Raw genomic sequence first — 115,343 nt, 5'->3', positions numbered from 1 at the left:
AAGTAACGGAACATACACATACTTCGCTCCTGATATTACATATCATAAAAATAAAATCGATAGAGGGTATCATTATTTAATAGATATACTAGGTGCTGATCATCATGGTTATGTACCTAGAATTACTGCTGCTGTTAGGGCGGTTAGTAAGGATACTGCTTCTTTGAAAGTTATACTAGGACAGTTAGTTCGTCTTTACAGGGGAAATGAACTTGTTAGAATGAGTAAAAGAACTGGGGATATGATTAGTCTTGAAGATGTTATAGATGAGATAGGTGTTGATCCTACTAGATATTTCCTTCTTATGCGTTCTTATTCTAGTTCGCTTGATTTTGATTTGGAGCTTGCTAAGAAAAAGGATAATGATAATCCTGTTTATTATGTTCAATATGCTTATGCTAGAATTTGCAATATTTTCTTCAAATTAGAAGAAAAAAATATGTCTTATGATGATAATAAGTCTTTTGATATTTCACAAATTGCTGATGAAAGCTCTTTAAAACTTGCTAAAATAATACTAAGATTTCCTGATGAAATAAATGAAGCGGCTAAATCTTTAGAAGTTTATACTCTTATTAATTATACTTATGAAATAGCCGGTGCATTGCATAGATTCTACTATGACAATATTGTACTAGAAGAAAATGAAGAAATAAGGCAGGAGAGACTCACTCTAATTAAAGCTGTTAAAAAAATACTTGGTATATGCTTTGATATAATAGGAATAACTAAAATAGAGAGAATGTGGTCTGAAGAATAATTATATATTCTTTAAATTTAAAAAAACTTGGGTTAGCAGCTAATAAATTCTAATTAGGTTATAAAAAAATAAAAGTTAATAATAGAACTTTAAATATAAAGGTTTGCCAAATATAATTAAGTTTTAAAACTTTATTATCAATACCCCACCCTCTATACTTTTCAATACTCCAATATATTTTTATGCCGTTTTTCTTTAAAACTTTTTATGTAATTACAGCACCCACCCAAACTAATTTAAATTTATAGCCTATCAACCGCACGGTAAATGAAACAAAAAATATAAATTCATTAACAATACAATTTTTGCTATGTTTTAAAATTTATTTTGCGTGCGTTGTAAAGATTTAAAACCTAATCAAAACTTGGGCGGGCGTTAATAAATTAGAGAAAATATAAAAACAAATAAAATCTTAATTTTAAAATAAAACAATAAGCCTAGAGGGTGGGAACTAGAATAAAGTAAAAAATTTAAAAACTTTTTCTCGCTCCCCGCCCTTTATTCTTTATTACTTTACTTTGAATTTTTACTTTATATTGCTTTATTATTTAAATTACATTTATTAGCACCCGCCCAGACTAATTTAAATTTATAGCCTATCAACCGCACGGTAAATGAAACAAAAAATATAAATTCATTAACAATACAATTTTTGCTATGTTTTAAAATTTATTTTGCGTGCGTTGTAAAGATTTAAAACCTAATCAAAACTTGGGCGGGCGTTAATAAATTAGAGAAAATATAAAAACAAATAAAATCTTAATTTTAAAATAAAACAATAAGCCTAGAGGGTGGGAATGAGAATAAAGCCAAAAAATTAAAAAAATTTTCTCACTTCCCGCCCTTTAGAATTCATTACTTCACTTTTAATTTTAGTTTTACACTGTTTTATTATTTAACTTACACCTATTAGCACCCACCCAAGTTTTATTTAAATTTATAGCTTATACACCGCACGATTGATGGTACTATAGTTGTTAATCAATATACAATTAAAGAAAAAATTATATATTATAATCTGCTTACCGTGCGTTAATTAATACAAATATTTTTGCTATAATAAGAAATAATTTTATACAATTCCTTGATTTTTTAACTAAAATGTTATAGCCTATTATTAGTAATAAAATATAGGGGTGATTACTATGGGCAAAAAACTTCCTCTAATCATTTTAAGCAGTACAATCATCACAGTTTCGGCAGCTTTAATAGTATTAAAAAGAAGAAATAGCAATGGCGAGTTTTTTATAAAAAGTTATGACGGAAAATTTGCTTTTATATTTGATAATGAATGGAAATTATCTAAAGAAAAAAATGAGCTTAATGAAAACTCTAATTTAGAAGCTATAAATAATAAAAAAGGCGTATGTTTTATAATGTTCTCTAAATCTAAAGAGGAATTAAATAATATAAGCTTGGAAGAATATAATACAAATATTTTAAATGGAATGAATGGCGAAAATATTATATCTTCTAGTAAAATAGAAGTTAATAATAAAGAAATGTATATAACAGAATTTGATTCATATTATGAAAATACATTAGTTCATTATCTTTTATATACACTAGAAACAAAAAATTATTATCATCAGGTTATGGTTGCTTTGATAAGAAATGATTATAAAAGACAATATAAACAGATTAATAATATTTTATCTACAATAAGAGAATTATAATATAAAACTTTAAATGAAAAAGATAGTATTAATATTTCTATTTAGTATTTATACAATAGCTGCAGCCGAACAGAAAATATTTGTATCTACAAAATTAAAAGGAAGTAATTTAAGAAAAGAAATTCTCAAATGGGTAAAAAATGAAGCTGCAAATAATAAATTCAGCAGTTATGATAATGGACTAGTATATTTATTTTTTGTATCTAATAATGTTATAAACAATAATTCTCTATGTTTTGATATAAGCTTTCATTTAGAATACGACAAATTTATAGTAAATTTTTCTAATATAAAACTTTTAGATAATAATACAGGAAATACTAAGGATTTAAAATTCAGCATTTGGGATACCCTCACTAACAGTGGCTGGTTCAAAGAATATAATGAAATAATATCCAATATCATAGAAGAGCTTGAGAATATAGTAAGCTGATGATTTTTTAAATATCAATACCTAAAAACTGCTTTACCAAAAGACCTATTAAAAAACTTATCGCAGCAACTGTTAAACTAATCCCAGCCATCTCAATGAATCTTTTTTTAAAAGGAAGACTTTTAGCAACAGATATATAGTATGTAAAGAAAAATATTATAAATACAACTATACAAAGCATAGTAATCAAAGCATATAAATAATGATTACTCGGAAAAATAAGATAAGGCAGTATTAAGAGTGTTACCGTTATTAAATACATTATTCCTGTATATGAACATGATTTAAAAGCATTTTTATCGCCTTCGGCTTTAGCAGATAAATACTCAGAAGAAGCCATTGATAATGTGGCAGAAATACCTGTTATAATACCAGATAATGCCACTAATTTGTTATTTTGCAAAGCGAAACTTAAACCTGCTAATGTACCGCTTATCTCTACTAAAGCATCGCTTAAACCTAAAACCATAGAACCTGCATATTTAAGCCTGTCCTCATCTAGTATAGATATAAGTCTATTTTCATGCTCATCTTCATCAAAAGCTATTTTTTTAGCATCAGGTACTTCTGATACTATTCTTGAATAAATATTCTCAGCGTTCTTTTCACCGCCTTCCATTATCTTTATTACAAATGTATATCCTAAGAGAAAACTTAATATAAAATATTTTAATACCTTTAATTTTTGAGGCTTTAATTTTTTATTTGTATATTTCTCTAGTATTTTTGAGTGAGCATACTCTTCTTTTGCAATATTTTCTAATACTCTTTTATCATCTTCTTTTTTTACAAATTTTACAAGATTCAAATAAACGGCATGCTCCGTTACCTCATTTTGCTGCATCTCTAATAAAAGCTTCATAGTGTTTTTAGAAATATTATTATTCATTTTATTTTCCAATAGTATATTTTTATTTTATATTATATAACAATATGAAATAAAAATATACCAATAAATTAATTTTTAATATAGACTCTATTTTTATAAAAATAAACAATCAATGCAGCAAATATTGTAAGAATCATTCCTATTACAGAATAAATGTCCACTTTTTCTTTAAATAAAAATACACTGAAAATATATGAAAATATTACTCCTGTATAATTATATATACTTACAGCAGAAACAGGTGCTTTTTTATATGCTACAGTTAAAAAGAACTGTCCAAATCCCGCAAATATTCCTATAAGCAAAAGTAATAACACTTCAAGCAAATTAGGAATAACAAAACTTTTCACAAAGAATAATGAAAATACACATGAAAACAAAGAAAAATAAAATATTATTAAAGAGCTGCTCTCTTTTCCTTTTAGAGAACCTATTATAGCATAAGAAATACCGGCAAACATGGCAGCAGACAAAGCCACTACAGCAGGAAATACATTTGAATTCATAGACGGCTTTATTATAAATACAGATCCTATTGCAGCAATAATCATTCCAAGCCACTGTATTTTCAAAACCTTTTCTTTAATTAAAATAAAAGCAAAAAAACTAGACCAAAAAGGCGATGTTTTCTGAAGTACGGATGCATCGGCAAGAACCATATTATTAGTAGCATAAAAATAGCATATAATACCTAAATATCCAGAAATACTTCTGCATACTATTGATAAAATATTGCTTTTACTAGGAAATAGTTTTTCTTTATCTCTAATCATAACAAAGGCACTTATAAACAATGTTATAAAGTTACGGGCAAAAACCTGCTCCATTACTGGTATATTTGAGCCTGAAATTTTTACTGCTATCTCCATTATACTAAACGAAAGAGCAGAAAATATTATAAATAAAGAACCTAATTTTATATTATTATTTGAATCATTAATCATAGTTATTTGCTTTTTGGTTCATGATTGTCGGAAAATATTATATTAAAATGATCTAAAAATCAATAATTGTAATGTACTTCTTTCAAAATTACTTAACAAGATTGTATATAATATTTTATATGCTGTACAAATTATTATTTTAGTATACCAATATTCATTCTCTAAGCGTATCTGAACTTGTCTAGGATATAGATTTTCTAAGCAAGCGAGGCATACATAGTAAAAAATAAGTTTGCAGCACCAAATACAACTACTGAGTATTACCAACAACTAATAAATAAAATTATATAAATTAATTCATATTCTATAGGCAATTAAAACAATATTGTTGATAAAATGTTAATAAATAATAAAAAAATATTAACATTGCAAACAAATTTATATTTTATAAAAATTCTGAATTTCATTATAAAATTTATTGTTTTTATATATTTTAATATTTGTTAATATCAACATAGTTATCAACATTATATTTATATATTTTTTCTATTTTCTTCTTATATGCAATAAATTATCAACATATCAACATCTTAATAATAATAAAAAATTTATTTAAAAATTTAAATATATAATATTATTATATAAAAGAAATCTTCATATATTCAAAATTTGAATTTGAAAAAATAAAAATATAATGAATTCAATTATTTTAATAATGTTAATAACTTGTTTATAATGTTAATAACTTAAAATAAAAATACTGTATAAATTTTACTATAAAATTTAATAAAAGAATTTATAATATAAATTTAAATTATGAATTCAAATTTTGAATTTATTTTATAAAATTGGCATTTTTAATAATTTTATGTTATAATAAGTAAAAATATTATGTTTATTTCAGGCGTATTATGAAACAAAATTTTTATATAAACAATAAATTAAAAGATTTAATTTCAAATATAATTTACGATGTTCAAAATTATAATAATATAATATCCAAATACATAGATATAGAAAGATGTGCCAATAATTATTGCAGCGAAGCAAGAGCAACAATAGTAAGACAATCTCTTCTAATAAATAGAACTATGGAAGCTTTAAATGATTTTAATGATATAAACTCTGATTCTTTTAAACTCAATATGAATTTTGAAAATATATCTGTTATTATAAATGAAGCTTTAGATGATATATTTGATTTGTTTAAATCTAAAAGAATTAAAATGACATTAAATGATAAAATATTGAAAGAATGCATAGTTTTAATGGATAGGGATAAGATAAAAAGAAGTATTCTTAATGTATTTACCTTTATTTACAATATAATAAAAGTGAATACATCGATGGATATAACATATAATTTAATTGATTATGATGATGATAAAGAATTTTTATTAATAAATGGAATTGACAATATAAGTAAAAAAGATGAGAAAACGCTTGATTTGAATGAAGAATGCATAGATATATCTATAACATTTAAAAGCGATGATATACCTGATGATATAAAAAGAATGCTTTTTAAAACGCCTTTAATATCTTATGATAATTTCAATTTTAATAATTTATATCTGTATACTGCCTATAGAACAATAAAAGAACATTATGGTAATATATGGTTTGAATCAGTGAAAAATGAGCAGAGAATCAATATAATATTACCGGCTAAGAATAAGTTATGAATTATGTATTAGGATATATTCTCTTAATTGCCTATTTATTTTCTTTTATAATAGGTTTTTCTTCAATACTTTTTTCTATTATTTATTATATAATAGAAAGAGTTGCATGGCTTAAATATTATATAGTATTTTTATTCACTTTTTCTCTTCTTCTTATGATAAGGGCTGTAAAAATTTTAAGTTTTTTAACAGTTCCTTATTTCATGTCTAATAATATATTTAATACATTATACTTTTTTAGTTTTTCTGTAGCTATGTCACTTATGCTTTATTTTATACCGGCATTTTTATATAGATTTTTAAATATAAAATGGAATTTAAAACAAAATATTATATATATAACTATATCAATAATTCATTTTATTTTGAGTATATTAGGAATATTGATAAAGTTTGATATTTATATTATAAGCGGCATTATTTTTTATATTTCTATAATCGTAATATTTATAATAGGTGCAGTGAACTATAAGAATATAAAAGACAAGACGGTAAAATTAATAGTAAAGATACTTGGACTTATAACTATAATAATATATCCAGTTCTTATATATCAGCTTATTATTTACCGAATTGAAGCAGCTGATATAGGTTCTATGGATATTACATTGGTATTATTTTATATATGGTGGAATTTAGTTATGCTTGGTTATTTATCTTGGTATTTTATCAATATTCTCAATAATAAAATATCAAACTCAAGTAATAATATTAATAGTGAAAATGCTATAGAAGATGATGTTAATTATAATAATACAGAAAAAATAGATGTAAATTTAACTAAGAGAGAGAAAGAGATATTATCATATCTTCTCGATGGTAAAACTAATAAAGAGGTATCATTAATATTGAGTATATCTCTTAATACGGTAAATAATCATGTAGCTAATATATATGAGAAATCAGGAGTAAAGAATAGGGTAGAATTAGTAAATAAGTTTTCTAAAAAATAGGCTTAAATTATGTATATAATTACTTGTTTATGATAACTTAATTTTAAAAAAATAGTAAGGATAATACTTACTATTTTTAAGATTAGATTAAAAAAACAACTAGACGATAATAGAGTTCTATTATTCTATAGGCATAGAATCTATTATAGAATTAGCTAAAGAGTTTAACACCTCTTCTCTTAATGCACCATCTTGCATATATAATTCCAATCTTTTTTTAGCTTCTGCGATTTTTTCTTCTCTTACATCTGGAGCTTCTTTGATGATGTTAATTAATTTTTCATTTTGCAAAGCTAATCTTGATTCATTAGAAATTTCTATTCTATCTGAACCCATTTTAGAAACTTTTTCATTATACTTAATATTAGATTTTTGTTGTATATTTGATGTGCCGCCTATTTTATCAATTGTCATAGTCTGACTCCTTACATAGATTATTTTCGGCATTAGCCTTGCATACTTTAGATTTTCTATTATCTATTATAATACAAAATTCTCCTTTAGTTAGTATACTACCATCTATAAAAAAATCAAGGATATTTTTAGCTTCTGATCTGATTATTTGCTCAAATTGTTTGGTAATTTCTCTTCCGATAACAATATCCGTTTTTTCTCCGAATATGTTAACAATATCCTCTATGCATTCTTTAACTCTATAAACAGATTCATATATTACTATTATTGTTTTTTGATTATTGTATAATTCTTTTAATTGATTTCTTCTTTTTCCTGATTTATTAGAAAGAAATCCTACGAATAAAGTATTGCCTGAAATACCTGAAACTGATAATAAAGAAGTAAATGCTGATATTCCTCCTACAGGAACTATTTTTATATTTTTTTCTATAGCTAATTTTATGATGCTTACACCCGGATCGCTTATACATGGAGTTCCTGCATCGCTAACTATGGCAGCTGAGTTTCCATTTAATATTTCATTTATATATTCATTGATTCTATATTCAGATGAATGGCTATGATAAGAAAATAATTTATTTTTTATATTATAGAAGTTAAGGAGTTTTAGTGCTACCCTTGTATCTTCAGCCAATATAAAGTCAACATTTCTAAGTATTTTCAAAGCTCTTATAGTTATATCTTCCATATTTCCTATAGGAGTAGCAACTACATATATGACACCATTTTCCACTATATTTTTATTATTGCCATGATTTATTATTTCTTCTACGAACTCTTCATCAGTTTTTATATCATCATTATTAATCATTTTTTTATTATTATTTTTAATAGTTATTCTCCATTATTTATTTATCTCTATTATATATTAAAGTTTTTATTAATACAATAATACTATAATAAAATGTTTCACATGAAACATTTTGACGCACGGTTATTAGACAAATAATATATTAGGCATGTTTTTATATATTCATTTTTAATGTATGTATTTTTTAATCGTGCGTTTGGTTTGGGGTGGGCGGGCGGGCTTAATAATTTTCTTTAATTAATAAAATTATATCTGAAAGCTAATATCGTCATATTAATAATTAATTTTTTAGTAAATAAAATGTTTCATGTGAAACATTTTTGTATTTAAGTAAATCACTATTAATTACGATATTTAGCATCAAATAAATTTAAAACAATATTTTATTTTAAGTGCTTTAATATGTTTTAAAACTTGTAAAATATATTAATTAATATAAAATTGTTGATATGAATATAAAAGAAAAAATTATTAATATAAAAAGAAAATTAATAAAAAGAAAAGATATACTATTTTCTGTTATAGTATCTTTTATACTGCATATATTTTTATTCAGCTTTATAAACACTTCTATAATGCAGGAAGTGTTTGCTTATGAAAAGGCTAAAAAAGAAGCAGAGGAAAGATATAAAAAAGATGATTATATGTTCTTGGTGGAAACCCCTGAAATAGAAGAGGAAGAGAGTAAAGAAGATACTCCTTTTGCCTCTGACAAAACATTAAGATCCAAAGGTCAGACAGATGTTAAGCCTTCAAAAGTATTTTCTGATACTTCAGTATTTTCTTTTTTGGGAGACGGAGCAAATAGCCCTATAATAGAAAGAAGACCTACAGAAAATATTAAGCCTAATAATAATCAAAATCAAAATAGAGAAAAAAAAGAATTAGGAAAGGATATATCCAGAGATAATGTAGAGACTTATAAACCTAAAAATCCTGGAATTAAAGGTGATACTAAAATACCTGCATCATTTGAAGAAGGTGCTGACAGAGCTGTTGTATTTTCAAGCGAAACAGGAAGTATGCAGCTTGGTACTAAGGCACAGGAATATTTTTGGTATTTCTATGCATTGGTTGGATCTATAAGAGATTCTTGGTATCTTACTATACCTAATCAGGCTCATTATTTGGGACTTATAAGAACTGATGAGGTTGAAGTTTTACTTTCTATAGATGAAGAAGGAAATATAGAATTTGAAAAGTTTTTGAAAACTTCTATATTTGGTCAGACTAGTCTTGATAATTCATGTTCAAAGGCTGTTGAATATGCCAAAAAATTAAAGCCTCCGCCTCAAGGTTTATGGAATGATTATGCTGAAAATGGAAAGATTTATATTCCTTTCAAATTTATATATCAAAATTTCAGCAGGGATTAATTATATAAATATTTTATTTTTTAATTTTAAATACCGCACGCAGAATGATATAAAAAATATATATTAATTTTGAATTATAATCGAAACAATAAATAAAACTTTGTTCATCGTGCGTTGAGTTATTTTTATAAAATTTATAATTAGTTTTTAATTATTATAAAACTAAAAGTAAATAATGCAGTATGTAAATAGGCTTTAAAATCTAATTACATATCCCGCCCTTTAGAAATTATTACTTAACTTTAAATTTTAGCTTTGTATTATTTTGTCATTTAATTTACACCTATTAGCACCCGACCAAGTCTTTTTTAAATTTTTAATCTATAAACATTTTATTATACTTATTAGTTATAAAAAAGTAATAATTTATAATAATATAATTGACAATTTTTATATAAATACTATAATATAGAACAATAAATTTGCTGCTTATACTATAGTGCATAATTCAAAAGTTTGTACTTTATACAGATTTTAATGCATTATAAACATATGAAGTTAATATTAAAAAAGTATTAGAAGCAGCTTACTATGGAAATGATGTCAACTTTTAATTAATATATTCTAATCATAGTTTTCCCCAAGTGTTATTAATATAATACTTGGGGTTTTTTATAAATTACTAATTTTAGTTTTTGGCTGGTGGGTAGGATAATTAGATTTAAAAATAAAAAAGGCTTACTATTATATTAATTATAACAGCAAGCCTAAAAAATATATAACTTTTTAATTAGGGTTATCAGAAGATTCATTTTTTATACCTGTCAGTGATTCTTCTATAGTAGCAGCTGAAGAATCTTTATCTTCACCTATAACAGATTTTGCCAGATTCTTTATTTTTTCGCTTGCAGATGAATCAGCTAATGTTTTTATAGCATCATACATATTTCCTGTAGGTGCAGATTCTTTATATAAATTAATTATTTCTACAGTGATAGCTTCTGAATTATCATTTTTAAGTCTGTATATAAGAAGTTCTTCTATTTCAGGTTCAGATTTATAATTAGATAGTGCCTTAATAGCATAAATTCTTACAGAATCGCTGTCATTTTTAGCAGCTTCTATTATATCTTTTTTTACATCTCCATAAGCACTATATTCAGGAAGTACATATATAACTCTGGCAGTAATTTCAGGTAAATCTTCGGCAAGAAGTTTCTGAAGTATCTCATAATTTTCAGCACTAGGATAAGCCCCCAATGCAACAACCCCCATATATCTAACCAAAGCAGGCTCCCCGGCATTCTGAGCTGCATTCTGACAAATCTTCTCACCTTTAGTATTCTTAGTTTCGCTGAAATATCTTAATATCTCAACCTTAGTGCTTGAAGCAGCAGTATTATTTGTATATATTTCTAGTAAATAATCCGCAGCCATCTCTGATTTTATAGCCCCCAAAGCATTAACCATACTATCTAATACAAGCCCAGAAGCATTAGAAATTTCAGACATTATAGGTACTTCATATTGAATATCCGGATAAATTGAGCATAAATAATAAGCATCTTTTCTTACATTATCATTTTCATCTTTAATAGCATATTCTATTACAGCTTTTGCATTATCATTTTTATTTTGCTTAAAGAAATTAATAATCTCGCTTTTAACTCTATTATTCTTTTCTTCAGGATAATGATTAGCAAGCATTGCAATATCAGCTTCATTTTTAGTTCTTTTTATTTTAGCTATAGTTGATATTTTTTGTGTAGGAGTTCCATATTTAAAAGCTTTTTCATATTCAGGATTTATAAGCCCTAATGAAGTATTAGTTGAAATACTAGGTGCTGCTGTAGGAGCTTCATTTGTAGGACTTTCTGAAAAAGCTTCAAAATTAATAAAAATAGTGAATAATAAAATGCAAATAATAATATTTCTCATAAAATAAAAATTTCCTTAAAGTTTATAATAAAAACCTCCTTTAAAATGTGAATAATAAAGGAGGTTAATTTTACTATTTATTATAATTTAATCAGTTTCCCTGATATGTACTTTCTTTTCTCACATCCAAATTAGAAATATAAGTATTATATTTTACTAAATCTTCATCATTGGCTATTATAACAAACTCATACCTTCTAAGCTCATTTTGAGTAGGATATTCAGGCAAAGCCTCACCAAGAGGACTTTCTATAACTCTTTCTGAAGGAATACCTTTAGCCAATAAGTATGCCTTACCATTTTTAGCTCTTACAACAGAAAGATTGTAATTATAAGGATATGCCTTTCCTCTATTGCTTGTATGTGCCTCTAAAACTATATTCACATTAGGATTCTTCTCTAAAAACTCTATTACCTGATTGAATGACATTTCTACTGTTGCAGGCATATTAGTTTCTACAAATTTGAATACTATTTTTGGAGTAGTTTCTAAAATTCTTCCTCTCTCAGTATCTCTTATTGAAGTATCTACAGGAAGATAAAGCTCTTCAGAACTAGATGTCAATGTTTGAGTATCTGATTCCATACTTGTATCAGCTACCACTTCTTCAGGGTTTGGCTTTTCTTCTTCTACTGCAGGAGGATTGTCTGCTATAACTACATCTTCCGGTGTTGTGTTTGTAGGCGTACTTTTACATGCTATGACAAAGATCAATAAACTAAAAATAAATAAAAGTTTTTTCATTATCTCACTTAAACCTCGACTTAATTTGTTTCTTTATTAATGTCGACAGTTTCGGCAAAATCGTTATATTTTTTCAAATCATCTTCAGTCATTATTATTATGAATTCACTTCTTCTATTTTCTTTAAGAGTAGGATATTCAGGTAAAGCCTCTCCGAATGCATTTTTTAATAATCTGCTGTTTTCTACACCTAATTTTATTATATAATTAAAGCTCTTATCAGATCTTCTTTGAGATAGAGCATAGTTATAAGGAGCAGGACCTTCTTTACTTGAATGCCCTTCAGAAATTATTCTGATATCCGGATTATTATTTATTATTTGATATACTAAGTTATAAGCTTCTTTATAAGTTCCTATTTCTATAGTATTATCAAATCCGAATTTTACCTCATAAGTTGAACCTGGCTTGCCAACATCTGTTTTAGATTTAGGATCATGAAGTACCAATATTTTTCCTCTTGGAGTTTCTCTAACAGTAGCTCCGTCAGGTAGATTAAGCCCTTTAGAATTTTGATTATTTGCTTCAGTTGTTTTGAATCCGCTATTGTCTTCAGGACCAGTAGCAACAGGTGCACTTTTACATGCAGCTGCTATAATCACTACTGACATAAGTAAAAATATTTTTTTCATAATTATATTTCCTTAAATATCATATTTGTATACTATTATATTAAAATAATTAACATAATATACATTTATAACAATGATAATAATATATTCGTAAAATTAAAAAAATGATAGTTATTTTCATATATAGGATTAATCATTTAATACATGGTATTTAAACTACATATACAACATTTTTATGATTTTTGATATATGCATTCAAATGTATCACCTAAGTTTTTATTTTTGGCCAAAGAATTATATATTCTTGATAGAAAATTATTCTTTCTAATAAGATTAAAACCGAATATATCGCAGAATCTATTATAATAAACGCTTTGATTTTCTAAATTTATGCATTTCAATGAATATTTAGACATAAGTATATCAAGAGACTTAGGATTAGCCTCAAATGCATGATCTGAAGGCACTATAGAAAAATAGTTTTTATTAAATCTTCCGCTTAAACCATTGCCATTAGGGGTTGCAAAGGCTAATATTCCATCATCTTTAAGTGAGTAAATTATACGCTCTAAAATACTTTCAAAATTGTATATATGCTCTACAACATACCAAGCAGTTATTATATCATATTCTTTTTCTTTATATTCAAAATTAAGCAAAGAGCAATTATGCACATTGAGATTAAGAGTATTTATACAGTAATTTGATGCATATTCGCTTATTTCTATACCTTCTGTTTCATATCCGTATTCTCTTGCCTCTTTAAGAAAAAAACCCATTGCACTTCCTATATCAAGTATTTTTCCATTAGGCTTTATTTTTATTATTTTTTCTAATCTTCTTTTGGCCAAAGCAGTTAAATTAGCACTGTCTTCCTCATAAGTTTTACCGTATTGATTCTTATAATCCTCAACAAAATATTTAGATGAATAATCTGTAAAAGGAGGAAGAAAATATTTTCTAAATAAAGTACTGCATTTTTTACATTTATATAGATTAGATTCCAAATTTCTATTTTTCATTTCTATATTTCTGCTTTTACAAAAAGGGCATTCTATATCTTTAAAATCTTTTATATTATCTATTATAGTTTTTATACGATCTAAAGATTTTTCTGTATTAATTAATTTGCCTTTTTCTCTAAACTTATTTTGTATATCATCATTAAATAAAAATTCTCTTAATTTATTTACCGATGCATTTGTATCTATATTTTGAAAGAAGCCTAAATTAAAGAATAATTCCTCCTGACTTTTTGCCAAATCATCATGATATTTTGTAGGAGAAAGCAAAATTACAGGAATTGATGATTCTATACATTCAAAAGCAGTTAATCCGAAATAGGTTATAACGGCACTGTATGGATTTTGAAATATATCTGTACCGAAATTTTTATAGCTTATATTACTGTATTCGCTTTCTTTCTCTGTATCTATTAAGATAAAGTTTTTATTTTCTATTTTGCTTATTATTTCTATGGCTTTATTTTTTAATTCATTATTAAATCCTAAATATAGAAGTACAGGAGCATCAGCATCATATTTTGGTTTTACATTAGAGTTTAATATAGTAGCTATAAAAGGCTTTATATTTACCTCTTTGGAATTATCTATATTAGGAAGCATTTCTATAACTATATCAGCCAATACTCTCTCATTTCCTACACTGTCTACTATTATAACACTGCTTATTTTTTTTAATTCTTTTATATATGCTGAATCTACTTCTCTGCTGTCTACTATTATCAGATAAGGATTTAAATTTTTTATCTCATTATATTTGCATGTATTTATAGTATTATCTTTAAATATACCGCTGTTATCGTTAATAGAAGAAAATGTGAAATTATAATATTCTTTTAATTTATTTGATATAAATTTCATACGAGTAATATGTCCGAACCCGTATATTGTTCCTATATCAGTTATTATACATATATCCTGCATAAATCTTACAACTATTTAAAATTTATTTATAATTCTAATTATTATATAGTAAAAAAAGCATTATTACAAATTAATATTTAGGGGGGCTGGTGGGCGGGCAGATAAGATAAAAAAACAAAATAGAGTTTTATTTATTATTTTTTCTATTTTTTATATAATTGCTTATCATATCATTTATTCTATTCATAGTTTTTAATTCTTCATCATCTTCATTATTTTCATTACTTTTTAAATAAATATATGCATTATCTCCATTATTATCAGTTTCATAAATATTAATATTGTTTTCAAGAAGTTCTTTTACTATATCTTCTCTAAGCATTAAGCATGCATACATAAGTCCATTAACCCCATTATTAGTTTTATCATTGATATTAGCATGATAATTTATAAGAAGTTTTAATATATCATTATTATCATGATTACATGCATAAATAAGCGGAGTAAATCCTTCATTATTTTTTGTATTAACATCAGCATTATATTTTAATAATAGCTTAACAGTATCAATTTTTTTATAAAAAACAGAAATAAGCAAAGCATCAAAACCTTGTTTATTTTTGATATTTAAATCGGCATTGTTTTTAAGTAAAATTTCAGCTATTTTGTCATGTCCGTAAAATGAAGCAAATATCAAAGCAGTCCAATTTTCTTCTGTTTTCAAATTAATATCAGCATTATTTTTTATTAATTCTTCTGCAATGCTGATTCTATTGAATATAGAGGCAAGCATCAAAGCAGTAAATCCTTCATCATCTAATTTGTTTATATCTATATTTTTATTTAAGCATTCTTTTAATGTTTTTAAATCTCCATTTTTAGCAGCATCAAAAAACTCTTTCATATATTTAAAGCCTCAATTTTATTTATGGGTTAAAGTAAAAATATACTTTAACCCAATCATTTTTTATATTTTTTAGAAGTTAAAAATTAATTAATAAGTTTTTTTTCTAGTTTTTTTAATAACTATAACAGCAATTAATATAACAACAATAACAGATATTATAATAATACCGTTATTGGATTTAGTAGTTTCTGTAGTAAGCATTTCTTTCCAAAGGCTTTCCATAAGCAAACTATCTTTACCATCAGGATTAGCCACATAATGAATCATATTTTCCATAGCTTTTTTATCCGGATATATTCTCCTATCATTTTTTACTTCATCGGGCATCATATTAACAGCTGTCATATTAGGAGAGGCATATTCTATATAATTGGCATTTGCCAAAGCAACCTGAGGCTCGCATAAGAAATTAAGAAACATATGGGCTTCTTCAACATTTTTAGCATTTGCAGGTATAGCTATGCATTCAACAAAGGCATTTCCTCCCTCTTTAGGAATCGCAAAATTAAGATTAGTATTATTTGCTATGGTTCTTAAAGCATCTCCTCCATAAGTTATTCCTAAATAAGCGGATTCTGATTCCATTTTGTCAAATATCTCATCCATAACATAACCCTGAACAATAGGTTTTTGTTTTTTTAAAGCCTCATAAGCATTTCTTATTTCGGTTTCATTTGTAGTATTGATATTATATCCCAAATATCCTTTAGCAGCGGCAAAAGAATCTCTAAGACCATAAGCCATTAATATTTTATCTTTATATTTTTCATCAAATAATAAAGACCAGCTCACATCTTCAGGCTTTACATCAACTTCTTTCATATTATATATTATGCCGCTCATTCCCCAAGTATATGGAATAGTATATTCGCCGTTTTTATCATAAGCTAATGATAAGAAAAACGGATCTATATTAGTTCTTGCAGGAAGTAAATCTATATTCATTTTCTGCACCAATCCTTCTTTAATCATTCTTATGACCATATAATCTGTAGGAAATATCAGATCATAATCAGTATTTCCTAATTTTAATTTAATATAAAGCTCTTCATTAGAATTAAAAGTTGTATAATTCACTTTAATACCTGTAAGGTCTTCAAATTCTTTTACTATGTTCATAGAATCATCAGAACCGTCAGCTATATATTCTCCCCAGTTGCATATATTTAATATTCTGTTTTGACCTTTAAATTTTTCATAATAATTTAAATCTAATTTAGTTTTATCTAATTTCTGACCTAAAAGAATATTATTAGATAATATTAAAAAAAAGCACATAATAGAAATTATGTGAAAAATAAAATCGTGAAATTTTAATTTTTTCATTTTTGATTTTTTCTCCTTTTGTAACTATTATAAAAACTAACTTCTAAAAAATAGAGATTGTATTCTATATAATAAAATAGATATTTTCAATTATATTTATATTTTTTTATATATTTTTATTGCAAAAACTTATTTTATTATTTAGAATATAAAAAAACTTTACATTAATGATAACAATTAGGATATTTAAAAATGAAAAGATTTACTGCATTTACAATTTTAATATTATTTTTATTTTTCTCATGTTCAAAGAAAGAAATACCGCTTCCAGATGATAAGATAGGGGAGATTATATTAAATCCTAACGGACAAACGCCATTATCATTAGTATACAAAACAGAAACCAACAATAATTACCCTGTTACAGTCATAACAAAAGGAATGCTTGGAGATAATGATATCATATTTACTTATCCTAAAAATTACGGATCTAATTTTGCTATACATGGTATGTATCCTGAGAATACAAATACCATCTATATTATTAACGGTACTAACAGAATAGAAACCAATATAATAGTAGATAAACTATATATTGACGGCCTTTATATACCGGCTACTAACAGAGTTATAAAAAATTTAGTGCCTGAAGAGAATGTATATTTTGCCGGTATCAATGATGAAAGTTCAATAAGCAATTTAACTGATAATAACGAAGAGATATATTTTGCAAGCCCTGTTATAAATAGAAGCTGGAAAGGTCTTTTCTTAATGGGGGTAAGCAGAAACGGAAATTTGCGTTATGTGAATTATTCCAACTTTTATCTTACTAATGAAATAGCAAAGGTCATTGATGAAGATAATGATATTGTTATTTACGATACTATGGGAGTAAGCGATTTGCTTGGAAATGCAAAACTTGATGTTACAAAACTTGATATAGGAGTTCATCATGACACTATAAGAAAAAAGTCTGACAGTAATTATATAATGCTTGCTAATTCTACTTGGGGCGTTGAAGACAGAATTTGCGAAGTTGATAATAACGGAAATTTAATAAGAGATTTGTATGTCGGAGATTTGATAAAAAAGATAGTAAATAAAAATGGCGATGAGGCAGAGAAAGAGTATTTAAAAAAACTTATATTTGATGAAGATAATAAATACTACAGCATAGGAAGAAAAAGAGATTTTCCTATGGATTGGGCACATTGTAATTCTTTGGTTTATGATGAGGATAATGATATACTTTATTTATCTGTGAGAAGTTTAGCTGTTATGGCGGTTGATTACAGTGAATGGGAGCTTATTTGGTATATGGCTGATGATACATTGGACACTATGGAATCATACAACCCATACGGCAGATATTTAAAAGATTTAAAATCATTTGATCCTTATAAGGTTCTTGGAGACGGCAATACAGACGGACCTAAAAGTCAGCATGCTTTATTTTTGATATCAACAAATGTAATAGGTATGTTTGACAATCAGGGCGATGAAGATATTAACTATAACGGCTCTAGATATGTAGAATATAAAATCACTGGTTCTCATGGTTCTTGGAAGGCTGAAAAAATTTACGAGTATAAAACAGAAAATAAATTATATTCTCACTATATATCAGATATAGATTTTTTGAGTAATGGGAATATGCTTCTTGATTTCGGAAATAATTCACAGATAATGGAAGTAAATAAAGATACTAAGGAAGTTTATTATCATTTAAGATTTGGAATAAGAACTTGGGGAATTTACCGAATTGATAAAATGCCTTTCTATTATTCTGATGGGTACAAATATAGTGAGGATAGCTCTTTTATCAATTAATTAACGCATGGTAAATGAACTCTTAATTTATTTAAATTATAATTCATTATCAGCCGTATTTGAAATTTGACTATGCATGCGGTATAAGAATTATAAATCTAAATAAATCTTGGGCGGGTGTTAATATTTCTGTATAAGCATTTAAGAAAATAAAAATAATAATTTTTAAATACTAGAAAGCAAAATATAAAAATTGTGAGCGTATAGCAAATTTATTTGCTATACATTTTTAGCGAACAATTTTTATTAGCAATAATAAAAAATAATAATTTCAGAATAAAGTACTAAAGAAAAAGGGCGGGGTATGTAATAAAAGTTTAAAAATTTGATTACATTTGCCCACCCTTTAAGTTTTTAACATATTATGTGTTTTAAATATTATTTTTCTTTTTCATTTTATATTGTTATTTTAGATGCCCACCCAAGTGTTTTTTTATTTTATAGTACATATACCGCCCATAAATTAAATAAAAATTACATTTATTATCAATAGTTTTAAAAATTTTATTTTATGATATACTTACAGCATTATGCAAAATAAAAATAATATTCAAAATAATAAAAATTACTATTCATTTTCTGATTATGTTAAAAATAAATTTGGAGTAAAAGTAGGGAAGATTTCTATAGATACAGATTTCGGCTGTGCTCATAAAGCTAATGACGGCGGATGCAGATTCTGTAATTTAAATAGCTATAAACCTCCATATATAACAGATGAAGATATTAACAATCAATGGATTAACGGATTAAAAAATTATAAAGGAAGATATCAAAAATTCTACGGATATTTTCAATTAGGTACGCCGCTATCACCATTAGCTTCCAAAGAATCATTAAAATATGCTAATAAATTAGTGAATTTTGATGAATGTGTGGGACTTATGTTTGGGGCAAGAAGCGACATGCTTGAAGATGAGGTATTGAAAGAACTTAGTGATTTATCATCTTCATCTGGCAAAGAAATTTGGCTTGAAATGGGGCTTCAATCATCAAATGATGAAACTTCAAAATTTATTAATAGAGGGCATGATTATAATTCTTTTGCTAAAATGGTAAATCATATAAAAAAGAATTATAGTAATATCATAATATGTACTCATATAATATTCGGACTTCCTAAAAAAATTAATAGTAAAGTAATAGAATTAGAAAGCAAATATGATATGATAAAAACAGTTAAAGATGTATCTGCTTTACAAATTGATGCTGTAAAATTTCATCAGCTTGACATAGTGAAAGATTCTTATTTTGAGAATATGTATAGTGATTATGTTTTTCCTACTTTAGATGAAGATTTTTATATAGATTTAATGAGCGACGCCATTTCTTTTACAAGGTCTGATATTATAATAGCTCGTTTAATGGGTGATAGTTTGGGAGAAAGTTTAATAGCTCCTAAATGGACAAAATCAAAAGGTGAAATAATAAATCTAATATCAAAGAAGATGAAAGAAAAAAATATAGTTCAGGGTATAAACATTAATATTTAAAAATATGTCTAATTTTTATATATTTGGTTTATTTATGCATAAGAGATCAATCAAATTTATATAATTAACTGCCATACAATTTCTTTAATAATAAATAGGAGTGCCTGATTAGGAAAATATAATCTAGTGCACTCGGCTGATTATTTATTGATTAGGTAATCCGACTTCGTTAATTTATAAATTGAATTTTACTGTTTGATTTACATTCTTATTCCCTAAATATTAATAATAGACTTGTTTCAAAAGTAATTTTATTTATAATTTGTGGGGACTAGCCCTACGAAGTACACAGTCGTGCCACACCTCCACTTCTTTTTCCGAATAGGCACCTACTCGGTGGTGACCCATACGAAGTACGCCTCGCTGTGCGTGCCTTCGGCAGGCGAGAAGCAAAATGACTGCATTTTCTAGCTTAAACATACAGTTTATACAAAATATAAAACATTTAATTAAATTATAATTAATATTATTTAATTTAACATAAAATAATAAACTTATAAAATTATTTGTCAAGTAGTTTTGAAACAAGTCTAATAAATAAAAAACATTAAATAATAAATTTTATTTGCAAATGAATATAAATTGAATATACTATTTTTTTATAAGATAAATTTTGAGGATATTTTTATGGAAGAGCTAGAAGCAAAAGTAAAAAAAGATTATTTATTAATAAAGCTTTTATTAGGTATAGCTTTAGGTATTATAATAGGTATGCTATGTAATGAAGCTGTAATTAATGTAATACAGTCTATAAAATATGTTCTTAATCAGGTAATATCATTTATGGTTCCATTAATAGTATTAGGGTTTATTGCACCTGCTATTACTAGAATGGGAAGCAAGGCAAATAAGATGTTAGGTGTAATTCTAGCCTTAGCATATTTTTCTTCAGTAGGTGCTGCTTTATTTGCTGCTATTGCAGGATATATAATAATACCTAATCTAAATATAGCTTCAAATGTTGCAGGAGGTAAAGAACTTCCTGAAATAATATTTAAATTAGATATTAACCCTATATTTCCTGTAATAACTGCATTATTCTTGGCTATATGCGGAGGAGTAGCTGTTATTAAAACTAAATCAAAATATTTTGAAAGTCTATTAGATGAGCTTAATAATATAATATTATTTTTAGTAAATAATGTTGTAGTGCCAATATTACCATTTTATATAGGAACTACTTTTGCTACTTTATCCTATGAGGGTACTATAATTAAAAGTGTGCCTATATTCCTGATAATTATAATCATAGCAATAATAGGACATTTTATATGGCTTACTTTTTTATATTCTATAGCTGGTATTGTATCAAAGAAAAATCCGGCAAGAGTATTTAAACATTATGGACCTGCATATTTTACTGCAGTTGGTACTATGTCATCTGCGGCAACTTTACCTGTAGCTTTGAAATGTGCAAGTAAATCTGATGCTTTAGACAAAGATATTGTGAACTTTGCAATACCTATGGGAGCAACTATACATTTATGCGGCTCTGTACTCACAGAAACTTTCTTTGTTATGACTATATCAAAAATATTATACGGACATTTGCCTGAAATTGGCACTATGATTCTATTCATTATATTGCTTGGTATATTTGCTGTTGGGGCTCCGGGTGTACCGGGCGGAACGGTTGTTGCTTCTTTGGGAATAATAATTTCTGTTTTAGGTTTTAATGATGATGGCACTGCTTTGATACTTGCGATATTTGCATTACAGGACAGTTTCGGTACTGCATGTAATGTTACAGGAGACGGTGCTTTAGCTTTAATACTTCAAGGTATATTCAAAAAAGATGGGGCAAGTTAATTTTATTATACGCACGGTAAACTAAATTTAAAATATAAAAATATTTTTGAATTATAATTTATACAATAAATAAAAATGCATACACTGTGCGTTAAATAGATTGTAAAACTAATCGTCACTTGGGCGGGCATACTTTTATGATAAGAATTTCAAACATAAATAAAACTATTAAATGTGAATAAAATGAAAAAGAAAAAAGGGTGGGGTATGTAATTTAAATTATCAATATATATAATACGGAGGTATTCTTTATTAATAATACTATTGACAAACTGATATTTTTAATATACTATAAAAAGTAAGGATAATTTTGGATATTTTTTATGAATAATTTTTTCTTATATAAGAAGTTTAAAAAAGCATTCTATTCTTGGGAGTGTTGAATTATTATATTCTTTGTATAATAATTTTTAATATTTAAGGCTCCCTAAACAAGGGGGCTTTTTTATATTTTAACAATCTTATTCAAGAAATCATTCAAAATTATAAGGTGTATATATTAATTAGGAGTGACTTATGGAACATTATGGTCTGTTGGGTATTATACCGCCTCTTTTAGCTATTATACTTGCTTTAGTGACTAAAGAAGTTATTATTTCTCTTACGCTTGGTATATTATCTGGAACTTTAATAATAGCACATGGTAATGTATTTACTGCTATTACAATATTTACTGATAAAGTAGCAGAGATGAGCGGAGATGCTTGGAATATAAGAATACTTTTATTTTGTGCTTTGCTTGGTGCTTTTGTCAGTATGCTGTCAAAGACAGGTGCTACTAGAGCTTTTGGTTTATGGGCCAGCAAATATTTAAAAAGCAAAAAGAGTGTACTTATATTTACTTGGTTTTTCGGACTTATTATATTTATAGATGACTATTTCAACAGTTTATCAGTTGGTACTGTTATGCGTCCTGTTTCAGATCAGAATAAAATTTCAAGGGCGAAACTTGCTTATATATTGGATTCTACAGCTGCTCCTGTATGTATACTTGCCCCTATATCCACTTGGGTAGTAACGGTTATGAGTTATATAAGAGATTCTCAAGGATTTGAATCTTTAAATATAAGTGAATTTGTGTTTTTTATAAAGATGATACCTTATTCCGTTTATCCGCTTCTTGCTTTAGCTTTTGTAGTTCTTATTTCTTTAGTATTTAAAGATTTTGGACCTATGAAGAGAAGTGAAGATAATGCTCAAAATGGAAAACTTTTTGATGAAGAATTATACGGAGCTTGTCCGGGTAATATGGAAACTTCTTCAAATAATAAAGCTAAATGGTATGATATGGTTATAGCTATACTTGTACTTATAATAGTATGTATAGTAATGTTTCCTGTTACTACATATATGGGATTAGTTGGAAGTGATGGAATAGAAACTTTCTCTCAAGCTATGTCAAGCATATCATTGAATCAGGCTTTTTTGGATACTGATGCTTCTAAGGCTTTATTTTACGGAGCTGTTATTTCTCTTATAATAATGTACATATATTATGTAGCTAGAAGATTATTAAGTATTCGTTCTGCCGGAAACTCTATTATGGAAGGGGTTAAATCAATGGTTCCGGCATTAGTAGTTCTATCTTTAGCTTGGTCTATAGGAAGTGTTATTAAATCATCTCCGTCAGACGGCGGACTTGGACTTGCTGCTTTTTTATCTGAAGCTGTAAAAGGAGGCGGTTTTCCTCTTTGGATACTTCCTGCTATAGGATATTTACTAGGCTGTGTTATAGCATTTTCAACTGGTACTAGCTGGGGTACTTTTGCTATACTTATTCCTATAGTAATACCTATTGCAAATGGGCTTGCTGCTGCTAATGGATATACTGACAATGCTCTTCTTAATGTTCTTCTTATAAATGTAGGTTCTGTTGTTTCTGGTGCTGTATTTGGAGATCACTGCTCTCCTATATCAGATACTACAATACTTTCTTCTACCGGAAGTAACTGTCCTTTACTTGAACATGTTGCAACACAGATTCCTTATGCCGGTTTGGTGGCAATATCTGCATTTATTGGTGTATTAGTTGGAGGAATAACTTTAAATCCTATAGCTGCACTATTAACAGGTTTTATAGTAATGTGTTTACTTGCTATGCTTGCTCCTAATTTCTATGATAAAATTTCAAGTTTTAATAAATCTAATTAAATAAAAATATAATTAAATATAAAAAGCAATCCTTTAATATTATTCATTTAATATTAAGGAATTGCTTATTTTTATATAATTCAATAAATTTAATATACGCTTGGGTGGGTGTTAACATTTCTAATTTTAATAAAAAAGAATATTAGTATTTTTATTACTTATTAATTTAAAAAGGAAAAAGGGTGGGGTATGTAAGTAATTTTTTAAAACAAAAATCACTTAGAAATCCCACCCTTTAGATTTATAATTTTAATATGCATTTAAAATTTTATTATATTTAATATTTTCATCAGAAATTATAGCTGCCCACCCAAGTATTTTTTAAATTGATAATGAATAATAACGCACGGTTAGTGAGATTTATTATATAGTGTAAACTAGAAATAATAATGAAAATATATTTTATAAATTTGTTCTGCGTGCGTAGTATAAATAAAAAAATTAGAAATATTTATAAATCAAATTTAACTTCATCTTCGCCTTCGTAGCAATACCTGCATACGCATTTATATATATCATCTCCGATTACAACTCTGTCCACATCTTTAACTATTCTTTTTGAGTATATTCCTTTTTTTCCGCAGTCGCATTTACCAAAAACTTTTGTATGTATATCAATCAGATCTTCTTCTATTAATGCCGATACACTTTCCCAATAATTTCTTTTATAGTCCATATCAAGAGAAGCTATACAAAAGTTAGTTGCAGAATTTCTTTGAGAGCATGTTTTTATTAGTTTTATAAAAATGGAAGTATCATTTAAAAAGCAAAATTCATCTATTCCTATAATATCATATCTTGAAATGTAATTATAAATATTTTCTACATCTTTTCCAATATTATTTTCGATTTCTTCTTCAGTAATTATATCTATTCTCTTATCTAAAGAAACATCTTTATCGCGGCAGAAATAGCCTCTAAAAGATATTGCCGGATATATGAATAATATTTTTATATCTTTATTTTCCATTAAAAGATAATCTAAAGTTTTAATTAAATATTTTGATTTTCCTGCGAACATAGGGCCTGTAATTAAATGATTCATAATAGTCCAATATTTTTAAATGAATTATACTATTATATCATTTAATTTTGTATATATCAAATGTAAATGCTGTAATAATGTATATTATAATTAGTTTAATTTTTGTATAAATATGTTATAATGCTATGATGAAGTTTTGGGAGTTTTATTATGATAAAGGGTGGCGATATAGAAGTTTTAAAAAATATGTTTAATTCAAGGGATACATTTCATATTCCTGTATATCAGAGAAATTATGATTGGAAAAAAGAACAGTGTGAAAAATTAATACATGATATAGAAAGAGCTGTTGATAGAAATGCTAAAGAATATTTTATAGGTTCTTTTGTTTTAGTTTCTAGAAAAGATGAGAAAAATTTTTTTTCACCAAATAGTTTTTACATTATAGATGGACAACAAAGAATAACAACAATAATTTTATTATTACTTGCCATTTTAGACTTTGCAAAAAATAATGATGAAAGATTAAAAGATAATATAGAACCTTTAATATTTTCTGATATAGAAAAAAATAGAGGTAGATTATTTTTGAAACAAATACAAAGAGATGATAAATATTTAAATGATATAATAGATAATAGGAAAATAAGATAAGAAAAGGGGAATCTAATATAATTAATAACTATTTATTTTTTAAAGAAAAATTAAATAATGATGAAAAATATATTTATAAATTATGGAAAGGATTATATTTACTTAAGGGAATTATAGTAACTTTAGAACAGGAAGATGAACCTCAAATTATTTTTGAAACTCTAAATGCTACAGGTTTATCGTTAAAAGAAGGTGATAAAATTAGAAATTATATTTTGATGTATCAAAATCAAGATATATTATATGAAAAATATTGGGTGAAAATAGAAGAAAATTGCATGCAGAATTTAGACGATAAAAATGTGTCAACATTTATAAGATTTTTTTTAATTATAGAAAATAAAGAATTTTCAAAAGAATCTGAAGTTTATAATGATTTTAAAAAATATTTAGAAAATAAAAACAATGAAGATGTATTAAAAGATTTGTTAAAGTATTCTGAATATTATAATATTATTTTAAATACAGAAAAAGAATTAAATAAAAATATTAAAATTAAATTAAATAATATAAAGGAATTAAAAATAAATGTTTTAAATCCATTAATAATTTTATTACTGCAATATAGAGATGATGGATATATATCAGATGAAATATTATTTGATTCATTACATTTAATAGAAAATTATATATTGAGAAGATTAATATGTTCTAAGCCTGCTAACGGTTTAAATAAAATTTGCATTTCTTTAATAAAAAAAATAAGTTCATTTTTTAATGATAAAATTAATACAGATAAATTTATAGAATATATTGCTTCGTCTTTAATTGATTTGAAAGGTGGATCAGAGTTTCCCGATGATTTAAGTGTGATAAATTCAATTATAGAAAAAGATGTATATAAAACAGTATTGGGTAAATTTATATTAACTAGATTAGAAGGATTAAATAGTAAAGAAAAAATAGATATTAACAATATAACAATAGAACATATTATGCCAATAACATTAAATAATGACTGGATAGATTTAATAGGCAATAATTATAAAGAGGTACATAAAAAATATATTAATACTTTAGGTAATCTTACATTAACAGCTTATAATCCTGAACTTTCAAATAATCATTTAAAAGAAAAAATAAAAGTATATAAAAATAGTAAGTTTACTTTTTTAAATAAGGATTTGATAGAATTGGATGATTGGGGAGAGAATATTATAGTTGATAGAAGTAAAAGATTGATAAATGAACTATTAAAATATTATAAATATCCTAATATTACAATAGAAGAAAATAATGATATATTAGAATATCCTTTAGATGATAGTATAGATTTTTCAGGTATGAATATATATTCTTTTGAATATAAAAATGTTAAATATGAAGCTAGTAAATGGGCTAAATTTATTATTAAAATATTAAATTTAATATATGAAGAAGATTCAGTGAGATTTAATAACCTTATATTTAAAGATGATAGTTTTAAAAATAAAATAAGTGATGAAGAATTTTTTTTATAACTATGGTAAAGCAACTAAAACAGAATCGAATTTCTTTGTAAATACTGATACAGATACAAATACAAAAATAAAGTTGATTATAAATGTTTTAGATAAATTAGATATAAGTACAGATGAAATTACTTTATATATAAAGAAGAAATAGAATATTTTTAGATATAGTTATATATGTGATTGTTATTATCAATAATAAGTTTTGTTTTTTATATTTTTACTTGCATTTTAGTGAAGCAAATCATAATATATATATCTAAAAAATAATGGAAAATAACTTGAATATAAAAACTCAAAATAAAAAAATAGAACTTCTCGCACCTGTTGGAGATGAAAGAGCTTTGAAGGCGTCTGTTAATGCTGGGGCTGATGCTGTGTATTTTGGTACTAAAAGTTTTAATGCTAGGGTTGGGGCGGCAGAAAACTTTGATGAAAAGGCACTTGAAGAGAATATAAGATTTGCTAAATTAAGAGATGTTAATGTTTATATAACTGTTAATACTTTAGTTTATAATGATGAAATTGATAAAGTGCTTCCTCTTATAAAAAGTGTTTATAATATGGGGGCTGATGCTATTATAGTGCAGGACTTGGGTATTATTGATATTGTAAGAAATAATTTAAATATTGCTATGCATGCTAGTACGCAGATGTCTTGTAATAATTTAGACAGTGTAAAACTTTTAAAAAGTATTGGGCTTGATAGAGTAGTTTTAGCCCGAGAAATGAGTTTGGATAATATAAAATATATTAGAGATAATACTGATATAGAGCTTGAAACTTTTGTGCATGGAGCTTTATGCGTGAGTTTTTCAGGTCAATGTGCTTATTCATATCTGCATGGAGGAAGAAGTGCAAACAGAGGTGCATGTGCTCAGCCCTGCAGAATGGAGTACACAGGAGGTAAAACCAATTATCCATTAAGTACAAAAGATTTGATGACTATTGATATAATTCCTAATCTCCTTGAAAGCGGTATAACATCTTTTAAAATTGAAGGACGAGCTAAAAGAAGTGAATATGCCGCAATTACAACTTCTATATATAGGCATGCTATTGATTTGGCTTTAGAAAATAAGTATATACCCATAGAGAAGTACAGAGAAAGTTTGATGAAGATTTTTAACAGAGGAGGTTTTTCTCAAGGGTATTATTATAATTCAAAGGATATTTTTGAAAATTATAAGCCTAGCCATGACGGCGAATATATAGGAGAAGTTAAAGCATACAAGAAAAATAAAATATATATAAAAGCAGATAAAGAATTGAATGTATATGACGGGCTTTCATTCGGTGAGAGCGGAACAGTTGGAATGCAGATTTCTGATTTATATAAAGATAATGAGAGGGTAAAAAGAGCTAAAGGAAATTTGAGTTTTTCTGCTGTTATAAAAAATGTCAATGTAGGAGATAAGGTTTATAGAACCACTGATAAACTTCAGATTGATAAGGCAAACAAAATAATTGAAAATGATAGTTTTAAACATATCCTTGATTTGAAATGCATAATTGGATTTGATAATGACAAAATAAAATTGGAAGTTCATAGCAAATACGATGATAGATTAAACAATATAGAATACATAAGCGATTATACTCTTCAAGAGGCTAAAACAAAATCGACTACTAAAGAAGATATTTTTAATTCTCTTTCAAAGACTGGAGGCACAGTATTTGAATTTGAAAATATTATTATAGAAGAGAATTTCAAAAATCCTTTTATACCAGTAAAAGTTTTAAATGAAGCTAGAAGGGCTTTAATTGAGAAATTAGAAAATATATTAATGAAGTCTAAAGAAATCCATTATGATAAAAATATTTTTAATAATATAAATTATCCTAATACTGATATAAAAGTTTTGATTGTAAACAGCGAAGAGAAATTAAAATTATATTCTGATATTCATTATGATAAAAGAATATTATTTCCAAGTGTTTATGATGAAAACATAATAACACTTTTTGAAAATAAAAAAATAGACGGTATAATACTTCCTCATGTAACATTTGACAAAGATATTGAGGTTATAAAAAGCATAGCAGAAAAAACAGACGGAATGATTGTAATATGCAATAACTTGGGGCATATTGAAGCATTAAAAGGAAAAGCTGTATTATGGTCTGGAATAGGACTTAATGCCATTAATAATTACAGTGTGAACTTTTTATATAAATTAGGTATTGATACTGTAATATCAGCTGTTGAAGCAGGTAAAACTCTAAAACATACTATAAGCATAAAAGAAGGTTTTATACCTGCTATGAACTTTGCGTTCTGTCCAAAAAGTATGTCGGTTGGCTGCTCTAAATGCAAAGAAGAAGATATTATTGACCATAAAGGAAATACGGTAATATTTGACTGCGTGAAGATGCATAATAAAACCAGCTTTATATTAGAGCATATAAAAAATAAAAACGGAAATATTTATTATTATATTTATTAAAAAACGATATTAGAATTGTCAAATTCATTTTAATTTCTTCTAAATAAGTAAATAAATACTGTATTCTTTGCGTTATTTTTATAACTTCAATATCACTAAGTAAAGCTAAATCAATTGGATATTCTGCATGCAAAGTATGTAATCCTTAAAATCCATTTAAGTTTAAAATTTTGTTTACATACCCCGCCCTTTAATATTTTCTGTTTTAATTTAAATTATAATTTAAAATTATTTTATTGCTTAATTAGAAATTTCAGCACCCGCCCAAGTTTTTATTAGCTTGGTAATTTTACTCAACGCACGGTTAATAGAATTTTATTTATTATTTAAATTACAATTTTTAATAGTCATAAGTTTAAAACTTTGTTCTGCGTGCGGTTTGGAAGCCTTAAATTATAAAACTCTTGGGCGGGCAGTTAAAATAACAGTTTAATATTAAAAAGAAAAATGTTTTAAAAATTAGAAATTGTATCAAAAAGCCTGAAGGGCGGGTATTAAAATAAGTCAAAATAAAAAGACTTGAATAATTAATCCAAGCCTTTTTATATTATTTTAAGGATATTTTATTTATACAAAAATCTTTTTATTTTTTTAGTAGGATTTTTTATAAACTCTTCTTTTTGTATTGTAAATCCTGATATTCTTCCAAACTCTGGAAGCATTTTATTAACTTCTATTCTATTGTTTTCTATAAGTTTATTAATTTCCTCTTCGCTTAATTTTTCATTTTTTATTCTTTCTGCATCCAAATATAAGAGAGCATGAAGTTTATTTTCTCTTTGTAAAACTAAAGACTCTAATATATAAGGCATAGCATTTAATTTACTTTCTATCTCTTCAGGATAAATATTCTGACCGCTAGCACCAAGAAGCATATTCTTGATTCTTCCTCTTATGAATATTCTGTTGTTCTCACCAAGCACTCCTAAATCGCCTGTTCTAAGCCATCCGTCTTTAGAAAGAACATCAGCAGTTGCTTTGTAATTCTTGTAATATCCAAGCATAACATTTTCACCTTTTACCATGATTTCTCCTACATCTCCTTCCTTTTCAGCATCAATTTTAACTTCAAGTGTGTCAATTATGCATCCGCAGCTTCTAGGTACATGCTTATTCCAAGGTCCGTAACTGATTAAAGGTCCGCATTCGGTCATACCATATCCTACTGTAAATTTAAAACCTATATCCATAAGAAATTTTTCTACATCACTATTTAAAGCACTTCCTCCTATTATAACCTCATAAAAATTTCCTCCGAAAGATTGCGTAAGCGTATTTCTAATTTTTGATTTTAGTAAAGATGATATAATAGGCATTTTTAATAAACCAGCAATTAGAGGTTTGCTTATGGTAGGGAGTATTTTTTTCAAATAAATTTTTTCTATGATAAGCGGAACCATAAGTATAAGATTAGGTTTTACTTCATCAAATGCTTTAAGCAAAATATTAGGACTAGGTATAGCATTAAGCATATATATGCATGCCCCTCTTGAAAATGGGAATAAAAAGTCAAATAAGCATCCGAATACATGGGCAAGAGGAAGAAAAGAAAGTATATGATCATTAGGTTTTACAGGCATATTATTAATAGCGTATCTTATATTTGCTGCTAATGAATTATGATTGAGCATAACTCCTTTACTGAATCCTGTAGTTCCGGAAGTATATATAATAGTGGCTAAAGTATCATTTTCAAATATAGTAAGATTAAAATCTTCTTTGCTTATATTTTCAATTTCTATATCGCTGAATATATTTTCAGATTTTTTATTATTATCTGTATTTTCCTTTTCTATAGTAAAAGTGTCAAAATTATTTAAATGAAAAGCTTTAGTAATAATTGATAAAGTATCCGCATCAATTCCTTTTAATATATTTGAATCTGCAAATAAAAACTTAGCCCCAGAATCTTTGATAATAGACGCTATATCTTCTTTTGAAAAGTCCACGAGTATAGGAACTACGATTGCACCGTAAGTTACTATTGAAATGTATGTTAAAGCCCAATTAACAGAATTAGCACCGCATAGAGCTATTTTTTCTCCTTTATGTATATCGAGCTTTTTAAAACCTGTATGTATTTTTAATATATTTTTAGCTATATCAGAATATTTTAATATATTATTAGTTCCATAATCGGCTAATGCATTTATATCCCAATTTTCTTTTATACTATTTTGAATATAGTCGCTTAGTCTTTCTTTAATCATATTTACCTCCTATATATTTATTAAAAAATATTTGCAACATATCTAAACATAAAAACTGCATGACATATATTGGATATTATTAACAGCGAATAAAACAAAGGTAAGAATAGAGTATATCTTTTGTTAGCTTCGTACATAGCAAGTCTGTAAAATACCATTGATATATTTAGCAGAAGAAAACCTGTTAAATATAATATAGCACCGTATTCACCTACAGCGGCAGATATTTTTGATATTGCTATGAGCCAAATCCAATTTAATAAAAAATAGTATATTGTTTCAGTAGCCCCTCGCCATCTGTAGCCGAATATACTTCTTAATGTAATACCCAATATACAAAGTCCTGTAATAATTCCAAAAAAACTCCAGCCCCATCCGTTTTGTAATGATATTAGACAGGGCGGAATATATATGCCCCAAATCATCATAATAAAAAATGCATGAGATAGTATATAAAAAACTTTTTTAGCTTTATTATTAAAAGGGAAAAAATGGTATATTGAATTTATTATATAAAATATTGTTAAAAAGCTAGAGTATAGAGAAAATGAAGTTATTTCCCTTGCAGTTTTAGAATTAAGTATTAAAAGCACTAAAACTGCTATTGCTGAGCTAGCACATATTATGCATATAACAGCACTTATTTTAGAAACTGAATTTTTTATATTGTTATTCTTCAAACTAATATCCATAATATTAAATAATAAACCTTATTTGTAATAAAGTAAATGGTAATTTATAACTATTTTCATATTAAAGTAATAATGTATTAAAAAATTTCATTATAGAAATATAAAATTATACGATATAATAACATTAAGATTATTTATTAAAAGAATACAATTAAAATATAAAATAAATAGGTACATAAAATGATATTAAACAGCGAATTAAAACAAAATATTTTAAATAGGTTTAAAAATAAAAAAATAGCAGTTTTGCATGGCGGATTAAGTTCCGAGAGGGAAGTTTCGCTTAGAAGCGGACAGAATGTTTATAAGGCATTGACTAGCTTTGATGAAATAAAAGATAATTGTATTTTAATAGATGTGAAGGATTCGTATGAATTGGTAAATACTTTAAAAGAAAATAATATTGAATACTGCTATAATATTCTGCATGGCACATCAGGAGAGGACGGAACTATTCAGGGGCTTTTGGAAAGTCTTAATATTAAATATACAGGCGAGAATATTTTAGTTAGCGCTGTTTGTATGAATAAGGTTTATACAAAAAGAATATGGAAGTCTTCAAATGTATCTACTGCAGATTTTATGCTTCTTAAAGATGTTAAAGAGATTAATGATAAAAATGTGAAAGGAAGTTTACTCACTTTGAATTTTCCTATCATATTAAAGCCCATATCAGATGGTTCAAGCGTAGGTGTTCATTTGATAAAAACAAAATCAGAGTTTGAAAGTATAGTAAGCGGTATAAAAGAAACAAAAAATTATTTTTTAGAGCCTTATATAAAAGGAAAAGAAATTACAGTAGGTTTAGTAAGACAAGACGATGATAATATTTATGTTTTTCCAATACTAGGAATAAATTCTAAAAATGAAATCTATGACTATGAGGCAAAATATACACCTGGAAAAACAGATATGGAAATGCCTGCCAAATTATCAAAAGAAATGGAAAATAAAGTAATGGAAACATGTAAAAAGGCGTATACAGTTTTAGGCTGCAGTGGGCTTTCAAGAATAGATGCTATAGTAGGGGAGGACAATGAAGTTTATCTTATGGAGGTAAATACTCAAGGAGGCATGACTAATACTTCTGATATACCTGCAATGGCTAAGCATGTAAATCTTGATTTTAATGATCTTGTTTTGTATATATTAGGTCTTTTAAAATAGTTTTTATAAAAAACATATATGCAGATATTTATTTGCATATATGTTTTAATTTAGTCTATTAATTTTTTAAACTATAGTCATTAAATTTGAATAATCATTTTTATATCCCATTTGATCGAGCATCACAGAAATCTCACCTCTATGATGAGTGTCATGATTTAATTCATGCATTATCAAATGATATCTAGGCTTTTTTATTACCGCATTTGGAACAATTACTTTTTCTGATATATTAAAATCGTCTATACTATTAACAATAGCTATTATAACATCATCTAATTTTGTTCTTATATCTATTAAACTTTTTAAATCTTCATTTATACTTATATTGAAAGTGAAATCTTCATTTAGATAGTTTAATATATTTTCATTTTCTATTTTCTTCTTGTTTGAATATTTTCTGTATTCTTTAAAGAAATACATATCGCATTGAATAATATGCATAAAAGTTCCATGTATGGATTTAAAATATGCATTTGTTTCTTTTTTTAAATCTTCATCTTTAACAGTTTGTAAAATTTCAATAAGTTTTTTATTTGCATTTTTATTGTATAAAGCCATCATATTCATAATTTTTTTTGCTGTTTTATCTATAGGCTTTTTATTTGAATTATTTTCTATTTTTGTATTTTTTTTATTTTCATCTTGAGAAGCATTTGCCTCTTTAGCACTCAATAGATTATGTTTCATTTCCTTAACTTTCTCTGTAATATTTTTCTTTTCTTCCTGAAGTTTTTTTAACTGATTTGTTTTTAATTCTTTAACATTTTTCTTTAAGTCTTTAGTTATAGATGATTTGATTTTTTCAATATCTTTTATTTTTTTATCTAGCTTTTTTGATTCTATTTCTATTTTTTTTGCAATTTCACTAATATTGTTTTCAATCATAATGATAAATCCTAAAATAATATTTTTTGTATTATATTATATTAATTTTATAATTCAATATTTAATATTATTTTTTAATAAAGCTTATGCTATAGAAGCAGCCGAACAATAATTAATCTTCATAATTCTCTTTTTTGTCTATATACTTTCTTAGCAAAGTTTTTATTCTATCGTATTTAAAACCTTTACGCATTAATGTCTTTATAATATAATCTTCTTTTCTTTCTTTATTTTCATATAGTTTATAATATTTTCTTATAGCATCTTTTAAGGCTTTATCGTCTATTTTATCGCTTATAGAGTTTTGTGCTTTTTCTATTAAACTTGGCTTTACTTTATTTTTCTTTAAATAATCTATTATATGCCTTTTGCTTTTGCCTTTAAGTTTTAAGCTATTAATTGCTATTTTTACGAATCTTTTATCATCTATAAGATCATATTCTTTGCAGTAGTTTACAGCATGTTTAATAAATCTTTTTTTATGACCTTTTTTTGTGAGTTTCTCTCTAAGCATACCCTCGCTTATAAATCCGCGTTTAAGTATTGATACAGCGGATTTTCTTGCGGCAGACTCAAAAGCTCTGAATCTTATATGAGGTATTTCATCATATTCAAGCTCCATTCCCTCATATAAATCAAGTTCATAGAGTCCGTTTTTGGGTATAGTAAATACATCTCCGCCTGATACTTTAATGTATATTTTATCGCCTTTTAATTTCATTTTTAAAATAACCATAATAAAAACAGTATAATAAATATAAATAGTTTTTCAAGTATAATTTAAAATTTTATTTCTTATTTATTTCTTATAAGATAAAATAAAATCTATATCTTCAGAGCTTAATATATTTTTAGGTATTATTATAGCAGACATTTCATCTGTATAGAGAAATATGCATTTATTTGCAGAATCTATTTTTTTTATTTCATCTTTATTAAATTTACTTGTAGATTTGTCTTCTTTGAAAATTACTTTATCATCATATATAGTTAATTCTTTATCTCCGAAAACCTTATCTAATTTACCGCTTCTTGCATACTCTTTCACTTTTTTCACTATCTTTTTTTCAAGACGCTTTTTATATGTAAATATTTGAAGTATAGAAAAAGCAGATACTAGTAAAGCTATTATCACTATTAAAAATGCATTATTCCTGAAATATATTGCCATAGAGGCAAATACAATGATATAAAGTGCTATGAGTATAATAATAGTTTTTTTTATTGATGAGGTCATATTTGAATTTGATTTTAAATAATGAAGCTGAAAATCTATAAAGTCATCTTCAGTTAATCTATATTTATATTCTTTTTTCATTATTTTTATATACCTTTTACAAATATTTAACTTTTATTAGTATAGTATAACTGAATATTTTTTCAAGTATTTGATTTTTTCTATTTCCAATTTTTATTTGCAAGTTTGTCTAAAGCATATTTTTTATATTTTTCTCTCAAAGTAATTGAAGGTATCCACCAAGCTATATCAAAAACTTTTTTCTTAATTGATTCAATCTTTTCTAAATAAATATTATAATCATCATAAGTCTTTATTATATATACGCTGTAAGCATAAAATGCATGTTTATCTCGGTCTATTTCAACATCTAATTTTTTCATTGTCTCATGGCATTTTTTATAGAATTCATTTTTATTTTCAGCTTTATAATTATTAAATACAAATAAAAATGAATAGAAATTATAAAAATTGGATTCTTTTAATAGATTAAATTTTTTTTCTTTATAAAAGTTAAATATACTGCTGAATACAGATAAAGCATCTGATGCTGTTTTTTCATCTTTTTCTATAGAATGAACAGCTGATGATTTTCTTTGAACATAATAATACTCTGCATTATTATTGTAATACATATTCGGATTATATACTAAATATTTGTAAAAGAATTCACTGTCTTCGGCTACAATATAATTTTGAAATTTTAAATTATTATTTGTAATAAAGTATCTTTTATATAATTTGTTCCAAACTGCGACAAGAGGATATTCAGGAGTATTTTCTTTTTCTGTTGTGCTTATATCAAAGCTGCTTTTTCCTTCTTTCCAAGTATTTTTAAACTTTTTTTTCCATATATGTATTCTATTATGATAATAAGGTTTTATATATCCTTTATTATCATTAACGGTATATATATTGTTTGTAAAAACTATGTCGGCATCATATTTTTTTGCTGTACCATATAAACTCTCCAAATAATTATTATTTATAAAGTCATCAGAGTCTATAAAAGAAATATACTCTCCATTACTCAAATCAACACCTATATTTCTTGAAAGTCCTACGCCGATATTTTTTTCATTGTTTATAAGTTTTATTCTATTATCTTTTTTTATATATTCTTTTATTATATTTTCTGAATTATCAGGAGAGCAGTCATTAATACATATTATCTCTATATCTTTTAAAGTTTGATTGATAATGCTCTCTAAACATTTAGGCAAATATTTTTCTATATTATATATAGGTAAAACTACGGATACTTTAATCATAAATTATAACCTTAACAAATTTTTATTCCCAAGATATTCTATATTCTTCTTCTATGTTATATTGAGAGTAAGCAGGATCAGTTATAGTAAATTGGAATTTTATAGAATTATCTGTAAAAGTGAATGCTGCCATGAATATATGATTTTCATTTTGATCATTTATGAAATCTACTATTTTTATAAATTCTGTTTCTTCACTATATTGGTTAGTTATATCCATATAAGCATCAGTAAAATAACTCCATTCAATTTTGTTTTCTGATACGGTAATTTTATTATTTTTATTTTGATTATAATATACTCCTATTCTCTCTTTAAATTTTATATTTGTACTGTCTGAAATTTTTTCAAATGGAATTTCATTGCCTGAATATTTTAATTTAGCATATAGAAAATCTATAAAATAGGTATTTGGAGCAACTCCGTTTATGGTTTCTTTTATATCGAAAGAAAAAGTTTTATTTGTACTCTCCGGATTTCCAAGTACATAAGTTCCTAGATTATTTGCTTTATCTGCTTTACTTGCTATGAAATTTATATTTCCTGTTTCAAATATTATAAAATTTAATTCTATGTCTTTATCAAAATTACCATTGACAATATATCTTCCTGCTCTATCTTTAAGTTTAAGAGTTTCATTTGTTCCTGTGGGCATATTGCTGCATGATAGTAATACCATTGATATTGCCGAAATTAATATAAATTTTTTAGTATATTTCATAAATATTTCCGTTTAATTAAAAATTATATACTTATTATATAGAAATCATTTTAAAAGTAAAGCAAATAATACAAAGTTATCATAATATTTTTAAGTTTATGTATATAAATTTTTTACTATTTATGTTATAATTTATTTATATAAATATAAAATTTTTGAATATCTATATATTTTTTATAATATATTTTTAATATAAGGATTTTAGACATGATAAAAAACAAAGAAAGACTTTTATGGATATTTCTTTTAATTTTTGTAGTAGCAATTTCTTTTTTTAATTTTAAAAGTCCTTCGCTTGCAATAGCACAGCAGGGGAATGCTCAGTCTGATAATGATTTTTATTATTACAGCAGATTATTTCAAAAAGTATTTGCCACATTACAGCAGAATTTCGTTGATACTAATAGTGTAACAACAAAAAAACTCATGTATGGTGCTATAAAAGGAATGCTAGAGGCAACTGATGACCCATTTACATTTCTTCTTGATGAAGAATTAAATACAGCATTAAATACTGAAATGTCTGGAAAATACGGCGGAGTAGGGCTTTCTATTTCAAAGAATGCAGATAAAGGTTTAATGGTAGTTTCTCCTATAGAAGACGGTCCAGGTGAGAAAGCTGGTATATTATCAGGAGATATCATAACAGAGATAGACGGTAAAAGCACAAAAGATATGTCAGTTGATAATGCGGCAAATATAATGCGCGGTAAAGAGGGTACTAAAGTTACTCTTACAATAGTGAGAGATGGGGTTGCTGAACCTATTAAATATCCTCTTACAAGAGCAATCATAGAAATAAAAAGCGTTAAATATAAAATGGTTGATGATTCTATAGGTTATATAAGAATAACTACTTTCGGTGATGATACAGCAAAAGATTTAGAAAATGCTTTGATAGATCTTAAAAAACAAGGTATGAAAAAACTTATACTTGATTTAAGAAATAATCCGGGCGGAAGACTTGATACTGCCATAAATATAGTAGAAGAGTTCCTAACTGAAGGAAAAATAGTTTATACAAGAGGAAGAAGCAGAAATGAGAATCAGGATTATTATGCCTCTAAGAAAGGCGATGAATGGCTTGAAGGCGATACATTAGTTTTAGTTAATCAGTACAGTGCTTCTGCTTCTGAAATACTTTCCGGTGCTTTGCAAGACAGCGGAAGAGCTAAACTTTTGGGTGAAACTACATTCGGAAAATTCAGTGTTCAGTATGTACTTCCATTAGATGCAAGAGATAATACTTCTTTCAAATTCACTGTGGCACATTATTACACTCCAAATGGAAGAAGGCTTCATGGCAAAGGCTTAACTCCTGACTTTGTTGTAGTAGAGCCTAAACTTACAAGCACTGATATAACTGCTTTAACAGAGCTTAGAAAAGGCGGACAGATTTCTGCTTATGCTAAAAAATATCCTAATGAAAGTTCAGATGCAGATGCTTTGCCTGCTTTCAAAGAGGAGCTTAGAAAACAAAATATAATGCCTAGCGATTATTTGCTTGAGCGTTTGATATATAATGAAAGAAACTTAGATAATTATAAAGAGATATATGATCTTCGTTATGATAAACAGTTAAAGGCTGCTATTGAATATTTACAAACAGGTAAAGAGCCTCCTCAGGATAAAGAAGAGCCTAGAGAAAATTGGTCAAATGAAAAAGAAGAAAATTAATAAGTTTTAATTTCTTTAAATATAAGGGTGATAGTATTTTTTAATATTATCACCTTTTTTAATTGCATAAATATATTTGATAAAATCATCATATATGTATATATTGACTTTTTGATTTTAATAGTTTATCTTTTAAGAGAGGTTTATATTAATTTTAAAGATTGTATTATGTCATTAATGCTATATTCCAAAAATATAATAAACATTTTCGGTAGGCGACCTACGCTCTGCAAGGCACCATTTGGGTGGCATAACAATAATAGGAAAATAATATGAGTATGGGGACTATAAGATCTATTCCAGCAATGTTTGTGCTAAACTTAATAACTTTAGGAATATATCATTTCTATTGGGTTTACTATATTACTTTAGAAGCAGAGAAGTTTACAAAAAGAAAAGATATATCTCCTGCTTTGGAGCTTTTACTTTCTGTTATGACTTGTAATCTTTATACTATATATTGGTATAATAAATACGGAAATATCATTCATAAAGAAATAGCCTTAAAAATAGATGAAAATGATAAAGACAATAAAACTCAAATAGTTATGACTGCAAGCATTATAGTATTATTAGTAGGAATTCCTATTATAGGAATTTTATGCTATGTGCTTTTTTTTGGATTATTAGTAAGCACTATGGCTTTAGTTTATAATGATTTTAACTTTATTGATTTCATTGATAATCCTGAAGCATTACTAATATTTTTGGGTACTATATTGATTAGTTTTATTATTCTTTTTGTAATTACTGCCTCTTTAATTATTCCAGATATAATTATGCAGAAAAAATTAAACTCTATATGGGAAAAAATTAGAAGTAAAAAATACAATAACAAAATAGATTAACCCAAATAAAAGTATTTAAAATGAAATATAATACTAAGCTATTTTAATGAAAAAGTAATATTGTTTTAAATTTCATATATTATTAAAAGATATTGGAGTTCTAATAATGAATAGAAAAAAATTTAATTATTTCAATTATAGAAAAAATATTAGTATGTTTTTCAGGAATAGCTTTAACTTTGGAGGGTGGCAGCAGGATTCTTTTCTTTTATTGATACAAAAAATTATATTCATACTGTAGGAGTGGTTGAAAAGTTAGATAGAAAAAAATAGTATATAACCCTAGAAAAATTGGATATAAAAATGTAATGGTAATAAGTTATGAAGCTGATAATCATGGAACATTATATACTACTTTAAGAAGTCATTATCCATTTAGAAAAGTAGGTGATGAATTGCCTTTATGGTATGATCCTGATGAACCAAAAATATAAAACTTCCGCTTTCTGATAGTATTTCTTATATATTAAGCATTGTTATAGGATTGCCAATAATTTATTTTGGACTTTATATTGTAAAGAAAAATCCATTTTTAACGGTATATATCTTTTATAGTTTTTTAATTCTATGATTATTTGAATATTTTTATTTCTTTAATTTTAAGATATATATAACAATTTATTGCAAAAATACTAAACTATAATATACTATCATTTATTTATGAAAAAAACTGTTTTATTTTTTGCTTTAATTCTTATTATGGCGGCTAATCTTTACCCTCAAGTTTTCAAACCGTTTAGAAAATTATATACTATACAAACAGAAAAATTTGAAATAATCTTTCCTATAGAGTCCAGAAGAACAGCTGAGAATCTGGCAAAGGTTGCTGATGATATATATTATAAATATTCTAAAATTTTAAATAGCACAGTAAGAGGAAAAATACCTATAACTATCACTCCAGACTTTAATATTTTTAATTCTTCAGCAATGATAATACCATATTCAACTCTTATTTTATATGATACTAATATAGATGAAAACTTTACAAGCTATAATAACAACTTTGAAACAGTATTTATACATGAACTTACTCATTTACTAACTATGGCATCAGAAAATACAGGACTTGCAACAAAGGTAATGGGAAATTGGGCTTCTTTTGTACATCTTAATGCTATGCCTTTTATGATAGAGGGGGCTCCTGTAAGTATGGAAAGTTTCACAGGATTTGGCAGGGCTAATGACCCGCTTATTAAACAGAGATTAAGACAGGATATATTTGAAGGCAATTTTAGAACACCAATTCAAACATCCTATTTATGGACTAAAAGCCCTTATGGAGATGTATATTATGAATACGGCGGACTTTTCTCAAAATATTTACAAGATAGATTTGGAATGGAGAAATATAATGAGTTTTGGAAAAAAATGCAGACTAGTCTTAGTTTTTCATTTCTTATTTATAACTCTGGAGTTTACGGAGCTTTTAAAAAAGTATACGGAATAAAATTTACTGAGATATGGTCGGACTTTCAAAACTATTTGGTGCTTACAGATATTAATCCAAGCGAAGAGTTAAGAGTAAATGATAAAGAAACTTTTATTAATGATATTGCCTCATACAATGATACTCTATACTATATAGACGGAGACATTGGAGCATTATACTCATATAAAGAAAAAAGAAATAATGAAAATAATAAAAAAGATTTAAAATTAGAATTTTTAATAGATAAAAGTTCTGAAAGTTTGGATATATCAAAAGACGGAAGCAATGCCTTGATAGTATCATATATGTATAACGGAGGACTTTATAAATACATTGTAAAAGAATATGATTTAAATAAAAAAACTAGAACTAAAAGAAAATGGTTTGACATGCAGTATGCAAGATATTTTAGAAATGGGATTATAGGAATATCAAAAGATTTACACAACTCTATTTTAGTATACATAAATGAAAATAATGAAAAAGAAATTTTATTACAGGCAAATGATAATTTCGGATACGGTTTTCCTGCGGTTATTGATGATAATAATATAGCATTGATAGTTGCAGAAAACGGAGTAAAACATATAGCAATATTTAATTATAATGACAAAACATTAAAATATATTTATACAAAAGATAATACTCTTAACTATGTACGCTATTTAAAATACTCAAATAATAAACTTCTTTTTTCGTACAATAATAATGACAGGTTTTACAAGCTAGGTGAAATTAATTTAAATAATAACAGCATTAAGCTATATACAAAAGATTATTCAGGAGGAGTATTTTCTGCTGTATATGCTGGAGAGAGCATTTATTATAAAGGGAGATTTTCAGAGTTTGACAGGCTTATGAAGTATACAGACAATACATCTCAAACAAAAAACTTTACATATACAGACAAAACAATTAATAAATATGATTTTACTCCTCAAATGGAGATTGGAAATTATAATAGTTTTAAATATTTTAAGCCTTGGTCTATGTGGGTGCCTCTGCCGCAGATGAGTGATAGTTTTCCTTTTCTTATAAATGGGCTTGGAATATTATCTGTAGTCTCTTCTCCTTCTGCAAATGATTTGGCTTTAATATGGCTTGGATATGATATACCTTCTAATTTTCTTCAGACAGAATTAACTGTTACATCTTTTAGTATGCTTTATCCTTTGTACTTCGGATTTAAAAGCGATGTAGTATATTCTACATACAATTATTGGAGATTAAATACATACCTTGCCATGCAGTTTCTGCTTAATACAGAAAGCGATAAAGTGCATTTCTTATTAGAGCCTACGATTTCGGGAGCTTTATTCTCTGAATTTGTTAATCCTCAGACCAATACATCATCAGCATTTACTTGGAAATATTCTTCATATACTGTTAATATTTCCTTAAAAGCATCAATGATATTTAGAGTGAGAACTGACAAGCCGTACAGAGATGATTTAGTTGATATTACCATATATCCAACATACTCTATAAAATATAATAAATTTGCAATAGACTTCAGTACAAAGTTTCAAACAAGATATGTTCCTATAAGGGCAAGTTTTTACGGCTCTTATGCATTTGGTACAAATACGGCATTTGACGGCTCTTCTACAGTATTTGGAGGAAGATATGTTAAAGCTCCTGAAGAGTTTTATTCATATATACAAAATAAAAAATATAAAAGCAGTCTTCTTTTGGGAGGAGATTTTGAGCTGTTAGGATATTTAGATTCACAGTTTAATTTAAGTCATATATACTTTGATAATTTCTTTGCATCTCTTTCATACAGATATGCCTATTATGCGGCAGAATACATGCATTCTGCCGCTGTAAAAGTTGGATTTGATGCAAGCATACCTATATCAGGATATCAGAATATTGTTACAGGAGAACCTTATTTACTTTTGGCTTTGAGGATTCCTACAAGTCTTGATAAGAGTGCAATTCAAAACTACCCTACTTTGAATGATATATATATAGGCTTTGGTTTTCAAATGTCTTGGTAATTAATTCTATAAACCTAATAAAAACTTGGGTGGGCGTTAATAAATTAAAGTAAAGTAAAAAGACAAATAAAATTTAAATTTCATAATTAAATAATAGACCTAGAGGGTGGGAATTAGAATAAAGCCAAAAATTTAAAAACTTTTTTCTATCCCCGCCCTTTATAATTTATTACTTTACTTTGAATTTTAGCTTTATATTTATTTTATTGTTTAAATAACATCTGTTAGCACCCGCCCAAGTGAATTTTTAATTTATTGCCTATACACCGCACGGTAAATGAAACAAAAAATATAAATCTGATTAAAAATTCAATTTTTACTATGTTTTGAAATTCTTTCTGCGTGCGTTAAAGAAGTCTTAAACCTAATTACATTTTGGGTGGGTGTTAATAAATTAAATTAAAGTAAAAAGACAAATGAAATTTAAATTTCATAATTAAACAATAGACCTAGAGGGTTGAAATTAAAATAAAGCCAAAAATTTAAAAACTTTTCCTCTATCCCCACCCTTTATGCTTTCTTATTTTACTTTGAATTTTAGCTTTATACTGTTTTATTGTTTAAATAACATTTGTTAGCACCCGCCCAAGCGTATTTTAAATTTATAGCCATACACTGCTAAAATATTTAAAATATAGGGAAACTTTTAATCATATAATTCGTCTAATTAATATATATTAGAATTTTCATCAGGAGAAAACTATGAAACGCGTTATTCTAGTTATCTTTATTACAGTTGTATTATCTGTATCATTATTCGCTGAAAGAAAAAATTATTATTGTAGTAATGAACCTTATACTTACTTTATATATAATGGAGATTCTCTTACTAAAGCTCAATTAGATAAAATAATGGAATTAAAAAAAGAATATCAGCCTAAAATCTCAGAATTAAGAAAAAAAATGTATTTGGAAAGAAATAAAATAAATTCAGAAATATATAAAAGAAATCCTCATGAACTTATTATTAATAATTCAATAAATTTAAATATGGAATATGCTAAAGAATTAAGAAAGATAGTAAATGATTTTCTTCAAAAATATAATAAAATAAAAAATAAGAAATAATTCATACAATAAACGAAACCAAGTATTATAAAAAGGAGAGATAATCAGTCTCTTCTTTTTTATATAAAATTATTTTTTATATTTAAATAAATTGTTTTTACATATATAATATAATTACTAGTTTTATAAGTTATAAACAAATTGAAGGAATACAAAAAAATAGAAAATTACAATATGAATTATTATAATTTTATTCATAATATGAAAGCAGATTCCGGACTTTCATTCCTTAAAAAACTCAATTTTGAAACATTTGAAAATAATGATTCATTTTTTTATGATTTAACTGAAAAACTAAAAAATGATAAAAGATTAAATATTCGCTATAATGATACTGCAATACTTCAGCTGCTTGTAGATTCTTATATAGATGAATGTGCCTATAACGGCGATGATGAAAGTTTTGAAAATGTTATAGGAAGTGTAAATTCAATACTTATAAAAAATAGCGGTAATTTATATGCTAGAAATAAGGCTGCATTTTTATATTATACTAAATATATTTATGATTATGATGATATTTATTATGATATAGCATCAGATCATATAGAAAGAATAATTCATTATAATAGCGAAATTAGTCATTTTATTTCGGCAATATTAAATCATTTTAAATATAGTATAACTAAAAATAATGAATATTTTAATAAGGCATTAGAATCGTATAAAGAAGTATTGAATTTAATAGGCAGTGATATAAATTTAAGCTATAATATTTTTTCACTCTATAAATGTAAGTATTCCAATGCAGAAAAAGAGAAACATCTTAATATTGCTGCAGAAGAATATTTACAAATATTAGATTTTGATAATGATAATATATTCGCTTTAGAGCATATAGCTGAATTATATAAATCCCAATTTATTATTACTAAAAATCCTGACTATTATTTGCTTTCTATAAATTATTATATAGATTTGTACTACACAAGTAATGATATTGATGTTTTACTTAATATAGGTTTTTTACATACTATTATGTTCAAGTACAGCAAATATATACATTTTTCTGATGATGCTGTTTCTGTTTTAAAAAAGATAGAAAAGATTAATAATTCTAAATTATATATTCTTTTGGGATATATTTACTGTATAAGATATAGTTTAACTCAAAATAGCGAAGACTTCTCTTCTGCTATGAATTATTACAATGAAGTAAAAAATTCAGATAATAATGCATATTATTTTATAGCACACATTTATATTTTATGCTATAAAAATACAAAAGATGAATTATATTTTAATGCTTCTTTGTCAGCATTCAATCATTTAGATACAGATGATACAGATATATTAAATTCTATTGCCTATTTGTATGAATGCCGATTTTCAATAACTAAAAATAAAGATGATTTTGATAGTTCTTTATTTTATTATAATAAAGCACTTGCTATAGACAGTGATTATTTTTACACATATATTAATAGATTTGAATTATACAGATTGGCATTTTTATATTTTGATGATGTAAATTATTTTAAATTTGTTATTAATGATTATGAGACTTTATTAAATGAAGGACAATTATATAATGATAATGTATTAAATTATTATATGAATTATAACTTGGGCTGCTTTTATCATTTTTTATACAGTAATAGTTTGGAAGATAAGTTTTCATGCTCTGATAATAATTTAAGAGATGAATTTTTCAGTAAATCATTATTATTTTTCAGTCATTCAAATTCACTCATTGCTATAAGCGATCTTTATAGGCTTAGATATATTGAAGATCATAACGATGATAAATACTTTAATTTATCATTGTCATATATAGAAAAACATTTTAATAGTTTCAGATATGATATAAAAAATTTATCCCAGAAAGCTATGCTGTATTATGAGGCATACAAAGTAAAAAAGGATATAGAATATTTTAATACTGCTTTGGAAAATTTTAATTATGCTTTAGAGATAAATGAATATGATAAAACATTATATTATAATTTGGCACTTCTTTATCATTTACAATTATTAGAAAGCAGTTTTGAGAATTATAAATCAGCTGAAAAAAATTATCTTAAAGCTATTGATATTGACAGTACATATTATACTGCATTTGAGAATTTGGGATTTTTGTATAACAATCTATACAGTAATTATAATGTTGAAGAAATTTTTAATAATAGTTTATCCTGCTTTGAAACTGTATTATATAATAATCAAAAATCATTAATATCATTAGAAGGATTAGGTGATATATATTATTTAAAAATTTATAATAATACTTTTGATAAAGAAATTAAATATGAATATATTATGAAATCTTTAGATTATTACAATGCTGCTTTGTATAATGGGGCTGGTATAGATATTATTTATAAAAAGTTAAGCAATATTTATTTTATATTATTCAGCGAATACAATGACAAAATTATTATAAATGATTATTTTGATAAATATATCAATCTTATGCATGAAAATAGAATTCTTGCTAATAAATATTTATTCATTTTAAATAATGTTATGTATGATATTCATAAAAATAATAAATATCTGATAAAGGCTGGTAAATGTCTTAGCAGCTTGAATATAGATATATTTTCTCTAAGGTTATGTATTGATTTTTTTAAACATTTATTTTCTATTACCAAAAGAATAAAATATGCTTTATTTTCATTATTTTATTTGGAATATATAATTAATATAGAAAAAAATAATATAGATTATTATTTTGACATGGGAATGATGCATTATCAAATATTTCTTAGAACTAAAAATTATGAATATGCTGTAAACTCTTTTCATTGCTACAGCAGAGTTTTGGATATAAACTCTAAATATCCTAAATGCAATTATAATAGAGCATTAATCTTAAAGCATTTATTTGAAAAAACTTCAAAAATGTATTTTATAGAAAATGCTTTTGATAATCTTATATCTTCTGTAAATCTTGGAAATATAGAAGCATATTCACTTATGGGAGATATATATTTACTTTTATATAAAAGAGAAAAACCAGATGAAGAATATTTGGACAGGGCTATATGTAATTATAATCTATCTATAGAAAATAATTATTATGGCAGGAATAATTATGAAGTTTATTTTAGTTTAGGAATATGCTATTATTTTAAATATAAAAAACATAGAAAAGTAAATGATTATTTTAATAATTCTTTATATTACTATAAGAAAGCATTGACTATCAATAAAAAAAATATAAAAATAAAAAGGTTTATTAAATATCTTCAAATAATAAAAAAAATTCCTCATTGATAATCATAATAAATTAATTTGATTTAAATAAATTATAGGTATATAATAGTAAACATAATATATTGATATTAATTTTATATAAGGGGTAGTAATATGAACTTTAATTTTTATATGCCTAGTAAAGTAATATTTGGATGCGGTTCATTAGAAAAGCTGCATAAACAAAAATTGCCAGGTAAAAAAGCATTAATAGTTACAGGCGGTACATCTGTAAAAAAATACGGATATTTAAAAAGACTTCAAGAACAATTAGATAAAGCAAATGTAAATCATGTTTTATTTGACAAAATACTTCCTAATCCTATTAAAGATCATGTAATGGAAGGTGCTGCCTTGGCTAAAAAAGAAAACTGTGATTTTGTTATAGGAATAGGTGGCGGAAGCAGCATGGATTCTTCAAAATCTATTGCTATAATGGCTGCCAATGAGGGAGATTATTGGGATTATATATTCGGCGGTACAGGTAAAGGTAAACCTATACCAAATGATCCTTTGCCAATAGTGGCAATAACTACAACTGCAGGTACAGGAACAGAAGCAGATCCTTGGACTGTTATTACTAATGGAAATGAAAAAATAGGATTCGGATATGAAAAAACTTACCCTTATCTTTCTATAGTAGATCCTGAACTTATGAAAACAGTGCCTCCAAAACTTACAGCTTATCAAGGTTTTGATGCTTTATTTCATAGTACAGAAGGTTATATAAATAAAATTGCTAGTGAAATGAGTGATTTATTTGCTTTAAAGGCTATAGAACTTATAGGAAAAAGTTTGGCAGATGCTGTTAAAGACGGAAATAATATGGAAGCTAGAGAGAATGTTGCTATGGCTAATACTTTGTCTGGTATAGTAGAAAGTACTTCAAGCTGCACTTCTGAACATTCTATGGAGCATGCTATGAGTGCTTATTATCCTAAACTTGAACATGGTGCAGGACTTATCATTATTAGTAAAGAATATTATACAGTTATTGCTAATTCACATGACTGTGATGAAAAAATGATTAATATGGCTAAAGCTTTAGGTAAAAAAGATGCTAGTAAAGCTATGGATTTTGTTGATGCTTTAGTTGATTTACAAAAAGCATGCGGAGTTGATAATTTGAAGCTTTCAGATTATGGAATGAAAAAAGAAGATTTACCAGATATAGCTAAAAATGCTAAATTTGCTATGGGCGGATTATTTGAATGCGATCCTCATAATTTTACTGATGATGAAGTTTTAAGTGTATTAGAAAAATCTTATAAATAATTTTATGTATTGATTTTATAAATAAAGAAAAGCTATAGTAATTTTACTATAGCTTTTTTTGAAATTACCTGTTTTATTTTAAAAAAAATTATTAAATTTAATAATTTATTTATCAAAAATTTCAATTATTTGTTACTATATATATAATAATAGACTTGTTTCAAAACTACTTGACAAGATTAATTATTAAAATTATTTAATTTAACAATTACAAATATAATGTTTTACATGTTGTATAAATTATTGTTTTAGTATATAAATATGCAGTCTTTCGCCTGCCGTAGGCACATACAGTGAGACGTATTTCGTAGGGCTAGTCCCCACAGAATTATAAAAAATTAGTTTTGAAATTTGAAATAAGTATAATATTTATTTATTCTAAATAAATTTTTATTTTGGAGAATAATAATATATGAAAAAAATAAACAGCTTAGCATTTAGAATGCCTTTTGTTATATGTATTATGGTTGTGGTGATAATAATAGCAATGCTCATATCTTCTATCAGAATAGGAAGTAAAGGGATAAGCGACAGTAAGCTCGGAGGATTTAACAGTACCATAGCAGGATATGCTTCTGTTTTAGATACTTGGTTTGGCTTAGAAAGCTCCCTAATAAATACTTATGCCGTAACTCCTGTAGTTGTCAGATATTTAGAAGGAAATGAAACTATTACATCAGAATTATTGTTAAGCACAATAAAGAATTTTAAAAGCAATAATTTGTATATAATTAATATCGGACTTGCTGATGTTAATGGAAATATCATTTCTGATTCTGTATCATCTGTACTTGTAGGAAGGAATTTAAAAGATTATATTCCTAAAACTTGGTCTAAAGTATCGGCTAATAATGATGAAATTGTATACGGAGATATTTTAATGCAGTCAGAAGTGACAGGTAAATGGGCTATGCCGGCTGTAAAACTTGTGAAAGACGATAATAATCAAAATATAGGATATATATATGTTCTTCTTGATTGGTATATTCTGCATCAAACACATTTTTCTAATATAGATTTAGGAGAGACAGGCGGACTTTTTATAACTAGTGAAAATCTTTACAATATAATGGATTCAAAGTATGAAAATATAGCCAATATGCAAATTAATCCTATATATAAGCAGGCTTTCTCAGGTGCATCAAGCGGAATAATTACTTATGATTTAAATGGAGATCAAAGAACAGCCGCTTATTATAAGATGAAAAGTAGACCTTGGATAATAGCATTAGCTATGATGGATTATGAAATATTTTCACAGAATAGAAAATTAATAATAGCAAGTGTAATAATAGGTATTATATCAATAATAGCACTTGCAATATTTGTAAGTTTATTTATTGGAACTATAACTAAACCGCTTGAAATAGTAGTTGAAGAGGCTCAGGAAATAGAAAAAGGTGATTTGAGCAATATAAAGCAGCGTATAAAACCTAGAAAAGATGAAATAGGCGTTTTATCAAAATCATTTGTTAGTATGAGAAGAAAACTTGCTGAAACTATAACAGAAGTTAATACCGCATCTAATAATATAGTAAAAGCCGCTCAGGAATTATCACAGGGCAATACTGATTTATCAAGAAGAACTGAGTCTCAGGCGGCAAGTCTTGAGGAGACTGCAAGTTCTATGGAAGAGATGGCATCTACAATAAAATCTTCTACCGATCATGCTGTTGAAGGTAATAATATGATGCTTGCTTCAAAAGAGGCTGTTGAAAATGCTGGTAAAATTATTGCTGAAACTACAATAAATATAGAAGAAGTTTATGAGGCTAGTACAAAAATTAAAAATATAACTAAAATCATTGAAGACATTGCTTTTCAAACTAATATATTGGCTTTGAATGCAGCGGTTGAGGCAGCAAGAGCAGGAGATCAGGGTAAAGGTTTTGCTGTAGTGGCATCTGAAGTTAGAAACTTAGCACAGACTACACAGTCATCTGTTAAGGATATTACTGTTTTAGTTGATAATACAAATGAAAAAATTAGTAAAGCTACAGAAACAGCTCGTCAGTCCCAAGACATATTTATCGATATTCAGCAGAAAATAGAAGATACTGCCAGAATAATGCAGGATATAAGTGCTACCGCTATGGAACAGCAGACAGGTGTAGATCAGGTTAATAAAGCCGTTGCTGAAATGGATACCGTAACGCAGCATAATGCTTCTTTGGTACAGGAAAGTGCAAATACATCTGAATCGCTTCTTGCTCAGGCCCATGCTCTTAAAGATACTGTCAGTTTCTTTAAATTAAGTGCTGATGATTTAATGAAAGGAAATACAGTAAAAGTAAAAAAAGAACCTAAACAAGAAATAAAAACTGAAAATACAAGAAAACAAGACTTCAGTAAAAAAGAAACTATAAAAAAAGATATTTCTAAAAAAGAATTGAAAGTACCGCCTTCTATAGAAAGAGAGAGAGCTATGGAATCTCAAAAACAAGATAGTACTACTGTTAGAAATGATGAATTTGGAGCTACATATTCTTCAACTTCTAATGAAATGACAGATGATGGTTTTGCTTCATTCTAAAATAATTTTATCAAATTGAATTTAAAGCATCAGGTATAATAGATACTTGATGTTTTTATTTTTATATTATTTTTAAATTCATTACAAACACAACGCACGGTAAATAAAATTTAAAATGTATGATTATTAAAAATTCTAATTTATACAATAAATAATAATCTGCTTACCGTGCGTTAAATAAATTCCAAATTTAATAATCACTTGGGCGGGTGCTTTAATTTCTAAATACCGCATCAAAATGAATCTAAATTATAATTTTAAAATTGAACAGAAAAAATAAAAGAGCGGGGTATGTAAATTAAGTTTGAAAATTTAATTACACTTGCACACCCTCTAGAATTTTTAATTTATTTTGTCATTTTTGTTTTTTTATTTCTTTATTGTCTTATTAGAAATTATAACCCCCAACCCCAGTTATTTTTAAATTTTTTATTTGCACAACGCACGGTAAATAAAATTTAAAATATATGATTATTAAAAATTCAAATTTATACAATAAATAAGGATCTGCTTAGCGTGCGTTAAATAAATTCTAAATTTAATAATCACTTGGGCGGGTGCTTTAATTTCTAAATACCGTATCAAAATGAATCTAAATTATAATTTTAAAATTGAACAGAAAAAATAAAAGGGCGGGGTATGTAAATTAAGTTTAAAAATTTAATTACACTTGCCCACCCTCTAGGGTTATGGCTTAAATCTGGAATTTCTATTTTTTATTTTTTTATTGCTAAAATTAGAATCTTTAGCTGCCCACCCAAATATTTTTTTAATTTGTAATGCATACAACGCACGGTGAATAAAATTTAAAATGTATGATTATTAAAAATTCTAATTTAAATAATAAATAAGAATCTGCTTATCGTGCGTTAAATAATTTTCTTAAAAATAGAGTTAATAATTCTTATAATTACTTATATTTTTTATTATTAATATAAACATATTAAGGAGTTCTTATTATGGCTTTTGATTTTAAACTGATAGTAAGAGATAAATATTCAGAAGAAATTTTTGATATTATAAATACAGTGCAAAGTATCAAAGCTGATGATATAAAAACAGATTATAAAGTAACAGACGGAAGCAGATCATATTCTATAAAAACAGGTATTGGAAATATTTCAAGCGGAAGAGCTTTTAATATAGGAATTCCTATTTATGAATATAAAAATGAATTAGGTACTTGGGTAAGAATAGAAGAACAATATACTAAATATACAAGTATTATTTTATCAAGTAATGTTAAAAGATATTTCATAAGGACTATATTTGAAGACGAGATTTATGAAGCAGAATATATTATGAAATCTGTAGGCGGATATAATATAAGCTATATAAATAATCTTGGGGTTGTAGATATATCTCTTGAGGCATTAGATAAAGTTTTTCTAAGACAAAAAGAAGAAGAATATGAACTTCCTATTATAGAAGAGAATAAACAGGATATAAATTACAAATCATTAAGTTTGGTTCCTGTGCCAGTAAATTTTAATTTAGAGTTTATAGTAGTAGGAGGAACATTAGACTTTTTATTTGCTAATAGACAAAACTTTGGAATACAATTCAGCGGTGAACTAAGAAACGGAGTTTATAATATAGATTTTGACGGAGAAAGATTGAATGTAAATGGGGCTTCTTATAACTATAAAGGAGTGCAGCCTGAATTAAATGTTGGTAATAATGTATTTTATTTAGAAAGTAATCAAACTTGTGTTAAGGCTTCTATAAGATATAAAAGAGGAATTTTAATATGATTAAGAGAAAGCCTTATCATTTTTTAAGAAATAAAATATATAAACTTCCTCCTGCTCCTTATATTAATTTTGAAGAATTTGCTACTTATATAAAAATTAATGAAAATATATATTCAGAAAATACATATAATACTTATTCAAGTTATGAGTTTAAAATTAATAAAAGAGGCGGGGATGTAAGCAAAGTAAGTTTCAGTACTCCTCTTAATTATTTTAATATTAATGATAAAGTTGAATATTATCTCAATGGTAAGAAAAGATTTGCAGGATATGTTGAAAGCATAGATAATGCTGGGCTTAATTTAAGTATTATCCCTATATGGGGAAGACTTCTTCATCAGTATATACAAGGCGATTTAATATTAGAATCAACCAAAGGAGCATTGGATATAGTTTTATCTTTAAGAGAAAAAATAGAAGAGATGAATATAATATTTGATGAAAAAAATATTACTCTTAATAATGATAAAGAAATAACAATGTCTTTCAGCGGAAAAAATATTTCGGATATACTTGATGAGGTAGAAGAAAATTTATCTGATACTTGGTGCTGGGGTGTGGATTTTGACGGATATTTTTATTTCAAAGAATTTTCAGATATACCTTCTAAAAAATTAAATTGGCATAATAATGATTTTTCAGACAGCGAGTATGAAGAAGATTCTGCTGATTTAGTAAGCCGTTATATTATTAAGATGAAGGATACAATTACAGATGATGAAGGTAATGAAGAAGAAGTATATAGAACTCTTCCTAAAATAGTAGGTGCTGATAAACTATATCCTCCAATACCATTAGAACAAGAAATAGGAATAAAAACTGATATATTTGAAATAGAGTATAAATTAGAAAATTATGATTTAGCTTATCAGTTTGCTTATCAATTTTTAACTAATCAAACCAAAAAAGAAATAGTTAAAATAAAAACTCTTAACAGCAAAAATTATGATTTAAATATTAATGAATGTATAGAATGCATATTAAAACCAACTAATAATTTTTATCAGATTATAGATTTTAATGATTTCACAGAAATAGAAAGCAGATTAAATGAAGTTTATTCATCGGATATCATAGACATTGATGCGAGTATAGAATATAGGAAATATCCTAATTATAAACAGCAGCAGTCTGTTGCTCTTACAGATATAGATAAATATTATAAACAGATTTGCAATCAAAGCTATAATATTACAAAGATAGTGATATTTTTTTCTGACGGTATTCAAGATGACACTGTTAAATCATCAAATGTATCAGCAGTATTTCAAATAGAGGATAAAGAACATTTTCAAAGAAAGTATTTTACTAATGGCTTTGGTGTATTTGATGTAAGCGGATACGATAAAAGAAATATTATAATAACTTCAGAGAGAGGCAATATTTTATATGATAAATTCATTTGCTTTTTTGATATAGGTTCAAGGATAGTAGATATGAATATACGGACAATAGATTATAAATTTGAAAAAAATTCTCTTAATATAGATTTGGAACTTGCAAAGATGAATATTAATCTTACCAATTATTTATATAATCAGGAAGAGCGAAGAAAAAATCTTGAGAGAATATTAAATAATAGCGGTTTTTAATTATAGTTAATGAAAGAGGTTTATAAATATGAACAGCAATCTAAATAAAAATATTTCTGATACTAATAAAGAATTACAAAACATAGAAGAAAGCATAAAGAAAATAAATTCAGTATATGAAACTTCTTTGTTTTTTAATGATTCATCAAAAACATTTAATGATTTTACAAGCTCAGCAGAAGAAGCAAATAAAGCTATAGATAATACATCATCATCTATAAACTCTCTTGATGAAAGCATTAAAAGTATTAATATAAAAAATTTTACTGACGGAATAAAAGATTCTATTTCTAGTGTATCCAGCATATATAAAGATTTAAGTGCAAGTTTTTCTGACTTTTTTTATTATGATTTAAGCTCTTATGATAATGCAATAGAAGAAGCTAAAAATAAATTACAGGAGTTTGATGATTATCAAGCTGAGTTAAGAGAAAATAAAAGAACTCAGGACGATGAGGATTATGAAAACTATTTATCAAGGCTTGATGAGGAATTAGAGTTAGCTATTGAAAGTAAAGATGCTATGAGTGCTGAAGCTATACGAATAAAGCAGGAAGAGTTAAAGAAAAAACAGGATAAAGAAAAAGAAGATTTACAAAAAGAAAAAGAAATACAAACTCAAAGAGAATTATTAGAAAAAGAATTGGCACAGGCAGAGTATAATAAAGCTTATGCTGAGTGGGATAATGAAGTAAAACTAGCAGAGATGGAAAAAGCAAAAGCTATAGCAGATGCCGTTTTAATACCTTCTCTTGCTATAGCACAATCTGCTTTGGGAGTAGCTGCTTCATTTGCTCAGGGAGGGCCTGTCGGTTTTGCTGCGGGTCTTGTGATATCTGCCACTGCTATATCATCTGCAATTTCTGCTGCTTCCGGTATTGTATCATCAGCTAATGCTTTAGACAGTGTAAAATCTAATCCTCCGCAGGCACCTCAATTTGCATTCGGTACAACAGGATACACTATTCCAGACGGAGGCTCTGCAATTGTTGGGGAAATGGGTGCTGAACTTGTAAGCAATAAATCAGGAAAAATCACAGTTCAAAGTAATGCACAATTGCAGGAACAAGGTTTTTCCAAAGGAGATATTTGGAATGTTACTATCAATGTAGAACAGGCTTTAAATCCTGATGAAGTTTACAAACTTATGAATAGCTATAAAGCAAGAAACAGTCAGATGTATTCAAGATAATTTTTATATATTTTATTTTTTTATCTAAGTGGTGCTTCAGATATACTCACCTTTATATCATCTAATTTATTAGCTTCAGTATTTTTTAAGTGAAGTGCCTTTCTTATATATTCGGCAACTGCCTCATTGTTTTCTACTTTTGAGCCTATTATTATTTCTTTTATATAATTAGTATTTTCATTAAAAAGTTTTATATAATCAATATAGAGCTTTTTATTATCATTGTCAATTAATATTTCATCAGACTTATAATCATTTGTTACAAGCATTCTAAGTTCCTGTTCTTCAAAGAATGCTTCATGCTTTATTATGTATTTTATGTTTTCAAATAAATAGCTGTATAATTGATTTTTAATATTTTTATAATTTTCATTATTTTTTGTATCTTCTATTTGTTTTTTAATTTCTCTTGTATAATGAAATATTTTTGCAAATGCATATTTAATAATGTCTTCTTTTTTATTATATTCTTTTAACTCTGCTTTGTAATCAGGATCATTCAAATCATTTAAATCAATAATATTACTTGCATATTTAGATCTTTCTCTATTATAAATAAGCTGATTTTCTTTTTCATTATAATAAAGTACCCAATATAGATTTCTTTTTTGTATAAATGGTATTTCTCCATTATAAATATCATTAACAGTTTTATTTTCATCAACTTTTATACTATTTATTAATTCATTAATAATTTTATAATTTGTTTTTCTTTCATATTTATAATAATGAGGAGAAATATATGAATTATTAAAATATTTATTATCTAAAACCAAACATACGCCTGTAGCCTCTTTATTTTCTTTTTTCCCATATAGTCTAAACATTGTAAGGGAATCTTTATTTCTTGAATACGATGTCTGAAGAGTTAAAGCTTTTTCATCATTTTCTATTTGTATATCTATATCATTTTTATTTAAAATACTTTCTAAAATTTTACCTTCTTTAGGGTCATTGGCAGTTGTGATATTATTTATTCTAATATTTCCGCTTTCTTTTATATTTTCTTTAACATTTAATAATAAAGTGAGAATATCTAAAGAAGTGTAATGCGATATTTCTATATTATTATTTTTTTCTTCAGTATCAAAAGTTAAAAGTTTAAGTAAAAAATATTCGTATAGCAAAAGATATTTTATATTTTCTTTAAGCTCATCATTAAAATTTTTACTCTCTTCAAAACGAGAAATTAAATTTGTTATTGGTTCATTTTCCCATAATTCATTATTCTTTATATCAACTATAAATTTAAATAATTTTTCGATATCATTATATTCATCAAACTTCTGTAATATTGTAATTATATATATATTATTGTCTTTATTAATTTTGAAAAAAGTTCTAAAATCTTTTATAGCTTTTTCATTTTTTAAATAAATTTTTATAATACCTCTAAAAAAATAAGCATCAATATTTTTTGAATTTAATTCAATAGTTTTATTAAAGTCTTTTATTGCTTCATTATATTTTTTTAAATAAAATTCTGATATACCTCTATTTAAATATGCACTTATATATTTTTTATTTAATTCTATAGTTTTATTAAAATATTTAATAGATTCTTCATATTTTTTTAAATATAGTAATGAGAAACCTATACCAAAATAAGCTATTTCATTATTATTATTTAATTCTATAGTTTTATTAAAATTTTCTATTGATTTATAATATTCTTTTAGTTCAAGATGACACACACCTATATTCAAATATCCACCTTCATCATTTGGATTTATTTCTATAACTTTCTTAAAATATTCAATTGCCTTTTTAAATTCTTTAAATAATATATTACAATGTCCCATATAAAAATAAGAGTCTACATTTTTATAATTTAATTTTATAGATACATTAAAATCTTCAAAAGCTCCATAATTATCTTTTAACTGCAATTTGCAATATCCTCTAAAAAAATATTCATCACCAAAATTATTTTTTAAAAATGCTTTTAATAAGTTTAAAGTATAATCATCATTATTTTTTGATTTATACTCCTTTATGCTCATATTAAGATATTGTAATTTATATTCTTTACTTAATTTTATATATTTATCAAAATCGTTAATAGCCTCTTTATATTGCTTAAAATGAAATTTGCAATACCCTATATAAAAATATATTTTCTCATTTTTAAATCCTAATATTAGAGATTTATTAAAATCTCTAATAGCTTCTCCATATAATTTATAATTATATCTGCAAAGACCTCTATAAAAATATATTTTAGCATCTTCATTATTATTTCTTATTTCATTATTACATATTGTTAATATTTCATCTAATATATTTGTATTTTCTGTCATTAAGTAATTTGATAATAAAAGTATTATTTGCATTTTTAATTCTTCAGTCATAAATAATCCAAAATATTTTAAGTTTGAAATCTACTTTATTATAAGTCATTATAAAAATATTAAAACAATATATAATTGTATTAACGATGTTTAAAAAATTACTGTATAAATAAAAACATTATCTTTAATAGAAATTTCTATTAAAAGTATCTTGCAATTCTTAAAAAATATTCATATAATAGCAATCGTGTGTTTTTTATAAGTTTTTTTAAATCTTATATTTTATCATAATAAAACAAGGAGTTGAAAAATGGCTTCAGTAATTATAGTAGGTACTCAATGGGGTGATGAGGGCAAAGGTAAAATAGTAGATTATCTTGCCGAAAACTGCGAATATGTTGTTCGTTCTCAGGGCGGAAGCAATGCAGGTCATACCGTTGTTGTGGATAATGTGAAATATAAATTAAGACTTTTACCTTCCGGCATACTTCATAAGAATAAAGTTTGCGTTATAGGAAACGGAGTTGTTATAGAACCTAAAGTTTTTTTAAGTGAAATAGATGCTCTTATAGAAAAGAAAGTTAATATATCCAATCTTAAAATTTCTAACAGGGCTCATGTATTAATGCCTTATCATAGGCTTCTTGATGAACTTCAGGAAGAGGATCTCGGAGAAAATAAATTAGGTACTACTAAAAATGGTATAGGTCCTTGCTATATGGATAAGTCCAGCCGTTTGGGTATAAGAATAGTTGATTTAATGAATAAAGAAGTTTTTGCCAAAAAATTAAAGTTTAATTTAGAGCTTAAAAATAAACTCCTTAAAAAAGTTTATAATCATGACGGATTTGATTATGATGCACTTTTAAAAGAGTATTTGGAATATGCTGAGAGATTAAAACCTTATGTTGCTGATACCACTACAATATTAAATAAAGCTATTAAAGAGAAAAAGAATATACTATTTGAAGGAGCTCAGGCTACTATGCTTGACTTGGATCATGGTACTTATCCTTTTGTAACCTCATCTTATCCTGCTGCAGGAGGAGCCTGCACAGGTTCTGGAGTAGGACCTAGAAAGATTGATAATGTTATAGGAGTAGTTAAGGCTTATTCTACAAGGGTGGGGGAAGGACCTTTTCCTTCAGAGCTTCATGATGATATAGGTCAGTCTATAAGAGATAAAGGCGGAGAGTACGGCACTGTTACTGGAAGGCCAAGAAGATGCGGCTGGCTTGATGCCTGCGTTGTAAAATATGCCTCTTATGTGAACGGACTTGATTCTATTGCTGTAACTAGACTTGATATATTAGATGATTTGGATAAATTAAAAATATGTGTTGCCTACAAATATAATGGTGAGATATTAGAAGGTTATCCTGCAGATTTGGATATACTTTCAAAAGCTGAGCCTGTATATGAAGAGTTTGAAGGCTGGAAAACTAGCACTAGAGAAATTAGAGAATATGATAAACTTCCAGAAAACGCTAAAAAGTATTTAAAAAGATTAAGCGAAGTTATTGAAACAGATATTTCTATTGTTTCAGTTGGAGCAGGAAGAGATGAAACTATAATAGTTAAAAAGATTTTTTAATCTATATAAAAAATAATATATTTAAGCCTGTATTTTGTATAAAGAAATGCAGGCTTTTATTTTTTATATTTGTTATATTCCAAACGCACGGTTAACAGAATTTTATATATTATTTAAATTATGATTATTAATATATCTATATTTTAAGTTTTGTTCTGCGTGCGGTGTATGCATTATAAAGTAAAAAAATACTTGGGTGGGCAGCTTAAAAATCTAATTTTAATAATAAAAAAATAAAAAATAGTAATTACAGATTAAAACTATGAGTATATAGGGTGGGCAAGTGTAATTTTGTTTTAAAACTTTACTTACATACCCCGCCCTTTATATTTTCTAATTTATTTTGAAAATTATATTTATTTTTTGTTAAATGCTTAATTATAAGTTTAAGGCACCCACCCAAGTTTTTACTAAATTTATCATAAATAAAGCCCCATAGGTATATTATAAAATTTGATTTTTTTTTCTTTCATGCTAAAATATAAAGTAAACATAATACTATAGGAAGATCATAAGTTATGAAAGAACTGCCAAATTTAATTACATTAATAAACTCCATTAAAAGTGAAATTTGTTATTCTTATATAAATAAGATAGAAGCTATAGATAAGCAATATAAGGAAATGGAAGATATAGAAGGACAGAAAATAATAGATGTTTTACGCTATGGAGGATATATACATTTTCAGTTTTCCCAAGATGCCATGCTTATTGATTTAGGCCCCAACGGCTCTTTTGTATTAACAGAAGATTCCCAATATGAAAATAGTATATTAAAATTAGAAACAGATCATGGCAATTTCTTTGTAGTAGATGACGGTAATGATAAAAATGAAGTTACTAAAATAATACCTATTTGGAAGGACTCTACAACAATGCCTCAAATAGGATATGATCCTCTTACTAAACAATTCAATTATAATTTATTTTGCCAATTATTATCAGATAATGATACAACAGTAGAGAAACTTATAAAAAATCCTTTGATATTAAGCGGAATAGGAAATGTGTATGGGGATATGATATTAAAGAAAGCATCTATCACTAAAAAAACTAAAACCTCAGATGTAACTAAAGCAAAGGCAAGAGAAATATTTGATGCTATAAAACAAGTTCTAAGAGAAGCATCAGGAAATACAGAAGAAGATAGCGAGTCATCTGAAGAAGAGTAATAGACTTGTTTCAAAAGCACAGTGATGCAAAAGAAGTATGGTTGTCACGACTCCTCAAACTATAATAAAAAAAATATTTAAACAAATATAATATTTAAGTTTATAAAAAAGCCATGAAATAATTTCATGGCTTTTCTATAAATTGATATTAATTAATAGAATAATTCAGGTTCAGCTCTTCTTTGAAACTCTTCTTCTAAATCATGCTGATGGTATAAATATCCTTCATCATCATAATATCTGCAATGTTCAGGACATTTTTTCACACAGGCACCGCATTTTATACATTTACCTACATATTTTGTTATGTCATCAAAATCAATAGAAGCAAGCGGACATACATGAGCACAAGTTTTACAGTTTGTACATTTTGAAGTATCTACTTTAGGTTTTACTTTTAATATATCTATAGCATGTTCATGTTTATCTTTAGGCATATAATAAGGACGAATAGGATCATTTCCCCTTACTTTAATAGGTTCAGTAGGTATATCTGCTACATTTTTAATTTTTTCTACTACTTTATCTACAAATTCAGCAGCAATAGCCATATCTTTTTCATCAGGTCTTCCAGCTCCAAGTACATAGGAAAAAGCATGCTCACCAATAAATCCGGCTCCTGCTATAGTGTAGAATCCATTTTCCTGCATAGTATTTCTAAGTTCTATTAAGGAATCATCAAAATTTCTATTTCCGTATAATACTATAGGAACAGCCAAAGCTCCATTTGCTTTAATATTATTTTTGTAATATGGAAGCATAACATTTGGTATTCTTCCTGCATAAGTAGGTGTTCCGCATATCACCAAATCATTTTCTTTAAACTCCAATATACCTTCTCTTTTTTTAGGCAAAGAAAAGTTATACTTCTCAAAAGGTACTCCCAATTTTTTTGCTATATTTTCACCAACAAAAGAAACAATTTTCTGAGTAGTACCTGTAGCACTGTAATATATTGAATAAACTTTGTCAACTTTCATAAAAATATACTCCCTTCATGTATTTTTACTATATACTAAATTATTATGTAAATTTATTTGAGTAAGTCAATAGTAAATATACAAAAAATCAACATTACAATAAAAAAACTTTTATGTTACTGTTAAGAACATAAAAAATATAAATAAAAATAGAATTAAATAAAAAAATTATTATAGAAGTATTGACTTTTTTTTCTTTATTATATAATACATAAATCTAAAGAAGATTTTCTTGAGAACTAGGGGCCAGTAGCTCAGTCGGTTAGAGCAGATGACTCATAATCATCGGGTCCGGGGTTCAAGTCCCTGCTGGCCCAATACCCTAAAGTCGTAATATTTTGTACTATCCTTTTTAATTTAAATATTATGAATATTTGATAAATCAGATTATTATTTATAATAAAACTTTTTTCTATATAATTTTTTCTATATGAATAGATAAAAAATCAGTTCCTTAATATAAATTAAGAGAGCTGATTTTTTATACCCTATTTAAAATTACATTCCTAGTTACTATGAAACTGCCATTGATTTTCTCAGGCAATTCTATTTCTATAGAATTATTGGAATCGAAGTGTATATGAAAAATATCTTCTCCGAATTTCATATCATAGTCATCTTTATCATAAGATGCTCCCAAAGATATGCTATGACTTATCTTTCCAACTATAGGTGCTGTAGTAGTTACTTTTATATCTCCATTTTCATCTACTAATGCTTCTAAATCTATATCAAAAGTGAGAAAATTTTTTATTGTTGCCTTACCTCTATAAAGACCGTTTCTATCTTTTAGTAACATAAATATAATCTCCAAATATTTTATATATATATAATAACATTTTTTTTAAAAAAGACAAATTTAAAAAAATGTCTAGTATAGAAATTATATAAATAAAGGCGGATTTTACAGTAAATCCGCCTTAAAAAATTAATTAATTTTATTATTCAGATAATTTTGCATAGAAGAATTTATGTGCTCCTAGAGGATCGTAAATAACACCTGATAACTTTTTACTAACCATAATAGGATCTGTATAAAAATAAATAGGTATTAAACCCATATCTTCCATAAGTATATCTTCTGCCTCATGCATAGCTTTCATTCTTATATCCTGATCTATTGTAGACATAGCAAGTTTTAATTTATCATCATAAGCTTTATTAGAATAACCGCCGTTATTTTGTATACTATAGCTTAAAAATACACCCAAAAAACTCATAGGATCATTATAATCAGCTATCCAGCCATGGCGGGCTATAACATAATTTTTTTCCTGTCTTGTAGTTTGGAAAGTAGCCCATTCTTCCTGTGCTATAGTAGAATCTATACCAAGTCCGGATTTCCACATTTGCTGTACTGCTTCAAATATTTGTATATGCTCTCCTGAATTTGATTTAAACTCTATAACAGGGAAATTTTCTCCATTAGGATAACCAGCCTCAGCTAAAAGTTTTTTAGCTTCATCTAAATTCTTTTGATAATCTTCAGCTTTTACACTGTAATAGTCGCCGCCCACTTTTCTGAAATCACCCTCTGCTCCTTCAGTATCATTTACTCCGCTAGGAACCCAAGCACTTGCAGGAAGCTGTCCCGCTCTAGTTACCTGTTCTACTAAATAATTTCTGTCTATAGCCAAAGTCAAAGCCTTACGAACCCTTACATCTTTTAATATATTATTAGTAATATTCAAACAATAATAATATGTGCCTAAATAAGGAGAAATATGCATTAAGCCTTCACTTTTTAAATTCTCAATATCCTGAAGCGGAGGATTATTGGCAAAATGCAAAGAACCTTCTTTTATGCCCGCAACAGCAGCAGTACCATTTTGCATAAGTATAAATACCAACTTTTCAGGAACTATATTATCAGCATTCCAATAATTAGTATTTTTTACTACTACAATTCTATCATCTGTTCTTCTTTCGGTCATTATAAAAGGTCCGTTTCCTATATAAGTATCAGGAGAAAGTGTCCAATTATCTGTGTTTTCTTCTATCATATCTTTTCTAACAGGATAAAATGTATAAAAAGCTGCTAACTCTAAAAAATAAGCTGTAGGTGCATTTAATTTTACTTCAAAAGTTTTTTCATCTACGGCTCTTACCCCCAATTCAGCAACAGGTTTCTTACCGGAATTTATATCCATTGCATTTAAAACAGGTTCAAATTGATAAGCATATTCGCTCGCTGTAATAGGATCAACTACTCTTTGCCAAGAATAAACAAAATCCTCTGCTGTAATCTTTTTACCGTCAGACCATTTAGCATCGTCTCTTATATGAAATGTATAAGTTAATCCGTCATCGCTTATATCCCAGCTTTCAGCAACACCCGGTACTATTTTATTATCCTTGTCTCTAGTTGCCAATCCCTCAAAAACATGCTGAATATAAATATTGGCATCTACTGTTGAATTTAAAGCAGGGTCTATGGTTTTGGGTTCAGGTCCTACATTAATATATATAACCCCATTCTCATCTTTTGATCCTGAGCATGACATAAACAATATTATCATGCTTAAAAATAAACTCATAAATACAATCTTTTTCATGGACATTATCCTATATAATTTTTTATTTAAACATTATATTTTATATCAGCTATTAATCAATAATTTTTTTACTTAAAATATATTAAATGCAAAAATTAATGTATTTGTTTCAAAAGTATAGATTGATTATATATGAAATTTTAATAATTTATCAATTAAAAAAATAATGTTTCACTTGTCGTATATCAGTATGTGAATATTCACTATTTTGCAGAGATACAAAAAATAAGCGGAGTTTTTTATTATAAAAATAAGATTAGTTTTAAACTAGGTATCATATTTACTAAATTCTGCTATTTATATAATAAGAAATCATTTTAAATTGCGGCTATAATGTATGATTTGTATTGTATACTACTTTACATTTTATTTACAATACTGTATTTTTTGTAAAATTTATTTAAATTTAGCTTTACAAAACTTATTTAATATGCTATACTTTAATTATAAGAGATTAATAAGGAGGTGATAATATGAAAAAGTTAAGTTTAATAGCTTTGGTATCTGTATTTATTATGACTGCCAATTTATACTCTTTTGATTTAATAGAAGACACTTTTGATTTTATTTTTGATGATTTGGCAAAAGTAATTGGCATTGTTGTAATAATAGCAGCAGGAGTATATATATTTAAAAAATATGTAAAAAAAGACTCTAATTCTGATGACAGATAATGAGTAAAAATTAATGGGGGAAAGTAAGTAATGAAAAAGTTAGCATTAAAAGCTTTTATTTTTAATTTAATCATTGCGGCAAATCTGTACTGTTTTGATTTAATTGATGATGTAGATGATTTTATTGAAGATATAGTGAAGCTAATAATAATGGTTGTTGTAATATTAGCTGTAATATACTTCATAAAAAAGGTTTTAAAAGATGATAATACCTCAGGAAAAATAAGAAAGAATGATAGAGATGATGATTATAGGAAACCTAGCAGAAGAAGAAAAATCAGAAGAAGAGATGAATATTATGATGACTATGATGACTATGAAGACGATTATGATAATAGGGTAAGAAGTGATAGATATTATGATGATTATGAAGATGATTATAGAAATGAAAGAAATAATAATAAAAGAGAAAGAATAAAAGAAGATAATATACAATATGAGTATGATATGAGGGATTATGAAAGAAGAGAGAGGAGGATTGCGGATAATACTAAAAGCAATATAGACAGCAGAGAAAATGATCCTAGATATGAAAAAGTTTATGAATTAAAACCTGAATATAAATTAAAAGATGATAAAAAAAGGATAAGATAATTTATTTTTTATAAAGGAGGAAATGATGAAAAATAATATAATGTCTGTTGTAAAATCAAAAAAGTTTATGATTATTGCAGCTTCTCTTGCGGCAGCGGCATTATTTATAGCGGCAATAAGATTTTTAGGTTTGCAGTATTATATGTTTTATTTAATGCATGATTTCGATGAAGTTATAGAAGCATTATTAAAAATTTCTGTTTTTGCTGTAATGATAATGTTTGCTTTTATTTTATTTAAAAAAATAGATTCAAAAGATAGTAAAGAAGAAAAATCAAATGAAAGCGAATCTAACAATGAAAAAAAAGATATTATAGTTGTTAAAGAAAAAAATAATAAATCTAATAAAAGCATAATTATTATTATGGCTATAATTGGAGTATTGGCATTAACAGCATTATTTATATTCTATTCAAGATTTTTTGGAATGCATTATATGCTTTATAATTTAGATGATATTATAGAGGGCATTTTCCAATTAGTAGTTGTTGCGGCTGTTATAGGCTTTGGGGCTGTATTTGCTAAAAAACTTCTAGAAAAATTATAATTCTCAAATATAAAAATTATTAGAATCCGGTAAATTTATTTGCCGGATTTTTTATTATGCCGCACGCAGAGTAAAACTTAAAATATAAATCGATTAATAATTATAATTTAAACAATATATAAAATTCTATTCACCGTGCGTTTATAAGATTAAAAATTTAGACAACACTTGGGCGGGTGTCTTGAAATTCTAATTAATCATTTAAGAAAAATGAAATATAATTTTCTAAACGAATTAAAAAATATAAAGGGCGGGGTATGTAATAAAAGTTTAAAAACCTACTTACACTTTCCCACCCTCTAGGCTTTTTAATTAATTTTGGATTTTTGTTTTTGATTTCTTTTTTGTTTAATTAGAATTTTTAGCTGCCCACCCAAGTATTTTTTTAATTTAGAATGCATCATACATCGCACGCAGAATAAAATTTAAAATATAAATCGATTAATAATTATAATTTAAACAATATATAAAATTTCATTAACCGTGCGTTATTTTTTACAATCAATAATCAAAAGCATCTTCGTCTATATCAATATAATTACCAGAATAATAATTAGCCTTTTCTTTTATGAGCATTAATTTTTTCGGTATCTCCATTAAAAATGAGGAAGGTATCTGCTCCATTATACCAGTGCTTATTCTTCTTCTTTTTGAGTATGTAAGATAAAGTTTTCTTCTTGCCCTTGTTATACCTACATAACAAAGCCTCCTTTCTTCATCAATGCCTTTTTCTTCTTCAAGCGAGAAATAATGAGGAAAAACTCCCTGCTCCATTCCTGTCATAAATACTACATCAAATTCCAAACCTTTAGCATTATGAATAGTCATCAATGTTACATAATCATCCTTGTCATCATTTGTATTTATATCTCTGTATAGAGTATTCTCTTCTAAAAATGTTATAAGTGAAGCATTAGGTTCCATTGCTTTATAATCATAAAAACCTCTGAAAAGCTCTTTTATATTCTCTTCAGCAGTTATTACTCTCTCGTTTCCATCACTCTTAAAAATTGAAAAATAATCTATATCTTTTAAAAACTCAAAGAATAATAACTCTATATGAATGCCTTCTTCATTGATAATATCTTCTTTTATCTTTACAGCATATTCTTCTATAATGCTTTTATAGGCTTTCATATTTGAAATAACTTTTTTTGTAAGTCCTGCTTCATCAATATAATCAATAGCGTTATAAAGAGTCAATTTTCTAGTATTTGCAAAAGTTTCAAAATTGCTGAAGCTTTTCTCTCCTATTCCTCTAGGCGGAACATTGATAGTTCTTCTTACACTGAAGTTATCTCCGAAACCTGTCATAAGCCTTAAAAAAGAAATGGCATCTTTTATTTCAATACGCTCAAAGAATCCAACTCCTCCTACTATTTTATAATTAATAGAATGAAGTCTTAACTCTTTTTCATAAGCCCTAGACTGGCTGTTAGTTCTAAATAATACAACAATATCCTTTGCCTCAAATCCGTTATCAAATAAGGATTCTATTTCATTAACTACACTTCTTGCCTCTTCTAAATCGCTATAGCAAATCCAATTTTCTATTTTAAACTCATTAGGCTTATTTGAAAATACATTCTTTTCATGACGATTAGTATTATTTTTTATGACACTCAAAGCAGCTTCTACAATATCTTTAGGGCATCTGTAATTTTCCTCAAGACGAATTACCTTTGTATTAGGGTAGTCTTTTTCAAAATCAAGTATATTCAAAACATCTGCTCCTCTGAAGGCATATATACTCTGATCATCATCTCCCACAACTGTTAAATCATTTTCTGCATCCTGCGTTAATAATTTTATTAATTTATATTGCTGAGGATTAGTATCCTGAAACTCATCTACTAAAATATATTTAAATCTGTTTCTATAATAATTTAAAACTTTATTTTCTTGTTCAAATAATTTTATAGTATTTAAAATTAAATCATCAAAATCCATTACATTTTCATTAAGTTCATACTCTGTATATTTTTTATAAACATTTTCAAAAATATCTCTGTCGAAAACTATACCATCATCTATTGAATTTTTTACATTTGATATGAATCTTGTTATAAGTTTCTGTCCTATACTCTTTGGCACTTCCTCTTCTTTCATAATTCTTTTAATAACTGATGCTTTATCTCCTTCATCTAAAATAAGAAAATTGGACTTATATCCTAGGAAATGTGCATTCTCTTTTAATATTCTTAGACATGCAGAGTGAAAAGTTCTAATAAATAATCTGCTTGGTTTAATATCTGGAAGCAAATCGCATACTCTCTCTTTCATCTCATGTGCAGCTTTATTAGTGAAAGTTACAGCCATTATATTTTCAGGAGCTGCTTCAAGCTCATTGATAAGATATGCTATTTTTCTAGTAATAACTAAGGTCTTACCGCTTCCTGCCCCTGCCAAAAGAAGTAGCGGACTTCCTGTATGCAGTATTCCTTCTCTTTGGACTTCGCTTACATTGTCAAGTATATTCATAAATATGCACCTTAAATATAAAAATAGATATTCATTATATTGTATATTATTTAATATTCAAGTTTTTATTACACACATATTGAAAAACATTTATAAATTTAATATAATGTATAAAACACTATTGATTAAAAAACTTTAAAAATTATCTCAATTTTTATTAAAATAATAATCATATATTAATGTTTTATATATCAATAAAAATATTTTTTTGGAGTTATAATAATGAAATTTGTATCATTTGTTGAATGGAATAATACTGAATCTGTAGGTATATTAAGTAAGGACGGAAATAAAGTTATTGCAATTAATGAAATAATATCTGACTTTAAATTTGATTCTAATCCTATGATACAATTAATAAATATGATTAACACAGATAAGGATATACTAAATAAATTAAAATATGCAGAAGAAAATTTTGAAAGGGCATATTCTATAGATAATGTAAAAATATTATCTCCTATAAGAAAGCCTATTCATGATATTATATGTGTAGGGGTTAATTACAGTGATCATTTAAGTGAGATAAAAAAAGACATGAAAGATTTTAAGGAGGTTAAAGCACCTGTATACTTTTCTAAAAGGGCTATAGAAATAATTGGTTTTGGGGATAAAATAAAATCTAGATTTGATTTAGATGAATGTCTTGATTATGAAGTTGAATTAGCTGTAATCATGGGGAAAACAGCAAAAGATATAAAGCCTGAAGAAGTTAATGATTATATATTCGGATACAGTATATTCAATGACATATCATCAAGAAATATACAAAAAAAACATTCGCAGTGGTATAAAGGTAAAAGTTTGGATTCATACAGTGCTATGGGACCATGCATAGTTTATAAAGATGATTTGAAACTGCCTTTGAAACTTGATATAAAAAGTATTTTAAATGATGAAATAAGACAATCTTCAAATACTAAATATATGATTCATGATGTAAATTATTTAATATCTGATATATCAAGAGGAATGACTTTGGAAACTGGAGATATAATAGCAACAGGAACTCCTGGTGGTGTTGGAATGTCTTTCAATCCTCCTAAATACATGAAAAAAGGTGATAAGATAATTTGCAGTATAGAAAATATTGGCGAGCTTATAAATTTCGCTGAATAATTATTATGAATGTGTTTTAACGCACGCTTAATGATTTTTTATTTATTGTTTTAATTATAAATTAAAACATTTTTATATTTTGTAATCTAATTGCCGTGCGTTAAATTTTGACAAATATGCATATATTGAGTATAATACAGATTAAAATAATTTAGTTAGGATTTTTTATGAAAACTTTATCTTTAAGAAAAATTAATGTTAATATTGTTATATTATTTTTATTAAGCATTATAAGTTTAGCATCACCTATTATAACACATTATTTCGGATTTAAAGGCACAGAATTCCTTCCTATATTTTTTGCTTTGTCTTTAGGAGCTTATATATTAAATCCTATATTTTTAATAATTCTTAGCTTTATATCTCCGCTCTTGAATTATTTTCTTACCAATATGCCCATGCCTCCGACATTATATTTTTTGATATTTGAAGGCATAGTATTTTCATCTTTAATAAGTGTAATGAAAAATAAAAACATATCTTTTATATTAGTTTCATTATTTGCTTTGATAGTTGGAAGGTTATCATCTGTAATTCTAACTTTTATTTTTGATATCAGCATTAATACTTGGTTAAACGGAGTTATTTTAGGATATAAGGGAATAATAGTAAATTGGATTTTTGCGAGTATAATATACTTAATATTGAAAGATAAAACTAATGAGTAATATTTTTACTGCTTATAAAAAATTCAGTATAGATAACATACCTATAACAGCATTAGGCGATTTGGATAAAGAGCTTGGTGATGAATTAAGGGCATTTAAAAAAAATAATATTGATTTCCCTATAAATATAATAGAGAATATAAAAAATTATTATTCTGATTATATAAAAACAAATAATAAAAAAATTGACATCATACTTTATGTGCCTTCAAATAAAAATAATGGCGTAATGGATTTTTTTGCTGATTATATCTCTAAAGAGTTTAATATAGAAAAATATGAACTTATAAAAATAAAAAAAATATAAAAGAACAAAAATTTTTAGAAACTCTAAAAGAAAGAAGCGAAAATATTAAAGCTGCTTTTGAAATAATAAATACAGAAAAAATAAAAAATAAAAATATATTATTGATAGATGATGTTTATGCATCTGGTGAAACTATAAAAGAAATCATCAAAATATTTAAAGGATTTGAATTTAACTATAATTTAGAAATATTAATTTTCTGTTATAGGAATCATTTTTTTTATTAAAAATATTTTTTATGATTTTATCTTTTCTATTATTCTTTTAGTTGTTCTTTCATTAATAACCCATCTATATGCTATTCTAAAGAAACATCTATATGATTAATATAAAATCTATTTCTTCTCTTCTAGCTATTTTTTAAGCCGGTACAAAATCACTATCTCCAGATATTAATCCTATTATATCCTCCAATTTTTTATATGATAGTGAGTATATAGCAACAGCAATTTTCATATACATTCCTGTCTGTTTCAAATTGAAAATAAAATCATCTTCACTTATATCATTATAGTCTAATTTAAAATTCTATTTTTTATTTCTAATATCTTTTATTATAGACTATATTTTTAATGGTTTTATAGTCCAACTGTATTGTTTTTTTAATTCACCTAATCTTAAATCTGCCTTCCTATTTTTTCTAAGTTCATTAAATAATTCATTTCTAAATATATATTTTCTTTATATGAAAAGCAATCATAGTAAAATATTCTGTACAAATAATAATTTATATCCTTTATTCCTTTGTTCATACTTGCTAATGATATTGAATATAAATCATTTACTATATCTTGAACATTATTTTTAGAAAAATTGAAATTACTATCAATATTCCTTTTATGAAATTTATATCTTTTTAGAAAAAAAGAATCGTCTATTAGAATAGCTGCTTTATATATTGTAAGCAAATTAATATAAAAATTGATACATATTTTATTAGATTGTTGATTTTTATACCTATTTATAATATAATTATTATGTTTATTCAAAAAAGAAATGTATCTTATTTTTTAATAAATTTTAAACAATAAAATAAATAATCAATTAAAAAAGAGGGATCAATATGCGTTTTAAAAGTGCCTATAATGGAATATTAACAAAAGATGATATCGGTAAAGAAGTTAAGTTAGCCGGTTGGGTATTGAGAAGAAGAGATCATGGCGGTGTAATATTTGTAGATTTAAGAGACAGAACAGGATTTGTTCAAATAGTATTCAATCCTGAAATAAGCAAAGAAGCACATAATGAAGCTCAGGATTTAAGAAGCGAATATGTTATCAGCGTAGAAGGTAAAATTAGAGCTAGAAGTCCAGAAATGATCAATCCTAAAATTCCTACTGGTGAAATAGAAGTTATGGTTGAAAAAATGGAGCTTCTTAATACTTCTGAAACTCCTCCTTTCTTATTAGAAGATGATATTGATACAGGCGAAGATATAAGACTTAAATATAGATATTTAGATTTAAGAAGACCTACTGTATTCAATAATTTATATAAAAGATTTCAAATTACTAATGCTTTTAGAAAACATTTAGCAGATAATGGCTTTATAGATGTAGAAACTCCTATATTAAATAAAAGCACTCCAGAAGGTGCAAGAGATTTCCTCGTCCCTTCAAGATTAAATGCTGGGGATTTTTATGCTCTTCCTCAGTCGCCTCAGATATTTAAGCAAATACTTATGATAGGTGGTTTTGACAGATACTATCAAATAGCTAAATGTTTCCGCGATGAAGATTTAAGAGCAGACAGACAGCCGGAGTTTACTCAGGTTGATATTGAAACTTCTTTCCTTAATACTGATGAATTCCTTTCTATTATGGAAAATGTTACTGCTAATATAGTTAAAGATGTTTATGGTATTGATTTGCCTACTCCGTTTCCTAGATTAAATTATTATGATGCTATGGAAATGTACGGAAGCGATAAGCCTGATACTAGATTTGAATTAAAACTTATCAATGTTGAGGATGCGGTTAGAGGCTGTGATTTTGCTGTATTTAAAAATGCTTTAGATAACAAATTTATAATAAGATGTTTGAATGCTAAAGGCGGCGAAAAATTAAGCAGAAAAGATATTGATGACTTCACAAAATATGTAGGCATTTTCGGAGCTAAAGGTCTTGCTTGGATGAGAGTTACTGATAAAGGACTTGAATCAAATATAGTTAAATTCTTCTCTGAAGACAATCAGAAAAAAATATTAGAAGTTACTAAAGCAGAGAAAGGAGATTTACTATTCTTTGTTGCAGATACTCCAAAAGTTACATTCGATGCTTTGGGTAATTTAAGATTAAGGGTCGCTGAGAAATTAAACTTGATAGATAAAGATAAATTAAATTTCTTATGGGTAGTGGAGTTTCCATTATTTGAATATGATCATAAAGAAAAAAGAATATCCGCTACTCACCACCCATTTACAGCTCCTGTACCTGAAGATGTTGCCTTATTAGATACTGATGTACTAAAAGTAAGAAGCGATACTTATGACTTGGTATTAAATGGTAATGAAATAGGCGGCGGCGGTCAGCGTATATATGACAGCAAAGTACAGGCTAAAATCTTCAATCTTTTAGGAATATCCGATGAGAAGGCAAAAATAAGATTTGGATTCTTACTTGATGCATTAAAATACGGTGCTCCTCCTATGTGCGGTATGGCTTATGGTATAGACAGAGTTGTTATGCTTTTACAAAAACAAGACAGTATTAGAGAAGTTATAGCATTCCCTAAAACACAAAAAGGTCAATGTTTAATGAGCGGCTGTCCTTCTACTGTTGATGATGATCAGTTAGAAGAACTTCATTTAAAAATAGAAGAATAATTTTTTGAATAAAATCAAATTTAATTAATAAAAAAGTCCCATTATATTTACATATTGGGGCTTTTTATTTTTTAAATTTATTCTCATTGCCCGCCCTCTATGTTTTTTAATCTTATCTTTTATTTCTGTTTTTTATTTTTTTATTGCTTCATTAGAATTTACAGCACCCACCCAAGCATTTTTTAAATTTTAAAAATCCCACAACGCACGGTTAGCTAAATTAAAAATATAAATTTATATTATAATTCAAATTTTATTATTCTTTAAAATTTTGCTTACCGTGCGGTAAATAAAATTTTAAAGCTATTACTCAATATTTTTTCTTTTCTGTTCTTTTAGATAATTCTTTTTAGCATCTTCAATGTTCATGAATGATTCCATTGTGCTGTTTAAATTAGCTTTTAATTTCTGTCTTTCTTCTAGTGCTTGTTTTCTATTTTGCTTGAATGATTTCTCATGACTTTTCATAATGTCTAAATCTCTTATTATCCCAGCCTGAGCCTTAGCAATTTCAACAGCAGCCTCCAAAACTTCTTTAGCATCATTATAACCCTGTTCAATTCTCCTATATGCACCTTCTGGAGAAAAATCCAAAGTACCATTTATAAGATTGCCTAAATCTTCATGAGGACATATTTCGTATATAACAGCTGATGAATCCCTTCTGTCTTTTATAATCTCATCAGCCTTCAAATGTATAACCATTATATCAGTACATCCTTCATCATAAAGAGGAGTAAGAGGAGAATTATCTTTTATACCTCCGTCCAAATATATTTCGCCGTCAACTTTCTCTACAGGAAATAAAATAGGTATGGCAGAAGATGCAAGAAGTATATCAATCATATCTTTTTCACTTCTTCCATTTAATTTGAAATAATGGGCATTGAATGAAGGTATATGAGTACATGCACAGTAAATAGGAAAATCCATATTTGAAATATAGTTTAAATCAATATGCTTGTTTATAATGCTCACAAGACCGTCCCTAGATAGAACACCAGTAGAAGCAAGAACACCCACAAAAGCAGCAACGGCAGGATTGGTCATAAGCATAGAGCCATATTTGCCGAAACCTTTAATAGTGCTTTCTATGTCAATGCTTAATATTTTATTTTTGATTTCTCTAGTCCAAATTTTCTCGGCTAGATTGTAATCGTCCAAAGCGAAAAGGCAGGCATTCAAAGCCCCAACAGAAGCTCCCGAAACAGTCTTTATATTTCTGTCAAGCCCAACCTCTTTCAAATACTTCCAAACGCCGATTTGATAAGCCCCCTTACCGCCGCCGCCGTCAAAAACAAGCCCCAATTTATCCATAATATTTTTATCCTCTTTTATTACTTTATAAACTTAAAAAATATTTAAATTTATATATTAGCAGGGCTTTACCCCCACTCTGTATGATATGCAACACCTCAGTTTTTTAACCAAAAAACCATACGCTGTACATCTGTGGCTAAAAGATTGCCTTTTACAGATTCAGTTTTTATATGCAATAAACAATTAAATAAAACTATTTTATCAGAAAAGCAAAAACATATTTTTTAACCATCTTATTCATCTTTAATATCATAATTACTATTTTTTTAATGAATCTAGAAAATCGTCTATAGTTCTAATAAGATTTAATTTATCAGATAAGTCTTTATAAAAACCACCTTTTGTTGTTTTTAGACCATCTTCTAAACTTGGATTTAATGCTATAGCTCTATTTAAACATTCTTCTATTAAAAATCTATTGCCTCCGCTTACTACTAATGCTTCAGCTTTATTCATAAATGCTAAAGGCTCTTCATTATTGATTTTTATAGCTTTATCATAATATTCTACAGCTTTTGAATAATCTTGAGGCATAAGAATTCTTCTATATAATACACCTAAATTAATATTTGCTTCATAGCTATTTGGATTTAATTCAACTGCTTTTATCATGGCATCTTTTGCTTTTTCAAACATTACAGATGATACATAACTCATAGCAAGTTTATAATAATTATCATAATTATTTAATCCTTTTTCTATGGCTAATTGTAAATTTTCAGCAGCATTTTTATAGCTCTTACTTCCTATATATGAATATGCAATTGCCTCATATAGTTCTGCTGTATCTAATCCCTGAGCTTTAGCCTTATTTAATAAATATAAACTTCCTGAATAATTACTTTTTTCTAATAATTCTATTGCTAAATCAAAAATTAAATTGGCTGAGGCTGATATTTTAGGAGTTTCTTTTTTTTCTTCTATCTCAACTAAGTCTATATCTGTCAATTCGTTTATCATAGCTACTGACAAATCAAAATATGAATTCTCTTTCTCCAAATCCATATTTAAATTACTAGCTGCATAATTTTTTAGCAAATTAAACTGTACTTCTTTTTCATCTTTTCCAGACATATCAACTATGCTGTCTACAATATATTTTTCATCTGTTTCTAGTTTTTCTATCTTTTTTATATTACCAAGCAAAGGCACTTCTATATCTTCAAGCTCATTTAATTTTGCTTTATCCAATGCCTCAAAGAATTTATCAGCTATTTTACTATTAGATAAAAGTGTATTATAAAGGCTAATCATACTTATTTTATCGCTTGGATTTATTCCTATTTTATCCATCATTGGTTTTAACATCATCAAGTCATTAAGTGAGTAATTGCCTTTAGTAGCCAAAAAGAAATCAGAAATAATACATAACATTTTTTCATTATTACTTTCTAAGTCTTTATACAATACTCCGTCAAACTCTAAATATTCTATTGTTGACTCAAGATGTACAACATTCATACTTCTTTCAAGTTTATCTATTCTTGTAGACTCTCTAATAAAAGCAGACATTGACATATTCATCATTTTCTGCATTTGAGAATACAGTTCATTAAACTCTTTATCTATTTGAGTAACTAGGCAGTTGAGTTTGCAGTTTACTCCCATTATAGCATCAAAAGTTAATTTACCCTGCTGTGCTAGTTTTTGTATCATCTTTATGCAGGCTTGCTGAGATACGGCAAAATCTCTGTCTATCTCTCCTCTTAATTTTCTATTTTTTCCTGTAATATTTCCCAATAAATTTTTAAATGGACCTTGATTTGCTAATTTTTCGGCTTTTGCTTTTCCTGCTGATATTGCAGAACTTGCCTGTGCTGCTAATCTTGTTAATTGTTTACCATTATCTTTAAACTCTTCATAAGTTTTATCTACATACTCATCTATAGCAGTTTTTCTTCTTTTGTTAAATATTTTTCATAAGGCATATGCAGATAAAGTCTATACTAAACTCCGATTAAATATGTTCTATAATAATTAGATGTAAAAAATAATTGAAATTCAAGTTTTATTTTATATATAAATTTTATACAGCAATTAATTCTTAATTATCATCTATTTTTCCTATATGTATTTTATTTTGATCCTTAATATCCTCTTCTGAAATGTATTCTGCTGATATATCTATAATATTTGTTTCTTCTCTATTTTCTATCTCTTCTGCAGAATCTTCATTATCTATTTTTTTACCTTCTATTTTGTTATTCAATGACTCTAAAACATTTTCAAATCTCTCATCAAAATCATCAACTGCATTCATTATAATTTCAAAAATATCCATAAAATACTCCTTTTGTATTATTTTGTTATTTTATTATTATAAAGCATATATATGACAAAAACTGTCGCTTTATTTTTTATGTGATTTTAATTTGCTAACAAATTTATTTTATAGTATCATATTGAAAAAAATCAGTATTATATTATTATCATTAATCAGTAAATTTTAAGGTTTATAAATACTATGAATAAATTAGATTTAGTAATATTTGATATGGACGGACTTCTACTTGATACTGAAACTATAAGTTTAAAAGCTTGGAAAAAAACTTTTAAAAACTATAAAATAAATATTGATGCAGAAAAATTATTCTTCAGTAAAATATTAGGCTCAAATGAAACTTCTATAAAAAATACTATTATAGAAATGTCAAAAATCGATGAGGAAATATTTTATGATATTATAAATAATCAAATTGAAGAGGCTTTTAATATAGTAAGAGAAGACGGTATAAATATAAAAAAGGGTGCTGTTGAGCTTATTAATTTTTTAAAAGATAAAAAAATAAAAAAAGCTATAGCAAGTTCAAGCATAAGAAGAAAAGTTGATTTGTACTTAGATAAAACTAATCTCAAAAAAGAATTTGATTATATAATTTGCGGAGATGAGGTAAGATATCCAAAACCTTATCCTGACTTATATAATAATGCGTGCGGTTATTTCAATGCTGATAAAAATAATGTAATAATATTAGAAGATTCTAAAAATGGCTTATTATCTGCTAAAAATGCTAATATAGAAAAAAGATTTTATATTCCTGATTTGCTTTTACTATCTGAAGAAGATGAAAAAGAATTATCGTATAAGAAATTCAATAATTTAATAGAAGTAAAAAATTATATAGATAATAATTTTAAATATAATTAAGTTTTATTCTAATTTCCCGCCCTTTAAAATTTGATACTATATTATAAATTTTAATTCTAATTATATTTAGAACCTAATCAAAAATTAAAGCACCCGACCAATCTTTTTTAAATTTAAAATATATACAACGCACGGTAAATGCATTTTTATTAATTGTTTAAATTATAATTCTTACTTAATTTATATTTTTAACTCTAATTTGCGTGCGTTTTTATAAAAAATATACAATTATCTTATCTTTGTTAAATTGCCTTCGCCTAATGTATTATTATTGGCATAAAAAGAAAAATTCATGTAACTATTATTGAAAGATAGGGTAAAATCATATTTATATCCTGATGAAGTAATAGAAACTTTATATACATTGTCAGAAACTTTTATTATATTTTCTTTATAGGCAGTATTATAAAAGTTTATAAGACTTCCATTCATTCTTATAGATAAAGCACTTCCGCTTCCTAATGTTACACTAACAAATGCCTGAGAACTTAAATTATTATTTTCTCTTATAGTAATTGATCCTTCATAAGTACCGTAATATTTATCATCTATTCCATTATTACTGTCAAAAGATAATGAACCTGTATTAAAATTAAGACAGCTGCATATAAAAAAAGCAGAAAATATTATTATTATTTTTGATAATATGTTCATATTTTTACCTTTAGATATATAATACTACAAAATAAATTTATGTCAAAGAAATTAAAGGAGAATATTTATGAAACTAGGAGAAGCATTATTAAAAAAAGATGAATATATAAAAAAAATTGATAATCTAAAAAAAGGGTAAAAAATAATGTTTTTGTAAAAGAAGATAATGAAAATAATGAAGATCCTAATGATTTAATTAAAGAATATATAGAAACAAATAATGAATTATCAGATTTAATTGTTAAAATCAGTAATAAAGAACATACAACAAAACTAGAAATAGGTGTATCAATATCAGAGGCTATTAATATAAGGGATAAATTAAGCAGAGAAATGGATATTTATAAAAGCATTTTAAAGGAAGTAAACAGCAAAGATTTTAGAACAGCAAAAAATGAAGTAAAAATGACAGTATTAGTTAATGTTAAAGAGATACAAAAAGAATTTGATAAATTATCAAAGGCATTTAATGATATTGATATTATGATACAGTCAGCTAATTGGAATACTGATTTACAGTGAAAATTCTGGTATATGAAATAATATCCGTACCAGAATTTAGTATTTTAATGGCATAATTATTTTTATGATGCATCAAGTAAATAATAAAAAAATATAAAAATTATTCTCAAGTTTATAATATTTATTTTTAAAGTTAGGGTTTGAATTTATATTTTTATTTTATTTCTTATTGACTCTGCGTGCGTTGTTTAAATTTAAATAAAATTGGGTTGGTTCTAATAAATTCTATTTATATAAATAATAAGAAAATTTTTAAACTTTTATTACATTCCCGCCCTTTATTCTTCAATAATTTATTCTGCAATTTTTATTTATCTTTTCTTAAATACCAACACAGAAATATTAGTACCCGCCCAAGTTTTTATAAGATTTTAAAATTATATTACACCACGATTAATAATTTTATTTTTTATAGATTTTATTGCGTTGAAAACTAAATTTATTTTATTATTTTTTTACCGTGGGTATTGTAAATTGAGTTTATTACTAATTAAATAAAAACTTATAATCACTTATATTTTTTGTTATTAGTATAAATATTAATTTTTAATAGGTTTTCATTTATGCAAAATATAGAAAATAAACAATCACAAATAGAAAAAATTATTGAAGAATATGATAATAAATTAAAAGATAAAAATAGAGAAATAGAAAAATTAAATGATGAATTAAATAGAATATCCACAAGCAGTTATAATTCAGGCATTCCGAATGTAATATCAAATAGGGGAGATGAAAGTGATGATTTTTCATTTCCTCATAAATGGGCATTAACCTGCAAGAGAATGGAGAGTTCTATTTATCTTGAGCCTATACTTCAGTTTTACAGGGGAGTTATTAATTCTTTTAATTATTTTGTAGAAAAGCCAAAAGAATGCGAAGATAATGAAAGAGTAAATAATGCCTACAATTTTTTTGTAAATCAGTTTGAAAGATCTGGCGGACTTAAAAACTTAATAGTTAATGTTACTTACAATGCTTTGGTTTATGGATTTTGTTTTTTTACTCCGAAACTTGAAGTAGTATCTGCAAAGGCTTACGGATTTAAAGGAAGACTTGACGGACTTAGAGGATTTAAATATTATGATCCTTCTTCAATATACAGATTCAATTTTGATGAAAATGACAGTGATGAAATCAAAAGCATAAGTATTATAAAAAGCCGTAAAGAAATTTTTAATAGTTTATACAACGATAATGAAGCAAGCATTATAAATATAGATTTTGATTTAGCTTTGGCAGGTTATGCAAGTTATGGAAGCATTGAAGGTGATATTATAGGAAAGCCTTTTTTGTACAGTGCATATTCACTTTGGCAGATTTTAGAATCTATGGATAATAGTTTTAACCGCAATTTAAAAAATATAGGTGAGCATAGTTTTAATTTTATAGCAAATACAGAGCTTAATGATTCAAAGCGTAAGGAGGCAGAGAGAGAGATAAGAAATTTCGTAAATAATGGAGGCGGAATTTTTATCTCCAAATATGGTAAGATAGAAAAGATAGAAAGTATTGATGCTAATGAATGGTATAATTTTAGAGACAGCATGCTTTCAGCTTTATTTAAAAATAAGGGTGTAGATATTAAAGCACTTGGTCTAAACAAAGGAGCTACCAAATCATTAGCAGAACTTACTCAGGACAATGCTATTCTTATGGCAAGCGATATAGTTTCTGGCATAATCAATTATATTAACAACAGTTTTATTAAAAGATATTTTGATTTGAATTTTAAAAGTTTAAGACTGTCTGGAGAATGCGATTATTTTAGAGTTTCCCATTCTGTAATTGAGAAATCAGAGTAAATCATAAAATTTTTTTATTGTTTAATATGTAATGATATTCTTAAATATTAAATTTTTATGCGTATATACAGTTGTTAATTATTAAATTTTGTATATATTATAACTATAAAGAAAATCCTTTCAAAATTTTACTATATTTCTAAAATATATTTAAGGAGGCATTTATGGCAGTTAAACTTTTTAATAAAGAAGAATTGCAGAAATGCACTACAAAAGAAGAAGTAGAAGCATATTTCAATTCTTTGGGTATAAAAGAAGATGATTATGAAACAAAAATAGATGCTCTTACAAAAGCCTGCAATTCTAAATCTATAAAATATTTTGGTAATATATCATTAGAAAAAAAATATAATGATATATTGGTAATGTTTTTAGATGATGAAGTTAGAATGTACAGAGGATTTTAATTTTGTATGCATAAATTAAAATTATAAGAAATAGCTGCCAGATGCGGATATACTAAAATTTCAAAACATAAGAAGTTATTAGATGATTTAGAATCTAATATAATGGATAATTTAATTCTCAAATATATAGAAAAATCTTTATTATCACATTGGAAAAGTGCAATAGAGAATATTATATTGCAAAATAGACAATCTTATTTCATTAAACATATAAAAGAGAAAGAGAAGCATGGAGATATTATAAATAATAGAGATTTTAGGATATTAAATATAGCTTTATATAAAATTTTTATAAAGGAAAAAGATATAAGCGGTTATGGATTTCTTTCATCAGATGAAGAACCTTATGTAGATATAATAATCATAAATAAAAATATGACAATACCTGAAAAGAGATGTGTTGTAGCTCATGAATTAGCTCATATAATAGTAGAAAGAATATTAAAAGAAAAAAATGTAGAGATAAATTGGGATACTATAGATGAAGAAGAATTGATGGATACTATTATGTGTTATATATTGTATGATAAATCAAATTTCTATAAAGATATTAGTAAATTGGAAGATTTTATAGTTGATGGAGTTTACGAATTTAAAAAGTTAAGAGAATCTATAATTAATAAATATGGAAATTAATTTTATAATAAAAAATTAATAAAAGGCTTGGTATTAATTTACCGAGCCTTTTTTATTTTGATGAACTTATAATCTCTTATATTTTTTGCTATAGGTATAGAGATAATAAATAATCTCTGATTGCTAACAATATTAAATAATTATAATTACTAAACTGCACATATTTTCAGCTTTGTAAAATAATAAGTATTACCGTGCCAAATGCCCGTACGGCGAGTACTTTTTGATATAGGTATAGAGATAATAAATAATCTTTTACAGTTAATTATTAAACAACATCATTAAATAAATTATATAGATTAAATATTTATATCAAGGAGATAAAATGATTAAAAAGAAATACAAAATTTTAGGCGATAGTTTCAAGCAGTATATACCGCTTTCAAAAAATACTTTTGCTGAAACAAAAACTAATAAAATCACAGAAAAAAATATTGATGAGCTTATAAACTCATTTATGAAAAGCACTATAGAAATATTTGTTTATAAGGGACATAAAGAAGATGATGAAAGAGAGGCTATTGGAAAGGTTGTAAGTTTAGAAAAAGATAATGATAATATCGGACTTTATGCTGTTATAGAATGGTTTGATGATAGTGTAACAGAGAAGAAATCTTTTTATCCTTCTATTGAGATGGTTGGTAAAAAATCTTATGAAGATGAAGATTTTATTTACTGGGAGAATTGTGAGATAAAAGCTATTGCTGCAGTTGAATATCCTGCAAGCCGTAATGTAGATTTGCTTTGTGCTAGTGCCATTATAAACAGTGAAGATAATATTAACGGAGGCTACATGCAAAAATTAAAAAATGTATTAGAAAAATTATTAAGCGAAGATAAAGAAATAGAAAAGCAAGCTAGAGATGAGTTTGTTTATTTATTTAAAAATGATGAAGAGATTCAAAATATTATTATTGATATTGTAGCAGAAAAATTGAGAGAAGATAATTTAAAAGATAATAAAGAGAGTAAAGAAAATAATAAAGCGTACAATAAAGATTTAAATAATTTATCTAATTCATCTAATAATACTGCCAATGATAAAGAATTAAATCTCTCAGCTATAACTTACGGAGATTGGTGTAATGAATATGCAGAAAGCCAGAATGCTGTAAGATGCTCTTCAAAATCAGAAAGCTCTACATACGCAAAGGCAAGAAAACTTTTCAAGGCTGGACTTAGCAAAGAAGAGATAATGTCAATAGTAAGAAATGATTTAGTACCTATTGGAGTAGGTGGCGGAGAGAAGATTAATTTATCAGCATTAAGTGAAGAAAATAAGTATAGTGAAATAGCAAAACTTTTTAAATAAAATAAAAAGTGAGCAAATTAATTTGTTGGCATTATATTAATGCAGGCAATAATAGGAGTTCAAATGGCACAAGGATCTATAATAAAAGCAGGTATTAATAGCGATGAAGCTAATTTACCAAAAAGAGGTTTTCCTGTAACAATAAAAAATGATAATGGAAAAGGCGTTTTCTCACTCTACAGTGATGGAAGTGTATTTGTAGGAGTTGCCTTGGAAGACGCTTTTTCCTATCAGGAGTTTGGATTAAAGGCAAATACAATATCAGTTTGCTATGACGGAATAGTGAATGCAGTTGTAGCTGAAAGTGTTGTCGCAGGAGATGTTGTAACAGCTAGTGATAGCGGATTCAAAAAATCATTAGACGGACATGGAGTAGGAATAGTTATAAGAGGCGGCAGCAATTATGCAGAGATACTTTTGAAATCTGTATGATATTAATTTCTTATTCACATTGTATACAATTCAAGAAATACTGCATTTTAAGACTATCATAGTAATAAATAAGTGAGCCGAATCCACAGATGTGTGACTTAATTTATTTAAGTTAAGCCTCAAGGCGTAGGCGAACATAACAATAATAAGTGAGCCGAAGCCCTTGACTTAATTTATTAAGTCAAGCCTCAAGGCGTAGGCGAACATAACAATAGTAGGAGTTAATTTAAATGAGCATACCTAATTTACAAAATATACAAAATAAACTTTTTCCAATTATCAATAAAGAAATGCCTAGATATATGGGGCAGACTAATTTTGTGAGCAAATATATACCAGAGATTTTTGTCGGTGTTTCTCAGGGAGCTATAGGAGGCGATTTAGATAATACTGCATTTAATCTAAAAAACATGTACGGCGGTACTTCTTTGGGAGATTTAAATATTTTTAATGAGTATCCTAAACATGAGGCTAGAGTTTTTAAAATGGAGCCTGAAGAATATTATATTGGAATAGATATTAACAGAATAGAAGAGATTAATGAACTTTATTCAAGAGATGAGAAAAAAGCAGGCGAGGAGATTTTAAATTATATAGCTCAGAAACTTGTATCAAGATTAGGGCTTTTAAGAGAAAGAAATTTAGCTGCAAAAGTTACAGATGCTAGTCTTTATGGAAGTACAAACACTGTTGATTTAACTGCAAAACCTATAAGCACTTGGACAGAGGCTGATATCGATAATTTCTTCTCTTCATTTATAGATTTGGCTAAATATTTGAATTATGCTGTGGGAGGAAATCTATTTAATGACAGAATGGAGCTTCAAAATAACGGACAGAAACTTTATATAGTTATTCCAATAGATGTGTATATTAAACTTCAAGGTTTATTCAGATTATTTTCTAATTATATATCAATGATTGGAAATGATGCCAACGGAAAATATAAAGCATTCAGACCAGATATTTTTAATGCGGTAACAAGCGGAATAACTGTTGTAGGTACAGCATTCAGAGTGGCAGATGATCATGAAGTGGATCAAATATATCAGCTAGAAAATCTTACAGATATATGGACAGGCTCATCAATTTATATGTTTACAACTTCATCTAATATACTTGATATGGCTTCAATAAAAGAGGTAGTATATTTAAATCATGATATAAGAGAAGTTGATATATTGGGCAATAATTTGTGGAGAACAAGAACAAAGAGATGCACAGTAGCTTCCAACCCTTACGGCTTCTGTAAAATAGACTTGAGCTTGTCTTGATAATTAAATATTTATTTTAGATTTTTTAAATAACTGCATTTTATATATATAAACAAATATTTGGGGTACACTTAAACATATATTTCATCAAATGCAGTCCTTTTGCTTCTTTGGGTCACCAAAAGAAGTGGGGGTGTGGCACGACTGTGTGCTTTGCAGGGCTAGTCCCCACAAATCCAAAATTTAATATTCATATAATTAATAAATAAAAAGAGGCACTATGTCAAAGAAATCTTTATTATTTTTTTTAGAAAATAGTATTACTAATAAAGAAATAAAAGCTAATGATTATGTAGTATCAAGAGTGGGATATTTCTTTAGAGATGTGCATGAGAGAAGATGCAAGGTAATAGTTGAAAGCGATTTAAATATATCTTTAAGCGATTCATTTTTGATTATAAGCAAAGAGGAAGCAGAGGAGCTTATAAGAGAGAAGATGAAGCCTGATGATGTTATCAATTATCTTAAAGAAGAAAATAAAAAGCTAAAAGATAAGATAAAAGAGCTTGAGGCTTAATTTATTTTTATGTGCTGTCTTAAATATTTATATTTTGAGGCAGTACATTAAAACTAAAAAAGGAAATTAATATGCAGGAATATATTTACGAGCCTGATATAAATTATTTTAAAAGCATATTTAAAATGTTTAACTATGATGATATTGATACAGACTTTTTAGAAGAACAGCTTAAAAGTTATACTATTCAGTTTAGAAGAATGATTTTGAATATGAATTATACAGAGCCTACGGAAGAAAACGGTCTTCCATATATATCTATAAAAAATTATATATGCTATGAAGCAGCAAGGCTTTTAACTGTTAATTTTGTTTCAAACAGCGACTTGATAAATTTTATTCGTACAGAAAGTCTGCGTTTAAAAGAGCTTGCTATAAAAGATTTATCAAGCATTGTAGTTGGAGAAAATAGTTATGATAGTGTTAGTTTAGAAGGAAAAATAAAAAAGCCTTAAATCGTACTAAAAAATAAATAAAAAATATAAAAATCAAAAGGTTTATTATGATACATTTTAAAAACAGCGTTATATATGTTTTAGATAATTTCATGAACTTTATGGCTGATGAATATATTGATTTGTCTGGAAATAAAGTTGAAGGTGACAATCAATTAAATAAACTTTTAGATGATAAATTAAAAATAGAATATTTCAGTTTAGGAGCTTTGAGATCTATGAGCAAATCATTTCTTTGGGCTTCAATAGCAGAAGGAGAAAGCAGGGGAAGTAATTCATATATAGGGGACTCTGCAGGTTTTGCTGATGATATATGTTTAAAAGCTACTGTATATAAAGAGCTTAAAGCTGGAGAATCATTTTTGGCTTATAATATCATACCTTTGGCACTCAATCAGGCAGCTCGCTATTGGATATCAAAACTCAATGATGAGGGCGAGCGTATAGCGTTATCTCCTATTATCAAATGGGAAGCTCCTTCATTTGACAGTGAAAACAGTAAAAGGCAGTTTAATGATTTTTCATCTATAAGAGGCGTTAATTTTTCTCTTGATATTAATTTTAAAATTATGACAGGGAGTTATTTAAATGAAGTTCTTTACTAATTTAATTAATAATTCATTTAATAAAAAAGTTTATGATTATGTTCAAAACAGAGATAAACTTTATAAAGTAAAAATCACTTCTTCTCCAGAGAATGCCAAAATAATAATGAATGAAGAAGAAAAATATTTCGGAGCTTATAAAAATGCTGAAGTGATAAATTATCAGGTTAGTCTTGAAGGCTACAGTACCAAAGAGGGAAGCATAACTGTTAATAACAGCGATGTTTTAGAGAATGTAGTTTTGGAAAGCATTTGATTAATAATTGAGATTATAGCGTTTGCATTTTCGCGAAACGTGTCTATGTCAGCAACTTTTTTATACACGCGTTAAACGGAATTTTATATATAGTTGGTATTAGAATTATTATTTTATTTATATTATATGAGTTAAGTTTAACGCGTGTTAATTTATACATTTTGCGCAGAGCAGATTTTGGGGTGGGCGGTCGGGAATGTATAAAATATTTTTTGCGTAAAATAATTTTTAAAATTGTGAGTGTATAATAATGAGCATTTTTGATTTGAAAGGTAATTTAATGAATGATGAGGACGGCTTAAAAGTTGTAAGCGGTTCTAGTTATAAAGTAAGAATAGCAAAAACAAAAAATAGAGATGAAAAAATAGATTTCTCTTCTGATGATGTTAAAGGAAAATATTTAATATATCCATCTCAAGTTGGGCTTACTCCCACTACAGAATCAATGAGTAAGGAGTATATAGGTGCCCCTTCTTCTGAAAGCTATGCAGGAGCAACCACTTATTCAGGGGATATTTCCTATGGAGCTTTTCCTAATTCTAATGCATATTATGCGAGCTTAATATGGGCTAATGTGCATATGAAAGAAACATCAGGAAATTTATTATGTATTAACTCTTTTAATAATTTTGCTGTTAGATTTAATAAGTCTTCAGAAGATGAAAGTATTAATATGCTTGAAATTATAATAGAAGAAGATGACGGATACAGCAGTAATTTTATTGATATTTATACTTCTATGAAGCAGAAAGATTTAATTGATGCTTTAAATAAAATAAAAAATGTAAAAGCATTTTTAATAACAGGAAGTGAAGAAGATGATATTGATTTTACTAATATAATAAATGAATTGAAAGAATATAATAGCGAAAACAATAAAACAGAATATTTACTTAGCTTTAAAAGAGTAGGACTTATAGAGAGCGGAGTATTTACAGAAGAGAGTAAAAAGAAATATCCTAAATATCAAAGTATAATAGCCCCAAGATTCGGAGAAGCACAGTATTATAATATAGCTTTGTATGACAGTTCAAAAAATATGGACGGAAATCAATATATAGGCTGTGAGAGTAAATCAATCAATTTTAATTTTGCAAATAAGGCTATGACAGAAATAACCTCTTCATTATGGGCTTTAGATGAAGAGAAAATAGATAAAGATGAAGTTTTGTATGAAGAGAGAGCAGAAGAAAGAGATGTTGTAATGGCTCAGACTTCTAAATATCCTACCAAACTTTTTATTAATGGAACGGAGGCTACTTCTGTAAGTGATGCTGCTTTATCATTTGAATGGACTAAAGAAGAGAAGTTTAATATTTCAGCAAAAAGATATGGCTTTCCAAATTCAAAGTTTACACTTAGTTTTTCAGGCAATGCAGTTTTTAATGCTCAGTCAAAAGAGCTTTTTTATGATAGGGTTTTAAATGGAAACAGGCAGTCATTTATAATATCATCAAAAACAAGATTTAAAAATAAAGATTATCCATTTGTATTTGTAAGTTCAGATGTGGGAGGAAGTCCATCATTTCCAGCAATAGAGCCTAAAGAGCTTTCAATATCTTTGAGTAATTTTAAAGCAGTAGAGCAGTCAAATGATATGAATAGTAATTATTTGATAGCATTTACAGACAGAGAGGATTTGTTTTAATTTAAAAACTTAATTTTTTATATTAATATATATACTTTTTACTAAGTAAATTATATATTAATAATTATGAGAGATGGTTTTAGAACATTTATAGGTAAAAGAATTAATGTAGAAATGGAATTTGTTTGCATCAGCTCCAAAGGGTATGTGTACGATAAAGATAACGATGCTACAATTCTATTTAAAAATATCAAGGATTTTAATGGTAATATCTTATCAGATCATATTTGGTTTGATTATGGTAAAAGATTTAAAATTTTAGGTAAGTTAAATAAAGGTGATATAATTTACTGTAATGGTAAAGTAACTAAATATAAAAGAAGTAATAATAGTATTGATTTTTCATTGTCTCATTTAAAGAAAATCAGAAGAAATAAATCAAGTAAAAATTAATGTAAATTAATCATTTAATTTCAATAGTATTTATAGTAAAAAATTAAGGAGTATATAAAAATATCCTTATGTTTTTTAAACATATTGCAATGTAATTGTCACATCTTATCAGTGAAAAAATTGAGGAGAATTTAAAAATGGAAAAGTTAGAATTTAAATGCGTTGATTTTTTTAATAGATATATTATAGAAGAAATTGTTTATAAAGATGACGGAGAAAATATTGTGCCTGTTAAAGTGTTCAGCCGATCTACTTTAGGCAGTAAGTTTAAAAGTGATGATGTTATGAGTATTAATCGCCCTAGCTTTAATGAAAATATTAAGTATGTAAGAGAGAAAGAAGAAAAGATTATTGATGATGATATTTTTAAATGGCTTGATGTTAGAATAAATAATAATCTTGCTACAAGTCTTCTTGATGAATGGAGTACTAAAGATATTAATGAGTTTGCTCAGGTGATAAAAAGTTTTTTGCTCGAGAGAAGAATTATGTAGCTAGTAATTTGTCTCACTTTTCTATAATAGAGCAGACAGAAATTGATAATCTTGTGAGTTATGCTTTTAATAATAGAGAAGTTAAATATGACGACTTTTGCTATTTTAATGACTGTCTTATAAGTTTGTATACAGCTTCTTTGTTTTGGAACAAAATAATACTAGAGGCTTGGTATCAGATAATAAGCGGAAGATTCGTATATTGCCGTTATGATGAAGATGATTATTTAAGATTAGGTCTTAATTATGCTATTTTTAGATTTAAGATTTTAATAGATAAATCAATTAATAATAAATAATTTTTATAATATTTTTTTCATTTTTATTTTAATTAAATTTATATATTTCGGAGATGTCATGATTTCTAACACTAAAGGTACTATATTAAATTATTTTGGACTTTCAAATACATATAATCCTTTTAAAGATGAAAATGCTTTGCAGATAGCAGAAGATTTATATTTTGAAATACCCTCTCTTGAACCTTTTGAAGCATCTAATTATGTTGCTGTATCTACAGGGCTTTTAACTAATTCGCTTTCATTTCTTAATGACTGTATTTTTGAAATATATGATAATAATGTAAAGGTATCAGATTTGCAAAATGTTATAGGTGAAATAGGAAATGATAAATATATGCCGAAAGAAGGTCAAATATTTTGGTTTAATAAAGATGGTTTAAGAGGTACTTATTTTCTTCATCATTCTTATGCAGGAAAAAAATTGAAAATAGTAAGCGGAAGATATATAACTACATCAATAACATCCGGTGTGCTTAATGATATGTTTGAAAGAACTGTAGGAGTACCTTCATATATAGAGGAAATTAATAATATGATTGATGATATAAAGAATAATTCTAGTTTTATAATAAAAGAAGTTGTAACAAAATCAGGAACAGGCACTCAGCAGTGGGAACTAGATTGGAGAGATGATTTAGAGTATTTGCAGGTAGCAGGATATGTAAGCGGTAATAGCGATGCTTTACTTTCTCTTTCTTCTTACGGTCTATATCAAAGTATAAATGATTCTGCACCTTTCATAGGCTGGTTTGGAAGCAGTTCATCACATTATTATTATGGCGGAGAGTTTCAAAAAAGTTTTAATAATTATCAGGCTGGACTTCCTAATTTAAAATGGTTTCCAATATTTGAAAGTAAGCCAGTGATAGGACTAAAAAATAATAGTGAGAATACTATCACAGCATATTTATATTTTTTGGTAAGGTATAAACAATAGACATGTTTCAAAAATACTTTAAAAATTATTTAATTTTAAAATTAAAAATATTTGGTATTTTATCTAAAATATATTTTTAGTATATGGATACGAAGTTTTTATTTATCTAGTATATAAGTTTTTTGTGCATGTATATTGACAGCAAAAAGTCAGTATGTGCAAAGTAAGAATAGTGTAGATGTTAGCCGCATAATTATTATAAAGAAAAATATTTTTGAAACAACTATAATAATAAATTTGTTATTTTATATTTAATTTTTCCGTATGTCATAGATATTTAGTTATATGTAATTTTTGTAATAAAGCTAAAAATATATTTCTATAAATTTAGGTAATACTAGAATAATAGACTTGTTTTAAAACTGATTTTATTTATTAATTTTGTGTACTAGCCCTACTAAGTAAAGTTTTGCGTGCATACGGTAAGTGAAGACGATTGCATATTTGTATAAAAATAATAAATTATACAACATGTAAAACATTGTGTTTTATAATTTTTAAATTAGTTAACCTTGTCAAGTAGTTTTGAAACAAGTCTAATATTTTCGTTTATAAAATTCAATACAGCCTCTAATTTTTTAATATTTGCTATTAAAGGAAATACAAAAATGATTCTTAATGAAAATAATATACAAGCTCCATTTCAGTATAAAATAGGAGAAAATACTTTTGAATTATTAAAAATAAATGGAGAATTAGAACTTAATACTAATAATCTTCAGATAAAAGTTTTTTCTGGTGAGAGGCTTTTCTGTGCAGATATAGGTTATGCTATTGATGGGGCAGTTGAAGAAATGGAGTTTTTAATTGATGATATAAAAGTTTATCCTCAAGTTTTAGATGAGCTTAAGGATTTACAAAGTGTAGAAATTAAAGATAATGAAGTTTATTTAATAAGAAATGAGCTTGATTTTAAGAGTATAGTTTTCTTTCCTCCAAATGATTTAAATAAAAATTTTAAATTTACAATCACAACTTACAGCAGCACTTTTTCTGCTTTTATGCTTGATGAGATAGCAATAAAATTAAATTCATTAGATATAAGTTATCCTATAAAAAATTATTATGAAAGTGTAGATTATAAAATTAATGATATAATAAAAAATAACGGCTATCTTTATAGAGTTTTTAAAGAGTTTACAAGCGACAGCACGGATTATTATTTAAAAACTAATTGTAATATATTAACACCTTTCAAAAAATTAGAATTAGATACTGATTATAAAGCTAATGAATTAATAGAATATGAAAATAATTTTTTTATAGTACAGAAAGATTTTTCATATAATCAAGCAAGCGGATCATTAACTAATTTAAATGGATTATTAAAGCCATTACAGGATATAATTGTTTGGTTTGATGGAATAAATAAAATATATAAAAATCAAATTATAGTAAAAGATAATATTTCATATATAGTGCTTGAAGATATAGAAAATCCTGTTTGGAGTAATATACAAACTCGATTAGATAGATTAATAAAAGCAGAAAATACTTTTTATGATGACAGCAATTCTTCTTTTGGAAACAATACGAATACAGTTCAAAAAGCAATAGAGAAATTAAAATCATCAAAGCAGGATAGTTTAATATCCGTAAATAATATTAGTTTAAATGGAAATAAAATAAGTTTAATAGGCGGAACTAGCAAAGAATATACATTAGAAAATAATTATTTTATAAATGATTTAATTATAAAAGATGGAAAGATATATAAAGTAAATGAAGATTTTATGTCTTTAGATTGGAATACGGATAGATCTAAACTTACTTTAATAAGTTCAGGCGGTAGCGGAGTAGATGATGCTGCAGATATGAGTTTTGATAATTCAAAAACTAATTTGTTATATTTATCAGGCTATGACTTTCCAAAGTTCAAAACTCCAATAGCAGATACTATTAATTTAGTATTATGGGCATCAACACCAGCCTCTATAACTAAACAGGAAGATGGCAGCTATAGTCTACAGTCTAATTTAAACAATATAGTACCTATGTTTGATTTGATAGCGATACCAATAGTTTCTATTGAAAATGAAACAAAACAATTCGGTATATCAAATATTTTATTACAATTTTTTGATAATATTACTATAGTGGCTGAATCAGATTTTTCTAATGTAAATTACACAGCTTTAGAAACAGATGAATGTTCTATATCTGGTATAGATAGCCCTTTAGAGTTTGCTTTAGTTGATGTTTCAGGCTCAATGTACATTATTATAAAAAGACAAGATGATGTTTCAATACCGCAGTCAAATTATTCTATAAATCTTAATATAAAAAATAGAGTATTAAGAAATCAAGACAGTAATTTGTTTAGTTTCATTAATTTTAATTATGAAAATAATATAGAATATGATTTTTTATCATTAGAAGCAAATGGATCTAACACTGCTATAAATGGAACTATAACTAATTTACCAGCTAGCACTATTACAGGCTTTTATATAATAAATAATATCATACCTAATTATTTTACTTTAAATGGGGACTATATTTCTACTTCAGGTATAACATCAAGTTCTGGAAAATCTGTAGAATATAAAGTTGTATCAACATCAAGTGATACTGAAACTATATATAGTTTTGCATTAAAATATACAGATGGAAGCAATATAAGTGAAGATGATGTTTTTACTTTTAATCTCACACCAGAAAAAAACGCCGCATTAGATCCTATTTACAGTGAAGTTACTAATCTTCAAGAGGCAATAGAATCAATAGTATTAAATAGTATAAAACCTATAGGCTCAGTATATTTTCAAATAGCAAAAGAAGACGGAAGTTTCGATGATAATGAAAGCCCAGAAAATTTATTCGGCGGAGTTTGGGAATTACAATATGCTGATGAGGGTATATTTTTAAGAACAGAGGGCGGCAATTCTAATGAAAATAGGGTTGATGGAGTTCAAGGAGATGCTATTAGAAATATGACAGGAACATTCCAATACGGAGTTCAATCGTCAGCAAATCAAACAAATTTATATTCAGGAGTATTATATCAGGGGACTAATCTATATCCTGTTGCACAAACGACTACAAGTTCTTTATATGGTGGTGGCGGTTTTAAAGCTTCAAATCAAGTACCTACAGGCTCTGAAGTAACAGTTATAAACAGATGGATGCGTATACATAAAAGAATAGCTTAATAGGAGAAGCGAATGAAAATAGTAGTATATAATAATAATAAAATAAAAAAAATTATTAGTGTAAAAGAGAATGCAGAAAAGACAATTAATCTATTAAAAAAACAAGGCTTAATTAATACTGATGATAATTATAAAATCTTTGAAAATATAAAAGATATGTCAGTAAAAGATATTAGAGCTATTAGTGATGACGGCACAGTTATGAGTTTAGAAGAGCAGATAAAAAATAAAATATTAGTTTTAGATAAAGATGAGGAAATTAGAAATGGAGTAAAATATAAACTTAATAAAAATTATGAAGAAGATTTTATTAAGTTAGTAGAATTAGGGCTTGAGAAGATAGATGACAGACAAAAGATAGTTACTAATGAAGACGGCAGTAAATATATAACTTCAAAAACTTATGAAGAATTATTCAAAGAAAATCTAATCACAGCAGAGGAATATAATAATTATATTATACAACAAAGACAAGGACAGTATCAAAGTAATTTAGATGGAGTGCGTGCTGAACTTGTAGACAGCGTATTAAATAATTTATCTAGTCAAGGTTTACTCACAGAAGAACAAAAAATACAGCTTGAAAGTCTGCAAACTAAAAGAGAAGAAATAAAAACAGAATATCCAAAACAAAATTAAGGAGTTTAATATGTTTACTAAAGAAAAACTATTAGAAATAGGAATTGATGATAAGTGGTTAGAGCCTTTAAATAAAGGTTTTGAAAAATATGATATTACTGACATAAAAGAAAAAGCAATGTTTTTGGCACAGACTACGCATGAAAGCAATAATTACAAAAGGCTTGAAGAGAGTTTTAATTACAGACCTGAAAGACTTTTTGAAGTGTTCAAAAAAAGAGTTGGTACTTTAGAGAAAGCTAAAGAGTTATGCTCTCAAGGTGCTAAGGCTATAGGAGACTTCGTTTACGGCGGTAGATTAGGAAATGCTCAAGATGAAGGCTATAAATACAGAGGCAGAGGTATTATTCAGCTTACAGGAAAAAATAATTACAAGTATTATGGTGAAAAATTAAATATTGATTTGGTAAACAGTCCGGACTTAGCAAAAGATTCTGACACTGCTATAGAAATAGCTTTGCTTTATTGGAGAGAGAAAGGCTTGGGATTACTAGCTAAAAAAGGAGATGTGAAAGGAGTTACTAAACTTATTAACGGCGGCTACAATGGACTTGAAGATAGGCAGAAGAGATTTGATAGAATATTAAAAATATTGGGAGCATAGCAATAAAGGAGGAAAGCAATTGCGAGCCTGCGAATAAGTTTACTTGTTCGCATATTTAAAGGCGAGCATGAGCATAGCAACAATATGAGCGACTTTGCTATTATAGTTATTTGTATTTCAGCAATCATTGTATCATACTTTGTTTTTAATATTATTAAAAGCGGAAGACATGCTAATATGAAAGCTGATGTAAAAAATGGTACTATAGAGTTTGGAAATAATGCTAACAGCAGTATACAAAATGTCAAAGAAGTTAAAAAAGAGATATTAAACAGCGATGTAATAAATGAAGAAAAACTTTTAAATAATCTTAATATAAAAGTGCCTACAGAAAAAGAATATAATTATAGAGAGGCTATAAAAAAGTATAAAGCAGAAATATATAATCTTAAAAATAAATACATCACCAAAACTATTTATATAGCTTTTTTGTATATAGTTCTTAATTGGGAAGTTTATACACGCAGAGTTTTTAGAAAAGTTATTTATAAAAATGGAATAAGCAAATATGAAGGGCATAAATATTCAGAATATAAGCAAAAATATATTGGTAATATAATTTTAGTTTTTAATCAGTTATTACAGAAAAGCGAAATTAAAAGTATTAAAAATAAAGATATTCAAATAATACTTAATACAAATATGCTTCTTTTTAATATGGAGCTTAATAGGATATTTGATGATATAAAAAATAGACATATAGATGCAGAAAACAATAGAAAGAAAATTAATTTAGAATTAACAGAAAATAAAACTGACAGCAGAGAAATATTTGAAAATGAATTAGAAAATATTAATGATTTTAATGAGGCTTTAAGAGAGATAGAAGACAGCATCTTAAATAAAGATATAAAAGAATTAAAAGAGTTTATTTTAGGCAGTTTTTTGAATATGTTAAAAAATAATGCGGAGCATAGTAAATGAGTATATTTAATTTTACGGACAAGCATAATGCCAATAAAAAACTTTCCATATATACAAGCATAATAAGTTTTTTACTAGGCTGTATTTGGGTATTTGTTAATCTTATTTGGCGAGGCAGAATTGTTACCAAAGAAGAGGCAATAGCTGTTGTAATAATTCTTCTAGGGCTTAATGCTGTGAGTTTCGGATCTGATTTGAGAGGGTTTTTAAAGATATTAAGAAATAATAATAAAGATAGTAAAGAGAGTAGTAAATAATATATTAAATAAATTTTTAAGGAAATCGCCATGTTTATAATGGTATTAATTAATGTATTAAAGTCTAAGTATTTTTATATTACTTTGATATTAATAGCTTTGCTTGCTTATGTATCTTCTTTAAATATAAAATTAAATATAAAAAATAAAGAGATAGATAAATTAAATAATGAAATATATAAATTGGAGTACTCTAATAAATTGTTAAGCAAAGATAATGATTTTAAGAAAAAGCAGATTGATATAGTAAAAACTTTTTCAAATAGTGATGAATATATAGATGTCATAGAAGATATAAAATTGAGTGATGATAGTATCAAAGCGTTTAATAGTATTGTAAGTAATTATTATAGAAGTTTTTAAATTATGAAAAAAATTACTATTTTATTATCAATATTTTTAATAGGATGCAGCAGTACAAAATATGTAACAATTCCTATGTCAACCCCTCCTAAAATTTATATACCTAATTCTGTCAATACAGAAAAAGAGTTTTTACTTGAATATAAACGCTCTTTAATGAAAATAAGTGAATGGCAGAATTGGTATAATATACAGACTAATAAATATTAATCTATTATTGAAAACTGTTATACTTAAATTTATTAATTTACATTAGACTTGTTTCAAAACTTAATTTGTTGATACTCATAGTTTTTTAATTGAGTATTTTTTTATTATAGTTGGGGCTTTGCTGCAAAGCACACATTCGTGCACCGTTATGTGTGCTTCGCAAACCCCCAGTTCTTTTATTGAGTAGGTGTACCTTTCGGTATTGGTATAAAAGAACCATGCGCAGTACGCCTCACTCTGTGTGCCTTTGGCAGGCTAAAGAACCGCATTTTGTAGCTTAAACATGTAGTTTATACAACATCTAAGACATTTAATTAAACCATAATTAATATTATTTAATTTAGCATAAAAAATAAACTTGTAAAATTATTTGTCAAGTACTTTTGAAACAAGCCTATTTATTATCTATAGTTTGCCAATAATTTTTAAAGTGTAAATGTATTATATTTCTTATAAAATTATGAAAAATATATTGACATATAAGTATTTTTTGTATAAAATATCTGCGAATTTTTATAATTTTATTAGGAAATATAGAGATATGAGTAAAATTAATATCTCTATTGTAAAATCAGGAATTTTTAAAATGAGTAAATTAAATAGTATAATGGTAAAAATACCTCTTATGGTAACAGTAATGATAATTATGTTATCGGTTATAATAATATCGGTATCTATAAGTTTATCAACTAAAGAATTAAATGCAGTAACAGCTTCAGGATTTGAAACTTCAGTCAACGGTTTTTCTTCATTAATAGACAGCATACTATCTTATCAGTCTATACTTATAGAATCTTATGCAAATATTCCAACAATAAAAGAATATATGTCTACAGGAAGCGAAGAAGTTAGAAACAGAGCCATAAATACCATGACAGTATTCTTTGAAAATAATGATTACATAATAGATTTATTTATGTTGGGTTTGGACGGAAGAGTGATAGAGTCATATAATGGAAGTAAAGATGAAGCAGGAGATAGTATATCTTCGGCATATCCTGAATTATGGCAGTCATTTGTTTCTAAAAATTATAATACAGCCTTATCATTTAATATATATAAACATGAAGACTATATTATACTTCCTGTTTTGCAGGGCATCAGAGATGAGAATAATAATGTAGTAGGTGCTTTTATAGCTTATGTTGATTGGGGTAAAATTATAGATGAAAGTTTGAAAGATTCTAAAGACCAATTTTCAGAAGATAAAACTCTTTTTGTAGTTAATAATAATTTAGATATAGTTTATCATAATAATAAAAACAGATTATTTTCCAAAGCTACAGGAGCCCTTGTAATACCTAGTAATCAGGATTCAGGTCTTCTTAACTATATAAGAGAAGGAGAGGCTATATCAGCATTCTTTAAGAAATTATCTTCTATAGAATGGGTTATGGTGGAAAGAACAACAGATAGCTTATTATACGCTTCAAGCAGAAATATGACATTTATAGGTATTATCATAGGAATTATAGGTATTGCTTTATCTACAATTATAACCATATTCTATATACATAGAACTATCAAGCCTATGAAATTCATAGTTGAAGAGGCAAGAGAGATGTCTGAAGGTAATTTTACTTTGTCTGCTGTTATAAAGAATAGAAATGATGAAATAGGGGAGCTTTCCCATTCTTTTCAAGTAATGCGTGATAAAATAGTAACAGTTATAACAGATGTATTATCTGCTTCTTCAGAAATAGCCAATGCTGCTAATGAGGTTTATCAGGGTACTGAAGATTTGGCACAAAGAACGGAGTATCAGGCATCAAGTTTAGAGGAAACAGCTTCATCTATGGAAGAGATGGCTTCTACTATAAAGTCATCGGCACAAAACTCTGTTGATGGTAATAAAGTCATGATAGATTCAAAAAATGCAGTTAAAGAGGGCGGCGTTGTAATAGGTGATACTACCAATATGATAGAAGATGTTTATGCAGCAAGTGCCAAAATTAAAGATATTACAAAAGTTATAGAAGACATTGCTTTTCAGACTAATATACTTGCTTTAAATGCCGCAGTAGAAGCAGCCAGAGCAGGAGATCAGGGAAAAGGTTTTGCCGTAGTTGCAAGCGAGGTTAGAAACTTAGCACAAAACTCTCAAACTTCAGCTAAAGATATTACATCACTTATAGAAGACATTTATGAAAAGATAAATAAGTCAGCAGAAATGGCAAGACATTCTCAGGATATTTTTAATAATATTGAGCTTAAAATAGAAGAAACTTCAAAAATTATGAATGATATAAGCCATACAGCAGTAGAACAGGAAGCAGGAGTGGATCAGGTTAATACTGCAGTATCCAAAATGGATAGTATTACTCAGCAAAATGCTGCTTTAGTGGAAGAGGCAACAGCAGCTACAAAATCTTTACTAGATCAAGCTAAACATTTGGAAGAACTTATGTCTTTCTTTAGAGTTAAATAAAATTTTTCATATATTTGTTATGGCATTTATAAGAATTAATATCATTTTTTAACTTTAAATCACTTTATAATTGAAAAGTAAGCAATATTTTTTGTTTTTATATTATTTTTTAATTGTACATATTAAACTTTTTCAACATATTTATAATGATAATTTTATATTATAGTATAATTTAATTGACTTTTTTTGTTAATTAAATTATACTATAATAAATAGTGTTAGAATGTTCTTATTACAAAATAACATACCTACTCTTTAAAGTATTTAATAATTTCTTATTTACAGAGGTATTTTATGAAAAAGTTTAATAGTATAACAGTTAAAATTCCTTTAATTGTTAATATAGTTATAGTTGTATTGTCATTTACAATTATATTTTCTTCTATACAAATAGCAAGTAAAGCTATAAATGAGGCCACATATTCCGGCTTTCAAACTTCGGTTAATGGTTATTCAACTTTATTGGATACAATGCTTGAAGATCAGCTTCTCATAATGGATGCATATTCAAGAATACCAACAATAATAGAATATATGCAGACAAAAAATGAAAATATCAAAGAAAAAGCAATAACTACTATGATAAATTTATTTGATAACAATGATTATATATTAACATTAGATTTAATAGATTTAGATGGTAAAGTAATAGAAGGTTATGACGGAGATAAGAAAAATGCTGGATTAGACATGGCTTCAACATATCCTCAATTATGGAAAGAGTTTGCTGATTCAGGATATGATCATGCTACTAGTGATGTTATATATAAATCAGATATAAATAAAGGATTTGTACTTCCTATAGTTCATTCTATTTATGATTTAGAAAATAATCTTATAGGAAGTTTTGTAGCTTTTATTGATTGGACTAAAATAATAAATGATACTTTAAAAGATGCTAGAAATGAATTGTCTGATAAAAGGTCTATATTTGTTTTAAATGAAGAAGATTTGCTATGCGTATACCATAATATAGATTCTACAATAGGTATTATACCTAATGCTTCATTAAGACCGCCTGCAGGACATGATTCAGGATTATTTACATATAATTTTCAAGATATTAATAGAACAGCTTTTTATAAAAAGATGAAAACTCAGCCTTGGATTATGATGGCAGGTATTACAGAAGATTTATTATATGCTGAAAGCAAAAAAATCACTATAATTGGAACATTATTAGGAATAGCAGGTATTATATTATCTTCTGTAATATCTGGATTTTATATAGGTAAAACTATTAAGCCTATAAAAAATATAGTTGATGAAGCATATCAGATGGCTAAAGGAAATTTTGTTTTCCAATCTTCATTATCCAATAGGCATGATGAAATAGGAGAATTGTCGAATGCATTTGATATGATGAGAAATAGATTTATAGAGGTGATTTCAGAGGTTCTTAATTCTTCTAAGGAAATAGCAAGTGCAGCTTCAGAACTGCATAAGGGAAGTGAGGATTTGGCAAGCAGAACAGAGTATCAGGCATCAAGCTTGGAGGAGACTGCTTCATCTATGGAGGAGATGGCTTCTACTATAAAGTCATCAGCCCAGAATTCAGTAGATGGAAATGAAGTTATGATAGCTTCTAGAAATGCAGTAGTAGAAGGAGGAAGTGTCATAGCTGATACTACTAAGATGATAGAAGATGTTTATGAGTCTAGTGCTAAAATAAAGGATATTACAAAAGTTATAGAGGGTATAGCTTTTCAGACAAATATATTAGCTTTGAATGCTTCTGTAGAGGCAGCCAGAGCAGGAGATCAGGGCAGAGGTTTTGCTGTTGTAGCAAGCGAGGTTAGAAACTTAGCTCAGAACTCTCAAGCATCTGCTAAAGATATAACTTTGCTTATAGAAGATATTTACGAAAAAATAAATAAATCAGCAGAAATGGCAAGACATTCTCAGGAGATATTTAGAGATATAGAAAGTAAAATTGAGGAAACTTCTAAGATAATGAGCGACATAAGTCATACAGCAGTAGAGCAGGAGGCAGGAGTAGATCAGGTAAATACAGCAGTATCCAAAATGGACAGTATCACTCAGCAGAATGCCTCTTTAGTAGAGCAGTCTACATCGGCATCTAAATCTTTATTAGATCAGGCTAATCATTTAGAAGAACTTATGTCTTTCTTTAAGGTTTAAAATATTTTATAATTATGATTTTTTAGCCTATAGATTAATTTCTATAGGCTTTTTTATATTTGCATTCTTTTATAAAAAAATATATATTGTTTAATATAATAAAATTAAAGAAATAAAAATGAAATATAAATTGATACTTTTAATAATCCTTATCATATCTTGTAGAAATGGTGATGATAATATATATAGTGAAAATATATTGAAAAGAGAAGAGATAGAGAGTAATGATTCTTTGGAATATTCTCAGTATATAGATTGTAATACTATAATAAGAGGAAATATCGATGATGATAATGATACAGATTTTTATCAGATAAATCCTACTAATGGTTTTGTAATGGATTTTACTATGTCCTTTTATAATATTGACGCTAATATTCATATAGATATTATTTCTTCTAGTAATGATAGTATATTTAGTATTAATTCCAAGGATATTTCTAATTATAATGGATTTATAGAGTTCAAAGATATTCTGCTTAATGATGATGTTTATTATTTCAAATTGAATGCTGATAAAGAATGCAGATATAATTTGAAATTTATATTTAATGATGATTATCTGCCTTCAAATGAAATAGAGCCAAATAATAATATTAATGAGGCTAATATTATTCACTATCCTAATGAAATGGTTTATGGATATTTTTTAAAGTATTATTTCAATATAGATGAATATATTAAACCATATATAAAAAAATCCGGATTAATAGATATAGACTTTTATGAGATAAAAAATGATACTGATATAAATACTTCTATCAATATTAAATTAGAATATTCAAAAGATATAGATATGATTTTGTTTGATGAAAATTATAACTATTTAAAACAGGGTATAAATCAATTAAATACATCATTTGAGTCTAATAAAAAGTATTATATAGCATTGATATGCTACGGATATGAATATATTACTGACAGATATGTTTTGCACTATGAGTTTAATTAATTTTTTTATTGTTAATAAATATATTTTATATTGATATATTGAATTTAAATATTTATTAATTTCTTATTATTTTATTTTGACATTTCTCAAATACAATATCTATTTTAATATTTTTACCTTTCCATACCTTATTTAATCCCATATTACTTTTTAAATTTTATAGTATAGGCTTGTTTAAACTTATTTTAATGATTATTTATAATAATTTAAAATAATAATATTTAAAGTTTATAATATGTTTTTGATTCGATTTCCACATTAATTCCAATAAAAATTTATCTTTCATACTGATGTACATAGTGAAATACTGTGTTTTTATATATTAAAATATTTTATATATATAATATACATAATCGTCAAACAATAAAAATAAAAATAATTCTTGAAAAAAATACATATATATGTTATATTGTTTTAAGTAATAAGGCTTGCTACTGTTAAATCAGGCAATACCAAACAATTATTATTAGTTATATTATAACTTATACTATTTTGTTTGGATTTTTTTTTGCAATTTTATATTTTGCGGCAAAATAATGATTATTAAAAAGATTTTAAATAATAATGTAGTTGCTTCAGCTGATGAAAATGGACAAGAAATAATCGTTGTTGGAAATGGGATAGGCTTTAAACAAAAGGTAGGACAGGAAATTGATGATAAAAAAATAGATAAAATATTTCGTATGGATACAGAATCATCAACGGATAAGCTAAAGCAGCTATTTATAGAAGTAAAAATAGAATCAATAAATGCCGGATCTGAAATTATAGAATATGCCAAAAAAAATCTAGAAAAAGATTTAAATAAAAATATATATATTACATTAACAGACCATATTGATTTTGCAATAGAGCGTTTTGAAAAAGGAATTGATTTTAAAAATGCACTCTATTGGGAAATACGAAAAATATATAAAAAAGAATTTGAAATTGGTCAATATGCTTTAAATATAATAGAGAAACATTTTAGTATAAGATTACCAGAAGAAGAGGCTGCCGCTATTGCAATGCATATTGTAAATGCAGAATATGATGGAAATATGTCTCATACAGAGTCAATGATAGGCATTGTGAAAAAATCAATAAATGTGGTAAGTCTTTTTGTTGGTAAGCAGTTAGATGAGGATTCGCTGGATTATCAAAGATTTGTAACACATTTATTATTTTTTGCACAAAGAATTATTGAGCAAAAATTTTTAGAGGTGAAATCAAATGCTCTTGCCGATACTATAAGAAATGAATATCCTGAAGAATATAAATGTGCGGTAAAAATAGCGGATCTTATTAGCAAAGAATATGATATAGAAATAGGAGATGAGGAAATAACTTTTTTAGCGGTACATATTGTAAGGGTGATGTCATAAAAATAAATTAATATTTAGGACTTGTAACGATTAAATTCGGCAATATCCAGATTAAAAAGCGGAAAATAACTCTGTTTTTTATCTGGATTTTTTTGTTTAAAAAACTTTATTGAGTTTTATGTAAAAGACTAAAAATATATAAAAATTATAATTTTAAGGGAGAATAACTATGTCAGAACCTATCAGAAATTATTCAAAATTAGCACGAGACATAATTGCAGCTGTAGGAGGTGAAAAGAACATTACCAATGTGTCTCGCTGTACTACTAGACTTCGTTTGGTACTAAATGAAACCCCAAATGATGCCAAAGAAAAAATTTCATCAATGCCTGGAGTAATTACGGTTGTTGAAAGAGGAGGTCAGTTCCAAATTGTAATCGGTACTCATGTGGGAGAAGTATTTGATACAGTATCAAAAGAGCTTAATTTGGATACAAAACAAAGCGGTGCTGCAGAAGTAAAAGAAAGTTTACTAAATAGAATTATCGCTACAATGTCAGCAGTTTTTGCACCTTTTGTATATATACTAGCAAGTGCAGGGCTTATTCAGGGATGTCTTATTATAATAACACAGTTTGCACCAGAGTTTGCAAAGACAGGAACTTATGAAGTAATAAGTTTTATGTCTTGGACACCATTTACATTCCTTCCTATATTTATAGCTATAACAGCATCAAAACATTTTAAATGTAATACATATATTGCCATTGTTTGCTGTTGTGCTCTTGTAAACCCAAGCTGGAATGATATGGCATCTCGTATTGCAAATGGCGAAACAATAAAATTTTTGATATTTAGTTTGTCAGAAACAACATATACTTCAAGCGTATTACCTCCTTTATTTTTAGTTTTGATTTTATCTTATTTGGAGCGTTTCTGTTATAAAATACTTCCAGATGTTATTAAACCTTTAGCAACACCTTTTATATGTCTTTTAATCATGGTTCCAGCAACAATAGTTGTAATCGGACCTGTTTCAGACAAGCTTGCAAGTGCTATTGCTGCAGGATATAATTTCATTTACTATTCAGTTCCAGCTCTTGCTGCTTTAGTAATAGGCGGTTTTTGGCAGGTTGTTGTTATATTTGGTGTTCATTGGGGAATTACACCTGTTATACTTGCAGATTTTGCAAATAACGGCAGCAACTCATTTCAGGCTTTCCAAACATGTGCCGTTGTAGCACAAGCGGCAGCCGCTTTTGGTGTATTCTTAAAATCAAGAAACAAGGATTTTAAACGTGTTGCTTTTTCTGCAGGTTTGACAGGTGTTTTCGGAATTACAGAACCTGCAATTTATGGTGTTACATTAAGACTTAAAAAACCTTTTATATGCGGATGTATAGCAGGTGCTTTAGGTGCTGTTGTAACAAGTTTCTTTGGATCAATGTATTATATATATTCAGGACTTCCAGGTGTTTTAACTATTGTTAATGCTATAAGTCCGAAAAATCCAAGTTCATTTATTGGTGAAGTAGTAGGTTGTGCTATTGCAATTATAGGTTCTATAGTGCTTGTGCAGATAGTAGGTTTTGAAGATCCTGTAAATTCGGATATATCTGATAAATAAAAGTTGTTTCAGAATGCTATTGATAAACTGCAGCACTTTATATAGAAATACTTTGAAACAAAAGTTAAGTTAACATTTGATTTAAACAATATTAAAATAAAAATAATATAATAAAAATAATTAATAAACTTAGAATGGAGTAAGTTATGAGTTTACCAAATAATTTTTTATGGGGCGGAGCAGTAGCTGCCCATCAGCTTGAAGGCGGTTGGAATGAAGGAGGAAAAGGTATAAGCGTAAGCGATGTTCTTACAGCCGGTGCCCATGGTGTTATGCGTCGTATAACTGACGGCATTATAGACGGTGAAAGATATCCTAATCATGATGGAATTGATTTTTATCACAAATATAAAGAAGATATTGCATTATTTGCTGAAATGGGATTTAAATGTTTTCGTACATCAATCGCTTGGACAAGGATTTTTCCTAATGGTGATGAAGATAAGCCTAATGAAGAGGGATTAAAATTTTATGATGATATGTTTGATGAGCTGCTTAAACATAATATTGAGCCTGTTATAACACTCAGTCATTTTGAGATGCCGTATCATTTGGCTAAAGAGTATGGCGGTTGGTTAAATAGAAAAGTTATAGATTTCTTTGTAAAATATGCTGTTACTGTTATGAACCGCTATAAAAATAAAGTTAAGTATTGGATGACATTTAATGAAATAAATAATCAAAGCAATACTTCCGCTGAGATTTTTGGCTGGACTTGCTCTGGTGTAAAATATGATAAGTTTGATGATCCTAAAAAAGCTATGTATCAAGCTGTACATCATGAACTTGTGGCTTCTGCACTTGTTGTAAAGAAAGGTCATGAAATAAATCCTGATTTTAAAATAGGATGTATGTGCTCTTTTGTTCCATTTTATCCATACTCTTGTAATCCAGATGATATAATGATTGCTGCTGAAAGTATGCATGAGCGTTTTTATTTTGCTGATGTTCACTGCCGCGGGCATTATCCTTCTTTTGCAAAAAAACAATGGCAAAGAGAAAATAATGCTCCTATTATGGAAGCAGAAGATGAAAAGATATTAGCAGAAGGAAAAGTTGATTATTTAGGATTTAGTTATTATATGTCAAATGCAGTAAAAGCTGATGTGCAAAAAGATACAAAGTCAACTATGGATGGAAGTACAGCAAATTCAATAGCAAATCCTTATGTAAAGGCTTCTGATTGGGGTTGGCAGATTGATCCTGTTGGTCTTAGATATTCTCTTGTTACACTTTACGAACGCTATGAAATTCCTCTATTTATAGTAGAAAATGGCTTTGGTGCTATTGATGAATTAAAATCAGACTGCTCTTGCGATGATGATTATCGTATTGACTATCTTAAAGCACATATAAAAGAGTTAAAAAAGGCCGTTGAAATCGATGGCGTAGATCTTATGGGATATACACCTTGGGGATGTATAGATTTAGTTTCATTTACAACAGGTGAGCTTAAAAAACGTTATGGCTTTATATATGTAGATAAAAATGATGACGGTTCGGGAACTGGAAACAGATATAAAAAGAAATCTTTTAATTGGTATAAAAAAGTTATAGCTTCTAATGGTGAAGATTTAGACTAATTATTACGAGAATGATTTAAATTTAAGCGATAAATGAGCATCTGGAAGTTATCAGATATTTTTAAGTGAGTTTATCGCTAGCAATAATAAAAGATTTAGATTGATTATTACGCACGGTGAGTGAAATTTTAAATATATGATGATTGAAAATCATATTTAATTAATATATAAAAAATAGATTTACCGTGCGTTAATAAAAATTAATAGTCTAATAACAGCTAGGGCGGGCATGCTTTTTATATTTTAAATAACAAATATTAATAAAATCACAATTTAAATAAAGATAAAAAATTTAGAGGGTGGGGTTTTAGAATAAAATTTTATTTTTTTGATTTTTTCTAATTCCCGCCCTTTATATTTTTTTACTTACTTTGTAATTTTATATTTAATTTTTTTATTGCTGAAAAAGAAATTTTAGCACCCACCCAAGTTTTGATTAGAATTAAAAAATTATTCACCGCACGATAAATAAAATTAAAAAATATTATTTTATGTTAAATGTAGTTTTTATTATATTTATTATATTCGCTTACCGTGCGTTATCTAATACTATAATCATTATCTACATTAAAAGATAAATTAACTTCAAGATTCTCTAGCATTTTATTTTTATAATCTTCTTTTACTTGTAAGTATATATTATATAATGCACTCATATTTATAAATTTTTCATATATTTCATTTTCCTTTCCATTGAATGCACTTTCTTTGAAAAGCTCAAATAAATAATTATTGATTAAATGATATGTATAAAGCTGAGTTTTGTATACAGTGATATTTTTTCCTTCTGATTCAAAATTAAAATTAATTTTTTCAGATGAATGAAGTTCATTAAAAAACTCATTATCAGCACATATTTCAGGAAGAAATAGGAATAAATCTGATGCAAGAGTATAGTCTTTTGTAAGCTTTTCTGCTAAATTTCCTAATTTATCATAAGATTCTTCAGACTCTTTTAAATTTAAAATTATATTTGAATATTCCTGAATAAATTTTAGAATATCATTATTGCTGAATGGATAAGGAGTATAAGTTTCATTATCCTGGACCAAAAAGAAAAATTGCTTATCTGATAAAAAATCAGTTTCATTCCAAGTTTTTACATATTCATTCATTTTATTTGAAAGCTCTTGTATATTAACATCATTTATTCTAAGCTCTCCTATAGAGTAATCATTAGAAGCCTTAGCCCCATATATTTTAATATAGCAAATTTTTTGATTTCCTATTCTTTTTAAAATATCATCTTTAAACATATCCCAATAAGTATTTATATTTTTTGGCTTTCCGTTATCTTGCCCCATATTAACTAAATTACTAGTATAAACTTTCCATTTATGTTTTTTTCCGGCAAATTCTGTTTCAACTTCATCAAGTATTATGTTTTCATTCATGGCTTTTATACCTGTCATTATACCAAATATAAAACTTCCATTTGAAAGTCCTGCAGCGGTATTTGCATTTTTGCCGGCACTAGCACAGCATTCAAATATATCTCTGTCCCAATCAGGACTAGATATATAATAGTTAATAACAGCACTTTTATCTGTTATAGTTTCCGGATAAGCATTGATAAATATATTCCATTTTTTTATAACAATACTTCCTTCTACTACTTCATTTTCTATATCATTTGCTAAAATAGAAGATATATCCTTTATTATAGAATCAGGATCATCAATATTAACAGAATTAGCCTCATAATGTATGCTTCCATTTTGAATATATTCTTTTAAATTATTATATAAATTGCTGAAATAATCATATTCTTCATCGCTTATAGAATATTTATTCATTTCTAATGTATATAATGCTCTGTCTATATTTAAATTTGCATTGCTAATATCAGACTTTCCTGAATATGCATAAGCAATTTTATAAAACCAAGTATGATTATCTTTAGTTTCTTCAGATAAAGAATTTAATATATCTATTGCTAAGTCAAATTCAGAAATATTATTATATGCTACGGCAAGAAGCCCTTTAATATCATCATTTAATTGATCTTCCTGTAAAGAAAGTATTAATTTAATGATTTCGCTATGTTTTCCCTCTTCATATAATTCTTGCAATTTTGAATCTAATTCTTCATTATTCATGCATAAAATCCTTATTTATTATTAGTAGAATATAATACATTTATAGTAATAAAACAATATATTTTTGTTTAACTTTTTTATAATTTTAGTATATAATAGATTTAATATCATTATAAGGAGTTATAAAATGACAAAAGTTGTTTTAATTCGTCATGGTGAGAGTGTTTGGAATAAAGAAAATCTGTTTACAGGCTGGGCAGATGTTACTTTGTCTGAAAAAGGTATAGAAGAAGCTAAAGCAGGCGGCGTAGAACTTAAAAAAGCAGGCTTCACTTTTGATAAAGCATATACTTCTACTTTAACACGTGCTATCAAAACTTTAAATTTAGTATTAGAAGAAATGGGACTTTTATGGATACCTGTAGAGAAGTGCTGGCAGTTAAATGAAAGACATTATGGAGCTTTACAAGGATTAAACAAATCACAGACAGCTGAAAAATATGGAGAAGATCAGGTAAAAATTTGGAGAAGAAGCTATGATACTCCTCCGCCAGCTTTAACAAAAGATGATGAAAGATATCCAGGACATGATCCTCGTTATAAGAACTTATCAGAAAAAGAACTTCCTTTAACTGAATGCTTGAAAGATACAGTTGAAAGAGTAGTGCCTTTCTGGGAAAATGTTATACTTCCTGATATTAAAGCAGGTAAAAAAATAATTATCGCAGCACATGGAAACAGCTTAAGAGCATTAGTAAAATATTTAGATAATATATCTGATGCTGATATCACAGAGCTTAATATACCTACAGGAATGCCTTTGGTTTATGAACTTGATGATAATTTCAAAGCAGTTAACAAACAGTATTTAGGTGATCCTGAGGCAGTTAAAAAAGCTATGGAAGCAGTAGCTAATCAAGGTAAGAAAAAATAAGAAATATATAGTTTTTTATTTGCTAAAAAATAGAAAAGGAAGTCTTTAATTATTAAAAGACTTCCTTTTTATTAAATAGTATTTTATTTTAATTGTTTTTTTTATTTAAAAAACCAAGAATATAAATTATAGGTTCAATAAAAATATCATATAGAAATCGGCTTATATTTTTTACTAAAAATTGTTTCACTAAAAACACAATAATCAATACACTCTTAATAATTTCAAAGACTGTATCTAATATAGTAATGAAAATTTTTTCAAAGTCTGTAAATAAAAATAAACTTACAGCTGATACTATAAAGATAATTTCAAGCATATTAAATCCTTAAAATAAATTTGTATTTAAGAATAATACATTTTAATGATGACATTTTTTGTCGTGATTAATAATTACTTGTATAAATTTTCATTATTTAATTCGCTTTGAGCAAAATTTCTCAAATAATTCTGAACTAATTCTAAATCTTCTTTTGTATCTATACCATGAATAAATTTGTTTGTTTCTAAAACTTTTATTTTCATTCCATTATAAAGCCATCTTAATTGCTCAAGTTTTTCTATTACCTCATATCTGCATTCTTTTAAATTTTCTATTTTTAATAGAATATCTCTTCTAAAAGCATAAACTCCTATATGTTTATAGTATTCAGTATTTATATTCTGATCAAATCTTTTATGAGGTATGGAAGCCCTAGAAAAATACATCGCATAATTATTAATATCTGTAACAACTTTAACAGCATTCTCATCTTTTATTAAAGGGCTATTATCATCTATTTTTGTTTTTAAAGTAGCAATATCAACATTCTCATCTTCAAAAGCATCTATCAAAGGATTAAGCACTGATTCATCTATTAAAGGCTCATCCCCCTGTACATTAATAATAATATCGCTTTCAATTTTTTTAGCAACTTCTATAATTCTTGAAGTTCCTGAAGTATGTTCTGATGAAGTCATTACCGCCTTAGCATTATTTTTTTCACATATATCCATTATTTCTTTAGAATCAGTAGCAACAATGCAGTCATCTATTTTTTCAGCAGCTTTAACATTATCATATACCGCTATGATTATTGGTTTGCCAAGCAGTTCATAAGTTAATTTTTTAGGAAATCTAGTTGAATCATATCTTGCAGGTATTATTGCTGTGATTTTAGCCATTTTATTTAACTCCAATATATTTATTTCTCTTATTTTTATTTAGAATTAAGCATTTCTTTGGATATATTTATTAATTTTTCTTTAAATTCTTCTATAGTTTTTGATTCTGATAATACAACAGGATACATACTCATTCTTGATATTTTTGTAAATAGAGATAAAAGACCTAAGTACTTTTCATTGCTGTTTTTATTAGTTAAAAACATTGTGAGTAAATGAACCGGTTTTTTATCAAGTGACGAGTAGTTTAATCCTTTTTTTGATATGGCAAATATTATATCATTATCTTCAACTTGATTTGTTCTTACATGCGGAAAAGCAACGCCATATCCCAAACCGCTGCTTATAATATCTTCTTTTTTATACATAGACTCTATTATCTGTGCTATATTTATTCTAAGACCATTAGCCTCTGAGTATATCAGCATTTCACTGATAGCTTCATCTTTATTATTTGCCTTTAAATCTAAAATGACATAAGAATTCTTTATGTATTTTTCAACATCACTTAATGAAATCATATAATTAAACCTTCATTATATATAATATAATAATTTAATATAAAAAGTTTATATTAAATTCCAAAATTATCTTTTAAATATTGCTTCATAGTATATTTTTTTTGTATTATTTCTAATGTGATATTAAGTGGATATATAGTTTTATAATTCTTGAAACTAATTCCTATAGTTTCATCATCTAGATCTATATCCCTTGACAAGTCCCAATGACCATTGAACTTTTTTCTTATAACTTCGCCTATATAGGCACTTATAGAAAATATAAAATTCCTATTATCATCTCTTTCCAATACCAAATTGATCTTTTCTTTAAAAAATTTATCTATTTCGAATAAACTTTCTATAGTATAATCAGCATGATAGCCTTCCCGCATCAAAAAATTACTTATCCAATCAGATGCTCTTGAAAGCTCTTCTTCCGGCAAAAGGTATTTTGGCATAATATAAATCCTTATTATAATATTACATTTTATTTTATAATATGTCAACTTATAATTTCATATAATATTATAAATTTGTACCGTTATTTAATAGCTTATAAAACAAAGTATTTTTTAGAATTATTCAATTATTAAAAGGAAGTATATATTTTTTTACTGTTAATATCTGGGGTTTGATTATTTACTATTATAATTATAATATATTTATTTCAAAAAGAATTTTCTTTATTAATTGTTTGGGCAATTATACAGCTGCTGCTTCGTATATAAATATTTCTTTTGTGATACTGTCTGACTATGGTGTCTGTGAATGACTGCGTATTTATATATTAAAACAATAATTTGTACAATATATAAAACATTGCTGCTATGATTGACAAATTACTAAAACTTTATAAATAATAAAAAATAATGCAAATATATATATAAATTTCTTTTCATATAAACACTGCCATGGTATAAAACAAATCAAATTACGAAAAATAATATAAAATATATTTTTTATATGTTCGTTTTTTTCACTTGAAATTTATATTTTATGTTATATTATATATAAGAATTATAATTTATAAGGAGTTTTAATATGTCTTTAATAGATGATATAGTAGCTAGAGAAATATTAGATTCAAGAGGAAACCCTACAGTAGAAGTAGATGTTTACTTAGACAGCGGCGTTATGGGAAGAGCTGCAGTTCCATCAGGAGCTTCTACAGGAGAACATGAGGCAGTAGAATTAAGAGACGGCGATAAATCAAGATATATGGGTAAAGGTGTTCAAAAAGCCGTAGAAAATGTTAATGAAATTATTTGCAATGATTTAATAGGTATGGATGCTTTAGATCAGGTTGAAATAGACAGAACTATGATAGAACTTGACGGTACTGAAAATAAAGGTAAATTAGGTGCTAATGCTATACTTGGCGTATCACTTGCCGTAGCAAAAGCTGCTGCTGAAGAATTAGGTATGCCTTTATACAGATATATAGGCGGTACTAACGCTAAAACTTTACCTGTTCCTATGGCTAATATCTTAAACGGCGGCGCTCACTCATCAGCTCCAATAGATTTCCAAGAATATATGGTTATGCCTGTTGGTGCTCCTACTTTCAAAGAAGGAATACGCTATGTAGCTGAAGTATTCCATAACTTAAAAGCTATACTTCATGACAGAGGTTTAAGCACTACTGTTGGTGATGAAGGCGGATTTGCTCCTACTCTTAAAGATAATGAAGAGCCTCTTCAAGTAATTATGCAGGCTATAGAAAAAGCTGGATACAAACCAGGTGATGATATAATGATAGCTATGGATCCTGCTTCAAGCGAATTCTATAACAAAGATAAGAAAAAATATGTATTCCATAAATCTGACAACAGAGAATTAACTCCTGCTGAAATGGTTGATTTCTATGTTAATTTATGCAATAAATATCCTATTATCTCTATAGAAGACGGTGTTGCTGAAGATGATTGGGACGGCTGGAAAATATTAACTGAAAAATTAGGCGGTAAAGTTCAATTAGTAGGTGATGACTTGTTTGTTACTAATGTAAAAAGACTTCAAATGGGTTTAGATAAAGGTGTTGCTAACTCTATTTTGATTAAAGTAAATCAAATAGGTACTTTAACTGAAACTTTAGATTCTATAGAACTTGCTAAAACTCATAACTATACTGCTGTAGTGTCTCACCGTTCTGGAGAAACAGAAGATTCTACTATTGCTGATATAGTAGTAGCTACTAATGCAGGTCAGATTAAAACAGGTTCTGCTTCAAGAAGTGATAGGATTGCTAAATACAATCAATTATTAAGAATTGAAGAAGAATTAGGCAGCAGAGCTATTTACTTAGGTAAAAAAGCATTTTATAATGTTATAAAATAATAATATTGATTAATATTAAATAATAATTTTTATTGACAATGATTAAGGCAGTAACAATATCTTGTTGCTGCCTTTTTGTTTATCCATTCACGCACGGTAAACTAAACAAGATATATAGAATTAATTAAAAATAAAATTTGCTCCATGTTTAAAAATTTATTCTGCGTGCGTTAAAGAAGTCATAAAGCCAATCAAAACTTGGGTGGGCGTTAATAAATGAAAATAAAATATAAATGCAAATAAAATCTTAATTTCAGAATTAAATAAATAAGCCTAGAGGGTGGGAATTAGTAAAAGTCAAAAAATTTAAAAACTTTTTTCACTCCCCGCCCTTCATAGTTCATTGCTTTACTTTGAAGTTTAGCTTCATACTGTTTTATGATTTAAATAACATTTGTTAGCACCCGCCCAAGCGTATTTAAAATTTGAAGCCTATTCACCGCACGATAGACGAAGCAAAAAATATAAATTAATTAATAATACAATGTTAATTATGTTTAAAAATCTATTCTGCGTGCGTTAAAGAAGTCATAAAGCCAATC

97 protein-coding genes, 1 tRNA gene and 2 pseudogenes (1 of these 100 only partly in view) are annotated in these 115,343 nt (G+C 26.5%); 68 read left to right on the top strand and 32 right to left on the bottom strand.

The genetic code is table 11. The features are described 5' to 3' along the window. From A966_RS01255 to A966_RS01245, 3 genes are all read left to right on the top strand, one after another. On the top strand, nucleotides 1-760 hold the 3' portion of the coding sequence (locus A966_RS01255) for an arginine--tRNA ligase (RefSeq protein WP_008721683.1). It extends 830 nt beyond the left edge of the window; 760 of the gene's 1,590 nt are visible here — the last part of the coding sequence; the start codon falls outside the window, past its left edge; it ends in the stop codon at nucleotides 758-760. A 1,145-nt stretch (nucleotides 761-1,905) separates the two neighbouring features. Next, the gene (locus A966_RS01250) at nucleotides 1,906-2,436 is read left to right on the top strand and encodes a hypothetical protein (protein WP_008721681.1); all 531 of its coding nucleotides are present in this window, start codon (nucleotides 1,906-1,908) and stop codon (nucleotides 2,434-2,436) included. A gap of 13 nt (nucleotides 2,437-2,449) precedes the next feature. After that, nucleotides 2,450-2,869, top strand: a complete 420-nt coding sequence (locus A966_RS01245) for a hypothetical protein (RefSeq protein ID WP_008721679.1) — start codon at nucleotides 2,450-2,452, stop codon at nucleotides 2,867-2,869. 7 nt (nucleotides 2,870-2,876) lie between these two features. Here A966_RS01245 and A966_RS01240 read toward each other — a convergent pair whose 3' ends face one another. Next, entirely contained in the window at nucleotides 2,877-3,758 is an 882-nt protein-coding gene (locus A966_RS01240) for a VIT1/CCC1 transporter family protein (RefSeq protein ID WP_008721677.1), read from the bottom strand. A gap of 68 nt (nucleotides 3,759-3,826) precedes the next feature. Continuing rightward, nucleotides 3,827-4,702, bottom strand: a complete 876-nt coding sequence (locus tag A966_RS01235; protein WP_008721675.1) for a DMT family transporter — start codon at nucleotides 4,700-4,702, stop codon at nucleotides 3,827-3,829. 851 nt (nucleotides 4,703-5,553) lie between these two features. On the opposite strand from A966_RS01235, the gene A966_RS01230 reads away from it, so the two are divergent. Both A966_RS01230 and A966_RS13910 read left to right on the top strand, forming a co-directional pair. Further along, nucleotides 5,554-6,327: an ATP-binding protein gene (locus A966_RS01230; RefSeq protein WP_008721674.1), complete on the top strand. Its 774-nt coding sequence runs from the start codon at nucleotides 5,554-5,556 to the stop codon at nucleotides 6,325-6,327. After that, complete coding sequence (locus A966_RS13910; protein WP_008721672.1) at nucleotides 6,324-7,280, top strand: helix-turn-helix domain-containing protein; 957 nt, start codon at nucleotides 6,324-6,326, stop codon at nucleotides 7,278-7,280. The genes A966_RS01230 and A966_RS13910 overlap by 4 nt, the downstream gene beginning before the upstream one ends. Before the next feature lie 120 nt (nucleotides 7,281-7,400). Here A966_RS13910 and A966_RS01220 read toward each other — a convergent pair whose 3' ends face one another. Both A966_RS01220 and rsmI read right to left on the bottom strand, forming a co-directional pair. Next, a complete protein-coding gene (locus A966_RS01220) occupies nucleotides 7,401-7,694 on the bottom strand; it encodes a flagellar biosynthesis anti-sigma factor FlgM (protein WP_008721670.1) in 294 nt (97 codons plus the stop codon). Continuing rightward, complete coding sequence (rsmI, locus tag A966_RS01215; RefSeq protein WP_008721668.1) at nucleotides 7,684-8,508, bottom strand: 16S rRNA (cytidine(1402)-2'-O)-methyltransferase; 825 nt, start codon at nucleotides 8,506-8,508, stop codon at nucleotides 7,684-7,686. The genes A966_RS01220 and rsmI overlap by 11 nt, the downstream gene beginning before the upstream one ends. A 449-nt stretch (nucleotides 8,509-8,957) precedes the next feature. Here rsmI and A966_RS01210 point away from each other — a divergent pair, with 449 nt between their 5' ends. Next, complete coding sequence (locus A966_RS01210) at nucleotides 8,958-9,884, top strand: hypothetical protein (RefSeq protein WP_008721667.1); 927 nt, start codon at nucleotides 8,958-8,960, stop codon at nucleotides 9,882-9,884. Between the two features lie 726 nt (nucleotides 9,885-10,610). Here A966_RS01210 and A966_RS01205 read toward each other — a convergent pair. The 6 genes from A966_RS01205 to A966_RS01180 form a co-directional block, all read right to left on the bottom strand. Next, the gene (locus A966_RS01205; protein ID WP_008721665.1) at nucleotides 10,611-11,762 is read right to left on the bottom strand and encodes a HEAT repeat domain-containing protein; all 1,152 of its coding nucleotides are present in this window, start codon (nucleotides 11,760-11,762) and stop codon (nucleotides 10,611-10,613) included. A gap of 91 nt (nucleotides 11,763-11,853) precedes the next feature. Then, nucleotides 11,854-12,507 (bottom strand): OmpA family protein, encoded by a 654-nt coding sequence (locus A966_RS01200; RefSeq protein ID WP_008721662.1) that lies wholly within the window; start codon nucleotides 12,505-12,507, stop codon nucleotides 11,854-11,856. 20 nt (nucleotides 12,508-12,527) lie between these two features. Continuing rightward, complete coding sequence (locus tag A966_RS01195; RefSeq protein WP_008721660.1) at nucleotides 12,528-13,139, bottom strand: OmpA family protein; 612 nt, start codon at nucleotides 13,137-13,139, stop codon at nucleotides 12,528-12,530. 173 nt (nucleotides 13,140-13,312) lie between these two features. Next, on the bottom strand, nucleotides 13,313-15,025 hold the full coding sequence (locus A966_RS01190) for a class I SAM-dependent methyltransferase (RefSeq protein WP_008721658.1): 1,713 nt from the start codon (nucleotides 15,023-15,025) through the stop codon (nucleotides 13,313-13,315). Nucleotides 15,026-15,152: 127 nt separating this feature from the next. Continuing rightward, nucleotides 15,153-15,869 (bottom strand): ankyrin repeat domain-containing protein, encoded by a 717-nt coding sequence (locus A966_RS01185; RefSeq protein ID WP_008721656.1) that lies wholly within the window; start codon nucleotides 15,867-15,869, stop codon nucleotides 15,153-15,155. A 90-nt stretch (nucleotides 15,870-15,959) separates the two neighbouring features. Then, complete coding sequence (locus A966_RS01180) at nucleotides 15,960-17,198, bottom strand: ABC transporter substrate-binding protein (RefSeq protein WP_008721654.1); 1,239 nt, start codon at nucleotides 17,196-17,198, stop codon at nucleotides 15,960-15,962. 192 nt (nucleotides 17,199-17,390) lie between these two features. On the opposite strand from A966_RS01180, the gene A966_RS01175 reads away from it, so the two are divergent. The 4 genes from A966_RS01175 to A966_RS01160 all read left to right on the top strand — a co-directional run bounded on the left by A966_RS01175 (nucleotide 17,391) and on the right by A966_RS01160 (nucleotide 24,421). Then, entirely contained in the window at nucleotides 17,391-18,968 is a 1,578-nt protein-coding gene (locus A966_RS01175) for an aryl-sulfate sulfotransferase (protein ID WP_008721652.1), read from the top strand. Nucleotides 18,969-19,498: 530 nt separating this feature from the next. Beyond that, nucleotides 19,499-20,461 (top strand): TIGR01212 family radical SAM protein, encoded by a 963-nt coding sequence (locus tag A966_RS01170; protein ID WP_008721650.1) that lies wholly within the window; start codon nucleotides 19,499-19,501, stop codon nucleotides 20,459-20,461. 627 nt (nucleotides 20,462-21,088) lie between these two features. Continuing rightward, nucleotides 21,089-22,270, top strand: coding sequence for a dicarboxylate/amino acid:cation symporter (locus tag A966_RS01165; RefSeq protein ID WP_008721648.1), 1,182 nt, complete (start codon nucleotides 21,089-21,091; stop codon nucleotides 22,268-22,270). Between the two features lie 516 nt (nucleotides 22,271-22,786). After that, the gene (locus A966_RS01160; RefSeq protein ID WP_008721646.1) at nucleotides 22,787-24,421 is read left to right on the top strand and encodes a Na+/H+ antiporter NhaC family protein; all 1,635 of its coding nucleotides are present in this window, start codon (nucleotides 22,787-22,789) and stop codon (nucleotides 24,419-24,421) included. Nucleotides 24,422-24,872: 451 nt separating this feature from the next. On the opposite strand, the gene A966_RS01155 is transcribed toward A966_RS01160, so the two are convergent. Next, the gene (locus tag A966_RS01155) at nucleotides 24,873-25,466 is read right to left on the bottom strand and encodes a thymidine kinase (RefSeq protein ID WP_008721645.1); all 594 of its coding nucleotides are present in this window, start codon (nucleotides 25,464-25,466) and stop codon (nucleotides 24,873-24,875) included. A 150-nt stretch (nucleotides 25,467-25,616) separates the two neighbouring features. Here A966_RS01155 and A966_RS13120 point away from each other — a divergent pair, with 150 nt between their 5' ends. The 3 genes from A966_RS13120 to A966_RS01140 all read left to right on the top strand — a co-directional run bounded on the left by A966_RS13120 (nucleotide 25,617) and on the right by A966_RS01140 (nucleotide 29,958). Continuing rightward, the gene (locus A966_RS13120) at nucleotides 25,617-26,060 is read left to right on the top strand and encodes a DUF262 domain-containing protein (protein ID WP_051024053.1); all 444 of its coding nucleotides are present in this window, start codon (nucleotides 25,617-25,619) and stop codon (nucleotides 26,058-26,060) included. A 278-nt stretch (nucleotides 26,061-26,338) separates the two neighbouring features. After that, on the top strand, nucleotides 26,339-27,520 hold the full coding sequence (locus tag A966_RS01145) for an HNH endonuclease family protein (RefSeq protein ID WP_198643172.1): 1,182 nt from the start codon (nucleotides 26,339-26,341) through the stop codon (nucleotides 27,518-27,520). Between the two features lie 260 nt (nucleotides 27,521-27,780). Further along, nucleotides 27,781-29,958 (top strand): peptidase U32 family protein, encoded by a 2,178-nt coding sequence (locus tag A966_RS01140; RefSeq protein ID WP_039955406.1) that lies wholly within the window; start codon nucleotides 27,781-27,783, stop codon nucleotides 29,956-29,958. Nucleotides 29,959-30,521: 563 nt separating this feature from the next. On the opposite strand, the gene A966_RS01130 is transcribed toward A966_RS01140, so the two are convergent. Together A966_RS01130 and trhA are read right to left on the bottom strand one after the other, a co-directional pair. Beyond that, a complete protein-coding gene (locus tag A966_RS01130) occupies nucleotides 30,522-32,168 on the bottom strand; it encodes an AMP-binding protein (RefSeq protein WP_008721640.1) in 1,647 nt (548 codons plus the stop codon). A gap of 20 nt (nucleotides 32,169-32,188) precedes the next feature. Next, the gene (gene trhA / locus A966_RS01125; RefSeq protein ID WP_008721637.1) at nucleotides 32,189-32,860 is read right to left on the bottom strand and encodes a PAQR family membrane homeostasis protein TrhA; all 672 of its coding nucleotides are present in this window, start codon (nucleotides 32,858-32,860) and stop codon (nucleotides 32,189-32,191) included. Between the two features lie 180 nt (nucleotides 32,861-33,040). Between trhA and A966_RS01120 the strand changes: the two genes are divergently transcribed. Further along, the gene (locus A966_RS01120; protein ID WP_008721635.1) at nucleotides 33,041-34,027 is read left to right on the top strand and encodes a D-alanine--D-alanine ligase family protein; all 987 of its coding nucleotides are present in this window, start codon (nucleotides 33,041-33,043) and stop codon (nucleotides 34,025-34,027) included. Between the two features lie 66 nt (nucleotides 34,028-34,093). On the opposite strand, the gene A966_RS01115 is transcribed toward A966_RS01120, so the two are convergent. From A966_RS01115 to A966_RS01095, 5 genes are all read right to left on the bottom strand, one after another. After that, the gene (locus A966_RS01115) at nucleotides 34,094-34,915 is read right to left on the bottom strand and encodes a DinB family protein (RefSeq protein ID WP_008721632.1); all 822 of its coding nucleotides are present in this window, start codon (nucleotides 34,913-34,915) and stop codon (nucleotides 34,094-34,096) included. Between the two features lie 112 nt (nucleotides 34,916-35,027). Then, nucleotides 35,028-35,636, bottom strand: a complete 609-nt coding sequence (locus A966_RS01110; protein WP_008721630.1) for a regulatory protein RecX — start codon at nucleotides 35,634-35,636, stop codon at nucleotides 35,028-35,030. A 78-nt stretch (nucleotides 35,637-35,714) separates the two neighbouring features. Further along, complete coding sequence (locus A966_RS01105; protein WP_008721629.1) at nucleotides 35,715-36,233, bottom strand: YcxB family protein; 519 nt, start codon at nucleotides 36,231-36,233, stop codon at nucleotides 35,715-35,717. Between the two features lie 80 nt (nucleotides 36,234-36,313). Beyond that, nucleotides 36,314-37,423 (bottom strand): glycosyltransferase family 2 protein, encoded by a 1,110-nt coding sequence (locus A966_RS01100; RefSeq protein WP_008721626.1) that lies wholly within the window; start codon nucleotides 37,421-37,423, stop codon nucleotides 36,314-36,316. Between the two features lie 22 nt (nucleotides 37,424-37,445). Further along, a complete protein-coding gene (locus A966_RS01095; protein ID WP_008721623.1) occupies nucleotides 37,446-38,144 on the bottom strand; it encodes a hypothetical protein in 699 nt (232 codons plus the stop codon). 207 nt (nucleotides 38,145-38,351) lie between these two features. Between A966_RS01095 and A966_RS01090 the strand changes: the two genes are divergently transcribed. The 11 genes and pseudogenes from A966_RS01090 (at nucleotide 38,352) to A966_RS01040 (ending at nucleotide 56,716) form a co-directional block, all read left to right on the top strand. Next, complete coding sequence (locus A966_RS01090) at nucleotides 38,352-39,821, top strand: S41 family peptidase (protein WP_008721621.1); 1,470 nt, start codon at nucleotides 38,352-38,354, stop codon at nucleotides 39,819-39,821. Between the two features lie 272 nt (nucleotides 39,822-40,093). Continuing rightward, complete coding sequence (locus A966_RS01085) at nucleotides 40,094-40,669, top strand: DUF4234 domain-containing protein (protein WP_008721618.1); 576 nt, start codon at nucleotides 40,094-40,096, stop codon at nucleotides 40,667-40,669. Between the two features lie 125 nt (nucleotides 40,670-40,794). Next, nucleotides 40,795-41,240: pseudogene (locus A966_RS01080) on the top strand (hypothetical protein). A gap of 89 nt (nucleotides 41,241-41,329) precedes the next feature. Beyond that, nucleotides 41,330-44,104, top strand: coding sequence for a hypothetical protein (locus A966_RS01075; RefSeq protein ID WP_008721616.1), 2,775 nt, complete (start codon nucleotides 41,330-41,332; stop codon nucleotides 44,102-44,104). A 702-nt stretch (nucleotides 44,105-44,806) separates the two neighbouring features. Further along, nucleotides 44,807-45,172 carry a hypothetical protein gene (locus A966_RS01070; protein ID WP_008721614.1) on the top strand — a complete coding sequence of 122 codons (366 nt, stop codon included), beginning with the start codon at nucleotides 44,807-44,809 and terminating at the stop codon, nucleotides 45,170-45,172. A gap of 174 nt (nucleotides 45,173-45,346) precedes the next feature. Then, nucleotides 45,347-48,391 carry a tetratricopeptide repeat protein gene (locus tag A966_RS01065; RefSeq protein WP_008721612.1) on the top strand — a complete coding sequence of 1,015 codons (3,045 nt, stop codon included), beginning with the start codon at nucleotides 45,347-45,349 and terminating at the stop codon, nucleotides 48,389-48,391. Nucleotides 48,392-48,484: 93 nt separating this feature from the next. Beyond that, nucleotides 48,485-49,645 carry an iron-containing alcohol dehydrogenase gene (locus tag A966_RS01060; protein ID WP_008721610.1) on the top strand — a complete coding sequence of 387 codons (1,161 nt, stop codon included), beginning with the start codon at nucleotides 48,485-48,487 and terminating at the stop codon, nucleotides 49,643-49,645. Between the two features lie 412 nt (nucleotides 49,646-50,057). After that, nucleotides 50,058-52,178, top strand: a complete 2,121-nt coding sequence (locus A966_RS01055) for a methyl-accepting chemotaxis protein (RefSeq protein ID WP_008721608.1) — start codon at nucleotides 50,058-50,060, stop codon at nucleotides 52,176-52,178. A gap of 959 nt (nucleotides 52,179-53,137) precedes the next feature. Beyond that, nucleotides 53,138-53,932 (top strand): hypothetical protein, encoded by a 795-nt coding sequence (locus A966_RS01050; RefSeq protein WP_008721605.1) that lies wholly within the window; start codon nucleotides 53,138-53,140, stop codon nucleotides 53,930-53,932. After that, nucleotides 53,929-55,524: a hypothetical protein gene (locus A966_RS01045; RefSeq protein ID WP_008721603.1), complete on the top strand. Its 1,596-nt coding sequence runs from the start codon at nucleotides 53,929-53,931 to the stop codon at nucleotides 55,522-55,524. Before A966_RS01050 ends, A966_RS01045 begins: the two co-directional genes overlap by 4 nt. 28 nt (nucleotides 55,525-55,552) lie before the next feature. Continuing rightward, on the top strand, nucleotides 55,553-56,716 hold the full coding sequence (locus tag A966_RS01040; RefSeq protein ID WP_008721600.1) for a coiled-coil domain-containing protein: 1,164 nt from the start codon (nucleotides 55,553-55,555) through the stop codon (nucleotides 56,714-56,716). A gap of 20 nt (nucleotides 56,717-56,736) precedes the next feature. Here the strand turns inward: A966_RS01040 and A966_RS01035 are convergent, their stop codons facing one another. Beyond that, nucleotides 56,737-59,067, bottom strand: coding sequence for a tetratricopeptide repeat protein (locus tag A966_RS01035; RefSeq protein ID WP_008721598.1), 2,331 nt, complete (start codon nucleotides 59,065-59,067; stop codon nucleotides 56,737-56,739). Nucleotides 59,068-59,317: 250 nt separating this feature from the next. Here A966_RS01035 and A966_RS01030 point away from each other — a divergent pair, with 250 nt between their 5' ends. Next, a complete protein-coding gene (locus A966_RS01030) occupies nucleotides 59,318-60,601 on the top strand; it encodes an adenylosuccinate synthase (RefSeq protein WP_008721595.1) in 1,284 nt (427 codons plus the stop codon). A gap of 518 nt (nucleotides 60,602-61,119) precedes the next feature. Beyond that, entirely contained in the window at nucleotides 61,120-61,773 is a 654-nt protein-coding gene (locus tag A966_RS01025; RefSeq protein ID WP_008721594.1) for a DNA-formamidopyrimidine glycosylase family protein, read from the top strand. A gap of 152 nt (nucleotides 61,774-61,925) precedes the next feature. On the opposite strand, the gene A966_RS01020 is transcribed toward A966_RS01025, so the two are convergent. Then, complete coding sequence (locus A966_RS01020) at nucleotides 61,926-62,753, bottom strand: EFR1 family ferrodoxin (protein ID WP_008721592.1); 828 nt, start codon at nucleotides 62,751-62,753, stop codon at nucleotides 61,926-61,928. Nucleotides 62,754-62,996: 243 nt separating this feature from the next. On the opposite strand from A966_RS01020, the gene A966_RS01015 reads away from it, so the two are divergent. Next, nucleotides 62,997-63,070, top strand: a tRNA-Ile gene (locus A966_RS01015). A gap of 164 nt (nucleotides 63,071-63,234) precedes the next feature. Here A966_RS01015 and A966_RS01010 read toward each other — a convergent pair. Both A966_RS01010 and A966_RS01005 read right to left on the bottom strand, forming a co-directional pair. Next, nucleotides 63,235-63,552 carry a hypothetical protein gene (locus A966_RS01010; protein WP_008721589.1) on the bottom strand — a complete coding sequence of 106 codons (318 nt, stop codon included), beginning with the start codon at nucleotides 63,550-63,552 and terminating at the stop codon, nucleotides 63,235-63,237. Nucleotides 63,553-63,694: 142 nt separating this feature from the next. Beyond that, nucleotides 63,695-65,308 carry a peptide ABC transporter substrate-binding protein gene (locus tag A966_RS01005; RefSeq protein ID WP_008721587.1) on the bottom strand — a complete coding sequence of 538 codons (1,614 nt, stop codon included), beginning with the start codon at nucleotides 65,306-65,308 and terminating at the stop codon, nucleotides 63,695-63,697. A 473-nt stretch (nucleotides 65,309-65,781) separates the two neighbouring features. Between A966_RS01005 and A966_RS01000 the strand changes: the two genes are divergently transcribed. Genes A966_RS01000 through A966_RS00990 form a run of 3 tightly spaced genes read left to right on the top strand, consistent with a single transcriptional unit; the run spans nucleotide 65,782 to nucleotide 67,123 of the window. After that, complete coding sequence (locus A966_RS01000) at nucleotides 65,782-65,982, top strand: hypothetical protein (RefSeq protein WP_008721584.1); 201 nt, start codon at nucleotides 65,782-65,784, stop codon at nucleotides 65,980-65,982. Nucleotides 65,983-66,012: 30 nt separating this feature from the next. Further along, the gene (locus tag A966_RS00995) at nucleotides 66,013-66,576 is read left to right on the top strand and encodes a hypothetical protein (protein ID WP_008721583.1); all 564 of its coding nucleotides are present in this window, start codon (nucleotides 66,013-66,015) and stop codon (nucleotides 66,574-66,576) included. A 25-nt stretch (nucleotides 66,577-66,601) separates the two neighbouring features. Further along, nucleotides 66,602-67,123: a hypothetical protein gene (locus tag A966_RS00990; protein ID WP_008721580.1), complete on the top strand. Its 522-nt coding sequence runs from the start codon at nucleotides 66,602-66,604 to the stop codon at nucleotides 67,121-67,123. A gap of 501 nt (nucleotides 67,124-67,624) precedes the next feature. Here the strand turns inward: A966_RS00990 and A966_RS00985 are convergent. Continuing rightward, complete coding sequence (locus A966_RS00985) at nucleotides 67,625-69,604, bottom strand: ATP-dependent helicase (RefSeq protein WP_008721577.1); 1,980 nt, start codon at nucleotides 69,602-69,604, stop codon at nucleotides 67,625-67,627. A 222-nt stretch (nucleotides 69,605-69,826) separates the two neighbouring features. Between A966_RS00985 and A966_RS00980 the strand changes: the two genes are divergently transcribed. The 4 genes from A966_RS00980 (at nucleotide 69,827) to A966_RS13675 (ending at nucleotide 71,925) form a co-directional block, all read left to right on the top strand. Beyond that, nucleotides 69,827-70,723 (top strand): fumarylacetoacetate hydrolase family protein, encoded by an 897-nt coding sequence (locus A966_RS00980; protein ID WP_008721575.1) that lies wholly within the window; start codon nucleotides 69,827-69,829, stop codon nucleotides 70,721-70,723. A 167-nt stretch (nucleotides 70,724-70,890) separates the two neighbouring features. After that, nucleotides 70,891-71,391 carry a hypothetical protein gene (locus A966_RS00975; RefSeq protein WP_008721573.1) on the top strand — a complete coding sequence of 167 codons (501 nt, stop codon included), beginning with the start codon at nucleotides 70,891-70,893 and terminating at the stop codon, nucleotides 71,389-71,391. Continuing rightward, nucleotides 71,384-71,698, top strand: a complete 315-nt coding sequence (locus A966_RS13680; protein WP_008721571.1) for a hypothetical protein — start codon at nucleotides 71,384-71,386, stop codon at nucleotides 71,696-71,698. Before A966_RS00975 ends, A966_RS13680 begins: the two co-directional genes overlap by 8 nt. 101 nt (nucleotides 71,699-71,799) lie before the next feature. Further along, complete coding sequence (locus A966_RS13675) at nucleotides 71,800-71,925, top strand: hypothetical protein (RefSeq protein ID WP_232817724.1); 126 nt, start codon at nucleotides 71,800-71,802, stop codon at nucleotides 71,923-71,925. A gap of 133 nt (nucleotides 71,926-72,058) precedes the next feature. Here A966_RS13675 and A966_RS13200 read toward each other — a convergent pair whose 3' ends face one another. Continuing rightward, nucleotides 72,059-72,160 (bottom strand): NYN domain-containing protein, encoded by a 102-nt coding sequence (locus tag A966_RS13200; RefSeq protein WP_081588924.1) that lies wholly within the window; start codon nucleotides 72,158-72,160, stop codon nucleotides 72,059-72,061. 601 nt (nucleotides 72,161-72,761) lie between these two features. Here A966_RS13200 and aspS point away from each other — a divergent pair. After that, complete coding sequence (gene aspS, locus A966_RS00960; RefSeq protein ID WP_008721564.1) at nucleotides 72,762-74,522, top strand: aspartate--tRNA ligase; 1,761 nt, start codon at nucleotides 72,762-72,764, stop codon at nucleotides 74,520-74,522. 306 nt (nucleotides 74,523-74,828) lie between these two features. On the opposite strand, the gene A966_RS00955 is transcribed toward aspS, so the two are convergent. From A966_RS00955 to A966_RS00945, 3 genes are all read right to left on the bottom strand, one after another. Then, entirely contained in the window at nucleotides 74,829-75,839 is a 1,011-nt protein-coding gene (locus A966_RS00955) for a patatin-like phospholipase family protein (protein WP_008721561.1), read from the bottom strand. A gap of 261 nt (nucleotides 75,840-76,100) precedes the next feature. After that, nucleotides 76,101-77,582, bottom strand: coding sequence for a tetratricopeptide repeat protein (locus tag A966_RS00950; RefSeq protein ID WP_008721560.1), 1,482 nt, complete (start codon nucleotides 77,580-77,582; stop codon nucleotides 76,101-76,103). Nucleotides 77,583-77,886: 304 nt separating this feature from the next. Next, nucleotides 77,887-78,123, bottom strand: a complete 237-nt coding sequence (locus tag A966_RS00945) for a hypothetical protein (protein ID WP_008721558.1) — start codon at nucleotides 78,121-78,123, stop codon at nucleotides 77,887-77,889. A 183-nt stretch (nucleotides 78,124-78,306) separates the two neighbouring features. Between A966_RS00945 and A966_RS00940 the strand changes: the two genes are divergently transcribed. Next, the gene (locus tag A966_RS00940) at nucleotides 78,307-78,990 is read left to right on the top strand and encodes an HAD family hydrolase (RefSeq protein WP_008721556.1); all 684 of its coding nucleotides are present in this window, start codon (nucleotides 78,307-78,309) and stop codon (nucleotides 78,988-78,990) included. Between the two features lie 228 nt (nucleotides 78,991-79,218). Here the strand turns inward: A966_RS00940 and A966_RS00935 are convergent, their stop codons facing one another. Next, nucleotides 79,219-79,644 carry a hypothetical protein gene (locus A966_RS00935; protein WP_008721553.1) on the bottom strand — a complete coding sequence of 142 codons (426 nt, stop codon included), beginning with the start codon at nucleotides 79,642-79,644 and terminating at the stop codon, nucleotides 79,219-79,221. Between the two features lie 186 nt (nucleotides 79,645-79,830). Here A966_RS00935 and A966_RS00930 point away from each other — a divergent pair. From A966_RS00930 to A966_RS00790, 29 genes and pseudogenes are all read left to right on the top strand, one after another. Continuing rightward, a pseudogene (locus tag A966_RS00930) lies at nucleotides 79,831-80,166 on the top strand (DIP1984 family protein); the annotation flags it as partial. Between the two features lie 563 nt (nucleotides 80,167-80,729). Continuing rightward, nucleotides 80,730-81,971: a hypothetical protein gene (locus A966_RS00925; RefSeq protein WP_008721548.1), complete on the top strand. Its 1,242-nt coding sequence runs from the start codon at nucleotides 80,730-80,732 to the stop codon at nucleotides 81,969-81,971. Between the two features lie 164 nt (nucleotides 81,972-82,135). Continuing rightward, nucleotides 82,136-82,378, top strand: a complete 243-nt coding sequence (locus tag A966_RS00920) for a hypothetical protein (protein WP_008721546.1) — start codon at nucleotides 82,136-82,138, stop codon at nucleotides 82,376-82,378. Between the two features lie 102 nt (nucleotides 82,379-82,480). After that, nucleotides 82,481-83,014, top strand: a complete 534-nt coding sequence (locus A966_RS00915; protein ID WP_008721543.1) for an ImmA/IrrE family metallo-endopeptidase — start codon at nucleotides 82,481-82,483, stop codon at nucleotides 83,012-83,014. Between the two features lie 325 nt (nucleotides 83,015-83,339). Continuing rightward, complete coding sequence (locus tag A966_RS00910; RefSeq protein ID WP_008721540.1) at nucleotides 83,340-84,326, top strand: hypothetical protein; 987 nt, start codon at nucleotides 83,340-83,342, stop codon at nucleotides 84,324-84,326. 63 nt (nucleotides 84,327-84,389) lie between these two features. After that, nucleotides 84,390-84,758, top strand: a complete 369-nt coding sequence (locus A966_RS00905) for a hypothetical protein (RefSeq protein WP_039955397.1) — start codon at nucleotides 84,390-84,392, stop codon at nucleotides 84,756-84,758. Between the two features lie 230 nt (nucleotides 84,759-84,988). Then, a complete protein-coding gene (locus A966_RS00900; protein ID WP_008721534.1) occupies nucleotides 84,989-86,032 on the top strand; it encodes a hypothetical protein in 1,044 nt (347 codons plus the stop codon). A gap of 220 nt (nucleotides 86,033-86,252) precedes the next feature. Continuing rightward, nucleotides 86,253-86,549 (top strand): hypothetical protein, encoded by a 297-nt coding sequence (locus A966_RS00895; protein WP_008721528.1) that lies wholly within the window; start codon nucleotides 86,253-86,255, stop codon nucleotides 86,547-86,549. Between the two features lie 71 nt (nucleotides 86,550-86,620). Beyond that, a complete protein-coding gene (locus A966_RS00890; RefSeq protein WP_008721526.1) occupies nucleotides 86,621-87,004 on the top strand; it encodes a hypothetical protein in 384 nt (127 codons plus the stop codon). 47 nt (nucleotides 87,005-87,051) lie between these two features. Then, on the top strand, nucleotides 87,052-87,609 hold the full coding sequence (locus A966_RS00885) for a hypothetical protein (protein WP_008721524.1): 558 nt from the start codon (nucleotides 87,052-87,054) through the stop codon (nucleotides 87,607-87,609). Beyond that, nucleotides 87,593-87,865: a hypothetical protein gene (locus A966_RS00880; RefSeq protein WP_008721521.1), complete on the top strand. Its 273-nt coding sequence runs from the start codon at nucleotides 87,593-87,595 to the stop codon at nucleotides 87,863-87,865. Before A966_RS00885 ends, A966_RS00880 begins: the two co-directional genes overlap by 17 nt. Nucleotides 87,866-88,115: 250 nt before the next feature. Next, on the top strand, nucleotides 88,116-89,513 hold the full coding sequence (locus A966_RS00875) for a hypothetical protein (RefSeq protein ID WP_008721519.1): 1,398 nt from the start codon (nucleotides 88,116-88,118) through the stop codon (nucleotides 89,511-89,513). Nucleotides 89,514-89,579: 66 nt separating this feature from the next. Continuing rightward, nucleotides 89,580-89,906, top strand: a complete 327-nt coding sequence (locus A966_RS13115; protein ID WP_008721517.1) for a hypothetical protein — start codon at nucleotides 89,580-89,582, stop codon at nucleotides 89,904-89,906. A gap of 137 nt (nucleotides 89,907-90,043) precedes the next feature. Beyond that, nucleotides 90,044-90,400: a hypothetical protein gene (locus A966_RS00865; RefSeq protein WP_008721514.1), complete on the top strand. Its 357-nt coding sequence runs from the start codon at nucleotides 90,044-90,046 to the stop codon at nucleotides 90,398-90,400. A gap of 8 nt (nucleotides 90,401-90,408) precedes the next feature. Continuing rightward, a complete protein-coding gene (locus A966_RS00860; RefSeq protein ID WP_008721511.1) occupies nucleotides 90,409-90,699 on the top strand; it encodes a hypothetical protein in 291 nt (96 codons plus the stop codon). A gap of 58 nt (nucleotides 90,700-90,757) precedes the next feature. Continuing rightward, complete coding sequence (locus A966_RS00855) at nucleotides 90,758-91,639, top strand: hypothetical protein (protein WP_008721509.1); 882 nt, start codon at nucleotides 90,758-90,760, stop codon at nucleotides 91,637-91,639. Nucleotides 91,640-92,247: 608 nt separating this feature from the next. After that, entirely contained in the window at nucleotides 92,248-94,791 is a 2,544-nt protein-coding gene (locus tag A966_RS00850) for a hypothetical protein (protein ID WP_008721507.1), read from the top strand. Between the two features lie 12 nt (nucleotides 94,792-94,803). After that, nucleotides 94,804-95,430, top strand: coding sequence for a hypothetical protein (locus A966_RS00845; protein ID WP_008721505.1), 627 nt, complete (start codon nucleotides 94,804-94,806; stop codon nucleotides 95,428-95,430). Nucleotides 95,431-95,440: 10 nt separating this feature from the next. Further along, entirely contained in the window at nucleotides 95,441-96,034 is a 594-nt protein-coding gene (locus tag A966_RS00840) for a glycoside hydrolase family 19 protein (RefSeq protein ID WP_008721502.1), read from the top strand. Between the two features lie 84 nt (nucleotides 96,035-96,118). After that, complete coding sequence (locus tag A966_RS00835) at nucleotides 96,119-96,958, top strand: hypothetical protein (RefSeq protein WP_008721500.1); 840 nt, start codon at nucleotides 96,119-96,121, stop codon at nucleotides 96,956-96,958. Then, the gene (locus A966_RS00830; protein WP_008721499.1) at nucleotides 96,955-97,215 is read left to right on the top strand and encodes a hypothetical protein; all 261 of its coding nucleotides are present in this window, start codon (nucleotides 96,955-96,957) and stop codon (nucleotides 97,213-97,215) included. Before A966_RS00835 ends, A966_RS00830 begins: the two co-directional genes overlap by 4 nt. Before the next feature lie 30 nt (nucleotides 97,216-97,245). Beyond that, complete coding sequence (locus A966_RS00825) at nucleotides 97,246-97,578, top strand: hypothetical protein (RefSeq protein WP_008721496.1); 333 nt, start codon at nucleotides 97,246-97,248, stop codon at nucleotides 97,576-97,578. A gap of 3 nt (nucleotides 97,579-97,581) precedes the next feature. Beyond that, nucleotides 97,582-97,788, top strand: a complete 207-nt coding sequence (locus A966_RS00820) for a hypothetical protein (RefSeq protein ID WP_008721494.1) — start codon at nucleotides 97,582-97,584, stop codon at nucleotides 97,786-97,788. Nucleotides 97,789-98,374: 586 nt separating this feature from the next. Beyond that, entirely contained in the window at nucleotides 98,375-100,216 is a 1,842-nt protein-coding gene (locus tag A966_RS00815; protein WP_039955480.1) for a methyl-accepting chemotaxis protein, read from the top strand. Between the two features lie 294 nt (nucleotides 100,217-100,510). Next, nucleotides 100,511-102,358, top strand: coding sequence for a methyl-accepting chemotaxis protein (locus A966_RS00810; protein ID WP_008721489.1), 1,848 nt, complete (start codon nucleotides 100,511-100,513; stop codon nucleotides 102,356-102,358). Between the two features lie 118 nt (nucleotides 102,359-102,476). Beyond that, nucleotides 102,477-103,310 carry a hypothetical protein gene (locus A966_RS00805; protein WP_008721486.1) on the top strand — a complete coding sequence of 278 codons (834 nt, stop codon included), beginning with the start codon at nucleotides 102,477-102,479 and terminating at the stop codon, nucleotides 103,308-103,310. Nucleotides 103,311-103,846: 536 nt separating this feature from the next. Then, nucleotides 103,847-104,674 carry a BglG family transcription antiterminator LicT gene (licT, locus tag A966_RS00800; protein ID WP_008721483.1) on the top strand — a complete coding sequence of 276 codons (828 nt, stop codon included), beginning with the start codon at nucleotides 103,847-103,849 and terminating at the stop codon, nucleotides 104,672-104,674. A 169-nt stretch (nucleotides 104,675-104,843) separates the two neighbouring features. Next, on the top strand, nucleotides 104,844-106,241 hold the full coding sequence (locus A966_RS00795; protein ID WP_008721481.1) for a PTS transporter subunit EIIC: 1,398 nt from the start codon (nucleotides 104,844-104,846) through the stop codon (nucleotides 106,239-106,241). 146 nt (nucleotides 106,242-106,387) lie between these two features. Beyond that, a complete protein-coding gene (locus A966_RS00790; RefSeq protein ID WP_008721479.1) occupies nucleotides 106,388-107,824 on the top strand; it encodes a 6-phospho-beta-glucosidase in 1,437 nt (478 codons plus the stop codon). Between the two features lie 539 nt (nucleotides 107,825-108,363). Here the strand turns inward: A966_RS00790 and A966_RS00785 are convergent. After that, entirely contained in the window at nucleotides 108,364-109,923 is a 1,560-nt protein-coding gene (locus tag A966_RS00785; RefSeq protein WP_008721477.1) for a DUF6348 family protein, read from the bottom strand. A 127-nt stretch (nucleotides 109,924-110,050) separates the two neighbouring features. On the opposite strand from A966_RS00785, the gene gpmA reads away from it, so the two are divergent. Further along, nucleotides 110,051-110,797, top strand: coding sequence for a 2,3-diphosphoglycerate-dependent phosphoglycerate mutase (gene gpmA / locus A966_RS00780; protein WP_008721475.1), 747 nt, complete (start codon nucleotides 110,051-110,053; stop codon nucleotides 110,795-110,797). A 393-nt stretch (nucleotides 110,798-111,190) separates the two neighbouring features. Here gpmA and kdsB read toward each other — a convergent pair whose 3' ends face one another. The 3 genes from kdsB to A966_RS00760 are packed head-to-tail and all read right to left on the bottom strand — an operon-like array spanning nucleotide 111,191 to nucleotide 112,922. Continuing rightward, nucleotides 111,191-111,961, bottom strand: coding sequence for a 3-deoxy-manno-octulosonate cytidylyltransferase (kdsB, locus tag A966_RS00770; protein ID WP_008721471.1), 771 nt, complete (start codon nucleotides 111,959-111,961; stop codon nucleotides 111,191-111,193). Between the two features lie 35 nt (nucleotides 111,962-111,996). Then, nucleotides 111,997-112,482: a PTS sugar transporter subunit IIA gene (locus tag A966_RS00765; protein WP_008721469.1), complete on the bottom strand. Its 486-nt coding sequence runs from the start codon at nucleotides 112,480-112,482 to the stop codon at nucleotides 111,997-111,999. 53 nt (nucleotides 112,483-112,535) lie between these two features. Then, nucleotides 112,536-112,922: a hypothetical protein gene (locus tag A966_RS00760; protein ID WP_008721466.1), complete on the bottom strand. Its 387-nt coding sequence runs from the start codon at nucleotides 112,920-112,922 to the stop codon at nucleotides 112,536-112,538. Nucleotides 112,923-113,505: 583 nt separating this feature from the next. On the opposite strand from A966_RS00760, the gene eno reads away from it, so the two are divergent. Then, the gene (eno, locus tag A966_RS00755) at nucleotides 113,506-114,801 is read left to right on the top strand and encodes a phosphopyruvate hydratase (RefSeq protein ID WP_008721464.1); all 1,296 of its coding nucleotides are present in this window, start codon (nucleotides 113,506-113,508) and stop codon (nucleotides 114,799-114,801) included. The last annotated feature ends 542 nt before the right edge of the window (nucleotides 114,802-115,343 follow it).

Source organism: Brachyspira hampsonii 30446 (assembly GCF_000316195.1).
In the GTDB taxonomy this organism is placed as follows: Bacteria; Spirochaetota; Brachyspiria; order Brachyspirales; family Brachyspiraceae; genus Brachyspira; species Brachyspira hampsonii_C.
Note: the sequence above shows the minus strand (reverse complement) of the source record. Positions and strands in the feature narration are given on the sequence as shown.

Excerpts from the sequence above, each read along its gene's own strand:
- A966_RS01250 (WP_008721681.1), top strand. The coding sequence starts at position 1,906 with ATGGGCAAAAAACTTCCTCTAATCATTTTAAGCAGTACAATCATCACA.
- A966_RS01245 (WP_008721679.1), top strand. The coding sequence starts at position 2,450 with ATGAAAAAGATAGTATTAATATTTCTATTTAGTATTTATACAATAGCT.
- A966_RS01240 (WP_008721677.1), bottom strand. The coding sequence starts at position 3,758 with ATGAATAATAATATTTCTAAAAACACTATGAAGCTTTTATTAGAGATG.
- A966_RS01235 (WP_008721675.1), bottom strand. The coding sequence starts at position 4,702 with ATGATTAATGATTCAAATAATAATATAAAATTAGGTTCTTTATTTATA.
- A966_RS01230 (WP_008721674.1), top strand. The coding sequence starts at position 5,554 with ATGAAACAAAATTTTTATATAAACAATAAATTAAAAGATTTAATTTCA.
- A966_RS13910 (WP_008721672.1), top strand. The coding sequence starts at position 6,324 with ATGAATTATGTATTAGGATATATTCTCTTAATTGCCTATTTATTTTCT.
- A966_RS01220 (WP_008721670.1), bottom strand. The coding sequence starts at position 7,694 with ATGACAATTGATAAAATAGGCGGCACATCAAATATACAACAAAAATCT.
- rsmI (WP_008721668.1), bottom strand. The coding sequence starts at position 8,508 with ATGATTAATAATGATGATATAAAAACTGATGAAGAGTTCGTAGAAGAA.
- A966_RS01210 (WP_008721667.1), top strand. The coding sequence starts at position 8,958 with ATGAATATAAAAGAAAAAATTATTAATATAAAAAGAAAATTAATAAAA.
- A966_RS01205 (WP_008721665.1), bottom strand. The coding sequence starts at position 11,762 with ATGAGAAATATTATTATTTGCATTTTATTATTCACTATTTTTATTAAT.
- A966_RS01200 (WP_008721662.1), bottom strand. The coding sequence starts at position 12,507 with ATGAAAAAACTTTTATTTATTTTTAGTTTATTGATCTTTGTCATAGCA.
- A966_RS01195 (WP_008721660.1), bottom strand. The coding sequence starts at position 13,139 with ATGAAAAAAATATTTTTACTTATGTCAGTAGTGATTATAGCAGCTGCA.
- A966_RS01190 (WP_008721658.1), bottom strand. The coding sequence starts at position 15,025 with ATGCAGGATATATGTATAATAACTGATATAGGAACAATATACGGGTTC.
- A966_RS01185 (WP_008721656.1), bottom strand. The coding sequence starts at position 15,869 with ATGAAAGAGTTTTTTGATGCTGCTAAAAATGGAGATTTAAAAACATTA.
- A966_RS01180 (WP_008721654.1), bottom strand. The coding sequence starts at position 17,198 with ATGAAAAAATTAAAATTTCACGATTTTATTTTTCACATAATTTCTATT.
- A966_RS01175 (WP_008721652.1), top strand. The coding sequence starts at position 17,391 with ATGAAAAGATTTACTGCATTTACAATTTTAATATTATTTTTATTTTTC.
- A966_RS01170 (WP_008721650.1), top strand. The coding sequence starts at position 19,499 with ATGCAAAATAAAAATAATATTCAAAATAATAAAAATTACTATTCATTT.
- A966_RS01165 (WP_008721648.1), top strand. The coding sequence starts at position 21,089 with ATGGAAGAGCTAGAAGCAAAAGTAAAAAAAGATTATTTATTAATAAAG.
- A966_RS01160 (WP_008721646.1), top strand. The coding sequence starts at position 22,787 with ATGGAACATTATGGTCTGTTGGGTATTATACCGCCTCTTTTAGCTATT.
- A966_RS01155 (WP_008721645.1), bottom strand. The coding sequence starts at position 25,466 with ATGAATCATTTAATTACAGGCCCTATGTTCGCAGGAAAATCAAAATAT.
- A966_RS13120 (WP_051024053.1), top strand. The coding sequence starts at position 25,617 with ATGATAAAGGGTGGCGATATAGAAGTTTTAAAAAATATGTTTAATTCA.
- A966_RS01145 (WP_198643172.1), top strand. The coding sequence starts at position 26,339 with ATGCAGAATTTAGACGATAAAAATGTGTCAACATTTATAAGATTTTTT.
- A966_RS01140 (WP_039955406.1), top strand. The coding sequence starts at position 27,781 with ATGGAAAATAACTTGAATATAAAAACTCAAAATAAAAAAATAGAACTT.
- A966_RS01130 (WP_008721640.1), bottom strand. The coding sequence starts at position 32,168 with ATGATTAAAGAAAGACTAAGCGACTATATTCAAAATAGTATAAAAGAA.
- trhA (WP_008721637.1), bottom strand. The coding sequence starts at position 32,860 with ATGGATATTAGTTTGAAGAATAACAATATAAAAAATTCAGTTTCTAAA.
- A966_RS01120 (WP_008721635.1), top strand. The coding sequence starts at position 33,041 with ATGATATTAAACAGCGAATTAAAACAAAATATTTTAAATAGGTTTAAA.
- A966_RS01115 (WP_008721632.1), bottom strand. The coding sequence starts at position 34,915 with ATGATTGAAAACAATATTAGTGAAATTGCAAAAAAAATAGAAATAGAA.
- A966_RS01110 (WP_008721630.1), bottom strand. The coding sequence starts at position 35,636 with ATGAAATTAAAAGGCGATAAAATATACATTAAAGTATCAGGCGGAGAT.
- A966_RS01105 (WP_008721629.1), bottom strand. The coding sequence starts at position 36,233 with ATGAAAAAAGAATATAAATATAGATTAACTGAAGATGACTTTATAGAT.
- A966_RS01100 (WP_008721626.1), bottom strand. The coding sequence starts at position 37,423 with ATGATTAAAGTATCCGTAGTTTTACCTATATATAATATAGAAAAATAT.
- A966_RS01095 (WP_008721623.1), bottom strand. The coding sequence starts at position 38,144 with ATGAAATATACTAAAAAATTTATATTAATTTCGGCAATATCAATGGTA.
- A966_RS01090 (WP_008721621.1), top strand. The coding sequence starts at position 38,352 with ATGATAAAAAACAAAGAAAGACTTTTATGGATATTTCTTTTAATTTTT.
- A966_RS01085 (WP_008721618.1), top strand. The coding sequence starts at position 40,094 with ATGAGTATGGGGACTATAAGATCTATTCCAGCAATGTTTGTGCTAAAC.
- A966_RS01075 (WP_008721616.1), top strand. The coding sequence starts at position 41,330 with ATGAAAAAAACTGTTTTATTTTTTGCTTTAATTCTTATTATGGCGGCT.
- A966_RS01070 (WP_008721614.1), top strand. The coding sequence starts at position 44,807 with ATGAAACGCGTTATTCTAGTTATCTTTATTACAGTTGTATTATCTGTA.
- A966_RS01065 (WP_008721612.1), top strand. The coding sequence starts at position 45,347 with ATGAATTATTATAATTTTATTCATAATATGAAAGCAGATTCCGGACTT.
- A966_RS01060 (WP_008721610.1), top strand. The coding sequence starts at position 48,485 with ATGAACTTTAATTTTTATATGCCTAGTAAAGTAATATTTGGATGCGGT.
- A966_RS01055 (WP_008721608.1), top strand. The coding sequence starts at position 50,058 with ATGAAAAAAATAAACAGCTTAGCATTTAGAATGCCTTTTGTTATATGT.
- A966_RS01050 (WP_008721605.1), top strand. The coding sequence starts at position 53,138 with ATGGCTTTTGATTTTAAACTGATAGTAAGAGATAAATATTCAGAAGAA.
- A966_RS01045 (WP_008721603.1), top strand. The coding sequence starts at position 53,929 with ATGATTAAGAGAAAGCCTTATCATTTTTTAAGAAATAAAATATATAAA.
- A966_RS01040 (WP_008721600.1), top strand. The coding sequence starts at position 55,553 with ATGAACAGCAATCTAAATAAAAATATTTCTGATACTAATAAAGAATTA.
- A966_RS01035 (WP_008721598.1), bottom strand. The coding sequence starts at position 59,067 with ATGACTGAAGAATTAAAAATGCAAATAATACTTTTATTATCAAATTAC.
- A966_RS01030 (WP_008721595.1), top strand. The coding sequence starts at position 59,318 with ATGGCTTCAGTAATTATAGTAGGTACTCAATGGGGTGATGAGGGCAAA.
- A966_RS01025 (WP_008721594.1), top strand. The coding sequence starts at position 61,120 with ATGAAAGAACTGCCAAATTTAATTACATTAATAAACTCCATTAAAAGT.
- A966_RS01020 (WP_008721592.1), bottom strand. The coding sequence starts at position 62,753 with ATGAAAGTTGACAAAGTTTATTCAATATATTACAGTGCTACAGGTACT.
- A966_RS01010 (WP_008721589.1), bottom strand. The coding sequence starts at position 63,552 with ATGTTACTAAAAGATAGAAACGGTCTTTATAGAGGTAAGGCAACAATA.
- A966_RS01005 (WP_008721587.1), bottom strand. The coding sequence starts at position 65,308 with ATGAAAAAGATTGTATTTATGAGTTTATTTTTAAGCATGATAATATTG.
- A966_RS01000 (WP_008721584.1), top strand. The coding sequence starts at position 65,782 with ATGAAAAAGTTAAGTTTAATAGCTTTGGTATCTGTATTTATTATGACT.
- A966_RS00995 (WP_008721583.1), top strand. The coding sequence starts at position 66,013 with ATGAAAAAGTTAGCATTAAAAGCTTTTATTTTTAATTTAATCATTGCG.
- A966_RS00990 (WP_008721580.1), top strand. The coding sequence starts at position 66,602 with ATGAAAAATAATATAATGTCTGTTGTAAAATCAAAAAAGTTTATGATT.
- A966_RS00985 (WP_008721577.1), bottom strand. The coding sequence starts at position 69,604 with ATGAATATACTTGACAATGTAAGCGAAGTCCAAAGAGAAGGAATACTG.
- A966_RS00980 (WP_008721575.1), top strand. The coding sequence starts at position 69,827 with ATGAAATTTGTATCATTTGTTGAATGGAATAATACTGAATCTGTAGGT.
- A966_RS00975 (WP_008721573.1), top strand. The coding sequence starts at position 70,891 with ATGAAAACTTTATCTTTAAGAAAAATTAATGTTAATATTGTTATATTA.
- A966_RS13680 (WP_008721571.1), top strand. The coding sequence starts at position 71,384 with ATGAGTAATATTTTTACTGCTTATAAAAAATTCAGTATAGATAACATA.
- A966_RS13200 (WP_081588924.1), bottom strand. The coding sequence starts at position 72,160 with ATGTATATGAAAATTGCTGTTGCTATATACTCACTATCATATAAAAAA.
- aspS (WP_008721564.1), top strand. The coding sequence starts at position 72,762 with ATGCGTTTTAAAAGTGCCTATAATGGAATATTAACAAAAGATGATATC.
- A966_RS00955 (WP_008721561.1), bottom strand. The coding sequence starts at position 75,839 with ATGGATAAATTGGGGCTTGTTTTTGACGGCGGCGGCGGTAAGGGGGCT.
- A966_RS00945 (WP_008721558.1), bottom strand. The coding sequence starts at position 78,123 with ATGGATATTTTTGAAATTATAATGAATGCAGTTGATGATTTTGATGAG.
- A966_RS00940 (WP_008721556.1), top strand. The coding sequence starts at position 78,307 with ATGAATAAATTAGATTTAGTAATATTTGATATGGACGGACTTCTACTT.
- A966_RS00935 (WP_008721553.1), bottom strand. The coding sequence starts at position 79,644 with ATGAACATATTATCAAAAATAATAATAATATTTTCTGCTTTTTTTATA.
- A966_RS00925 (WP_008721548.1), top strand. The coding sequence starts at position 80,730 with ATGCAAAATATAGAAAATAAACAATCACAAATAGAAAAAATTATTGAA.
- A966_RS00920 (WP_008721546.1), top strand. The coding sequence starts at position 82,136 with ATGGCAGTTAAACTTTTTAATAAAGAAGAATTGCAGAAATGCACTACA.
- A966_RS00915 (WP_008721543.1), top strand. The coding sequence starts at position 82,481 with ATGGATAATTTAATTCTCAAATATATAGAAAAATCTTTATTATCACAT.
- A966_RS00910 (WP_008721540.1), top strand. The coding sequence starts at position 83,340 with ATGATTAAAAAGAAATACAAAATTTTAGGCGATAGTTTCAAGCAGTAT.
- A966_RS00905 (WP_039955397.1), top strand. The coding sequence starts at position 84,390 with ATGGCACAAGGATCTATAATAAAAGCAGGTATTAATAGCGATGAAGCT.
- A966_RS00900 (WP_008721534.1), top strand. The coding sequence starts at position 84,989 with ATGAGCATACCTAATTTACAAAATATACAAAATAAACTTTTTCCAATT.
- A966_RS00895 (WP_008721528.1), top strand. The coding sequence starts at position 86,253 with ATGTCAAAGAAATCTTTATTATTTTTTTTAGAAAATAGTATTACTAAT.
- A966_RS00890 (WP_008721526.1), top strand. The coding sequence starts at position 86,621 with ATGCAGGAATATATTTACGAGCCTGATATAAATTATTTTAAAAGCATA.
- A966_RS00885 (WP_008721524.1), top strand. The coding sequence starts at position 87,052 with ATGATACATTTTAAAAACAGCGTTATATATGTTTTAGATAATTTCATG.
- A966_RS00880 (WP_008721521.1), top strand. The coding sequence starts at position 87,593 with ATGAAGTTCTTTACTAATTTAATTAATAATTCATTTAATAAAAAAGTT.
- A966_RS00875 (WP_008721519.1), top strand. The coding sequence starts at position 88,116 with ATGAGCATTTTTGATTTGAAAGGTAATTTAATGAATGATGAGGACGGC.
- A966_RS13115 (WP_008721517.1), top strand. The coding sequence starts at position 89,580 with ATGAGAGATGGTTTTAGAACATTTATAGGTAAAAGAATTAATGTAGAA.
- A966_RS00865 (WP_008721514.1), top strand. The coding sequence starts at position 90,044 with ATGGAAAAGTTAGAATTTAAATGCGTTGATTTTTTTAATAGATATATT.
- A966_RS00855 (WP_008721509.1), top strand. The coding sequence starts at position 90,758 with ATGATTTCTAACACTAAAGGTACTATATTAAATTATTTTGGACTTTCA.
- A966_RS00850 (WP_008721507.1), top strand. The coding sequence starts at position 92,248 with ATGATTCTTAATGAAAATAATATACAAGCTCCATTTCAGTATAAAATA.
- A966_RS00845 (WP_008721505.1), top strand. The coding sequence starts at position 94,804 with ATGAAAATAGTAGTATATAATAATAATAAAATAAAAAAAATTATTAGT.
- A966_RS00840 (WP_008721502.1), top strand. The coding sequence starts at position 95,441 with ATGTTTACTAAAGAAAAACTATTAGAAATAGGAATTGATGATAAGTGG.
- A966_RS00835 (WP_008721500.1), top strand. The coding sequence starts at position 96,119 with ATGAGCGACTTTGCTATTATAGTTATTTGTATTTCAGCAATCATTGTA.
- A966_RS00830 (WP_008721499.1), top strand. The coding sequence starts at position 96,955 with ATGAGTATATTTAATTTTACGGACAAGCATAATGCCAATAAAAAACTT.
- A966_RS00825 (WP_008721496.1), top strand. The coding sequence starts at position 97,246 with ATGTTTATAATGGTATTAATTAATGTATTAAAGTCTAAGTATTTTTAT.
- A966_RS00820 (WP_008721494.1), top strand. The coding sequence starts at position 97,582 with ATGAAAAAAATTACTATTTTATTATCAATATTTTTAATAGGATGCAGC.
- A966_RS00815 (WP_039955480.1), top strand. The coding sequence starts at position 98,375 with ATGAGTAAATTAAATAGTATAATGGTAAAAATACCTCTTATGGTAACA.
- A966_RS00810 (WP_008721489.1), top strand. The coding sequence starts at position 100,511 with ATGAAAAAGTTTAATAGTATAACAGTTAAAATTCCTTTAATTGTTAAT.
- A966_RS00805 (WP_008721486.1), top strand. The coding sequence starts at position 102,477 with ATGAAATATAAATTGATACTTTTAATAATCCTTATCATATCTTGTAGA.
- licT (WP_008721483.1), top strand. The coding sequence starts at position 103,847 with ATGATTATTAAAAAGATTTTAAATAATAATGTAGTTGCTTCAGCTGAT.
- A966_RS00795 (WP_008721481.1), top strand. The coding sequence starts at position 104,844 with ATGTCAGAACCTATCAGAAATTATTCAAAATTAGCACGAGACATAATT.
- A966_RS00790 (WP_008721479.1), top strand. The coding sequence starts at position 106,388 with ATGAGTTTACCAAATAATTTTTTATGGGGCGGAGCAGTAGCTGCCCAT.
- A966_RS00785 (WP_008721477.1), bottom strand. The coding sequence starts at position 109,923 with ATGAATAATGAAGAATTAGATTCAAAATTGCAAGAATTATATGAAGAG.
- gpmA (WP_008721475.1), top strand. The coding sequence starts at position 110,051 with ATGACAAAAGTTGTTTTAATTCGTCATGGTGAGAGTGTTTGGAATAAA.
- kdsB (WP_008721471.1), bottom strand. The coding sequence starts at position 111,961 with ATGGCTAAAATCACAGCAATAATACCTGCAAGATATGATTCAACTAGA.
- A966_RS00765 (WP_008721469.1), bottom strand. The coding sequence starts at position 112,482 with ATGATTTCATTAAGTGATGTTGAAAAATACATAAAGAATTCTTATGTC.
- A966_RS00760 (WP_008721466.1), bottom strand. The coding sequence starts at position 112,922 with ATGCCAAAATACCTTTTGCCGGAAGAAGAGCTTTCAAGAGCATCTGAT.
- eno (WP_008721464.1), top strand. The coding sequence starts at position 113,506 with ATGTCTTTAATAGATGATATAGTAGCTAGAGAAATATTAGATTCAAGA.